This is a genomic window from Daejeonella sp. JGW-45, from assembly GCF_029360805.1.
Lineage (GTDB): Bacteria > Bacteroidota > Bacteroidia > Sphingobacteriales > Sphingobacteriaceae > Daejeonella.
The window spans coordinates 1-115343 of sequence record NZ_JARKNC010000008.1; the positions used below are offsets into that span (position 1 = coordinate 1).

Consider the following 115343-nt stretch of genomic DNA (forward strand, 5'->3'; position numbering starts at 1 on the left):
AGCGATCTGGGTTTCTGTGAATTGCTGCTTTTTCATTTTATGACATTTGAAATTAAACTTTTTGTCTAATTACTTCATGTCTTAATTTCAGGGAAGCTTACAATCCCAACTGGGTCAAACTGGTTTCACCGGGGGAGATGGCACCGCCCAGGGATTCCTGGCCACCGGCTGAATTCCGTAACCTTTCCGGTCGGTATAAAGAGTTCAGGAAGCCCTTTGAGCCCCGCGAAGCCGAGAGGCTCGCACTGCCAAAGCTTACCTTCCACCCGAAGGTTACTCCACAAGCTAATGAAGCTGTAGTTGCAACCGGTGAGGAATTGCATCGCTATTGCAAGCAGAAGGGCATATTATTCCTTCTGTATGCAGGCTTTAACACGAATGCCTGTATTATAAGCCGGGATTATGGGGCTACGCAGATGAGCAACCGCGGCTATGCGGTTACCTTGCTGCGTGATTGTACTACCGGAATGGAGAGCAAAGACACGCAGGCGGGCTTAATGCAGACTAACGGAGCAATCTTATTACTGGAAATGTTCGGACAATATTCAATAACGTCGGACCAGGTTTTGAACGGTTTTTCTGTTTAAGACGATACTACCAGTCTTTGGGCAGTTTCAGCGACCATACATCGTTGGTCAGCGGAGGCGTCATACCGCCTGCCACCCAAATTTTATCTTTAAAGACAAAGGCCGAAGGTTCATGGCGTTCCTTCCATGAAATGTCTGACTGAAGCTGTTCCCAGGTTTTACCGTCCTTCGTGCTCCATACGTCCTGATAATTTTTATATGGGTTGTTGGACCACCCTCCTATAACCCAGATCCTGTTGCGATATACAACTGATGAGAACCACAATCTTGCATGCCAGGGAGCGCTTTCTGAAACGCGAACCCAGTTAATTCCATCCTCTGAACTCCATACATCATTGAACGCGCTATATTGGGGAACATAATTCCCTCCGCCAAATACGTAGATCTTTCCGTTAAGCACCGCCGCCTGGTGATAAGCCCTTGGCGACCAGCCTGCATTAGCGGTTGCCAGCGACCAGTCTTTACCATTTGCGGAATACCATACGTCATTTTTAAGGCTCTTATCCGTGCCAAAGTAATAATCTTCTATCCCACCCATTAACCATAACCGGCCCTTGAACTCGACTATTGCCGACGCGATCCTCGGCGTCCATGCTGCATTATCAGTGGCAAGATGCCACTGTCTCCCGTTTTTAGACGACCAGACCTTATTGCTGGCCGAATGTCCGGGTAGGCGTCCGTTGTACCATCCCCCCATCATCCACATCCGGTTTTTAAAAACTATAGACATTGGAAGATCGCTATGTATCCATGGAGCTTCGCTGTTTACAAGATCCCATGATCTACCGTTGCGGGAACTCCAGACATCGCGGGGCGGCGCTTCTTTAGAATTAAACCAACCACCGAAGATCCAGAGTTTATTCCGGTAAACTAATTCTCCCTGGGAGTCCCGCGCCTGCCATGCAGCATTTGGTGTTTCCAATTTCCAGTCAACAGACGCAGGCTGTGCAGACAATAATTTGCTTATAGCCAATACAAACGCGGCGATTAGTACGATCCTTTTTATCCTGCGCCTGATCATTATATTCCGAGCATCTTTTTTGCGTTTCCTGATCTCAGCATTTCCTTTACATTTTCGTCTGCTTCGGATGGATATAGTGATTCTATCCTTAACTGCCCGCTCAGGTAATCGAGGATTGGTGAGTGGGTTCCAAAGGCAAACTTATCTGTGCCGTATAGTTTCAGGAAGTCTGACATGTTGGTAATTGTCCGGCCGGAAGTATCAAACAGCAGGTTAGCATTCTTGACCAAAGCCATTTCTTCCGCGGTCAGCGCCGACGCATTGGCGTAATTTAATATCATATATTTTGCATCCGGCACAGCTTTTACAATGGGCAGGATATCCTTCAGGGTCCATTCCCTCTTGGGAGTACCCACAACGTAGTCGATATCCATCCAGGAACGTTGCCTGCTGTCTACCATACGGTATTCAAAAGCAACCGGCAGGCCATGATCGCGAACACGCTTTACAAGCTCAATGCAGGCGGGATCGATAATTCCATAATCATGATATTTAGGATAGACCCTTACTCCCTTCATCCCAAAATGTTTTACAGAGGTTTCGAGGTCATCCCTCCAGCCGGCATAAATTGGGTTTATCACTGCAAATGGGATGAAACGGTCGCTGAATTTCCGCGCAGAGCGGAGCTCCTTGTATAGCTCTTCGTTAGCGGACTGGGTGTTCTTATAGAATATACCGTTCAGGTTGCTGATAACTGATATCTCTACCCCGAATTTATTCATCCGATCCAGCAGCGCTTCGCAGGTGTTGTACTGTAACTGCTGGAACGGCCAGTTACCTACGTATGCGTTGATATCAATTAACATTTCTTCCTCCTTTTCTTAATGCATTATTAAAATTCTCAAAAAATATCTTCCTCTTCTGTGCTTCGGTCAGGTTGGATGCAAGGATCTTGCCCACCGCCTGGTAATAACAGTTATCAGAACCGAAAAACACGCGGTCTTCACCCAGGTGCTGTACCGCAAAATCAATCATATGCTCTTCATTGTTACTTCCCGATGTATCCACATATACATTAGGGCTATTTCTCAATGTTTTACACATATACTCCCAGTCGCCTCCCCCGCCGATGTGTGCATATTGAAAGGTTGCTTCAGGATACCTCCTGGCTATATCTACAAAATCGTCTGGCAGGGAAACATTCTTCGGCTTGTTGCCATTATATTTCATCCGGTAACCACCCACACCAAGCTGAGCCTCGGCATGGCTGTGGATGATCATCTTAAGGTCTATCATCTTTTCAACTATGGGATAATAAGACGGGTCGTTGATCTTGGTCTGGTAATAGATCTTTACGTTCGTCATTCCCAGGTCTACGCAGCGTTTTATTTCATCCATCGATTCTTTGGCATGAACGGGATTGAATGTAAAGCTTCCCAAAAACACATCCGGATGCTGCTTCATTACTCCCAACACGATATTGTTGTTTCTTATGAATGCTTCAGGGCTTCCATCCGGAACACCGTTAATAAGCCGTGTCACGGGGTTGGAAAGAACGAGCTTTTCAACTTTCATGCGTTGTGCATAATCGATCAGAGTACCGGCATATTTCTTTTGCACTTCGATATCGGTGCTCCCAAGATTGACATGAATATGCGAATCGATTTTCCGGTATTTCATCACGTCCTGCATGAGGTCGTATTTTGCCATGGGTTCTATTGCATGCATGCCTTCCGGCATGTCGGCGGCGCTGCTGGCTGCGAGGCCGCCGGATACTGCGAGACCCGTGGCCGATAAGGCTGCACCAGCGATAAATTTTCTTCGTGATATTCCTGACATATAATTAGATCTGGTTAAAGGGCTGTCAAACAATGCTATTACCCGATTTGCTTAAAATATTATTATAGTTCTCAAAAAAGACCTTCTTTTTCTGATTTTCGGTAAGAGCAGACGACAATACTTTGCCCACGCCCTGAAAAAATGAACCGTCGCAGCCAAAGAACACCCGGTCCTCCCCAAGCTTTGCGACGGCAAAATCTACCATATATTCCTCATTATTACTACCTCCGGTGTCGACGTATATATTGGGATAGTTTACGAAGGACTTACATGCATACTCCCAGTCGCTCCCGCCCCCGATGTGCGCATATTGAAACATTACTTCGGGATATCTTTGTGCGATTGCAATAAAGTCCCCGGGTACAGAGATACCCGGGTTGTTCTTAACATCGTATTTCATCCTGTAGCCTCCTACCCCCAACTGACTTTCACCATGAACATGGACGATCATCTTATGGCCGGCGAATTTTTCGATAACAGGATAAACTGAGGGGTGATTGATTTTCACATGGTTAAACAGCTTCATACCTACCATTCCCAGATCAAGACAGCGCTTAATTTCCTCTTCGGCGGTTTTCAAGTCAAGCGGATTAACCGTGAACTGGCCTAAAGCTCTGCCGGGAAAGGTCCTGATCGCTCGCGCTACAGTATCGTTATACGCACGGATCTGTTCGCGGCTGCCGCCCATGGTGGTCGCGACCGGCACGGCAAGGACAAGCTTTTCGATATGCAGGCGGTCTGCATAGCGCATTTGTGTTTCGGACTGGGTCGGATTTTGGGCAGCGTTTGCGTAAGCATCAATTTTGCGGTACTTCCTAACCTCGTCCATCAGGTTATACACCGGCGGATGTTCTGCAATGGACGTGCCCCCGCTTTGCGGAGCATTTACGGCGCCTTTCAACTTTGAGCATGCTAAAACACCGCCTGCCGCCAGGGCAGAACGTAAAGCAAATTCTCTTCTGCTGATAAAATTAGCCATATCCCGGATTAGGGTAAGAGGTTATTTAAGGTATAGCAGATCAGCCTATTGTCGAGCGCCTGGCCTTTAGCAGTTGTAATATCTCCCAGCTTCAGCTCATACACATAACCTGCTTTCAGGTCGTTTAATTCCAGGGATACCTTCAGGCCGTCGGCCGATACCCTGACACTTTTAATCGGTACCTGCTGCACGTCCTGCTGGTCGGTTTTATCCGCGCCGGCATTCTTAGCTTTTCGCTGGTATTTATAATAGTAATGCCTGAAATTATAGTTAGCGGCATTAAGCGCCTGCGTCCTGTTTACAGGCTGGGTAAAAGTCAGGTCAAAGCCCTTTTTGGTCAGGTTCATCATTTGCACATCGGCCGGCTTATTACCGTTAAAGACAATCCGTTGTACACCCTGGTCGCCCGCCCATCCAAAAGCGATCTGCCCTACCCACAAGCTGCCATCGGGAGCAAATGCGAGACGGTTATTGCCTTTTCGCAATCCCCGGCCGTCAATGAACGGAATACAGGCACCCTGAAGTTCTCCGGCGACTGTCTCGAGCATCACCCTGACTATGCGGTCGCGGTTCATCTCACCAACGAACAACTGTCCTGCAAAAGGGCCGAACTTACCTTCTGTTATATCGCACAGAGGCTGGGCCGGTGAGTTAGCCATTACCCCCTGCGGGAACAGGACAGCGGCTTTTGTGCGTATCTTGTCGAGTTCAGGAACCGGACTGATGAAGGGGTTCTTCCCCTCCCACTCCTTTGTCCACACCAGGCTTGCCGGGTGGCCATAAAACTTGCCTTCCTTCACATGGTACAGGGTGCTCGTCTCCACCCAATCGCTTTGATTATCAGTGACAAACAGGTTACCCTTTAAGTCAAAGCCGATCCCGTTAGGCGATCTCATCCCCGAAGCATAAGGCTGAAGCTTATTACTTCCCGCCGGAAGTTTCATAATCCAGCCGCGATAAGGCACCACGGAATACATCTCATACACGCCTTGCTGGGTCATGTCCCTTCCGGACGGCCTCAGTTCACCGCGAACCTCAGGCCGTACACTACCACCCTGTGAGGCTGTGTTCAATGCGATATAAAGGTTGCCCTCTGCATCCTGTGCAGGGCCGTAATTAAACTCATGGTAATTCCCTGAGATACCAAAATCATCAGTCAGGGTTTCGTAAACATCGGCCAGGCCATCTCCATCGGTATCTCTTATGCGGGTCAGCTCGGGCCTTTGCATCACAATAAATTCAGATTTATTTACCACATGGATGCCAAGCGGTTCGTGCAAGCCGGTTGCAAATACTTTCCATTCCTTTTTTTCGGGGGTATAAAGCATCACCTCACCGCGGATGAAACATGCCGCAAGGCGGCCATCGGGTAAAAACGCCAGGCCGCCGGTCTCGCTCATCAGGCCGGGAGGCATATCAATACTTTGAACCGTATATGCGGATCCCGTTGAAACAACCTGGGCATTTGTAGTCGTTCCGTATATCAGCAGGAGTGAAATAAGACAATATTGCAAAATGGTCTTCATTACTATTTCTTTCTTCGTGTGTTAAAAACAAGGGAATAATTAGTCATCGTTACGCTAAACTCGCGTGCCTGAGCGGGTGTGAGCTTTAACTTCCCATCAATCCATTCGCCTGCAGACGATTCGTAAGTAGCAGTACCGTTCACCGCGGCAGAGATGAACCAAACAGTACCTTTCGCATCCGGCACCCTGAATTTTCTTACCAGCCCGTTGCCATCTTCTTTAGGAAGGATCAGCTCGTATACGTGTTGACCATTAATTATATAATGAAATTCCGGGAACCTGTTTATTAGTTTGTATCCCTTAAATTCGGGAACGGGGGGCGTGTCGGGGCTGCCAATAGCAAGCGAATGCGCTGCGTTTTCTCTAAAAAACACAGGCCCGAGGATTTTGGCATTTGCATCTATGTGCCCTTTCCAGATGGCAGTATTATCCAGAAACCCGCCGCTCCAGGCGTAGCGTAACTGGCATGAACCTGCATCCCAGCAGTAGGACAGATTTTTTGGAAGATTGACAGCGATAGAGGCCGGACCGGAATCATCCATAAAGATCCGGTACATATATGGCGCAACATTTTCGTACGGATGGATAGCATTATGGCCTTTTGTATGATCTGTGGCTGGATTCGCGGCAGCGGACTTCTCCTCCCTTCGCGATGGCGGCAAGTTCTGGTCCGTTTTCTGATCGGGCATACTACTGTTAGCCGAAACATACATTACCCCGTACATGATAAAGCCGTGGCCGGGAAACGTGCACACGTAAGGATACGCACCGGGTTCAGTTGGCGAAGTAAACTCCAAAGTTGCAGACTGGTTCGTAGAAACAACAGGTATAGACCATAGCACCTTGGATGATTTAGGGACATAGTTCATCGCGGGTCCCTTTTCCTCCAGGGCAAGAGCTTCGTTGACCACATCCAGGCGCGCTCCCGGCTTCGTAATAAGAAAATTGTGACTCATATCGTCCGCATTGTTAAAGACGAGCTTCACTTTTGTTGCGGGTTTAACACTGAATCGAACCAGGTCAAACTGCATTCCCGCGATGGCGCTGATGGTTATATTTACAGGTACAGTGCTTGCTCCCTGCGCATAAGCCCCCTTGGTAAAGAGGCCTGTTATTAGTAATAAAACCGTTAAAATAAGTTTCTGCATTGACAATTATAGATTACTGTTAAGTTTGCTCATCCAAGTTAATAATAAAATACGTTTACGTACACGTAAAAATGTCATTATATTTATTCCAGATTGCAACCTTCAAATTTTAAATTAAGATATGACAAAAATTACTGAGCAAGCATCTAATTACAGGCATCTGGAGAATATGACTGTAAAAGAGCTCACTGAGAACATCAATAAAGAAGACAAGCTTGTTGCATTGGCGATCGAAAAAGCCTTGCCCCGGCTGAATACGCTGATTGAGACCATTATCGCGAAAATAGAAACGGGCGGAAGGCTCTTTTATGTTGGCGCGGGTAGTGGCGGACGGCTGTCGGTGCTGGATAGCATTGAACTGCCAACCACGTTTGGTATTCCTCGCGGACAATTTAACGTGGTATTAGCCGGAGGCCTGGAACACCTGATTGAGGCTCCTGAGGAAAAGGAAGATGATATTGACGCGGCCTGGAACGAACTTCAGGATCACAGCGTCTCAACTGCGGATATTGTAGTGGGTATTTCGGCAAGCGGTACAACTCCTTTCGTTCTTTCTGCCTTAAAGGAATGCAGGAAAGCCGGTATCACCACCGGTTGCATAGTTAGTAATCCCGATTCTCCCATCGCCGGGCAGGCTGATATTCCCGTAGAGGTTATCACAGGACCTGAATTTATTTCAGGCAGCACGAGAATGAAATGCGGCTCTGCCCAGAAAATGATATTTGATATGATCAGCACGACCTGCATGGTTCGCCTAGGACATGTCTACGATAACCAAATGGTTAACGTAAAGCTCATCAATGATAAGATCACAGACCGCGCTGTAAAGATGCTGATGAACAATTCAGGTATTAAAGATTACGATGTAGCTAAAGAACTTCTTCTTGAGTCTGGCAGTGTAAAAAAGGCTTTGGATAAATATCCGCATCGTAATACACTTTAAGGCAAACGCTTAACATTCGGGAAGACTTATCGGAACATGAACCGCCAAGCCTCCATCGGAAGTTTCCTTATACTTCGAATTCATATCCAGGGCAGTTGTCCACATGGTCTGGATCACTTCGTCAAGGCTTACTTTTGCATTATCCGGATTAGCTTGCAGGGCTAGTTGAGATGCTGTGATAGCCTTTATAGCGCCCATGGTATTTCTTTCTATGCAGGGGATCTGTACGAGTCCGCCTACCGGGTCGCAGGTTAGCCCAAGATGATGTTCCATAGCGATCTCTGCGGCCATCAAGGCTTGCTGCTGGGTACCGCCCAGACATTCTGTAAGCGCTGCAGCAGCCATTGCCGAGGATACACCTATCTCTGCCTGGCAGCCTCCCATAGCTGCAGAAATGGTAGAACCCTTTTTGAAAATTGCCCCGATCTCTCCGGCATTCAGTAAGAAAGTAATAATTTTATCGTGATTATATCCATCGCAAAATATGATATAGTAAAGCAGTACGGCTGGAACGACACCTGCGGCACCGTTTGTTGGCGCCGTAACCACTCTCGCAAAGGCGGCATTTTCTTCGTTAATTGCTAAAGCGAAGCAGCTTACCCAGTCCAATGTATACTGAAAGCCGCTGCCTTGTTTCCTGATCTGCTCAACCCACTGGTCGAAATCAGAATACTCTGCCCCGGCCAATAGTTTCTCAGAGAGGGCTGCCGCACGCCTGGTAACTTTCAGTCCCCCGGGCAGTACTCCCGAAGCATGGCATCCGCGATAAGCGCATTCGCACATAACCCGGAAAATGTTTAATAGCCCTGATCTTACTTCCTCCCGCGAGCGCCATACTAATTCATTTTGATGGACAAGCTCTGAAATTTTCAAGCCAGTCTCGGCAACCCATTTAAGCAGATCGGCTGCATTCTGACCAGGATAAGGCAGGTTTTTCCGCTGTTGTTCAAGGCTGCTTTCATCCGCTGTAACAACAAACCCTCCGCCGATGGAATAAAACGTCTGGCTGATAGCCTCCCCGTTATCCATAAAGGCCTGGAAGGTTAAGGCGTTAGGATGAAAGGGCAAGGATTCCTGGAAAAGGAAATGGATATCTTCCTGCGGGTTGAACCTGATCGCAAAGGAATTTCCCAAATCCAGCGTTTCAGCAGTATGGATATCCTGAATGATCGAATCGATGAGGCTTGTGTCCATACTTACAGGATCATATCCCGCGAGGCCCAGCATGACAGCGATATCGGTTCCGTGGCCTCTGCCGGTCTTCGCAAGCGACCCGTATAGAAGAACCTTGATCCGAACCACCTGGCTGAGAAGGTTCTCTGATCTTAAAAATTGCACGAAACGTTCGGCTGCCCTCCATGGCCCGAGGGTGTGCGAACTTGAAGGCCCTACACCAATCTTAAAAATATCGAATACTGAGATCTGTTCCTCCATTATCTTGTACGTATTTGACAAAGCTTATATTCGATCAAAATTATTCTATTTCGTATAGATCGCCGCTTGTCAAAATAATAAGGGCCTGTGCTACTCCCCGCGGAGAAAGAATATTCGATATTTCAGAATCAAACCGGATGGTGCTTAAAATATCTCCCGAGGGGGACAAAGCGGTTAGCTGTCCGCCAGCGGTTGCGGCTAAATAGTGAGGTGTTGAAGATTTAGCAACGCCGGCAACTTTCAGAACCCTGTCGTTCAGGGTTTTTCGAAAGACCGGATTTCCCTTTTGATCCAATACGTAAAACTGAAAACCTTCTGTACCGACGAGTATTTCATTATTTCCGTCATTATCATAATCGCCATGCCGTATATCATTCACCTCCCCGCCTACGTTTTTGACCCATAATTCATGGATCTTATCCTTAAAGCGAATATGTCGTACCTCGCTTTGCTTTGATCCCAAAAGAAACGAAGGCAAATCATTCATCCCTTTTGCTGCGATAACATCTACAATTTTAAAACCTGGCCCTCCTGTCTTTCCGGCAATTTCGTTCTTTCCCTTTCTTAAAGCATAGTAATAGTACTCAAGGCCGAATATCCCTTCGTCTTTACCATCGCCATCGAGATCTGCATATTCCATGTCTTCGATTCCGTAGAAATAGAGAAGCGTATCTGACATCAATTTGCCCCGCATATCAAGCTCGTAGATGTATCGGAATTGTGTTCCCACTATCACAACAGGCTCCTTCTCTTTCCCGTTAACATGGGCAAGGCGGATATTTGTTATCCCAAGTAAGTTGCCTTTGTATTCCCTGTGGGTTTGGTCGTCATTAAATTTATAATTCCACAGTTCCTTACCCCGCGCATCAAGCACGTGCATATACCAGTTTTCTGTAGCTATGAATACAAGCGGCTGGTTCCCGGAGTTCTGAATCGAGACTTCATTTACGCGGCCCTTTGCATTAAACGTCCACAATAACCCTCCGCCAGCACTTATGGCCTGGACTTTACCAGTAAAGCCGCCTAACAAGATCTCATCTGCCTTGTCGCCGTTCAGGTCGCCTTTAGCAGAACTGCTTACATTTTCGTTGAATGAATAAAGTGGTTTTCCGGCGTAAGGCAACCCTTTATTTTGACGATTAACCGCCGGAACAAACTGCTTCGAGTTCCTGAGAAATACATCTACAAACTTTACTATGCTCAGGGCTCCCATATATACCTTGCCAGAGTCGAGCGCTGCTTCTGAAACGGGTTGGCCGGCATCGTCATACCTGAGCATATCTTTTTTCAGGCTATAGGTCTTCCATTTCCCCTGATTGATATCTATCCTGAAGAATACCGGTGCAGGGAAATGTAAAGCGGTTGATCCGAATCTTATATCTGTAACGCCAGCTGAGATCAATTCGCCTTTACCTATCAGGTGGACGCTTCCGTTGCTCTGGAATGCCTCGTGATCTATTACTCCTTTGGTTGCCAGCCATTTCCCGGCGCCGCCTGATATCTCAATAGTACCCTGACTTAATCTTCTGGATCGCAGGGCTGCAGTTTCGCTGGTATGGCTGGACAGAACGTTGATGAAAGAAGCATTTTCGCCTGCAAGATATTTCTTCTCACCGATCAGCTCGCTTAAAACGGTTTCATTATCTGCGTAAGGATATGGATATACAGTTTTCCAGTATTTTATGAAATGACCGTAAATATCTTTTGAGTGCAGGGAGGCATCCGTCAGGCTCTCAATCTTCATCACAGCACCTTTTTGGTCAACCTCAAAGGTATTCTGTTCTATCTTTACACTACCCATCGATTGCCATAGGTTCCTGAGAAGATACTGGCCCGGCTCATTAATTCTGACGTCATCGTAAACGATAAAAAATTTACCATCCGGACTGATTATAGTCCTGTCCCAGTCCGTACCATTATAGGAAGGAACCGTACTGCGACTGAAGCTTGTTCCGTTAACATCCCCCACCCAGTCTAATTTCACCAAAGAAGGTTTCTTCTTTTGCGTTCCATCTTTTACAATAACAAGCCCGGAGTGATGTTCGGGTGTGTTCTGAATATAATCTCTGTCATTAAGGAACAGGCGCCCATTGGCGCTATAATTCAATATGGCATTTCCGTCCTGGTGTCCATGTTTCCCGGCAGAAAAGCCGTCAAGGATAAGATATGAATCGGAAATGTCATAGCCGGAGCGGAATGTAAGTTTATGAAAGCTATCCTTTTGATCGACGTTCATAACGGGTTGCTTTTCAAGGATCTGCAGCTCCTCATAAACACCCGGCTCCACCTCTTGTGCCTGAACACGGGAACGAGCGCTGCCCAGGGTTGTTGTCGTGTTTAAATCGACTATATACCTATGGACAGGATAATTGAGATCTGGCATTTTCTGACCAGGAAAAGGACCATTTCGGGTGCGTTGCAACAGAAAGTTGTAAACCGGATCGCCGTAATACCACGAGGCGGCATTTAACACCTGGGAATGACCCCATGAATAAGCGCTGCTCATACCGAACGGGTAAATATCTCCGCCGCCGGAAAGAGTACCCAGGTTGTCAATCATCATAGAATGCAGGTCGGCACTTGGGCGAAGTCTTTTCTCGATATACTGAAGGTCGCCGGTTGCCATGGCATAATCAATGTTAACCATTGGAAGATGAGAAAGATAATCGGAACCTTCATCCATGCTGATATAGGAGGTATTGCCTTTAAATATCCTCTCGCCGGCATTCCTCCAGGCGGCTATTTCAGGTATTTTATAATATTTTTCGAAGTAATAGACCGATCCTACAACTGACATTCCCGGAAATATCTCATGATTCCACCTGGGCGCTTTATCCCTGGCAATCACCAGGTATTTGTCCTTCGCATTCGCTTCGCACGTCAGGTACATCGCTGAAATTATTTCCCTTCGCTCGGATAAGGAAAATATGGGCGAGGCTTCGAGAACGGTCCAATTCTGAAGGAGCTTTTCACCCTGTATCCACATATTTCTTCTCGCATTCAGCTGTGAATGAGCAGCCGCCGGATAGGCATTAACAAAACGTGCATATCCCAGTAGCAGATCCTTATACATTTTACCGTAAGCCGGATTCCCTGTCAACAAATAATATTCACCGTATCTTTTTAATTCGGAGATAAGTGCAAGCAATTCATCAGCAATCACCTCGCTGTCCTTCACAGGCTTTAAAGCCCTTAACAACATGCCGGCTCGTGCGCTTAACCTTGCTTCCTCCTGTGCCGGCTGCTTATTGACCGCACCAAAATACATAGCGGCAGCTTCCGGAAGCTGCGCTTCGAATTGCCATGGAATAGACGCATCCTCTTGATCTCTAAGAACTGCGGATAAGCGGTCCACCCCGGCACGGGCTCCTTCAAGATCTGAAACTGAAATTATTATGGTATTCCCCCCTTTACCGAAAGGGTCGATGACTGTGAGAAGCTGGTATCCGTTCTTACCCGGGTACACGGCGTCTGCATAGGAGAAGCGCAAACCATAAAGCCGGGCCATTTGCTTGTTATTCCCGAGATTGCCTAACAATATCGTATTTCCAGACCAGCCCTGAGAAAATTTATCCGGATCAGCGGTATGAAGGAGTGCCTTATCTTCAGTTTTAGCGTCAATAGCTTTCTTTAACCGGGCTCCAAGATCTTTCCACTGCTGATCGCCGGGCACAACAATATTTATTTTCCGGACATCAGTGGATCTTTGCAGCGGCCGGGGCTGGAGGTCTTTATATAATGTGTAACCGGCCGGTTTGTTTTGATCGTATTCCGCCCTGGCATTGTTAAGACTGCCATAGAGGAACAAAATTGCAACGATTAAGAGCAGGCGAAATCTCATAAGCGTTTTCATGCGACTCAATCAATCTTAAAAAGATTCTGATAATGTGGCAAGGGTTCGAATATTCCCCCGCTCCTATCGTAGAAATCCTTATCCAGGGTAAAAACACCGTCTTTCCGTTTAAACCATGATGCACCGGAACCGGGGTGATACTTAACCATTTCATCCCAGTTTGTATAATTCATATCGCCATTGGTTTCCATGAGCCCCATATTAATTACGGGGAAGGGAGCCAAGTGCGCCGCCAGGTTCTTATGCCAGTCGACCAGTATAGGATTTACTGTAAGGTCGGCGCACATACAGGGCACGTTTCTTTCCGAGGCGAGCTTTGCCAGCTTGACCGACATGCTTAAGGTCTTTGCTATTCCTTTAAGTACGAGCACGCTGTAACCAAGCTCAAACCTCTTCAGGGTTGAGGCTTCATCATGTGCGCTTTCATCCGCGCCTATCCTGATCCCGAGGTCGGCAACGTTTTCCTCGTTCGTCTCACTTAGTGGCTCTTCGTATAAGAGAATACGGTCAAATGCGCCAATGTTCTTCGCATGGTCGAGATACCGTTGTAAGGTTTCCTTCTTCTCGTAACGGGCATTGGCATCCATCGTATAGATGAGCCTGCCATCTGCTGTATGATCTGTCCTGAGATCCTTCAGGGTGTTGTGGATCAAGGTCAAGCGCTCCATGTCGCCCTTTAACATCTCTTCCTGTGAACCTGGATACCCTGTCTTTATCTTGAACACGAAGTATCCCTGCTGCGCAGCGTCTTTCAAGTCCTGCATAGGCATCCCATAAGGGATCTGATACATGATCGCTATTTTTTCATTGCGATGAGACAACGCCTTTTTATATGGGCCGGGAATCATCTCATCGAAGGTATTGTATCCGTTTTCGGCTGCGTAGATCAGCCATGCAGCATTATCTACACTCACCAGGGCGTTGTATACAAAATTGATATTGAGGTCGGCTTTACCGGTAACTTTCTTTCCTTCAGCAAGTACCAATGGCAGTATTTTGTCGAACAGCTCGACCGGTGTTGTAAAGGGGTTAGCTCTGACTATATCAAGCGCCCTGTTAACCAGTACGTACATCATCGCATTACCATTGGCCTCGGAATGGAGCGGGAACAGTTCCGCATCGCCGTAAAGAACGCTCTGGGTAGCAAGTCCGATTTTCTTATTCCCGGATGCTGACTCCATTTGAGATACTGCCTGCCATAACTCGGTAAGATATCCGCCTTTAAAACCAAATGGTCTTAAAAGTTTTTCGCGTTCAAAGTTGGATTGCGTTTTTACAACCGCAATCATTTTAGAACTATGCTGCGAAGCGTTTGCCATATCGGTCAGGTCTATTGAACTAATTGCTGCCATGATTCCCGCGCTTTTAACAAATTCTCTTCTGTCCATGGTGATGGGCTTTGGGTTATGGGCTTGGGGCTTAGGGCTACGTTATTGCTTGGTATTAATTAATTACTTCCTTTTTTTATTCAAATGGGTGGAAGCCCATCACTCATAGCTCCCAGCTCAAGCAAGCAAACTCTTTACAAACTCATCATCAATAAGTTCGGGATAAGCGTTACAAACCCTGTCGATCTCCTCCATTTGTCCGGGAGATAACTCCTCTTTAGGATTCAGGCACCAGCGGCCCTCTAGCAATCCCTGGCGGCGTAAGACTTCGTGAATACCGGGTATACATCCATGGAAGCTATGTGCCGGATCGAAAATCGCAGCATTCATATCTGTTACAGCAATGCCTTTTGTCAGTAAGGCGCTTGCCCCTTCATATCTGTTGGCTTTGCATTGTTTTATTTCTTCAAGAAGTGCGACCGCTTTGTGTGTCCACACTGCCCAATGTCCAAGCAAGCCCCCCACAAACTCCTTTTCGACAACTTTTCCTTCGACCGTAAAGCTGTATTTTGTTAACAGATCGGCAACAATATTGTCGTCGTTACCGGTATAAAGATCAATTTCTGCAGCCCGGCTTGACGCACACACTGCTCTTACTACATCAAGCGTTTGATAACGATTAAAAGCAGCTACTTTAATTGCTTCTATGTTTTTAATTTCAGCAAATTCCCGCCAGAACTCATAAGTAAATATCCGGCCTCCAACTGAGGGCTGCAAGTAGAACCCGACCACCGGAATGATGGCAGCAACATCGCGTACTCTTTGGAGTATTTCCTTCTCTGACCAGCCTTGCAGGCCACCCATACTCAGGAGGCCCATATCATATCCATGCTTCACAGACAATTCAGCTTCAGCGATAGCCTGGGCTGTAGGACCGCAGATGCCGGCAACTTTAATAAAAGGCCGGTCGAGCTTTGCAGCATCGATCTCTTCTGAAGCTACTCTTAAAACAGTGTCATACAGGTTGATGGCAGGGTCTCTGATCTCAAACTGAGTCGAATGTACGCCTACGGCAATACCTCCCGCTCCTGATGCCATATAATAGCGTGCTAAACCTCTCTGACGTTGTTCGTCAAACTCGCGTGATTCATTTAATGCCAGGGGATGTGCGGGTATAACGGTGCCACTTGTTAACAATGACTTAAGTTCAGGATTTAATGTTTTTGACATAATTAGGGTATTGTATTTAAAAAGTTAGAACTGACCTTTTCTCTCCTGGAAATGAGTCGGTTTGTTAATCGTTTTGCCGCCTGCCTCCAGCCATGCTACAGTCATCTCGATCATCTGACGAACAGTGACTCTTGGGTAACCAAATAATTTATGCGATTTTGAAGCATTGTTCAAGAGTGCCATGGGCTGGATTTCATTTACAAATTGAGGCTGCTTGCCCATTAACAAACCGAATTGCTCTGCCAGCCATTTTACTGAAAGTGTTTCCGGGCCTGTAACATTCAAAATATTCGCCGGCGTCTCGCAGTGCAATAATGACCTGATAGCAATTTCATTTGCGTCGCCCTGCCAGATCACATTGACATTGCCCGTGGTAAGATCAATAGGCTTATCTTCCATGACAGACTTTGCAATTTCAAGCATTACCCCATAACGAAGATCAATAGCATAGTTGAGCCTGTAAATAAGTGTGGGTATATTATATCTCTCAGAGAAATACTGAAATACACGTTCGCGGCCTAAACAGGATTGGCCGTATTCGCCAACCGGGGCCGGGGTAGTTTCTTCAGAAAGCCCCCCTGAATTAATAGGCACAAATGGATAAACATTACCGGTAGAAAAGGCAACGATGCGTGAATTCTTATATCGCTCGGCAACCCTGCCCGGCAGGTAGGCGTTCATGGCCCAGGTAAAAGGTTCTTTTCCTGTTGTGCCAAATTTGGTTCCGGCAAGATAGAGGATATTCGGGGCGTCTGGCAAAGATGCCAGGTCATCCTCATTAAGAAGATCTGCTGAAATGGTTTCTATTCCCTCTGCCTCCAATTCCTCACGGGTGCCGGCCTCTGAAAAGCGTGAAATTCCTATTATGCGTTTATTTATACCAGCTTTTATGATCGCCTTTCGGGCCAATTTGGCCATGCTAGGTCCCATTTTGCCGCCAACTCCCAGTATGATGATATCACCTTCAATTTTAGCTATATCTGCAACTAAAGCATCTGATGGTTTAAGTAATTCCTGTTCTAAAGCTTCTAACTCGGTCATTTAAATATATTCTAATAAAACATTGATAACAATTAATTCCCGGTGCCATTCCAGCACCAGGCTTTCCATTACTTATTAGCTTTAGCCATTTCTAAAGCCTGGGTAGTGGTGTAGTATTTTGATAACATGTTCGGCACTTCCCATGAAGGAAGCTCGCCAGCCTTCAAATATTGTAAATACTTTTTAACAACTTCTGCGAAGTGATCTTCATGACCGACTTTCAGGTTTTCAGGGATCACTATTTCCCATAGATCGCCGGTTTTTTTAACCGATACACCTGAGAACTTCTTCTGAAGCCGGTCTATCGCCGCCTGTACGGACTGCTCTGTATTATTCATCGGGTCGATATACACGACAGGTTTAAATTGCTGTTCTTTTCCCTGCTTTATTACCAGGTTTGCTTTGGTTCCCCGCATTTGCGAAAAATGAGTATCCCCTGTTCCATCCGGGGCTTCAAAGTTCCATTTTATGGAAACTCTTGCATGAACATCCTTTATCGTATAATTCATTTCCCCGTTTGACATTACTTCCAGAGTGTTATTTTTAACATATTTGGAAAGATAGTCAGGGAACTGGTCCTTCTTAGTGGATTTCCTGAACTGCTCTGGACTTATAAGGGTAGGCCACTGCTTCGCGGACAGCATTTTAATATCCTTTGTATAATCGAGAGCAACCTCAGGGAAACATTCCCATTGGATAAGATCTACCATGTGGGTAGTTATATCAACAAGACCATGACCTTCCTGCTCAACATCAAAGAACCATGCGGGTCTGACAAGAGGCTTTCCGGAAACATTTTTGTAAAAATGATGGACACTTTCCTGCATTACTGCAGGGTTATCATGCGAACCCTTTTCCAACGTGCCAAACAACTCAGCATCCTGGCTCAGCTCCCGCTGGAGCATATAATAAATATTATAACGCTCGGTCATTATATCGTACAGCAGTACATTTTTGTCCTTCGCCGTTTTAAACGCGGCCTCCAGCGATTTAAAGCCTGTGTTATCGATAGCAAGCGGCTTGTCGGCGAGGACGTTCATGCCTGAATCAATGGCCATGGTGATATATTTCGTCTTGCTTTTGTTGTTACCCGAAATGATCACGACGTTGCCGGCATCCTCACTGAACATTTTCTCCAGATAGTCATCGCCACGGTATACCTGAGATTTCCATGAGGTCGGGTTATCCGGTCTGGAATTATAGCTCTCCACAAGCTTCATATGATTCTCCAGCTCTGATCCGTCCGGGGCATAAATATGTACAACAGAGTCGATTTCATCGTACATGGATTTTTGCAATAGCGCAGCATGAAAATGTCCCGGATCAAGGGTAATGATGCGTATTTTTTCCTGGGTTTTAGCTTCAGGCTTGGTGTTACAACTGCTGTTTGCAAATAGCAGCAGTGCTCCGCAGCTAAACGTTAACATTGAGGCTCTGGGGATAGAAAATATTTTTCTCATATACATTTGAGTTTTCGGTTTCGTAATACTATAGCTCACGTATTTCTATATTTTTAAAATAGGCTTTATTTCCATGGTCTTGCAGACCGATGCTTCCTTCACCTGAGGTTCCATAATCAGGAGCATCTTTCCATTTACTCGCAGCTTTGCGCTTCTTCCAATCTTCGCTCAATACTTTGAATTTCACGATCCTTTTCCCGTTTAACCAATGTTCGACCGCGCCATTCTTATATATGATTTTACTGTTATTCCATTCACCTACAGGCATCAGGACTTTATTACCTTCTGCGACATGCATATCATAATTAGCGCCGGTGAGCTGCGAAGGTGCGAGTTTAGCAGGATAGGTTATATCGTCAATGATCTGGTATTCGGGGGCAGTTTCAATAGCACGCTTATATTTTGGGGCTTCAACAATGTGGTAGAATACACCGCTGTTACTTCCCTTATCGACTTTCCAGTCCCATTTTAATTCAAAGTTCTTAAACTTCTGATCTGTTATTATGTCTCCGGATCCGCTGGGTCCCTTGGCACCGAGGCACACCAGAGCACCATCTATTATCGTCCAGTTTTTGATCGCGGCTTTATTATTAAAATGATGCCAGCCATCGAGGCTTTTCCCGTCAAAGAGCGTTATCCATTGCCCTTTCGGTTTGCCGGGCAATTCGCTGTCTGAACGTAAAGAATTTGCTGTGACATATTTCATGGAACTGGCTGAAACGCCCACGATCACGAAGAAGGAAAAAATGCTTTTAAACATAAAAAAAATGAATTGTTTACGCACACGTAAATATATATAATTAAACCAGAACTTCTAAACCGACTTACAATAGGCTGGTGCAGGAATGTCTACTTATCCTTGAGCAGGCCTGCCTGACCGGCCAAACGGTAAACTTCACTTAAAATGTTGGACTCAACGCCAACCTGCCATTTCGCCGGCAAACCATACACTGAATGTGCCAGTTCGCCTTCGTAACCACCCTCTTTGAGGATAGTAGACGAAGGGATATAAGTCATTACATCGTTTGAATACCCAAAGACAAGGGCTTCGGCACCGAGCATTTGCTTTATTTTAATACCATACTCAACTACCAGCTCACCGCCCAGACTAACCAGAGGCAGCCCTCCTATAGACCATGCCTGCAAAGGATAAGGATAAGAGGTCCGTAAAGACTTCCCGGATCTGACATCGGCAAGGAGGCGTTCTGCCCACTTCTTTTGATAGGAAACAGTAGACGTTTTTATAATATTTTGCAGACTAGCCTCAGTTGGGGCAGCAGCGAGCGCCAGGTCCAATTCAGAGTAAGTTGTCGTGAGAGAGGCCGGAAGCTTCTTCATATCTTCCTCCAGTACACGCTCTACAGCAGCGGTAAGCTCTTTTCCATACTGACGGGCAAGAGGAACCGTATTTCTTGGCAGGGGGTTCTGATCAGCACCAGCACCCTGAAAAAAAAGGGCGGTGGTTCCCGGGTATGCTTTTTCTAATTCTATCTGCGCGAAACCCGGATAATCTCCCGACCATTGGTAACCATTTAACACCGTAGGATGGCATGAATAACCAAAGGCTACAGCCTTAATATCACCCTTTGGCGTAACCACCTTAATAACCGGAACCGCGAAATCGTTAGGGCCTTGCAGTTCTGACAGCTGGGTGAGCAGTGCCGCACTATTATTGCGTCGGTTTACCTGGAAGCGCGTTACCCCATTCTGATGATATAACTCTGCTGCTTCCATATCCTTTATCCCATTGCCAACAAGCTCAACGATCTTGTTCTCAAGGGACACGGAATATTGTCTAATGTCCTCAACCTGTTGCTCAGTCAGGTTATAAATATCAGACAAGGCCCCCTCAAGTACTGGTGCCGAATGGGTGTGGGAACTGTTAAGCAGTACCTGATCTTTGTTCAGACCGAACTTTGTTTTCAGCTTAGTCCTGATATTATCGGAAACCGATTTCGGAAAGCCTAGGAGATCACTGCTAACCATCACGGCCCGTTTGCCCGCCGCATCCTCGATAACCAGTGCCTTTGCCCATAGATCATGCAATATGCCCTCAGAAGGGTGGGTTCTTGATGCGAAACCAGCCATCGGCATGGGCTTTTGAGGGGTAATGATAACCCGGGAGACCCCGGCTTTCCAGGCATAGGAAGAACTTGAATTGTTTTGCGCCTGTACAGGGATCGCAAATAAAATAAGGGCCAGGATAAAGAGGCCGGTTTGAAATCTCATAATCTTTATTATTTATTTGACGGAACGGTGGTGTAATATACTTACTTAATTTCTGCGATCCGTGGCTGATGCATTAAGATCCTGTCGATGAATGCATACGCTTCCTTACGGTTCTCCACCGGGAAGTCGTGCCCGGCATCCGGATATCTTACCTGCAGCATGTCACCTGCCTTATATTTCGCATAAGCTGGTTGCGCAAGTTGCATACCTTCTCTTACTCCCCTTACATCAAAATTGGCATCATTTAGCGGTGACACGGAGAAAAAAGCTCTCGGTGCTATCGCAGAAATAACCTGGTGGAAATTAAAAGGGAGGATCTTACCTTCCAAGCCAAATCTCTCTCGCCATAAGGGCATGTATCTGGTCTGAGCCCAGGGTCCCAGACGGCCTCCATATCGTTTACTGGCTTCTTCGCCGATGTTGTAATACTCAAACTGAGTCCAGCCGCTGGAAGAAACGGCAACTTTTATCCGTTCGTCAAATGCAGCAACAAACATGGAATTATGTCCGCCGAGAGAATGTCCTAGTACTCCGATCTTTCCGGGATCAACATCCTTTCTGCTTTGCAAAAGATCAACGCAACGCATGTGATTAAAGATACCCTGCATGGTAGCCGATTCGTAGCGGTCGGTTTCAAAGTTATGATCCTTCAAATCGCCGAAGCTGGGATAATCAGGCGCTACTACCACATACCCTCTTTCAGCCAATTCCTTTGCGTGAGCACGATTGGGTTTGTTTCCCTGTCCGTCGACGACGCCTTTTCCCAGCGGATCCGTACCATGAAGAACCACCATTGCTGCCAGTTTACGAGCCGGGCCGGCTTGTTTGGGTACGTACAGGTAAACCGGCAATCGTTCGTCTTTGGTCACCGCTAATGTGAGTGTATAACGGGTATAGCTATTTTGCACCAGGCTATCGGTGATGACAATATCAAGAGGAGGGAGATTCGAACGTGAAGGCAGTTTGCCCATCACCTTTTCCATATTCCTGAGCGCCTCGCTTCGGCTTATTTGCCTGGCAACCGGCCGTTCATCCCTAGCTGCATAAGTTGCTGTGGACGAAAAGTTCTTGTCGTGAGCACCATGCCGAAGGGGAAAGACAAATAGCATCGTCAGCCCGGAAAAGATCAGCAGGGTGTAATTATAGATTTGCAGCATCCTCGTGAAATTAAATGATCTTATTTAATTAAATCAGTGACAATAAACCCGGGAATTCGAACCGGTACGTTCAAAAATAAAAGGATTAATCATTCTGACGATTAATCCTTTTACGAGAAAAGATCAAATTACCCTTATGGGGTAATAGTTAATGATATCTCTTTAATTATTTTCTTTTCCCCATCTATAGAATTATTGGAAGCGATAAATACTGCTTTATATGTTCCCGCTTTGGTATAAGTATGCTTATAAACTGTGATCGGGGGATTTGACATTCCTTTTACAGAGGTAGACAGATCGGGGCCCAGATCAACTTTATCAATTGTGATCCCCTTGCTTATTGCCCAATGCTCACTCGCAGGATCATTAAATGCACTGTTCGGATCGAAGGGTACAAAAGGAACAAATTTAGCAGTGGCCACGAAAAGAGGTGAATCGGGATCGTAAATGGGATTCTTTGGATCAAAAATAGGATTGTCAGGATTGAATTGCGGCAATCCAGAATGGAGGTAAGTGTTGCCTTGCATGGTTACCCTGGTGGAGGTTACAGTCGACAGCGCCTTAGCTACATTTGCCGCGTTATCATCTATTATCCTGAAACCGGCGTTCGCCTGATCGGCAATTGTCAGTCCGAACGTGTTATCTAGCTTTAAAGTGCTGTTTATTGCAAAACTTTGAATAAACCACTGACGTGCCACACCGTTCGCAGCCTGCGGCTTGGTGATATATTTAAAACCTATATACAATGGTTTGCCTGCAACTACCAAATCTGAAAGGTCCTTTGTACCCGATGCCAGTAAGGTAGTAGATGTGCCCAACGCAAAGCGGTTGGTAATATCTATCCACGTTGCTGCCTTTACTTTGGCGACACTGCTGTAATCTCCATTAAAGTTATTAGAGGCCCATACGGAAAGTTGATTAGCTTGGGTACCTAGTTGCACGCTGCTTGTGAACTGCATGGTGATGGCGGCTTTAGACACATCTATTACCCTGCCTTCCCTGGCTTCATAATCTTTCAACGTCTCTCCCGAATAAAATGAGATCATGTGCACATTACCACCCTTAATATCAAATTCCACGGGCTGACCTGCCTTATATGTGGTCGACGCCGTGCTTACATCAAAGTCAGCGCCCTCTACTTCGATTTTATCGTTACAGGCTGCCACTAAAAGCACTCCCAGTAACACTGCATAATATTTGAACTTCATATTCTGTCTTCTAAGTCTTATAAATTATTACCAGCCTGGATTTTGAACCATCTTTTGGTTCGCAGTGATCTCATTATTTGGTATAGGCATGAGCAAGTCCCTTGAAGTTGCATTTTTATACCAACTTACATAGAACTGGCCCGGTCCGTCGGTCTGCATACGGTCTCCCATATCCTGATAAACATCCAGAAATATTCCCCATCTGAGCAAGTCGCCTTTTCTCAAACCCTCGTAATTTAATTCCCTCATACGTTCATCTTGTATCGCATTCAGGAATGCGGCTTTATTGGCTGTTTTCACAGCACTCAGGTCAGCATCAGTCTGAGCATAAATCGTAGCGGTCGCCGTTGCACCGCTGCCACCTCCACCACTGATTGTAATTATTGGCGCTGCATTGTAGTTACCCTCCTGGCTGAACTTGATGCCGGCAGCATCCCGGTCAAGAGTTATCGCTGTTACCTGACCACCGGAAATTGTTGCCTTACCGGTTGCCGTATTGCCGCCTATTCCTGCAGAGAAAGTTACGGTTGGTGCTGTGGTATACCCCGATCCGCCGTTAGTTACAGTAATAGATTTCACACCGGTCGACCAGCCTCTTCTTCTCACCCGATTCACAGCATTAATTGCCGCCGCGGTGGGTCCATTAATCTCATTTTCAGCTTCAGCATACATTAGAAGAATATCACTAAATCGTAACAACGGAACATTCTGAGGTGTTGTATTTGAGTGGCGCGGTTCAAGGGTTTCAAACTCTCTTCTGAATTTCCCCGGCCTCATAAGATTTTTTGCTGCACCCGTTGCAGGTATGGCAACCATATTTTTTGTACCATGAGGCACGGGAGCTGCAACCGTTCCCGGATAGGATATGTGAGCAATATTCCACCATTTTCTATTATCTCCATTTTCAAATACATCATAGAATTTAGAAGTGATACTCATATAGGAATCTGCTCTCATGGTTGGATTAGCTGATGCAGGACCGTTTATCCATCCATTATTGCTAGTTTCCACAAACTGATCTGTACGATTTCCCCAAAATTCAACTTCCCATATACTTTCCTTGATATCATATTTATCCTGAGCAATATTGATAAATATCTGAGGATAATTGGGATTAAGAGCATGCCCCGCTCCGGTATCATCCATTACTGCTTTTGCCCATTTACTGGCTTCGGCATAACGTGTTTTATCTTTAAGGGGTTCACCAGCCATGTGTAAATTAACACGTGCAAGCAGTCCGCGTACCGCTGACTTACTTATCGCACCTGAAAAACCGAGTGTAGTTATTGACGGAACCAGTGGCTCTGCCGCAGTCATATCTTTCAGTATCTGGTCATAAACCTCTTTAACTGTATTGCGTGCGATATCCACGTCAACAACTGAATTCGTCGGAGTTGTCTTAATAGGCACACCACCAAAATACTGAACGAGCATAAAATAGTAATATCCTCTCAAGAACATCATTTCCCCCCGGATCACATCTCTTTTAGCCTTTGAAATTTCCGGGTTTTTATCGAGGTTTTCGAGCACGACATTTGTCCGATTTATTCCATCGAAAAGATTAAGCCACATACCGGTAACATATTGATCAGCCGTGCTGTAAAAATAGTTCCATGGCCCGGAAGTCAGGGTAGCCCGGTTCATGTAGCCTTCATCAGCTGAAAAATTCAGGAGATAGTTGGCGGTTGTACCCCATAAATTCCCTGCACCAAGGTTGTGATATGCGCTTGCTCTAGCGTACTCCAGTTGAGCATCGGTTTCATAGTAATTGGTTGGATTAAGAAAATCAGTAGGTTCTGTTTCAAGGAACTTTTTACAGGAGCCCAGACTAAGTAACAGTACCAGGCTGAATATATAGCGTTTTGTTTTCATGTCTTTCTATTTAATACTTCTAGAATGATGCTTTTATACCAAATGCAACTGTAGGCGATTTTGGATACGACGAATAATCATATCCGGGAGTAAGAACATTATTGCGAGTCGATACTTCCGGATCCATCCCTGAATAGTCTGTAAGGGTCCACAGATTTTGAGCCGCAACATTTATACTCAATCCGCTTAGATAAGCCTTTTTAATCAAACGTGAAGGGACGTTATAATTCAGAGCAACAGTTTTCAAACGCAGGTAAGAACCATCTTCCACTACTCTCGAAGAGAAAAATCCTATCGGCCCCTGTCCCCGTGTACGATAATTTTCATTGGTCTGATTATCTGGTGTCCACCGATTGACGTAAGACGCAAATTGATTGATATTAGCATAACCATTACTATTACCCTCAAGCAGTAAACGGTTTGCATTATATATGTCATTCCCGTATGACCATTGAAGGAATACATTTAAGCTGAACGCCTTATAATTGAAATTATTAGAGAATCCTCCAGTGTGTATTGGCTGTCCTCTTCCAATGATTGCAAAATCTGCTTCGCTCATCGTACCGTCACCATTCAAGTCTTTATATTTAATATCGCCAGGAAAAACTGCATTCCTTGCATTTCCATTTGCGGGCACACCAGGCTTCAACACATATATACCGGGCGAAGTTTCGTCAAAATCTGAATATTGATAATTGCCTTCCCAGATATACCCGATCATCAGCCCTGCAGGTTTTCCAATTTCGGCCATATACAACGGCCTATTAAATTGCGACACATAAGCTACGTTCGACGTTAAAGCTTGTTGGCCCCTTGTAAGCTGCATTACTTTATTCTTGTTAAAACTGATGTTGAAGTTACTTTCCCAACTAAAATCCCTGTTGGTTATGTTCACCGTATTAAGTGTAAACTCAAGCCCGTCATTCCTCAGTCGCCCAATATTTTTGATAGCCGAAGAGTATCCTGTTGTAGGCGGTAGAGTTGCGTTCAAAAGCAGGTTTTCCGTTGTTTTCCTGTAAAGATCAACCTCCAGGTTCAAACGGCCTTTGAACAAACCGAGTTCATAGCCGAGATCAAGCAGGTTCACCTTCTCCCACTCCAGGTCGGGATTTCCAACCGCGGAAACATAAACAGATCCGGTAGGCGAACCGTTATTAAAAGAGTATCCGTCAAGCGATTGATTGAGCCGTCTGTACGTGTCAAAATCACCCACACGGTTATTTCCGTTACTTCCGTAGCTAACCCTAAGTTTCGATGCCGTTACACCCGGGAAAGCTTTAGCAAAGAATCCTTCCTTTTGCATATTCCAGGCAATTGCCCCTCCTGGAAAATAGCCCCAATGATTTACAAATTTCGATGATCCATCGGCTCTAAAAAGTGCAGTTAACAAATATTTTGATTTGTAACTGTAGTCCCAACGGGTTGCATAAGATGCTAAGCGATTACGGCTTGAATTAGAAACCGGGTTAAAAGCAATCCCTTCGTCCAATCCGTCGATACCCAGATTTTCATTCGGAAGAAGTCTGCCGCTATAACCCTCGTTAGATGTGTTGACAGAGTTAATAGAGAATAGACCGAAACCTGTTACCGTATGATCAGTATTAAAGGTTTTCTTATAGTTCAGGGTATTTTCATTTGTGAAGCTATTTGACAAAATGGTACGTGTATATCCATTCACACCGTTCACGTTACTGGGACTTGCACCACCTTGGGAAGTTTTTGAATTGAAAAACCCTTCTCGGTAATCTCTATCGAGCCTGACAATAGCTGTTGACTTAAAATGAAGATCTTTTGTTATATCATAGGTAATAAATCCATTCCCATCTATTACGCTTTCCTTGATTATCTGATGCTGGTTCTCCAGGTCAATAAATGGATTCACCCGGAAGTCGGATGCATTTACCGCATCCGGGTCAATTTCTTCGGCGAGCAGATCAAGTCCAGACTTCGGCGATATCGGACGATACATCCATGTTCTGGCAAGAACATAAGCCGTAGGCGTACTTTGATTAGCCCCCTGATTTACAATCTGCCCCGATTGAGAGAAACCACTATAATTTCCACTCACTCCGGCTTTAATCTTATTGCTGATGTCCTGATCGATTGTCACCCTTCCCGAGTGACGGTTCGAATTGGTGTTTATGATAGTTCCTGAGACGTCGGTAAGCGATCCTGAAATTGAATATCTTGTCTGGTCAGTACCTCCCCGTAGCGAGATATTATTGATATTGATTCCGCCGGTCCTTAGAACATGGTCCTGGAAATTAATCCCTTTTTCATCCTTATAATCTTCAAGGGTCTTATTTCTTCCCAAGGTAGCATCGTATGCAAAATAGCCTGTGGTTGTAGCGATGTTTGGGTTAAGTTCCTGTTGATACTTAATGAATTCGTAAGGACTCATTAATTCCATTTGCTTAGGTGTAGCCTGAATCCCGTAAGATGTTGAAAAAGCAACTACCGGCTTCCCGGCTTTCCCTCTTTTCGTTTGAATAAGGATTACTCCATTACCAGCTCTCGAACCATAAATAGCTGTGGATGATGCATCTTTGAGAACGGTCATTGACTCGATCTCCTCCGGATTTATACTTTGAGGGTCCAGATCCTCGATGGGCATGCCGTCGACAACATACAAAGGAGAAGTACTTTGTGTTAGTGATCCTGCACCCCTTATGATAATATTAACGCCTCCCCCTGGCTGGCCATCAACCGAGCTGGCCTGAACGCCGGCGACCCGGCCACCTAATGCATCAGCAAATGAGCTAACCGGCGCTTTTGTCATCTCTCCTACCGGAACGACCCCGACTGAGCCTGTCAAGTCGGGTTTTCTAACCGTACCGTAACCGACGACAACGACCTCACTTAAAGAAGAGCTTTCTGCTTCGAGCGCTACATTAAGTGTAGTTCTGTTCCCTACAAGAAGCTCCTGGGGTTTCATTCCTAAAAAGGCTACTACAAGCGTCTCATTGCTTCGAGCCTGAATGGTAAATGTTCCGTTCTGGGCACTAGTTGTTCCACGGGTCGTCCCCTTAACCTTAATAGTTGCGCCCGGCAGGGGCTCACCCGCATCTGTCACCCGCCCGGTAATCGTTTTCAGTTCCTGAGAGATAGCCTGTCCTGGCAGACTAAATAGAAGAACAATGAGAATACCGATTCCTGCAAAAGAAGGAATCAGTCTCTGTTTTCTGAGAATCATCATGTAAATTTTTAGCATAGTTTATAAATTAATCCAGATTAAATGAAAACCGAAAATCACACGGGTACGTGCCCGAACATGAGAAATAAAAAAAGATAAGCCGCTATTTTTGTATAAAAGTATTAGTTATTGATTTGGTTAATTCAACTGACATTTACTCCCAATAAACCGTGTATAGCGTAATACTATCCCATCACTGGTCTTAAGAAGCACTGTCTTTCTTACAATTATTGGTCTTAAATAACAATGTTTACGTAACCGAATATAATAATAAAAAATAATTAATGAAAAAAAATAACATAAATCTATCAATTTTTACCCTGTCAGAACTTCACGATATCTATCATCAACTAAACGGATTTTCTATTTTGATAAGATCTGTTCTCGTATGTTCATTTTCTGTTATTCTCGCCAGCGAGTAGACAGCGCCATCGAGCCCTATAGCGATCGAATTCACATAGGTCGGCCGGTCGCCGTTTAAATAAAATATCGGCCCGTGGTCCTTATACTTTTTTTCAGGAATATTGTATGTTATAAGATGCAAGTTCTCCAGCCCCCGTGCAGCCCCTTTAGCAATAGACTCAACACCAGCGACGCGTTTCCCGTTGACATAGATCGGACCACCGGTAAGATAATATATTGTTTCATTGTCATGGCCTAGCTGGAAGCCGAGATAACCATAGCTAAACTGATCGAACAAACCACTTTTCATAGATAACTCGGAAGTGATCCGTCTAACTATCTCAAGGCTGGAACTACCTGGCTGGAACCGGAACAGGTACCCGGAATTTCCGTGCACACCGTAAGCTGCATTCTCAGGTTTGTACCAAAAGATCTTCCTCCAGTTGTATCCCATGCTTCCTGGCCGGGTTGGGTCGTACTTACCAAAGTAATCAAGCCGCAGATTAACATCTTCCAGCTTTACAATTTCCTGCTGGTTTGGATGATAGCTGAATATGTCACCTTCAGACGTAGAAAAGTATACAATGCCCGTGTTTGGATCGACCAGTAAGGAGCGGCAAAGCGATCTGAAGTCACTACCAGGAGTCCCCCCTTCTCCGTTCGCTGATATCTGTCCCATGTCATGAAGTGTGTTTTTATGCACATCATAATGTACAAAATTGCCCTTCGGCCAGGTAATGCCGTAGATATGGGCACGCTCGCAATCCATTGTCATGGAGACCATACCTTCGCCATGAGGCAATAATGCCAGATCTTCGAATTTTTTTGTTTTCAGATCGTATGACAGAATATGCCCGCCAGGGTATAGGCCGTAGCCTGCCGGCGGATTTACCGGAAGGCGGTCCATCCCATCGATCAGCTCATAAAAGCCAACATGGGTAGAAAAGTAAAGTTTTCCATTGCACTCGTAAAACCGTGTATGGCTTTTGCCCTGCGGAATACAGTTCAATTTCTCCTCGCCGCAAATTTCGGTTAGATCTGCGAGCAGTTCGGTAGTATCCGTAGCCGGATCATAAACATACATTTTACCACCAACCGCTATCTGGTCGGATGATAATACATAATAAATGCGCCCGTCACTGGCGGCAGACAAAGCATTATAAGTATCGTGTGCCTGTGGGAAACCAGAATTATACGTTTTTGCTTTTAAGTATCCCTGAAGTTCTGTAGAGGATGGCAAATCAATTATTTGCTCAGCTCCATCAATATTACTCATATATTATATTCGTTGAAATTATCACCAGGGTTACTTCCTCATTGAAGTTTTAATAGCACCGGCATTTTTGTTTATTTTTTCAATAGCGTAAACTATTGCATCCATGTCATCTTTACTTCCCAAAAGGAGGTTCTGTGTGAACCAAACGGCTTCAGAGCATAACTGATCATTTTTAGGGCACTGATTACGTTCCATGTATTTTGCGTAATCAAGCATTTCCTTCGGGTAGATTTTTTTAAAATTCTTGGATTCGAAAGCGCTTTTAAGAAACTCTTGTGTATTCAAAGGCGCATAGCCACTAGAGCAAGGAACACCCTCAGCACGCAATGCGGTTAGGAAGTCGGCCCTTGACAATCCCTGGAACCCCTCTGACTTGTACCTGAATGGGAAAAGGTGGAACGCCGCCCGGGTAACATTGTCATACAATCTATAAGGAATGATACCGGGAATCTTCTCGATTTTTGATTTCAGATATGCAGCATTTTCATTTCTCGTCACGGTTTGAGCTTCCAATCTCTTTAACTGCGCCAAACCGATAGCTGCCTGATATTCGGTAATACGGACTTTAGTACCGAGCCTGATACTTCCTGTAGCTATCGAGCCTACTGCACTTCCATACGGCAATCCTAAATTCTGGTAAGACACACAACGATCCATAAATACATCATCGTTACTAACAATTGCCCCGCCTTCTCCAATGGCGATATTTTTTGAGTTTTGGAAACTGAAGCAACCTGCGTGACCGATAGTACCTACCTGTTGCTTATTAATTTCTGCTAATGGCGCCTGGCAAGCATCCTCAACTACAACAAGGTTATGTTTTTTGGCAATAGCCATAATACTTACCATATCAGCTGGCAGTCCCAGGATGTGAACCGGCAGAATCGCCTTTGTGCGGGGCGTAATCTTGGCTTCAATTTTTGAAGGGTCAATCTGAAATGTTTCCGGATCTACGTCGACAAACACAGGCATGGCCCCATTTGCCAGAATAGCCTGAACTGTGGATATAAATGTATATGGTGGAACTAAAACCTCATCGCCTCCTTTGATATCAAACTGGTTAAGTGCCACTATCAGTGCATTAGTACCATTGGATACCAACAGGGAGCGCTTTACTCCGATTGTTTTCGACCATGCGGCCTCAAACTCGTCAGCAACCTTATTGCGTGACCAAATTCCGCTCCTTAACGTTTCCAACACGCGTGGTTCGTCTGTTTCGGGGATCCAAATTGGCCATTTTACCCATTTAACAGGATCCCATGCTGAATGACCACCTAGTATGGCTGGCATAGCGGCTTTATCAACCATGGCTCCAGCCAGTGAGGATGTTGCACCCACTCCTATAAGGGTTGCCATTCCTGCTATTGAACTTTGCTTAATAAACTTACGCCTTGACGCATCAGTCTTCCGATTTTTCATTTCAGTATAGTTAAAGGGTGCTTACAAACACTTTATTTATTTTTTCTATCAACTTAGCTTTATTGAACGTAACCAGACATCTTCCTCAGATATTTACGTTTACGTACCCGAAAATAACAATTTTTTTCTCTTAAACAATAAATCCACATAATAAAAGAGATAATAAATCGGCCGGCAGTCCGGGTTTCGCTTATATAGCTTATTCCCTGACGGTGGCGATCATATCTATCGAAACCCCGCTATCCTGAATCCCGACACCTTTTACCTTGGCTTTAGACGCTGCTGGCGGACGTTTAGGATCGTAATATCTTGGTCTCAAATCAGATAGACTTTTACTATATGGATCAGATCCAATATAATACGTAGCTTTTAACAAATTATTGAAATCAGATCCACTGGCCGTGAGCACATTATTTAATGAACTGAATACCTCTAAAAGTTCCGCATCCGTACTTTCAGATCTCTTTCCATGAATGCTCGATATATAGATCTTTTTGCCCTGATTCAACCGTGTTACCTTACTGTAAACAGGCGAGGCAGTCATTCCCGGAGGGGTGAGAAATTCAATCCTGTCTGTCGCGGCGTTCTGCGTTTTAGCAGGTGACGCAGCGATAAGCTCGATCTCTATCACGGGATCACTGCTGATCCAATCTACAAAAACAAGCGGCGGGACTTTTTCCGTCTTAAAGAAGTCAGAAAACTCTTTTTTAACCATGTCGATCGATGACATCGGACTTAGAAATGACTTTACCTGAACAACATCCTTTAGAGTGAGACCTAAGGAAATAAGTGTTTCTCTCAATTGTTCCAGAGTACCTTTTGTTGCCTCTGCCAGGTTACCCTTGGCCGCCTGGCCTGACACGTAAACAACAGGTCCTTTAGGTAAAATAGCTACATCCGCAAAGCCTTTATTCTTTTCCACGAAACTGACTTTTTCTGAATTCCGTTCTGACACTGCCACGGCATCAATGGAAAGCAGAGCATCCGGGTGACTTAAATCTCCGGCCACGTAAGTGACTGATGGCTTCATACCCTTTGCAAATCTGCCATTTATCAAACTCCCAACCTCATTCATCATTCCCGGATCCTTAAGAAAGACATTTAACTTTATGATCTTTTCAGTGCCGGAACCAGCTGCCTTCAAACTCTGGGCTAAAGCTGCGAATATTTGCTTAAACTGGGTATTCAAGTTATCCTTGCCTATTATATTCCCTTTCTCATCTGTCGATAAAAATAGTCTGGTGTGAGCCAGCGGAACCTCGTCAACGATTACCGCATCAGAACTACCTGCAAGGTCATCCGGCCCGATATACCTGATCTCCGTTTTTCCAGCCTGCTGGCGGATTTGTGCAAAGCCACAATCGGCACATAGCAAGAAACATATTATGACTGTCAGGAATCTCATTTAAGGTAAATTTTAATTTGTGATAGGAGCCCAATATGCGCAGTAACCCTCTTTCCGAACAGGACCTTTAAATAGCATACATCCGCCGCATGGCTTATCTTTAGCTGGCGGTATATAGAGTGTGCAATTACTGCAGTGACTATCCGGGATCGGCGTTTTATTAACGTAAGCAAGCTTCTTACGTTTCTCGAGTTCTTCAGCGCTGACGCCGGTCATATCATCGCAGGGATTTTTTTCCTGAACAGCCTGACCCTTCGGATCCGTATCAGATTCCTTTTTGATGGAATCCTGACGAACCTGGTTGTTTTCTCCAGAACCGGGCTGAGGAGTGCCTGCTGCAACGGATTTTACTGATGTACAACTCAATAAGATCCCGCCACCTAATAGCAATGACCCTGTGTAAAAATATTTTCCGATGAACTCACGTCTGGAATACTGCTTCTTCTCTTTCATTGCTTTGCTTTCTTAGTATATACTTTTCAATACCACAATTCCGGCTTTTGCTTCTTGTTCTGTATCTGCGTTTACTTTACCTAAAGCCTCTTTCAGTTTCGAATCAGATGCTTCATTCTTACTCAAACCCATCTTTAAACCCTTAACAAGAACAGTTTGTGATTTAGCCAAAGCCGGCTGGGAAATTATATCTAAATACGCATTCACTTGCTCTTTATTGTTCCTCGCGCCGACAATTGCCGACAGGTCTTGAAGAAACAGGTTTTTCCATGCTCCCTCCTTTTGCGTAAACGAGCTGCGCTGGCCCAATACCTTTAACAATTCGGCAGATGAACCAGCATTCGAGCTTAGAACAGCATTTCTGAACCATACATCTTCACCATATTTTTCAATGACATTTGCCAGCGCTGTAATAACTTCCTTGTTGTTGAAGTTTCCGACACTAAGGGTTGCCTGCAGTGCAACTCTCTTATCGGCATCATTGGTTTTCTGAATGATCAAAGGCTGGGTCTCAGAAAAGCTTTCCGCAAGCATCAAAGCATTTTCCCTCACCCCCGGAGCGCTATCAACCAAGCCTTTTTTAACTACATCAACGCTCAGGGCATTCAGTCCTTCCAGAACATACAATGCATGAAGCCGCGCCCGCGCGTCTTTGCTGGTATTGAAAAAAGCTTTTACCACCGGCACCACAGACTTATCCTGACGCTCCAGCAGCAGGCGTTGCGCCTGTGAACGCCACCAGCCGTTATTTCTTCCCAGGACTTCGACCAGTTTCGCACTCGGCATATCTTTCAGATTTACCGCCGTATTCTTGTAGGCGGCGCCCTGAGGAATGATCCTGTAGATCCTTCCCTTATCGCTACCCGCCATAAAATCCATATCAGCTTTAAGGTCATCAGGAATAGACACAGGTGTTTCTATGTGCTGCCTGTAATAGTCAAGAACATACAGGTAACCGTCCGGCCCTACCGATGATATTACCGGGCGGAACCATGGATCTGTTGAATAGATAAACTCTCTGTTTTTTTCTTTATCCGCCCTCTTTGCAATGTAAACCGGGCTTTTAGGATCAGGAGCTATTATATCGCGATGAACGAGGTTACCCGAAACGTCGGTAGTAAAAATATTGCCGTAAAATTCTTTTGGTAAAGCATCCCCGTTATAGAGCGTACCTCCTGAAGCCCCCGTAAACCGGTCTTCCGCATACTCTATGCGGTTCATATTGTTTTCCTTGTACATCTTATTACGCTGAGCGCTGCGCTCTGCCCTCCAGTAAGGAGGCGCTGTTTCCTGGAACATTATTTCCTCATGATCGGTAACGGTCACATTGAATTTAGACGTCGGCAGGAACGGATGCCTGTGCGTATACCTCCAGGGAATAACGGCCTGCTGCAAATGAATTGAGTTTTCAGTAAAGAAGCGATGGCCCCAATCATTTATTGTCTGCCCAAACTGACCAGGCCCTGTTTCCAGCTCAAATACGTTCCGGTCAAGCCGGAAGCGAAAGTCAGCACCACGCACTTCAACGGGAGGATCATTCGGAGTCTTGCTGAACGTTACCTTCCCTGCCTGCCCACGATTATTAGCATAGATCCAATTATCAATACCAAACCTCAGGCTTGTAACCTGTGCTTCAGAGTTGTTCTGAAAGAAGCCTGAAAATAATATCTCCGATGTATCGGACTTTCCGTCGCCGTTCGTGTCTTTCAGGTATAAAATATTAGGAGCTGCTGTAACAATCAATCCGCCCTTCCATGGTAGAATACTGGTTGCTTCTGTGACATTCTCAGCAAATATCGATGCTTTATCAATGCGGCCGTCACCGTTTGTATCTGATAACATTTTAATGCGACCATGTCCCTTGCCCGGCTCCACTTCATAAGGATAATCAGGCATTTCCACTACATACACATTCCCTTGTTCGTCGAATTCAAGTGCAACGGGATCCATTACAAATGGTTCCGCAGCATAAATCTGAGCCGAAAAGCCGGGAGCCACGTTCAGCTTTTTCAACGACTCCTCAGGGCTCAACGGCCCGGGATAACGCTGAGCAACCCCATCTGCTGCCATGAGGGCCAGGGGTAATAGGAAAAGGGTAAACTTAATCTTTGAATTGGTCTTCATTCCTGTTATTTATGATTTTTATTCTTGTTTATATCTCTATAGCCTTATCTGAGATGATTATGCGGTAACGTACCCGAAAGTAGTTAGTATATTTTGAAATTTCAAATCTATTTTATCCTCAAGATAAAAAACATTAATAGAGCCGCTGTACTTAATTCATAATAATATTGTGACCTAAAAATCCGTTGTCATTTACCCGGCTCAAATACGGTATACCTGACTGGACCCCGAAACTCCGTATGAGGGAAAGTAAGCAATTTGAGCGCTCCCGTACCATCCAGGGTAAAGCCCGGATCCTCATCCAGTTCCAGCAACTTGCCGGAAACATTCTTTACCTGGTACACCATAGTTCTGCCGCCGGAAATATCAATCCGCACAAACTTTACCGGTTTTACCTCCCGGTCTATCTGCAGCTTCGGTGCACCCGTATTGCTAAAAGAAAGTACATCTCCTGATACCTGGCTTCCCGAATTATAGTTCCATCCGGCACCAGAAGTGACAGTTATCCCCTTCTCGTTGATACTGATCCGGTCTTCCACCTGTTTCCCGTTCAGCTCATACTTGACTATATACCAGTTACCGTCCTGTTCGGCAGATTTAATCCATGGTTCTTGCTGAAACGGCTCATGAATAGCAATAAAGGATGAGGTACCACCGGTATGGCGTTGCATTAGTCCATTACTCATAAAACTATTCAGTTTATTGTCATTTTCCTGCGCACGTCTTACGGAAGGAGACTTAAAAGTAAATAACTGCGCCCCCGGTTGAGCCATACTGTGCGTACGGACTCCCGAATTTTCATATCTCCAGGTGGCTGTCCAGTTATCTGTTACCGGTGCGGACCTAATATTCCTCAGATAAGAATAAGCATGGATCTTCTTTCCCTCCAGATCACTTTCATATTGATTTCGCGGCTTATCATTTCCTCCCCATTCAGGAACGATGCTTGGAACTTCGGTTTTAAGAGGGATACTCACCGATAGCTTTCCTTCTTCCTCAGCCATCCCGTGAAGGAACCAGTCATGGGTTTCTCCGCCCTTAACATCAAAACGATCAACTATATAATCACGGCCCGGTGCGGCATGTACCAGAACAAGCCTGCGCCTGTATTGTTCAGCTTTGGAATATGCGGGCGATGCGTCGACATCGATTGCCTTAACATGGGGATGTGAATCGTCATAGAATTTTAAATTGCCGGTAACGGGCTTTTCAGAATTGCCAGCATCTTGTGCTTTCTGATCGATCACAACCGTATTATGGGAAGCTGTATGGATCGTCCAGCCGCGGTACTTGCTGTGGGTGTAACCAATATCAGAAAACAACTCGGCTCCTTTTGCGTAGAGAATAATAGATCCGTTATCATAATGGGAATGCCCATAGTTTCCGCTCCAGTTCACATTTAACATCGTCTGGTTGCTGCCTTCACCCACTCCCAGGGCGGCATTACCCAGGGCGCCCCATAAACGCGAAACAGTCTTTTCAGTAGGCCGGGGTGTCCCATTCCGGTAAGCCCAGGTGTCGTTTATGGGTATCTTCCTGCCATCAGGAAGAATAGCTTCTTCACTTACTCTCAAGGCCATTTTAAAGAATGGCATGTTCGAAACAAGATCTAAATTTTCAAGCCGCTCTCCGGTCCAGTTCCCGGGGTCAGTATAATTTTGAGCAGCCAGCGCGACAGCCCGGAGCGAACCGATGGTCTGATCATGATAAGAACCTGTGCCCTCCTTCCACCAGCCATCCGCAAAGAACCCTAGCTTCAGGAACTCCCTGAAACGTTTTACGCCATCATGCACTATTTCCGGCTTTTTTAGGATCCGGCCTACTGTTACCATATCCCGGTACATACCTGGCGACATATTCGTATAGATCTCCGGGTTTGCCGACGTAAATTCGTAGCCTTTTAAAAGGAGATCAGTTTCTATCCTCCGGTCTGTTTGCACTCCTGTTAACTTATCCATGCGCTCCCACTGGTAACCATCTCGCAGGTTAGCATAAACTTTTGCCATTTCCGCCGGGATGTCGCCATACCCCCACCAGTTCCATTTAGCACCCCTGTACGCAGGCAGACCTTCATATGGCCATTTCTGATCTGCCGGAAAGAACCTGACCGGCGCGCTTGGATAGTCATATCGCACAGCATAGTCAGGAAAGACCTGTGCAAAACGACCTATTATCACCGCAGCCCTGTCGCCGTATTCCGTGTTTTTTGTTAATTCCCACAGTTGCGACAGCTTCGAAGCCATACCCTGGATCCATTTCCATTGCTCAAACCAGACGTGAGCTTCGAAATAATATTTAACTCCTTCCTTGTTCTCGTAATAACGGTAAACCTGCTTCGCACCGCTTGGCGCTATTATCACCTGTTCTCCGGTATAAGGAAACTTCTCGTTCGGAAAAAGCATGCTGCAATATTTACACTTCAGATCCGAACCGAGCGCAGGTTCCCAGTTAAGCACCCCCATATCCTGAGCTCCTCCCCGGCAATTTGGACAACCAATAAAGTTGAGTCCCGAGGCTGCAGGCACAAGTTCTTTTATTTGCTCCAAGCTCATCCCGAGTAAGGCCGCCACTGATGATCTTAGTTCGGTAACTTTTTTATTATCTCCTTTATCAGCCATTGACACCTGGCCAAACGCACCGGCAACAGAAGTCAGCGTGACAAAAATAAAACCAGCTATTTTACTTATCATATTATCAAGTATTTACAAACGAAAACATAAAAGGAATACTATACAAGCAAACACCCTTCAGCCCTCCGTACTAGCCATTTGATCGCTTTCATTTTACCCCGAAATAAAATATAAAGACATATATACTTAAAATATTTTATATTTATGGGTACGTACCCATAAGCTTATGAAATTAAAATTAAATCTGTTATTCGTTCTGAACGTCCTGTTAATCTCGACGTCGATCGCACAAAAACCTGTGCAGGTTACACCTCTTCCCGACAACACAGGCTTTACCGTCGAGACTTCCACTAAAGATCTCGGAAACGGCTTTTATGATCACGGGGTTGCTTCTCCGATCAGTAACCACCGCGGGGTGGTCTCAACCGTTGATGGAAATGGAAGGAATGTGGTATTGGTATGGCTTTTTGACCATCGTGGTGGTTATGCCTTATTGATGATAGACGCGCTTACGGGCAAGAGCGAGGAATTCCCGATCCAGTTTGATCCAAAACAGGATACCCCGTACTCATCGATCTTATCCAGTGACAATAAGTTTTACACGCTTTTCCGCGATCACTTTACCGAATTTGATCCGGTGAAGAGGGCATTTACCTTTACTAAGGGTACGATGCCTCAAATGGCTATGGCCATGACAGAAGATGATAAGGGAAAGATATGGGCGGTAACTTATCCAAACAGCGGCATCGTGTCGTTTGACCCTAAATCGCGGGAATTAAAAGATTATGGTTATGTAAATAAAGAAAACTGGCGCCAGTATCAACGCGCAATTGCGGCTGATGATTCAGGATGGATATATTTTGGCCTCGGTAATGCGAAAAGCCAGATCTTTGCTTTTGATCCTAATACCGGGATCGCCAAGCCGGTTTTACCCGAGAATGAACGGATGCTCGGCCAGGCTATGGTATACCGCGATGTAAACGGAAAGGTTTACGGACAGACAAAGGGTGATATAGACGACCAGTGGTATGAACTTTATAAAGGTAGCGGAACCAAGATAGGAAAGTATACTAATCGCCAGCCAAAGAAGATCATTACAGGATCACAGGCACTTTTCGAAAGCAGGTTCCCCGACGGTACCGTAGTAAAGGTGCTCGACCTGGTAAACCGTGCCCTTGTTACGGAAGACCCAAAAACCAAAATCAGCCGAAAGGTAAGTTTCGACTATACCAGCGACGGGGCAATTGTTATGGGTGTGGGCACAGCGCCGGATGGGACAATTGTTGGCGGAACTGCTTTCCCTATGCGCTTCTTTAACTACGACCTCAAGAAAGACCAGTGGGTTAACCGTGCGGCATTAGGCCAGTTCAATGCCTTTATAAATCAAAATAATAAGGTTTATTTCGGAGTGTATGCGGGCGGCCATCTCATCGAATGGGATCCGTACAAACCATGGTTAGCAACCCAGTTAAATAATAAGGCATCAAACCCTCTTTTCCTGACTACGGTATCTCCACAAATTATAAGGCCCTACCGCATCATCGCACATCCTGATGGTAAAACCGTAATTATGGGGGGCACACCTCAATACGGGGCAACCGGAGGAGGTCTTCTTATGTGGGATAACAGCTCCCGGAGAGCCACTCTTTTAAAGGATAGCGTTGTTGTTCCGGACCAGTCGAGTATGAGCCTCGTTCCGCTGCCGAACGGAAAACTTCTCGGAGGTACCACTACTTCGCCGGGCACGGGAGGAGAGAAAAAAGCAAAAGAAGCTGAACTCTACATCCTGGACATGAAGACCAAGAAAGTGGAATGGCGGCAAGCTACCTTCCCCGGGGTCCAGGAGTATAGCGAAATGCGTTTAATGCCTGGCGGAAAGGTCTACGGTATCACAGACAAGAAGACTTTTTTCGTATTTGACCCTGCCCGCAAGAGCATAACTTATAAATATGATCTAACTGATAAGTTCGGACCTACAACCGCTGAGCAAAGCCCGAGGATATTCGTTGATGGCCCGAACGGCGAGCTCTATATCCTATTTGCAAAAGGGGCAATCGTACAGGTCATGCCAGAAAGCTATGAAATGAAATTGATTGCCACCTCGCCGGGGCCTATTAAGGCAGGGGGTGATTACTCCCAGGGGCGGATATTCTTTGTAAGCGGCTCGCACTTGTATAGCTATGTTTTGAAGTAGATGGTGAGCAGTAAACGGTAATTAAGCACTATATCAATCTAAAATTATGAGTTTTAAGCATTACAGTAAATTATTAATAATCTTCCTCGCAATCCTGGGCAGGCCCGCATTCGCACAACGTACCCACGGCGGATTCTACACTCAGGAGAAGTTGAGCAACCTTCAGAATAACTGCAATAAATATGATTGGGGGAAAACATTAAAGAGCAGTGCGATAAGCAAGGCTGCCTTTTGGATCTCCAAAAGTGACCAAGAACTCTGGACCATGGTACAGGGCCAGAATTTACCCCGCACCATTGATGTAACCTTTGATCGCGTTACCAAGGGCTCCAAGATCCTTGGATGCCTGAAATGCGGACTTGATCTGCTTAAATATGGCAATTACCCATATGAACCAGAGTTTGAGAAAAAGCCCTGGAAACTCACCTGCCCTTCTTGTAAGAGCGTGTTCCCCACAAACGACTTCGGCAAGTTCTTTAAAAGCGCTATTGATGAAACCGGTCAGTTTGATGCTTCAAAAGGCGACAAAAGCCTCCTCTTCAATACAGATCATCCGGACCCGAAAGATCCGCTTCATAAATTTGGTGTTGATGATGGCTTCGGGTATATCGACCAAAACGGGAGATCGCACAAGTTTATCGCTTATTACAACTGGAAACACTGGGACTATATCAACAAAGCTCTTACAGAGCTAGGCGATGCTTATATCTACACCGGCGATAAGCTATACGCACGTAAGGCTGCGATCATACTTGACCGCCTTGCTGATGTATACCCGGCTATGGACTGGAACCCATATGCGGTGAGGGGCTGGTACGGTTCAGACGGCGGGATGCTTATAGGCAAGATCGGCGGCAATATCTGGGAAACTCAACTGGTAAGGGTGTTTGCTGATAATTACGATAAAATACTCAGTGGAACGGTTGATAACCCCGAGCTCTACTCCTTTCTGAGAAAACAATCCCAGAAATACAAGCTGCCTTCTGCCAAGGGTACCCGGCAGCTTTTTGTTCAGAATGTAGATAACGGCGTATTGAGGGAGATCTATAAAGGAGCCCTATCTAAAAAAGTCAGAGGTAACCAGGGAATGCACCAGCTGGCACTTACTATGGCCGCACAGGCATTAGACACTCAGCCGGAAACGACCACCTGGATCGACTGGGTATTCTCGCCGGACGGCGGGAATATCTCCGGCCAGATGATCAACAATCTGGATCACGATGGTACCACAGAGGAAGGCGCACCCGGATATACATTTATGTGGGGGCGACTGATCACCGATCTGGCAGACCGGCTGGAAGGATATAAAGGATATACCAAGCACAATATCATGCAGGAGTTTCCGCAATTCGGAACCACTTTCATTGCCGCTTACAGGATGTCGGCTCTTGGCAAAGCCCTGCCCAACATCGGCGACGCCGGATCTACCGGCTATGTGGGTAACTCTATCGATCCAAAGTTTATTGCCAAAGGTTACGGGTATACCGGCAACCCGGAATACGCAAAAGCTGCTTACCGCGGTAACAGGAACTCGGCAGAAGGACTTGGCAGGGACATCTTTGCCGCCGATCCCGACCGCTTAGCAAAGGAAATAAAAAAAATAGCTGAACACGCCGGACCACGGCCGGAAGGCGGTTACCTGATGAGCGGCTTCGGACTTGCTATTCTCGAAAACGGGAAAGGTACTTCGGGAATAGCCCTGACGAACAACTACGGTCGCACGATGAAGCATGCCCACCCGGACATGCTTAACTTTGATCTCTTTGCCTTCGGCAACTGGCTTGCGCCTGATCATGGCTACCCGGAATTTGCTACAGCTATGCCTAGTAATAACGACTGGACAGGCAGCACCATATCCCATAACACTGTCTTTGTCGATGAGAAACCACAAAAGGAGATCTGGAGCGGGTACTCAAGAGTGTTTAAGCAGCTTAAGGGGTTTGGCGTATTTGAGCTTGACGGGGAAAAAGCCTACCCCGGCCTCGATACTTATAGGCGCACCATGTTCCTTATCGATGCCGGCGCAGATAGCAATGCTTACGTAATTGATCTTTTCCAGGTTAAAGGTGGGAAAGACCATGTTTATAGCTTTCACGGCCCGCCCGGAGAGATCAGCACCACGGGGCTGTCACTGATTGCCCAGAAGGAAGGCACCTATGCCGGTGAGCATATCAGCAAAGGAACAGGAGTTAATGGCTTTCCCCGCGGCTATTCTTTCCTTTATAATGTGAGGAAAGATTTAAGCCCCCCGGGACAATTTATGATCGACTGGAAGGCTGAGGCCGGGTATCGTACTCTAAAAGCAGAAGATAACGTGCACCTGCGGATGTACTCGCTTACCCAATCAGATGATATTGCCCTGGCAGACGGAGACCCTCCTCAGAATAAACCCGGGAATCCTAAAAAACTGGGCTATGTGCTGATGCATAAAAAGGGAAGCGACCTAAGCAGCAATTTTGTGTCGGTGATCGAACCCTACAAACATAAACCCTTCATCAGATCAGTGAAGCGCCTTGAAACCGGGAACGACAAACAGATAGCCCTGGAGGTTGAGCATACCAACGGCAGCACCGACTATATTCTTTACAATGCGGGATCGTCCGGCATGAAGCTTATAAACGGCATAAGCATGGAGGGAGCTATAGGTTACATCAGGACCAGCGCCGGTAAACCAGCCAAAGCGATACTGGTGAATGGCACATCACTAAGTGGTCAGGGGCTGAATGTTAAGTCGCCCGGACAAATAAGCGGCAAGGTAGTCGACATGAATAAAGAAACATCCGGCGGCGGATGGATAGTAGTAGATCAAAAGCTGCCGGAGGGCGAAGCGCTGAAAGGAGAACAGATCTTTGTATCAACAAATGGAGACCGTGATGCAAGTTATACGATAGTCGATGTTAAACGCGAGGGCGAATTCAGCAGGATAAATTGCGGACCGATCTCATTCGTAAGTGGAATGAAGCCTGCTACCGGCGAATCCGCAGGCGAAACTAATAACTACCTCTATGACTTTGAGCAGGGCGCGGCCTTTAATCTTAGCTCGCACTACGAATGGACACTCATCAAATAAGAACACAGTATATGGAAAAGAACTTCAGCAGACGACAATTCGTTAGGGCAGCAGCAGCTGCAGGCTCACTGGCAGCAATCGGAACAATCAGCCCCACCTTTGCGAACCCAACAGCAGGTGGATTGTCTGACTTCCCTGCAGGAAAGCAAACCTGGAAGAAAATAAACAATACTGTTTATGGCGCTAAAGCTGACGAAAGCGGCCCAATCGGCGGAGGTACGGGTTATAAAAACATCCTCACCAAGGGTGATTTTGTTGCTGAGGATCTTGAAACACTTATTGATGTACTGGGAAAAGCTAAATCAGGCCAGGTGGTGTTCATCCCTGGCAAAGCTATTATTGACATGACCACCTTCATCTATATAGATAAGCTCACCCTGAAGATCCCTGAGGGTGTTACTCTGGCCAGCGACAGGGGACACAATGGCTCTCTGGGCGCGCAGATAACCAGTGATGCCCTGGATACTCCACTGATGATACAAATTACGGGGCCAGATGTCAGGATTACTGGTATCCGCTTGCAGGGACCAAACCCAAAACGTTACCTTGATCACCATAAACGTGCCTTTGGAAAAGGCGGTCCGGGCCATACCTACTATTATAAATTCCCAACCTCCAACGGGATCAATGTCAAATTCCCGAAGGTGGAAATAGATAACTGCGAGATATCTGGATTTGCGCACGCAGGTGTGAACCTGCCGGGAGGTAACGACCATCACATTCATCATAACCATATCCACAAATGCCAGTACAATGGTTTGGGTTACGGTGTCGCCCTGGATAACTCCAATGCGCTTATCGAGTACAATCTTTTCAATGAAAACCGTCACTCGATTGCCGGAACCGGCCGAATCGGCTGCAGTTATACCGCACGTCACAACGTTCATGAGGATATCTCTTTAAGCCATTGTTTTGATATGCATGGCGGCCGGGACCGTAAAGATAATACGACCATTGCCGGCACGCTGATCGAGATCTATAACAATACTTTCTATGCCCCGCAGACCGCTGTTGTGATACGCGGTGTGCCGCAGGAAAAGTGTGACGTGCGCCAGAACTGGCTGATCACCCATAAAGATGCCAGGGCAGCCGTCAGGGCTGAGGAAAAGACCTTTGTGACCGACAATTTGTATGGTGATAAGCCTGCGAAACCTGCATGACCCTGATTGTTGAGCTGCGGTTAATGGTTGCTGGGATGTAGCTTGCCCCGTGCTAAGGAATCACTAAGCTGGCTTCATCCTACGTTCATCCTACGTTTATCTTACGTTTGGGGAATGCTAATGTAATGCCTGTAAATGAGCTGCGATTAGAGCGGAAAATGGGCTTGAAGTATGTGTCTCAATATAACGGATTTAACGGAGAATTTCAAAATATTTTGAATCTGAGATCGGAAGTCGGAGGCCGGAGCCACCTAATACCTGATACCTAATACCTAATACCTGATACCTCATACCTCAGGATCACCGGCCTCTCTTAATAATCTTAACAATCGCATCTGCGACAAGTTTATGCCCTTCATCATTGGGATGCGTACCATCGGGCAAAAGCGAATCAATACTCTTAGGATCTTTACGGGTATGCCTGTAAAATAATTTCCAGGAATCTATAAAATAAACCTTATTGGCTTTTGCTACGTTCTTTGTAGCCTTTTTGTACTGCATAAGGCGCTCATACCTGAACTTTTCGAGCTTGGAACCAATCGGATTGGGTGTTAATACGATCACCTTTCCATTCGCCTCTTTTATCTGGCTGATGAAGTAGTTAAGATTTTCAATGTATTTCTCCAGCGGTATTCGCGAAGCAGTTCCTATCCCCTTATCCTGGTAGGCATCGTTCAGACCAAAATTCAAGGTCACCCAGTCAGGGTGGTGATCCAGAACAGCCTTTTGAAAACGATCCCTACCGTGCTCGATCTTGGCAAACGTACTGTTGTCCTTTACCGAACCGGTATGGCTTCCGCCGATGCCGGAATTGACCACCCTGTTCTTGATCCCGGCTTCGCTTAATAATTTATGAACACGGGCAGCATAAACGGTATCTACACCTTTACGCGGTGCGGTGGTAGAATTACCGAAAGTTACGATCAAGATCTCCTTATCTGTCTGAGCAAAAACCGCTGTAGCGTTAAGCAGGAAGTGCCCCAGAAATAAGAAGGTGAAAAAATATTTAACAAGTGACATATTTTTGATGTTTAAGGTTAATTCCCCTGCGCCACCGCATAAACATTTATCTTATCCAGGCTCAGGCTGATCTGTGTATTACCGTTCTTGAGTTTCTCAACTCGTATCTCTCTTTTCTGATCGCCGATCTCCGGGCTAAGCAGCTTTAATCCGGACAGGTCGAGGCCACCTTTAGCGACCTCGTATCTGAGTTCATTGTCTTTGATCTTAGAATTTATACCTGCAAGTATAGGATTTCCGGGAACATCTTTAAGGCTGGCATGCGGAATTCCTTCCATTGCAGTGTTCATAAAATGAATAACCGGCTTCCCTTTGTGCAACCTGATGCGTGCTGCCCAGCCGTTTCCGCCTGCTGTCTGGCGGATCAGCGGACTGAACTTACCTGTCCTGATGAGTTCGGCAAGGGGGCTTCCCTTGATCGCCGAAGTGTTTATAATTGTCAGGTTCCTATATTTTGACTTAAGCAGTTTGCCGGAAAGCGGCGTGGCTCTTTTGAAGCCTTTTTCATCATGCGTCCCAAATGGCAGAGCGACCCATGCAGTGCCTCCCCTGGCCAGGTAAGAGCTGATAGCGTCAAACTGCTGGTCAGATATACAGCCCGATCCATCAATAACCAGCGGCGTCTTCTCCCGGTTCAGGGCTTCGGCATCAGCCAGCTCCTCATAGCGAAGAAAGCGATAGCCTATATTTGAATGAACGAAATGACCTGACCATGCACGGGCTTTTGTCCAGTGTTCAATCCCATTCTCGTCCTTAAACCCGTTGTCCTTGCAGAGCTTATTATTGACCAGCCTTATTTCTACTATATCCTCACCGTCGCGGATATCAAGATCACTGTGCCGCACTTCCCACTTATTTGCAGGGCTGATCACATCCTCCTGTTCCATTGCATCATCCGGATCTTTTTCCAGCCTTTTGGTCAGCGTGCTGCTCCAGTTGGCAACACCCCAATAGCGGCTTAATGTCCAGCCGAAATACCCGCCTATCTCATAAATAGTATAACTCAGTGCCATGGCAACCGCATCACCGCGCCATTTGGCAATATCTTTCTGGTTCATGGCTTCGGCATCCATATGCACCCAATCGACACCCTTGGTATTAGTTCCCACATTTTCAAGCATGAAGAAATCCAGGTGCGGTGCCATCTTTTCCAGATCCAGGGATATGGCATTGAGTGTTACCGGGCCAGTACTTGAACAGCATGACATCAGGGGCTTGTCGCCAAGAATGCTCTTGACCATCTTCACATGGTCTACAATACCGTCGGTTTTCATCCTGATCCAGTCGCGGAAGACCGGGTTCTGGTAATTGCCCCATTGCAGCATCGGCTTGCTCGTATCACCGAAGAAATTCTTATCTGTAAAGGAAGGTATTTCATGGCCATAATCTCTCTTAAACCGCGTCCGGCAATGTTGACAGCCGCATGTGGTGAGCCCCGCATAATCGCACATATCATCTACCTGCATGCCATCCAGCGGCACCTCCCGAAGCAGGCGCTGAAGATACTTGGCATGCATATCAAGGAAATCAGGATTGTTGTGACAAAAGGCTTCCATCTGATATTGGCGCGCATATCCGCGGCTGCCATCCCTGAGATCCACCTCGCATATATCATTAAAGAAATGTCCCTCGTATTGCGCGTGATCTCTGGCTACCTCATCATGAAACAATAATACATGATGTCTTTGCCCTCTGTGAAGTTTTGCAAATTCCGCTTTATCCCTGGGCCGTTCTGTATGATTGCAGGAATAATGATCCATAAGTTTGATATCATACTTATGGAGTTCATCAGCTACCTCAGCCATATATCCATGCAGATGCCCGAAGTAATTTGCAAAATCAAAGCGAATATGCCAGCCGAAGATAATAGCGGTGTCGATCTTTGCTTCGGCGAAAGCCGCTGCCCGGCGCTTTATCTCATCGGTAATAGCCTTTTGCGACCATTGAAGTTCATTGATCGTTACCCACCAGCTTGCCGTGCGGCGCGGTATGAAAGGTAAAGAGGGGCCAGACTGCCTGTAAACGGGTATCACCGCGGGTGTTATCGCATTCCGGGCAGGCTTAGCTTCTGCACCGGGAAATGTATTTGCCAATCCGAGGCCCAGCCCTGTTAATGAAACTTTCTTTATAAAATCCCGGCGGTCATTACTTTCTTTCATGTGTGTGTTCTTAAATAAATCACTTTGTTTGTATAAATGGCGGGTGATTAATGCTTACCATTGACGTTTGAGGCTACCCCCAAATTGCCCCTCTTCTTAAAATATACTCGTGCTCCCGCAATTTCCTATCAATGACCCGGAACGGGTCAAATATTTATAGACATTATTTGTAGAACGCAATCCCGACCCCCAAGGGGGTCGAATATGGTCCTTTGTTATATGCGACCACCTTCGGGGTCGGCAAATTCATCATTAATACTTTGCTATAAACATACGACCACCTTCGGGGTCGGTTGACACCCGATTATGAAATTAAACTATATACGTGCACGATAATGTGTCATTGTATTGATTTTATTCATAACCATCCTCCTACAAACGGAATAGTTGTTTGGCATTACCATACAGCAACTTCCTTTCAATTTCCTTAGTCGCCGAAAGCTTTCTTATAGCTGCGATTGTTCCGGCGCCCTGACAAGGTGCACCTACTCCCACTTTATCATCACAATCACTGCCATATAACAACTTGTCCTGGTGGCGTTTTAAAAATTCACGCGCGTGGTCCTCATCCCTGGTCATGGAGTTAAGGCCGGAGCCTCCCGACATATCTCCCCACATATTCGGATAATCACTAAGCAGCCGGTCGGTCCAGCCACCTGCAGTTACTTTCCCTTTCGGGTATAAAACATTCTGGTCGGAATGGTTCTTATCAATATTGGCCCAGAATGTTTGTGAGTGACCGATGAAATTTACTCTCGGATATTTCTTCAGCATTTTATGAAAACGGTCATATCCCCGGTTGTACATATTGTACTGCCAGTGCATCAGTACGGGAACGTCGTAAGCCTGGGCGAGCTCGTATATCTTCCGCATTTCCGGCGAATCGCATTCCACATTAAACTTCAGTTCACCGATCACCCTTGCTCCAAGCTTCAGGTATTTCTCCAATTCAGGAATGGCACCCGGAAAGTCCGGCACCTCGCATGCCCCGAAGGTAAATTCGTCTTTATGCTGGAGGGCATAGTTATAACAGATCTCATTCCCCCCTGCCTTTACCTGCAGGCCATTACTGACACCATAATGCGTCGATCCATAGTTCAATGATCGTCCCGCAGGCAGAAGAATAGTCGTCGTGATGCCCATCGCACGCTGGTGGGCGTGCATCTGCTCCTGGGTTCTTCCCGCATAATCAGTATGCTGATGAATGTCGATAATAGGCTCAGATGCTAAAAGATCTGAGCCATCGACCTTAAAGGCAAAGCCGGCGACCAGAGCTCCGGTGCCCGCAATAAAATATCTTCTTGAGATTGGTTTAGTTATAGACATATATATTCCCGTTAACGTACCCGAATATAGCGATTAGAATGGATGCATCAAATTGCAACGAAACTTCATTCGAATAAATCTACCTGTCTAACATGTTCCTGAATGCGCCATATTTATCTTTTACTTTTGAGTCCATCGACAAATCCCATACCGAGGAATCCATCTCTCTTAGTGAAAGAATTGAAAGTATCCAGCTTTGTGACCAGCCCGTTTCTATGCACCATGCTCCCCAGCCCGTGTCAGCATTGGATCCCCAATGTTCATATCTTTCAAAGTCAAAAGATCTCATCCATCCGCCATGAAGCGCAGGAGAGCCGGACCTGACTTGTATCCTGAGCAGAAAATCGGCCAGTCTATCTTCGACACCCTTTATCAATGGATCATTTGTTGCGTAACTAGCCTCGTGTAAGCCTAATAGTACGTAATTTGCTGTATAAATAAGGTCGGTCACCGGGTCTCCGTTTTGGGCAATCAGAGAGGCTTCGTTTGTTCCGTATGCCTCATTCGTTCGTGGAGGTGGGTATCTCCCTTTTCTCAGGTCTCCTAACTCTTCTCTTATTGCTCCGCTTGCATCCTGTAACTTAATCATATCCTGAACTACAGTATTCAAATATACTCTGTTCTGAGGAGAATTGTTAATTCTTACTAACCAGGCCAGGGGTAAAATCATCCTTGCTTTTTCCTGAGCCAGACCATTTGTCCAAGTGAAATTATCCGGATAGTTTTTCATCATTATATCCAGCCCTTTTTGTGCTGTCTCCAGAAATAACTTATCGCCGGTTTTATCGTAGGCCCATAAGAAGCAGGCCCATAGATAAGATTCAAAATGCGGTCTTAAATTAATGAGATCCCTGTCAGAATAAAATCTCCAATCGTCATTCTTTTCAAACTGCTTTAAAACAAGCTGAGTACCCCTGAATCCGTTCTTTCCTGTTGTTCTAAGCAAGCCCATCAATGATTTCATGATCGTTTCATCCCACTTATCTGTCTTTAATATGGAAGCGGTTGTAATAGCGGCTAATAAAAACCGGGCATTGTCATCTCCATAATTCAAACCCCGCCAGTATTCATTCGATATTCCCCAGGGAATCAGTCCATAGGCTGCGCTTTTAGGATCGCTGTATTTGCCGTCTAATGCATTCGAATTAAAAAGATAATAATCGATTAAGTTCTCGGCTATTTTAAGATATCTCTTATTATCCAATAATTTACCAGCTAAAGCGAAGGCCATTGCGGTTTCGCTATTACAATCTCCCCTTTCAAAAATACCGATTGGCTGCTGACCGTCGTGTCCGATTTCAGAGAATATACATTCAAAGACCCCCAGGGTTCCGTCTCCTAAAAGCATATTGGGATTCCACTTAATTTGTTTAATGTCTGCTTTTCTCAGAACTTTCAATGAGTCTAAGAATGTGGGATGAATCAGCATCTTAGCATTCTCAAACCACTCTATTCCCGATCTGATACCTTTTTGCTGGGCATCGGCAGGTAATGGCTGGTTTCTTGTATAGACCGTTTGGACTTTTGGCTCGAATTTCAATAGAGGAATATTCGTCCCGGGCAGCAGGAATTGTAAAATTTCTTTCCAAAGGATTCCCCATTCCCTGTTTGGCGAATATCTGCCCGAAACAAAATTGCTGAGGTTGGTAAGAGAAATCAGAACTGAATGATCTGGCAGTTCAAATAAGAGCGGTGAGGTTTGTTTTGGCAAACCGTAAATAGCAGAGTCAAATCCTGCTACCCTTGCAGCAACTAAGTGTGCTTTGCCAATCTGCCCCTCCCTGACATCGAGATAAGACAAACCATTGACCTGTAAAACAGACAAGCTATCCAGTCCGCTAAAAAAACCTGAATTTACCACAACACGTTTGAATTCAGAATCTCTACGAACGACTGTTTGAATATTGGGTATATAAGAGGGGTATTCGATAAATACCCTCAGATTCTTTGCTTTAACTATTCTGTAAAAGTCTTCATTTAATAAAACTTCGGCATCAGGATACGTATCTGACAGGATAAGCACAGACCGGTTCTTAGGTACCTTCGAAATTTCAGCAATGTTAAGCAGGCGGACTACCTTAATTGATTTGCTTTGCTGTAAACTTAAAAACAGATCATTCGTCTTTAAACTATACACATAAAGTTCAGGTTTACTAAAAGCCTTAACAGTTAATAGAAAAAGAGAAAAAAAAGTTATAAGCCAAATACGTTTTGTCATTTTAAAGGTCTAAAAGCGAACTATCGCTAAAACTATTACCACGGAATATTGGTAAAATCCATAATCTGGAACTGGAATCTGCCATCATACGATGCTTCCGGTGGATTCTGCGCTTCTATACCTATATAACCGACCAGTTCATGACTATCATTGATGATCTGCATAAAGGCGCTTGGATGGAGATTTCTCGGGTAACATGGATACTCAGAATCAGCCGGCAGACATGCACAGAAGTTTGAGTATGCTACCTGTCGGGTTGTATTCTGGCTTGCGAGGTGATAAATAATACCTGTTCGGCTGGTGGTACATCCGTTTACGCAGGAAGTCGTCGACTTTTTATGATGCAGTGCCACGCTACCTGTTGAAGGAGTGGTAAAGCCCGCCAGGCCCATCCCGGCTTTTTTCCATCCGGAAGTTGGATTGATAACATTCGGTTGGCCGTTAGCTCCCGAGGCCACAACATGTTTACCATGAGTATCCGGATAATCAATTCTTGGAGTATTTGCTATTGTTTTAAAATTGCTCCAGCCAGAAGTACTTCCGTAACCATGCCCGTGAGTCAGGGTATAATTAGATGAGACCAAATTAGCACGTGCTACACCGTAGGAAGGGTAATCGGTTATCGTCCAGCTATCAGTAGCGGTGGTGGGGTTACCCCCGATGGTTGACCAGGTAATGGTTAAGGTATTCCCGACGTAGGTGTATGTTCCGCTCCAGGAAACATATTGTCCGGATGGATAAACCCAACCATAAGGTGTATATACATCGCAGGCGCGGCTTATCCCATCAAAGGTACACTGGTGTGCTGAGGCTGTAAATATTGATTTCCCTTTTTTATTTGTACTTTCCCAGGTATAGGCAGATCCATTTACTGTACCATTTGACGCATTAAACGTCCAGGTAATGATACGATTCCATACCGAACCTACATTATCAAAATTCCCGAGTGCAACAGACCAGTAGGCCCTTCCAGCGGGCAGGGGCTGTGCAGCTAAAACCTGTGCCATACCCTTTTTTGATGGCGATATCGAAGGTTCGATGGTTGCGTCACCACTTTGTTTACAGGCCGAAAAGCAAATAATGCAGGCCAATATTAATACCTTGACCGGCTTTGAGGAATAAAAGCTCCTGGCAGAGGGCTTCACAGCATGGGTAAATTGTTTCATATTAATTTAGTTTATAGTGACGCCCTTATTTTGGGTAGTGGCTTCCCCTTAGCTATTTCATACTTAAATTCTAATCTACTACGGCTATTAGTCCCCTTCCTTTATTCTGTAAGCATTAATTTAATCGCCTTCTGTGCCTCGCCGTTTATCTTCGATCGCTTTGAGAGATCCCAAAGGTTTTGGTTTTCCTGCTGAAGAGCCAGTGTGGTTACGATCCAGCTTTGTGTCCATCCGGTAAGCGTACCCCAAGCACCCCAGCCCTGATCAGCGTTAGATGCCCAGTAATCCCATCGCTTGTAATCAAATGCCCGGAACCATGCACCATCCAAAGCCGGGTCGCCCGTGCTCTTCACCTGTATTTTTACCAGAAAGTCTGCGATCTTCCTGACTGCATTTTTATACTTCGCATCCCCAGTAACTGCCGCAGCTTCATTCAGGGCAAAGAATCCAAAATTAGTCGTGTATAACATATCCCCAACCGGGTCACCGTTCGAGGCGATCAAAGGTGCCTCGTGTTTGCCATAGTCGGCATTCGTCTTTGTTGCACCATAACTTCCCGTTTCGGATGCTCCAAGCTCTTCGCGGATGGCGCCGCTTTCATCGAGGTTTTCCAGTAACTTACCTGCAATCAGATCCAACCACTGCCGGTGCCGGGGGGTATCTTCGACACGTATCAGCCAGGCCAGTGGTAAAATCATCCTGGCCCTTTCCTGCTGGATACCATTGGTCCATTTCCAATTCGGGTAGGCCTCCATAGTCATTGTTATAGCCTTCTTTGCTTTATCCAGCAGCGGCTTATACCCGGTTTTATCATACAGCCATAAATACGTTGCCCATATCCATGATTCATAATGAGGGTGAGGGTTGATCAGCGGATTCTCCTGAATAGCCGGCAAACCAGACTTGATAATGCCGGCATCAAACAATTTCGATGAGCGGAATCCGTTCTTACCGGTAGTCCGGAAATTGGCGAGAATACACTCGGCAATATAGCGGTCCCAGTCTCCTTTATCCATCCGTGCCGAAGCGCCCAGTGCGCCAAGGATAACACGTGCATTATCATCGCCATAGTACACATCGGGATAGGTAAGGTTTGTACTCCATCCCACTAAGCCATAAGAAGGCGATTTCGGATCGTTCTTATTTCCGCTCCGCATATTGGAGGTTTTAAACAAATAGTCGAGCAGGTTTGACGCTATTTGCCTCTGCCCGGCTGAGGTATCCCTGGAGGCGCTTAAGGCATAAGCCACCTCTGCATTACAGTCTGCACGGATCCAGTATCTGTACGTCTGCGATCCATCCATTTGTATGCGTGAAAGATGCCCTTCAAGCACACCCAACGATCCATCCCCTGAGGGTAGCTTCTGATCTACAGGAGGGCTTTCCTTTCCAATATATTTGAGATATTGGTTTTCCCAGGATGGATGAATAAAAAAACGTCCCTTATAAAACCAGTCGACACCTTTATTTATCGCTGTCTGGTAATCTTCACTGGAAATGTTATCCGATTTTGAATGCATGGGCTTAACCTCCAGGGGCCACTTATCGAACTTCCAGTTTATCGAAGGATTCAAATAATTGAAAATATACTCCCAAACGGGCTGTATATGATCCCTCGGACCAAAGCGTGAGGTCAGGGGATTGCTGAGGCGGGTTGTAGCTACAAGCGTGTTGCCCTGGTGAAAAAGAATAGGGTCTGGCCTCACATCACTTATTCCGTACTGAGCCCTATCAAATCCGGCAACTTTAGCTACTATGATCAGCGGGTTTTTAGCCGTGGAGCGGATAACTGATACGTTATGGATACCAATAAGATCCAGCGAATCAACGTTTCTGAATTTACTGGTATTGATCACGGCTCTTTCCAACTGCGTTTGTATCGTATCCTTACCCACGGCAAGATTAGTCGAAACTGCCGGGTATTCGATAAAGACCTTTAGTTTCTTTGCTTTGATCAGCTCTCCTACGCCCTTGTTAAACGCAAGACGCGTATGCGGATAACCATTTGCAATAAACAATATTCCGGCTCCCTGCTTCGCGGCCTTAACGGCCTGAAGCTGATCTGACACATTGCGGAAGCCGTAATTATTAGCCTTTAAAATATCCGAAACATTGTTGTCTCCCGTTGAACAGATTATAATATTAGTGCTTTTCATCTGCGCCGAAAGACCCTTTGGTGAGGAACATAAAATTAACAGCAGATATAAAATGGTAACTATTCTCATGCTTAATGAACGTGTATAGATTGGTTATTTATTTATCTTATACTGCCACAGATCTTTACCGCGGCTAAAATAGAAAGTGCCATTTTTTTCCATGGTTAGTTTAGACGCGGGACTAAGTATCGTGGTAACCGATTTGGTGTTTGGGTTTATCTTAAAAAACTTTCCCCCTCCTGTTCCATAGATATCCCCGGATGGATGAATGACCATCGAGACATCATGCCAGATATTTCTCTTCTTACGTTCCTCGCTTACCTCGTAAACCAGGTGCCTTGAAAGAACTTGCTGAGTAGCCGGATTAAAAATGAACAGTATTCCGTCTGCTACTCCCCATATATTGCCGTCAGGGCCGTTCATCAGAAAAGTTATTGCTTTCGCATTTTCTACGGGTATAATTTCAAAAGTCTTTTTCTTCTGCACCGGATCCCATACAAAAAGAGATGCCTCATTTTTATCGGGCTGAACACCGAGGCCTCCCCACACGGAGGTGCCTCCAAACACGTACCCTCCTGAATTTACAAGGCTTACAATCGAGAGCTTTGGCACAACATCATTAAATGTCTCAATTTTTTCAGTAAGGACATTATACTCTACTAATGATCCTCCGAGAAGCCCATATTCAGGTACTGATCCAAAGAATACCTTGTTTTGCTCCGGCAAGGCCGTGCCGGCAAAAAACCTGCTTTGCTCAGGGATCTTCGCTATCATTTTGGGATTATTATTCTCCGTACTCCATGGTTTGGCCGTATCATATCGGTATAGACGTCCATGCGGATAGATCCCAAAATACATTACCGGACCGTGAAGAGTGACACCTTCGGTCTGCGAAATGCCCCTGTATTCAACTGTCTTACCTGTAGCCGGGTCATATGCCGCGTTGCTGCCGCTAAGATAGCCTCCGGTCCAGACCCTTCCGTCAGGGCCCATGCTAACGGCGTTAATACTGATCGGCTGAGGCGGGATTTTCAGGAATACTGAAGAGGATATGTTGCGGGCGCTGTCATATTTGATCAGCTGGCCTCTCCGGTTAAAGAGATACAGTACGTCAGGCGAGATCCAATGCGATGCAAGAATACCTGCAGACCGGCCTAACATCTGAGGTGATTCGCCGGGAGCCGCAAGGTCTGCTGAGAAATAACTGACGTCGTCACCGTAAAAAAGCTTGTTGCCTGATGGCGATTTAATAGCACTTCGCACCCCAATCTTATCCTGTTCCTTCTCAATAACCCCGGTTGTCAGATTATAGGTCAGCGTTTTACCGATGTCGGTAACGGTAGCAAGCAGGCGGTCGCCGCCAGCCACATCTTTAACCAGTTTGAGATCATAAACAAATGCCTGGTTGTGGTACTTCTCCGGAAGCATTTCTCTTTTTTTGCCGCTTGCGATATCAAGTTCTACCAGCCGTGCATGAGAACCTATACCCGCATATATTTTACCGGTCGTCTGATTAAGGGCGATGCTGCGCACATAATTTTCACCGGGCACGATAGGACCTTTACCCACATCCGTAAATCCCTCTTTCGGGTGGTAGCGGAAAACCCGGCAGCCCGGATAACTTGCCCCAAAGATCTCCCCGTCCGCACCCGGGAGCAAATCCCATATATAAGTTTCAGTACCTAATGGCAATCCAAGGTCCTGGGCCGAAGAGGCACCCGGAGTATAACTGTACAGGTGCCCTCCTCCTCCGCCTGCATAAAATGTACCGTCGGTAGATACCGTGGCCCCCCAGGCGCCGTCCATATTATCAAGAGGGATATCCGCTACCAGGTTATTGCTCTTCAGGTCGTATCCCGCCAGATGTGCCGGAAGGCCTCTGACAACGGTATATAGCAAGTCGTTCCCGTTTTGATCTTTTAGAAAAACACCGGATTGAACGGTGGTCATGGTTATCTGCGGCCCCAGATTCACAAGTGTCCCGGAATTTACCTGTAATGTATCTTTTGCAACATCCGGAAATAATGCTGTCTTAGAATTAAGATCCGGGTGAGCGGCGATACAGATGCCGCCGAGATCAGAAAGTAATATCAGAAGCAGCATTGTCGCACGAAGCAAATTAACCTTCATGATGAAATAGTATTTTATGGAATGTATTCGATTTATATATTATCACTAGTTTACTGTTAAAAGTATTGGATATTTCCTTTCAAGGAGATGTTTGAGATTCATTTTTAATGATTTGTATTTGAGGTTCCAGCTTTCGCTGGAATGACATGCATTTTTTAGTATTGAGGAGATCCTGACCTTTTCGTCAGGATCGAAGTGCTTACCACTCAGATTCCGGCCTTCGCCGGAATCTCCCTATTATACCCCTGACGCATTGTCATTCCAGCGAAAGCTGGAACCTCCTACACCTCAGCAGAAGCTGTATTCTAAACTTTCAGCGAAAAGAAACCTCCTAACTCTTCATTAAATTCCATTTTAAACTTTCCCCGCACACTAATGATTTACTATAAGTAAACTATGAACTAAACAAATAAGTTAAATCGTCTGGGGGGAGCGCCCGAAACGGAAAGCGACTCCCCTTCAACGACACTATGCTAATCATAAATTCGTTTTTAATCTGGCTTAAATTGAAGCATAGAAGCAATTTCTACCATGTAAAGATTGGATAGCTTCCAATGCGCACTATTCGTTGTCGCGGGAGCCCTTATAAAAGAGCCCCCTTGAACAACAACTAACACAAAAAACAATTACCATCCAGGGTTCTGTACGAGCAAAGGATTGGCGAGTACCTCTGATTGAGGTATTGGCATACGGTACATTTTCGTATCGAAAAATCTGGTGTCTATGGTTTTTATCTGATATTCCATCGTACCGTTTTTCTTATAGACCGGGATCTGTGCCTTGATATCCTTCATGGTGGCCGGATCTACTTTCCAGCGACGGACATCCCAGAAACGGTGCTCCTCGTATGCTAATTCAACACGGCGCTCATGGTGGATCTTTGCACGTACCTGATCCTTGGTACCCGAAGAAAGAGCTGGCATACCACCTGTTAAGCCTAAATATTCAGACTTTCCTGCTGGATATTTCGCACGCATCCTCACTTCATTCACTGCCTGTAAAGCTGTTTTACCGATTCCCAATGCATCAACATCGGGACCAAAAGCTTCATTCATCGCTTCAGCGTAGTTCAGTAAAACTTCAGCATATCTCAGGTAGGCATAGTTCTGATGAACCCGTGTACCGGCGCCGGCCGACCTGGCATCCCAGGTAACATTCAGAGCCTGGTCAGCGAACTTAACACTGAATACAAACGTATTGTAACCCTGGGAAGAAAGCAGATATCCCATATTGTGGGCGCCTGACTTATTATGTCCGGGTTCAGGATTGCCGAATTCAGCAGTCTTGCCCAGAACTTTTGATCCATTAAATATGCAATCGCGGTAAAAACGCGGGTCACGGTTCTTGAACGGATCCTGGAAGTCATGCCCCGATGCCGGATCGTCAACTGAATAAGCCACTCCATTCCTGAGTACCTCGTATTCTTTAACCATATTATAGGTAACCTGGTTAACCCCTCCAATACCATAAGCTCCCGATCCGTTATAGAGTGTATAAGGAACATGAGTTGCGCTATGATAGCTCATTGGCTCCTGCATACGGGCGAAAATGATCTCTGAGTTTGTTCTCGTAAGGAAAAGTGTAGAGATATCCGGGTGTAACTGGTACGTATTCAGTGCGATCACATCCTTGGCAGCCCTGGCAGCTGTTTCCCATTTCTTCAAATCATATTTACCGCTATAGGCTGTACTTGCCGCACTGCTTGGATCATTCCACAGCGGACTAGCCGCATACAGAAGCATCCTTGCCTTAAGGGCAAGTGCAGCCCCTTTAGTTGCCCTACCGAGGTGAGCATCTGGCTGAACCAGGGGAAGATCAGTGGCTGCTTCATCGCACAGTGTGGTGATGTAATCAATAGTTTCATCAAAAGTACTTCGTGGCACCATTATGTCATCGTCAGTCGGCGACACTACCTTTTTAACAATCGGTAATCCTCCAAACTGTTTAGCCAGCTCCGCCAGGTTGAACGCTAACAAAAATTTTGCTTCTGCTTTCCTGGTTTTGCGGGTATTGTCATCAAAACTGTACTGGGCATCGGATGGTACATTATCTATGTGTGACAGGAAAAGATTACACGCACGTATCGCGGCATAACCATCTCTCCAGTCCTGGTACCAGAACATCCCCGTAGAATTAGGTGTCCATGAACCTGCATTAAAATCCCGGACATTGGCATTGCCGGCCAGGATCGTTGATCCGTTATCAGTAGCAGTTTCCAGGTGAGCCAGATTTCTCCAGCGTGGACCAGCATTATCTGTATGTGCTAGTACCGGACGAATCCGGCGGTATATATCCAGTAAAAACCGCTCGCTGTATTGGGGGCTCGCAAATACGTCAGACTCTGTCAGCCCTGTAGTAGCAGGATCCAAAAGGTCGGCTCCTTCCTTGCTGCAGGAAACTGCAAGGGTCGAAACGAATGCCATTATTATAAAAATCTTCTTCATATTCTGTGATATTAAACTGATCTAGAAAGTAACATTAAGCCCTAAAGCGTAAAACTTATTTTGCGGAGAGTATGCACCCGTTCCGGTTCCATTCGCTGATCCTAGGGTACTAAAATACTCAGGATCGATATTATATTTACCCAGATGATCAAAAGTCAGGAGATTCGATCCGTTCATAAATATTCTCAGGTTCGCAACCCGCAGTTTCTTATTAATAGATTCTGGGAAGTTGTATCCGATCTCAGCAGTTTTTAAACGCAAATACTCTGCATTCAATAAATTAAATGTTGATGGCAGCCTTGTTTGCGGTGATCCGCCGAGTTGCAGCGATGGATAAGTTGCCGTAGCACGGGTATCCAGGCCGCGTGACGGATCGTACACCCAGCGTCCCTCCTTATGAAACGGCTGAACATTCGGACCAAACTCGTTACTTATCGGACCTGAAGGCCGTATACTTACATTCGAAGCACCCTGCCAGAAAGTAGAAATATCAAAGCCTTTAAAATCCAGGCTCAGATTGAACCCAAACATCTTCTCTGGAAGATCAGAATAACCGGTGTACATTCTGTCATCCGAGTCTATAATCCCGTCACCGTTCAGATCCTTGAACATCAGATCGCCCGGTATCAAAGCACCTACAGGTTTCGGAACAGCCGGATTAGTAAGATCCGGAGTATCATAGAATTTACCCGTCCAGATATAAACAAACGGCGTGTTGATAGGATTTCCCGCCTCTTTCTGATACGGATATCTCTGCGGTACTTCTGCCTTATAATCAATCGTGTTTCTCACAAAAGTATAATTCCCTCCTACACTAAAGCCAAGCTGACCCACTCTATCCCTGTAGCTAAGCTCCATCTCATAACCTTTATTGGTAACCTTTCCGATATTGAGGGCGGGCAAATTGGTGCTAAGCAGGCCTGTATATACCGGAATATCGCTTCTTCTGGCCAGGATATTACTTCTCTTCTCCTGGAACAGGTCTCCTGTAAAGCTTAAACGGCTTTTAAACAAACGGATATCGATACCCACGTTTGCTTTTCTTGCGATCTCCCAGGACACTTTATCATTCCCAAGGGTTCCTTCAATAAGACCGATCTGGCCAACAGGGGAGACACCAAGATTATAGTAGCTCGGATTGGTGTTCGAAGTACCAGGAGCCGGCGGGTTTATAAACTCATAACGATACAAATAATTAAATCCGGCGATCTGATCATTCCCGATCTCTCCATAAGAGCCTCTCACCTTTAAAAAGTCGAGCCACTTTACATTATTCTTTACAAAACTTTCTTCAGAAATCACCCAGCCCAAAGCTCCGGCAGGGAAAAGTGCATAACGGTTACCTTTGCTGAACTGGTCTGAACCATTGTAACCTACGTTCCCTTCAACCAGGTACTTATCTTTAAAAGCATAGGTAAGACGTCCGGCAACACCGCGAAAGGAGCTGGGAAGGTTGATCTGGATCTCATCGGTTGTTTGAGTGTAAACGGCCATACCAGTTACTTTATGATTCGCTCCAAACGTTCTATCATAGTTTACAGACGCTTCCGTATATTGCGTACGTGAGTAGTCCTGGAAGTTGTTATTAATAGAATAAAGAGGAATGGTAGCTGGCCTGACAAGGGTATAGGCCTGAGTAGCGGCGTTATATGACCATATTGAGGGCTGCTCATAGTTATATTTTGTAGAACCTGAGCCAAATGACATCGCATATTTACCACGGACATAAAGTCCTTTGGTGATGAAATCAAGTTTCTGGGTCAGTGCAAAGTTGGATTCCAGAGTGTTACTTAACCTTCTGTAAAAGCCGCTTTCGTACAGATCCGACAATGAGTTCCATCCCAATACGCCGTCACCGACAGCATACGTACCATTGGGGTTATACAAAGGGCTAGTGTTAGGAAGACGGTTCACGATATCGCCCCAGGCCGTAGCATTAACGCGCTGTCCGCTGCTCTCACCCTTGGCTCCAAAGTTAAGGTCGTTTAAACGTCCATTTATCTTGATGTCAAATTGGGTGGTTGGAGTAACAGTGAAATCAAGATTACTGCGAAGATTAAATCTTCTGTAGTCATATTTCGTTTTTTCGCTGCTCACAAACAAGCCGCCCGCCTGGTTATATTCACCGGATACATAGTATCTCACCTTATCGGTTCCTCCTGATACGTTAGCGATGTGCTGCTGCTCTGTAGAATAATCCTTTGTCAGGATATCTCTCCAGTTCACATCCGGATGGGTAAAAGGCTGTTCGCCGGTCTGGTAATATTGCAGATCCTGTGCAGTATATCGTTCGGCCTGGCCAACGTTTCTCTGTGCTTCATTGTACAGGCTTGCATAATCATACGAGCCAAGGAATTTAGGAAAAGCCAGCGGCTGAAGCATCCGGAACTGCGTGGTTACATTGATCTTAGGAGTACCCACAGCTCCTCTGCGCGTAGTGATCAGGATCACACCATTAGCACCACGAACTCCGTATACTGCTGTTGCTGAGGCATCTTTCAAGATACTGAACTGTTCAATATCTTCCGGGTTTATCCTGGAAAATGACCCCTCCACACCGTCAACCAACACCAGCGGCTGCTGACCGTTGGTAGTTGCTTTACCCCGGATAAAGAACTGTGCATCGTCCTGGTTACCATTCGAATACCTGTTTTGAGTACCGCCAACAGCACCGTCCATGGTACGGGTGATAAGACCGGGAATACGTCCGCCGATCGCATTGGTTAAATTCGAAGGAGCGGCTCGTTTAAGCTCCTTGGTTTCGATATTACCGATCGATCCGACAAGACTTTCCTTTTTCTGAGTACCGAAACCAACTACCACAACCTCATTCAGCGATCTGGCGTCCTCTTCCATCGAAATATTAATTGTTCTGCGCCCGTTTACCTTTACTGTTTGAGGCAAGAAACCTAAATAAGAGAAAACAAGAGACACATTCGGATTAGACACATTGATCGTGTACTGTCCGTTTGAATTGGAGACGGTTCCGTTTTTGGTACCCTCAACAAGAACGCTGACACCAGGAAGTGTTACTCCATTTTTGTCGGTCACTACACCCTTTAGCTGCACGTTCTGTGCAAATGAATCCTGAAGGACTAAGCTAAAGAGTATGAATATTAAAAATTTCTTCATGATTTAAAGTTTAAATAAGTTTACCAGCCTGTATTTTGAACTAAACTTGAATTTCTTCCAATCTCTGACAGAGGAAAAGGATAGAGGTACATTTTAGCCTGGAACACGCGCGGTTCTACAACTTCAGGTGTATAGGTAAAAGTCCCATTGGCATTTTTCACTATTTTCAAACCTGATACAGGTTGATTCAACACCTGCTCAGCGGTTTTCCATCTTCTCAGATCCAGGTGACGATGCTCTTCAAATGCCAGTTCAATTCTTCTTTCGTTACGGATGGCGATACGCATTTTTGCCTGATCATTTGCCAGCGGGACCGACTGATTACCTGTTAGTCCGGCTCTTGTACGAACCATAGTTAATGCCTGTCGGGCAGTCATTCCGAATGTACCTGCATTATCAGGCCCGAAAGCTTCATTCATCGCTTCAGCATAGTTGAGCAATACTTCCCCATATCTGAACAATGGGAAAGAATGAAATCCGGTACCGGTTGGTGCTGTCCATCTGGCGCTCGCTACTAAGAATTTGCGCAGGTAGAAACCTGTTCTGGTAGCTTTTGCGCCCTGTTTATCTTTACCGCCGTCGAACGTTTCGATCGTAGTACCCATCCATGAAGCTCCATTAAACAGGATACTTTTAGCAAACCGGGGATCTCTGTTTGCGAAAGGATTCGCAGCGTGGGTCGGATTACTCCAGCTAAACGGTGTACCGTCAATCCGCTCATAAGCGTTCACGAGGTCAAGTGACGGATTAGTGCCGCCTTCCCCTCCGGCCAGACTTACCGGGCCATTCAGGCGCTCAAAGGTATTTGAAGCTGTTTGATGCTTTAGAAATATAATTTCATTGTTATTCACAATGGTATTAAAAAATGCATCATACCCGGTTCCGGCGGTGTAGAGACTATACAAATTCAATTTGATAACCGCATCTGAAGCTGCTGCGGCAGCCTGCCATTTGGCAACTGCACCCGAAGGATTATTTAACGGACTGGCGGCATACAAAAGCAATCTGGCTTTTAGAGCCATTGCAGCACCTCTGGTTGCGCGTCCAAAATCTGCAGTTGCATATGATGGCGGCAGAAGCGTTATAGCTTCATCACATAATGCAGTTATATACTGAACGCATTCGTCGTAAGAACTCTTGGCTATATTCAGGTTATCATCTGGCTTAAGAAGCGACTTCACAATAGGATAGCCTCCATAACGTTTTAGCAGCTCAAAATTGAGGAGCGCCCTGATAAAAAGTACTTGTCCGTATTGAATATCACGATTAGTCTTAGACATAACGGCATCGATAATTTTAGGATGGATCTCCTCGGAATAAACATAGGTTGCCCGGATACCCGCGTAAGAGTCCGAGAAACTGTCATCGCGCGGGGAGGAAGAAGCCCATAAGCCAGTTCCCCAGAATTCCGCTTCCGAGTTTCTTGGGCCGTGTACAGCCTCATCTGTTGCTGACGCCACCATCGAACTTCCCCCAAGCCTGTTATAGCCTGTCGGGACGTATGTATAAAGTCTGTTTACTGCCTGCGAAATATTGAGAGAGTTTCCATATATCAAATCTGATTGAACATATTGAACAGGTTCGCTATTGATGTCTTCTTTAGAACATGCTGCAAGAATGGCGATCATCGTCATACCTGCAAAAGCGTATATGATTTTTTTCATCTGTTTGTGTTGAGTTTAAAATTTCGCACTAAGACCAAGACTGATTGTGCGCTGAAGCGGATAACTTAGCCCATTATCCTGGATCTCAGGATCTTTCTGACTTACATCATCCCACACAAAAACATTGTTTCCATTCAGGAAGATCCGTGCACCTGTCATTTTTATCTTGCTGACAAGCTTAGCCGGGAGGGAATAACCCAACTCCAGGAACTTAAGTCTCACGAATGAGTTATCCTGCACCCAGTATGAGTTAGATACAAAGTTATTAGGATTGCTTAGTGTTAAACGCGGGTAGCCAGCAGACTGACCGGATCCCGGAACCCAGCGATCCAGATGGTGCTCTGAGGCATTACCTGTTCTGTTTGTAAACTCCCAGTAAGAAGATCCCGAGTTATAGGTGGTACTGTTTCGTGTTCCCTGGAACAGTGCATTCAGATCAAAACCTTTGAACGACACACCAAAATTAGCCCCAAAATGAACCTGCGGAAGCCTGGCATCACCGATGTCGGTCATGTCGTTCTCATCAATGATATTATCACCATTCAGATCTTTGTATTTCAAATCACCCGGCTTTTGTGTACCCAGCAAAGTTTGATTTGGGAGAGCTGAGATATTATCCTGCTCAGTAAAGAAGCGGTCAAACACATAGCCTCTCCGGGTACCGTAAGGATTACCGGTTGTGTACATCCATGGGTAAGGTCTTAATTGCTCGTTTGAATAAATAATTTCATTGTCGGCACGCGAGTAATTAAGATTGACAGAATAGCGGAAATCCTTTATCTGGTCAGTCCAGCCAGCCTGAAACTCAAATCCCTTGTTTTTAAGACGGCCGGCGGAACTATTGATGTCAGCTCCATACATGCCCGAGATAGCGTTTCGGATAAGAATATCCTTAGTGTCTTCATTAAAATAATCTGCCGAAGCGTGAAGTCTGTTCTTTAACAAAGCAATATCGATCCCAGCGTTTGCTTTGAGACTTTTTTCCCAGGTGATCGTATTGTTGGCTATCTTAAGCTCACCTATACCAATTGACGCGGCCGGTGTTGTACCAAATATACCTCCGGTACCATTTGCCTGAGAGTACGCGCCCAGATACTCAAAATACGTACCCGCAGGATTACCGGTTCTTCCGTATGAACCCCTCAGCTTCAGGAAATCAATGCCGCTGCCTTTTAAGAAGTCTTCTTCTGAAGCGATCCATCCTGCTGATACCGCAGGGAAGAATCCATAACGATCTCCTTTAGGATACTGCTCACTGCCTTCATAGGAAGCCGCGAGATCTAAAAGGTATTTATTATTAAAACGATATGACAAGCTAGCTTTAGGACCCTGGAAATTCTGCGTCAGGTTTAATGTCCGTACATTATCGATCTGATCACGGTCGTACATAACCATCGCGCTGATGTTATGCTTTCCTATTTCCCTATCATAATTCAGAGATAAGGAATGGTCAAAGATCCGGACCACCTGATCGTAACCACCGCTGGCAGCGATCGGGCTGTTCAACCCTATTTTTGTGTAGGTTGTACCATTCGGATTTAAGCTGTACACCTCAAAGTTCTTGGCGCGGCTTATCATAAACTGGGTATAGTTCGTGAATCCGAAATTTCCTTTAAGCTGGAGGCCTTTTACCAGACTTCCAAGATTGTATGTTAGCTCAGAAAAAGTAGACAGCGATGTAGTGATGTAATTCGAATATCCCCGGTAATTAAGCATCCCGTAAGGATTATTGGTATATTCATTTGTTCCGCCTAATGACCCGTCAGCATTCTTAATAGGATACGCATTTGCAGGTGTATTATATAATGGTGCAAATATTCCCTCATCATAACTCGCAGAATAAGCACCCGGAGCATTGCGCTTATCCCGTTTAGACCGCACATCTGTTAGAAGCTTGAGGTTTTTGGAAATATCGAGTTCGATATTAGCCCGCACATTGATCGCATCGATATTAGTGTTTGTGTTATACGTATTTACACTTTTATCGACATTAAATATTCCACCTTCACTCAGGTAGCTTCCCGAAAAGAAGTATTTTGCTGTTTTGCCTCCGCCGCTGATATTAAGGTTATTCCTGGTCTGCATGGAATAATCTTTCAGTAACTGGCCCGTCCAGTCAACGTTAGGGTATTTGAAAGGATCGCTGCCCGTTTGATAGGCTGAAAGAGCCGTCGCATCATATTTAACTCCCCCATTTGGGTTGTCATTCAGCATCGCCTCGTTGTAGAGCGTTGCGTAGTTGTACGAATCAAGGAATTTGGGAAGCCGGGTTGGCTGCTGGAACGAAGTCTGAGCATTGTAGTTTATCTTGATCTTTCCTTCCGTTCCCTTTTTTGTAGTGATCAGCACAATGCCATTTCTGGAATTCATGCCATACAGCACCGTTGAAGCTGCATCTTTTAGTATTGTAATGCTTTCGATATCATTAGGTTCAATCATGGCGACATCGTCCCTTCGTCCGTTTACCAGGATCAATGGACTATTAGAACCGCTGAATGAGTGATATCCCCGGATTGCAACTGTAGAACTTTCAAAGCCCGGTAAGCCATCAGTTTGGGATACAAAGAAGCCAGGCAAGCGTCCGGCAAGGGAATTAAGCCTGTTACTGCCGGGAACGGTACTCAATTGTCCGCCAAACACATGGGAAACAGCCCCTGTAACGTATCTGAACGGTCTTGAACCGTTTAACAATGGAATATCTACAGAATCACGCCGCACACTGGCAACGGAATCTCTAAACACATTTGATCTTTCCTGGGCACCGGCATCATACACCAGAACCGCGAGCAAAGAGCCCGGGATTAAGATTTTTCTGAAAAATTTAGTAAATTTTCTATTCATAGAATTTAGGTTAATAAATGAATTACTAAGCCCCCAACAGGGATATTATCTGCGACCATATTAATAAGACATCCTGGCAGGCCCCTGGTAGTAGAATTAATTACAAAAAAATAACAATGTGGTAAAGTACTACTAAAACAGAACCGCAATGAGGTTACTAAAAAGCTGAGGCGATAAGAAACACCACCATCCGGGTGAGAACGTCCAGTCGCAGTCTGATGATCTTTATTGCATAACCAATCTGCTTTTTCACCGTTTTATCGGAGATCTCAAGCTGGTTTGCTATTTCTTTATGACTAAGGTTTTGGTGGCGGCTTAACTCGAAGATATGGCGCATTTTCTGGGGCAGGTTCTGAATTTGCTTCTCCACAACCCTTAGCATTTCTTTTTCGGTGATCTGATCAAGGATAGTATTCCTGGTTTCTTCCGCGTATAATGCAAGAGAGCTCAGATAATCCTTTCGTACAGCTTTTTGATGAATAATATTGATGATCTTGTTCCTTACCGAAATATACAGGTAGCCGGAAAGGCTCGTACTTAACACAATATCTTTTCCTTTAACCCATAAATTAGCGAACAAGTCCTGAACGACATCTTTGGCATCGTCTTCCTCACCCAGCATTTTCAATGCATGCCTGTACATTACTTCCCAATACCGGTAATGGATCTCAGCAAATGCATGACGGTCATCCGACTTTAATAGGTCGAGAAGCTCGGAATCGGTATATAATTTATAGGGCCTCACTGTTAATAAGCTATTACGAATATAATAAGCTCAGATTAAAAAACAATGAAATAATTACCTTTTCAGGTATTCGGGTACGTAAACTACTTAAAAAGTCACATTCAGGCCCGCAGCGTAGAATTTATTTTGCGGCGAATATGCTCCGTTAGGTGTACCACTGTATTCAGGATCGATATGATACTTCCCTAAATGATCGAATGTAAGGAGATTGAAACCATTCAGAAACAATCTGACACTTGCCACTCTTAACTTATCTGTGACCACTTTCGGCAGTGTATAGCCTATCTCAGCGGTCTTTAAACGCAGATACTCCGCATTTAACAAATTGAATGTAGAGGCTTCCCTGGTATAAGCCGACCCTCCTATCTGCAGTGCGGGGTAGGTTGCTGTAGCCCTGGTATCCAGCCCGCGTGATGGGTCATATACCCAGCGTCCCTCCTTGTGGAAGGGCTGTACATTTGGGCCGAATTCATTGCTTATAGGCCCTGAAGGCCGGATACTCACATTTGATGCACCCTGCCAGAATGTGGAGATATCAAAGCCCTTAAAGTCCAGGCTTAAATGGAAGCCAAACATCTTCTCCGGGAGATCAGTATAGCCCGCAAAAGTCTTATCGTCCGAATTAATGATTCCATCGGCATTCAGATCCTTGAACATCAGGTCTCCCGGTATGACGAAGCCAACAGGTTTTGGAACAGCCGGGTTGCTCAGATCAGGAGTATCGTAGAACTTTCCTGTCCACACATAGCCGAACGGTGTCCCGATAGGATTGCCCTTCTGCATCTGATATTCATATTTCTGAGGAATCTCGGCAATATAGTCTACCGTATTGCGAACAAAAGTATAATTACCTCCTATACTAAAACCAAGCTGACCAAGCTTGTCACGGTAACTTAGCTCAATCTCATAACCCCGGTTGGTCACCTGGCCAATATTCAGCGCCGGAAGTTTGGAGCTAAGCAGACCAGTATAGGAAGGAATATCCATCCTGGCGGCCAGTATATTGCTCCGTTTCTCCTGAAACAGATCACCGGTAAAGCTTAAACGGCTTTTAAATAAGCGGATATCTATACCAATATTTGCCTTCCGGGCGATCTCCCACGATACCTTATCATTACCCAGGGTTCCTTCAATCAGTCCGACCTGGCCTACGGGTGAAATGCCCAGGCTGTAGTAGCTCGGATTGGTATTCGAAGTTAAAGGTGCCGGAGGGTTTGTAAATTCATATCGGTACAGATAATTATACCCTGTAATCTGATCGTTCCCGATCTCCCCATACGATCCTCTCATCTTGAGAAAGTTGAGCCATCTCACATTGTTCTTTACGAACTTCTCTTCGGAGATAACCCAGCCTAAAGCGCCCGCAGGGAACAACGCATAACGGTTTCCTTTACTGAACTGATCCGATCCATTATACCCCATGTTTCCTTCAACAAGGTATTTACCTTTGAAACCATAGGTTACACGACCTGAAACGCCCTGGAACGATCCGGGCAGCGCAATCTGGATTTCGTCTGTCGTACGTATAAAAACCACCATACCGGTGACCTGATGATTCGTTCCAAAAGTCCTGTCGTAGTTCACTGATGCTTCCATATACTGCGTTCGGCTATAATCCTGGAAAGCATTATTGATAGAATAAAGGGGGATGGTGGCGGGTCTTACCAGGGTATAAGCCTGGGTATTGGGATTATAAGACCAGATAGATGGCTGCTCATAGTTATATTTGGTAGAACCTGAACCGAATGACATCGCGTATTTACCCCGAATATAGAGACCTTTGGTGAGGAAATCCAGTTTCTGGGTTAAGGTGAAGTTCGATTCCAGGGTATTCTGCAAGCGCCTGTAAAACCCGCCTTCATACAGGTCTGAAAGTGAGTTCCAGCCCAGAACACCGTCGCCAACAGCATACGTACCGTTTGGGTTATATAGCGGACTCGTATTGGGAAGGCGGTTTACAATATCGCTCCATGCGGTAGCATTTACACGCTGGCCACTATTCTCGCCCTTGGCACCGAAGTTCAGGTCGTTTAAGCGTCCATTTATCTTGATGTCAAACTGGGTGGATGGGCTGACCGCAAAGTCAAGGTTTGACCGCAGGTTGAACCGCCGGTAATTATATCTGGTTTGCTCTGTACTCACAAACAAACCGCCGGCCTGGTTAAACTCCCCGGAAATATAATACACCACCTTGTCTGTCCCCCCGGAAACGTTAGCCACATGCTGCTGCTCTATAGAATAGTCTTTTGTAAGGACTTCACGCCAGTTTACATCCGGGTGAGTAAACGGTTGTTCGCCGGTACGGTAATACTTCAGATCCTGCGCAGTATATCGTTCCGGCTGACCAATATTTCTCTGCGCTTCATTGTACAGGCTTGCATAATCAAACGATCCCAGGAACCTGGGAAAGGCAAGTGGCTGAAGCATCCTGACCTGGCTGGTGGCTTTGATCTTCGGTGCACCGACAGTTCCCCGCCGGGTAGTGATCAGTACCACTCCATTGGCTCCCCGAACACCGTACACTGCTGTCGCCGACGCATCCTTTAACACGCTGAATTGCTCAATATCCTCCGGATTGATCCTGGAAAAGGAACCCTCCACCCCATCCACCAGCACCAAAGGCTGCTGCCCGTTGGTAGTAGCTTTACCACGGATAAAAAACTGTGCATCATCTAAGGTTCCGTTTGAAAACCGGTTCTGGGTACCGCCAATCGCACCATCCATATTCCGGGTAATCAGGCCGGGAATACGCCCGCCGATCGCGTTAGTCAAATTTGAAGGAGCAGCTTGTCTTAGCTTCTCCATATCAAAATTTGAAACCGATCCGACGAGACTTTCTCTCCGCTGGGTACCATAACCAACCATTATGACTATTTCCCCTAAAGACTCCGGATGTTCTGAAAGTGTTACCGCGAGCTCTGAATCTCCGTTCACCTTAACCTGCTCATTTTTATATCCCACAAAGGAAACTGTAAGCATCGATCCATCTCCCGGCACCGTTATTCTAAACCGGCCGTCCGCATCTGAAATAACTCCCGAATTCGTCCCCTCAACACGGATTGTAGATCCCTGCAAGGGTATTCCCTGCTGATCGGTAATCCTTCCCTGAACAATTAATAACGAATCAGCGTTATCCTTAGAACCGGCAATATCTTCCCTTCGAAGGAGAATGTTGTTTTCAACGATCTTATAACTGTAGGGAAGGTTTTTTAAACACTCGTTTAATATTCTCTCGATGGGGGCGTTTCTCAAATTAACGCTTACCCGGCTGCCGGCGAGATCCTTATCGGTGTATAGAAATACATAGCCGGTTTGTTTTTCAATAAGCTGCAAAACATCCCCCAGAGCAGCATTTTTCCGATTGAGCGTAATCTGACCAAATGCTTGCACCGTAATTACCAGAAAAGCTATAAGTATCAAAAGCCTTTTTAGTTTCATGATCAAAATAAATTTTGATAACCCGGATATAAGACACGTACAGAACGAAACTGACCTACTTCTATTCCTCAGTGAAATATCTTTATTCAAAAATGCACCAGTTTTGCGACTGTGATACAAACTTAATTATATCCGCGAAAAACACCGACGAAATAAAATAGGGAATAAGATACCTGCCGAACTAAAGTACGATAATTTTTATCCTTTCTGAAGAGGATGATGGTTCTTCCAGACGGAAGTTCACCTTAAAATAGCTAAGGATATCAAGCAATTTAGATGCATTTACATTTCTGTACATTTTACCAGAGAAAACAGTTTCAGGTGTGTCGCCCGCATATTCGACTTCGACATCATACCACCTCGACAACTGCCGCATAACAGATTTAATATCCGTATTTCTAAAATAAAAATATCCGTTCTTCCAGGCAACGGCTTGCTCGACATCCGTCTGATTAACAGAAATATTTTTAGCATGCATTTCGGCCTGTTCTCCGGGTTTAACCAAAGCTGAAGATCTTCCTGAAGATACCCGAATGCTACCCTCGAGCAAGGTAGCTTTTACCGATGCTTCGTCATCATATGCCATCAGGTTAAAGTGAGTACCGAGTACACTCACCTCCATGCCATTGGCTGATACTTTGAAGGGCCGGCCAGGATTCTTAGCTACCTCAAAATAAGCTTCTCCAGTGAGTGTAACACTACGATGTTCGTCAGAAAATGTGGTCGGAAAATAGATGGAGGAGGCTGAATTGAGCCATACTTTGCTTCCATCAGGAAGAATCACCTGGTACTCGCCGCCACGGGGCGTCGAGATGGTATTGTAGCCCTGTTCTGGCGCGCTTTGCAAAGCCCCGGATGCATCGTAAATAATTTGCCCATCTGAAGACTTACTTATCGTAATGTTTCCCTGCACGGCCAGCCTTCCATTTGAAATATCATCCAGAATTATTCTTGATCCGTCTGAAAGCGTGAGTACGGCCTTTTTACCGCCGGGAAGAAGGTCTGATACTCTGTCAACCTTTTGAACTACAGATTCTTCCGGCAGTCTTAAAAAATATGCGCCAAACCCGATAAATAATAAAACTGCGGCTGCCGAAGCAAGTTTTACATACAATCGAAACTTACTTCTCTCTGGGGGCAGTCCTGCTTTTTTAAGAGTGCCTAACCAGATTTCATCCTCGTACCGGCTTAAGTCATCGTCCGCTCTATCTGAATCCGGTTCATCAGACTCTTTGAGGTACCATCTTTCAACAAGTATCCTTTCTTCCGGTGTACATTGATTATTAGCATAACGCTTCAGCAAGTCTTGCGCTTCGTCTTTATTCATTTATTCTTCCGTACATGGATACTCTCTAATAACAGTTGAAATCTTCACCGGTAGTAGATTATGTTTAATTTATTTCGAAGTTTATTTGTCTCCTGATTTTTTTAATATGCTGAAATCTGCCATCACAAACTGCCCTACAGTATTTAAAACTGCGACAAAAATAGAAAAAAAGACTTAATTAGCAGGTATACTGTTCATCGAATACCATGCCTCGGTACTCCACAAGCTACGGTCCGTTGTACTTTTAATCGTCTTATAGTTTAGCCGAACATAAACTACATGTTTCGCTTTCATTTCATTCAGTTCCAGGAATACCTTCTTCCTGTCGGGTGAAAGCTTAACCTCTTGTATGGAAAGATTCTCCTCGTCCATTTTAGGGCCGCCGTATTCTGCTGTAGGCTTAAACCACCATTGCCTGATCCTGTAATCTGAAGCCTGAGTGCCAACCCCCTCTTTTAATGGTTCCGTAAACTCTATTTCGATTCCATTAGGGCGTGCTTTTACGGATAACATTTCGAAAGCCGGCTTATCATTATAGGTGAGCTTTTGCAGGCCGTACGTAAGCTTTCCATACTGCAACCAGCTTCCTCTCATACCGACTCCTCCGGCATAGAGCGCACCATCAGGGCCCCAGACCAGTCTGTTTATCCCAGCTTCAAGACCCTGGGTAAACCTGAATGAAGCACCCTGATATTCGCCGTTAACTTTCTCAACAAACATGCGCTTTATACCGCCGTGCGTAATATCGCCATGCAGCATCTGATTTTTATAGGGTCCTTTGTCAAGCCTCACTGGCTGGCTTGGCGACCGCCCGATCTCATCCTGAGTTAAGTACACAACCGGAAGAGCCTCCTTCGCATTCTCAGTCCCCTTATAATCTACCGAGCGCGACCCGTACCAGGATCCCTGTTTCAAATGCACGATTTTGTTGGCCGGCAACCAATCCCCCTGATTGTCCGCGATGAACATTTCATCGTCTGTACCAATACCGATACCGTTGGGCGTTCTTAGTCCGCTTGCCACAAAACTATAAGAGCCATCGGCCTTAGAAATCTTAATAACCTTTCCGCGATCTGGGAGCTGAGGCTGTGAGCTGGCACCACCGGGATCTATAGCCGTTGCCAGCGTCCCATAGAAGTAGCCATCCCGGTACAGCAATCCAAAAGCGAATTCATGGAAGTTTGAAGACACCTTCCAGCCATTAGACACGGTTCGGTATTCGTCAATAATGTCGTCCTTATTCACGTCAACAAGTTTGGTTAGCTCCTGTTTCTGCATAACGTATATCTCGTTGTCCACAACTTTTAGCCCTAATGGTTCTGCCAGTCCGAAAGCGATCCGCTTAACCCTGATCGCTTCAGGATCATTACCCTGAACGCCATACAATATATAAACAGCACCAACGGAGTCCCATGTACTTACCACCAGGCGGCCATCAGGCAAGAAATCCATTCCCCCTACCCGAGGCTGAAAGCCAGATGGCCGGGCCTGCGACAGGATGAAGGAAGGATGAACTGATTCGAGCGGAAACGTATCTCCCGGAATAACCAAGCTTTCCAAAGGGATGATCTTGTTCTGAGTCCTCCTGATATCATTGTCGGTAAATGTAAATAGTTCAGGCGGCACCACTTCAAATTCCTTCTTTCCATAAGGTATCCACTGAAGGGACACCGCTTTATTATAGGTACCATGGAAATATTCAATCCTGAACGGATGTTTCCCCTCATTGAGCACGGTCTCACTTTCCATCCCGCGAAGATTGTGAGGACCGTCATTATTGATAAGCAGTTTATCATCAATAAATATTCTGGAACCTCCATCGCTTACAAGCCGGAAAACCGCTTTAGTCATTTTGGGAATGTTGATAGTTCCGCTGGCCTGGATGAGGAAATTGTTAGTAACAGGTCCGAAATCCTTTGGGCCGAGATGGAGCGCGTTGATGCTGCCCGACAAATAAGGCAACATGTCTTTGCTAATGTCGGGCATACTGAGAACCCGGCCGTTAAACTGATAAACATTAAGCGCCATACCGGGCTGCTCCGCCTTGACAGCAGTTTGAGATGCAGGGCTTAACTTCAGATCGATCTTGTAGGACGGAACAGGCATCAACTGTCCGGTTACACGCGTTCCCTCTTCTTTTACGTCCAGGCTCATGATGTATGACACGATAGACACCACATCTTCCCGCGGAAGATTCTGATGGGGTGTCATAGGTATCGTACCCCAGTTACCGCTGCCGCCTTTTATCACCTTATCAAATAGCATTTCCCTGTTCTCGGGAGTATTAGGATACTGTTCTGCGATGGCCATATACGACGGCCCTACCGACTTAGAATCCTTATTATGACAGGTTGCACAGTCGGTTTTATCAACCAATGCAAGTATCTGCTCTTCTTTGCTGAGAAATGGCTTTTCAGCGACCACCGCTTTAGGCTTTGGAGAAAACCGGGAATAAAACGCTGTTGGCTTGTTGCTGTTTAATAACAATGTTCCTTTGAGCGACAGATACTCCTTTTCCTCAATCTGCTCTGCAGATCTCTTTTCTAAAACAAACTGTCCATCTGTAACAAGATCCTTGTCGGATATCAGTGATGACACCTGAGCTTTCAATGCAATCTGCATACCCGTCGGAACATTAACGGTTTTAAATCGTCTTTCAAACCCTACCTTATCGCTGCCTCCCTGAACAAACTCGGGGTGCTCTTCGACAATCATTGTCCTCCCATTGTAGGCAAGCTCATATTTGAGAGATATTTGGTTGTTAACGATGGTATGCCCCTTATAAGAAACTTCTGGTACGATCTCCTTCCTATTAACGATCAGCCTCCATGGATTGTCTTCAGGTTCTGCCATATAGGTTATACCCCGGCTTGTTGGCAATACGGTGTGAGTTGCCGTATACACCGAACCCTCGAAGTTAATCCCGCCAGCCCAGGCTTTATACAATGACCCCGTTTTTGTGCTGTAGGCTACCCAGAGATCCTGATGAAGTGCAATACTTAACATCCGGGGCTTCATATCAAGAACAGAGCGTGCAGCCCATACGTCTACTGGGCGGGAGACGGTAGATCCGGCAGCAGCAGTGCTTTTATTCTGAGAAAATACGGTAACGGAAAGGGCAAATAATATTCCTGTGAAAAGGAAATTTGAAAATCTAAAACTCATATAAATAACATGACATTCGGTACAATAGTTTAAATCTCTGACGAGATACTTATTAGATGACAGCCGATACAGGCGCTGGTAGTAGTATGCCGCTGTTTTTTCTTTATAATTCTTTATAATGTTTCCTTATGATCATAATTATCCAGATCAGTTCCTCTGCCTTAGTGTGCATTTTAATACTTGTATATCCCGAATGCTATCCTTTACTTTGCATTTCAAAGTTCTTTAAACATACGTCACTGAACGGTGGATAATTAAACTGTCTCTCCGGCTGCTGGTGATTGAGATATTTACATCTATTCAAATGAACTATTTTGTTAAACCCGGCTCTGTGGTAAGGCAGATCTGGGGAAACCCCGACACCATACTTTTCATCTTTGCCGGTGCTTCGGCGGAGTTTGCCCTTAATAAAGCCGTTGACTGGTTATATTTCACCGGTAAGCTTCCTGCCGACCCTATAGGCAGGCTGTTTTCAACTGTAGAATATGCCCGAAAAATAGTCTTTTCGGAGCAACAGAACGCATTAAACGCCGTTGACCAGATAACGGCTATACATAAAAAGGTAGAAGCAAATCGCGGCATGTCCATCCCGGAGTGGGCTTACCGCGATGTGCTATACATGCTGATTGATTATTCGATGCGGTCGTTCGAGCTCTTAGAAAGAAAGCTGACAGCAGACGAAAGGGAAGAACTTTTCATGGTTTTCAATGCTGTGGGATTACGGATGGGTATTACCGGCCTGCCCGGTAATTATGAAGAATGGCAAGGAAGCAGAACATATCATCTGACCAGGGATCTTGCATGCACTGAATTTACTCAAGACTTGTACAAACAATACCGCAAACATCTTGGCGCGGTGCGTTACGCACTATTAAAGCAAGTCCAGATCCTCCTGGTGCCGCAAGAGGTCGCTAAGCTGCTTCCTTTTAATAGCTTACGCATTTTGGATCCGCTGATTGGAGCTTACAAAATATTCCGGTTCCTTAGTCTGGATGATATAATGAAGAAGATCATCCTACCTGAAAAGTATAAAGATCAGATCCTGGCCTTGAAGGCCAATTGATGCACCTGCATTTACAGCTGAACCCCCCGGAGACCGTCTTACTTTCTACCGGAACCAGCGGCAGTCATATTCTGCTCCGGTTGCATCCTGCTATAGACAGGTTTATTCCATTCGAAATTAATCCATTTCTTATCCTTCGAATCAAAGCTTGGCTGGACAACTTCAAAGTGAAGATGAGCGCCGGTACTATAACCGGTATTACCGGACAACGCTATGAGCTGACCGGTTTTTACTGTGTCACCCTCCCTTACCAGCGAACCGTTCTTGCTTAGATGTACATAGTTGGCAATAGTGCCATCTGAATGGAGGATAGATATTACATTTGCCTTATTTACTAACTCCGGCCGGGCGCCACCGGCATCAAATTCTGTGTCAACGAAAGCTACTACCCCATCACGTGCGGCAGTTACCGGGCTTCCCACTGGCATCGCAAAGTCGTAAGCGACGCTGTTCTGGTGACTAAATTGACCGCCAGGGCCTTGAGAAAGTGGATAAGAACTTTGGTCTTTAAAGGGATAAGCATATAGAAAATGCTTGTCAGGCGTTTTTGTTACGTCGCCGAGGACAATTTTCCAACGATAGTCGCACCGATACTCTTCGTCAGGGTCAACTTTTTTAAACCGGGCAACGATCTGGCCCGTTATCCGTGGTTGCAAAACCTCGGATAATTCTGAAATCGCCAGGCCTTGCAAGTTCGATAAGTCGAGAAACAGGTTGAGGCTTAAAGGAATAGCGAAGTGGTTATCAGCTTTTAACAGCAGGGAATCACCCGAAATTTCTTCCGTGTAAAGCCTGGTACGCTCATTAATACGATAATTTTGGCTATATCCGCTGGTTACGGACAGAAGGATGAGCACATAAATATACAGCGCTCTCCGGCAAATAAGTATTCTAAACAATTTATATTCCCCTGAAAACAGTTTTATTCCTCAGTTAACAATACCTATACGTGAAAATATAAAAGATATTTCACATCAGAAACTTTGTTACATTTTTTTGATAATTCGGAAGCCGGGTAACTTCTAACCACCGAGGGCGCAAAGTTTTACGCAGAGGGTGCAGGGGGCTCTTCCCCGATTTAGTCGGGGACCTCCCGTAGACGCGGTGAAACCCGCGTCCTCTGCACATTTGTAAGTAGCAGAAAGCATCCACCACAGCTGTAATTTCGCTGGGTGGGTCATTGCAAGCATTATTTCAGAGTCGGCACCGGCGGCTGGGGGCCGCGTGCCATAAACGAGATCCCCGACCCAGTCGGGGAAGAGCCCGTCAACTTCCCCCACATTCTTATTAACCTCGCCATAGCCCAACTTTTCTAAAAAAATGAAAACTCATCCTGATAACTATTGTTTTTTCAATAAACGTCTTCAGTGTAAACTAATTTAAAAGACTATGAAAAAGTTAATAATTCTATTAGCCATGTGTACAGGAGGTTACACAATGGCGCAGGACATCATTACAACTTCCACTGTGGTGGAAAATGATGACGTTCGTTTCATCAAAAAAGCTGCAATGACCAACATGAAGGAAATTAACGCCGGGAAAATGGCCCGGGAAAAAGCGGTCGACCCACGAGTAAGGTCCTTTGGAGAAATGATGGTAACAACCCACACCAATTCTTCTGCAGAATTAAAAACCATCGCAGATAAAAAAAATATTATACTGCCTATGAGTAATGCAGGAGCCTCATCGACAGTCTATATGGGTACGACAGGGCGAAATACGTATCAGGGAACCATTTCTGCCAGAAGTTTAAGAGGCACCGCTCATATGAAACTATCGAAGGCACAAACTACACCTTCGAGAAAATACTATAACGGTACCCCGACCTACTGGACCGACAAGGATGTTAACGTCGCTGTCGGCACCAGTACAACAACGCAGGACATGGACACCGGCACATCTTATGACGCGACCCTGATCGACCTGGAAAATGAAAACAATGATAAACTAAACAGGCTGAGCCAGAAAAGCGGTGCTGAATTCGATCATGAATATATGGATATGATGGAAGATGATCATGAAAAAACTGTTGATCTTTATGAAGATGCAGCAGGAAGCAGCGACGTTGATATAAGCTCCTTTGCCACTAAAATGCTGCCTACATTGAGACAACATCGTGAGGAGGCTAAAAATATAAAGAGGGCCATAGACCCAGGAATTTTATAGTTAGTTTTAGCATAAAAAAAAAGATCCCGGGTCGTTTTCATGATCCGGGATCTTTTTTTGCCCTTCGCAGCCTCCCCTCCCTTGGATCAGAATCCGATATTCAGAAATCGATAATGGCATAGCCATAGATCAGAAAGGGTTTTCATCTGGAGCCAGAATGGCGGATTTATTTCACAGGAAATGATTCTGTTGTTGATGACAGGGAACAACTTCCACTTGGTATCCCTTGAGTTAATCATAGCTCAGCAAAAGAAACTGAAACGAGTAAAAACCATGATAACCAAACTGAAAATTTCAACGATCCGCATCCAGCCTTAGTGTATTAAACCGTTTATAAGACACTAAATTTACAGCAATTATATTACAGGAATTCTCGGGCTATAATGCCCGGATATCATAGTTTGCTGAACGAAAAATAAGGAAAACCGTGAATTCAAAAAATTTACACTGACAGCGTTTTTATACTAAAAAAGAAAATAGTCTAAAAAAGGCCTTTTGTTTAGGTCTTCTTTGTATCTTCTTTAGGTAAAAGTGCATTTTTGGCTACTTCAGCCAAACAATACCTAAACAAGACCACTACCAGAACACTAGAAGGCCCTTTGGAAGTGTTTTAAAACAAAAATTTCTTCCAATTTGATGAAAGCCCGCAAGGACACGGCCAGTGAATTATGGCTACGAAGCAAAACAAGCCTCTCTAAGAGATTTAATACTGTTCCATGGAGAAAGGAAAGGCTCAGGACATAAACGGCCCTCAAAACAGATTATTTGAATACGGCTACCGGACCGGATGCCGATTTTCGCATTTTTTGAATTTGGTGCGGTAACACGGACGTGTATTTTAGCCCAAACAATGTTAATATCAACCATTTAGATGGCTTTGACTTAGTGTATTTTAGCCGAAATCGTATCCCGTAATGTACAGCCTTTCTGGCCGTTGAACATTACAGACAACTACTTTGTATTAAGCTACCATCCGGTAACATTAGTCTGCCAATCTAAAATGTTATAGTCACTTCTTTTGTGTTTAAAAATAAACCCTCATATTTAACCGTCCTGAATACAATAATTTTTATGAAAAGAAGAGATGTTATCAAAGGCCTTGCTATACTTCCTGTTTCCGGAGCTGTAGCCGGCACACTAGATTCAAATACACTTTCACCCACGCAGAAGGTAAAGTTAAAAAGCGTATATGAGCCCATTGGAGTCAGGCCGCTGATAAATGCACGCGGCACTGTTACTGTTATAGGTGCGAGTAAAGTATTACCGGAAGTACGCGATGCGATGGACGCCGCAATTGATGAATATGTACAGATTGACGAGCTAATGGACGGTGTGGGAAAAAGACTGGGCGAATTAATGGGTACCGAATCGGGCTGCGTTACTGCGGGCGCTTCTGCAGCTATAACGGCGGGAACAGCGGGTTGCGTTACAGGTGGTGATCCGGATAAGATATGGATGATCCCTAATATCGCCGGCATGAAAGATGAAGTGGTGGTTCCCTCATATTCGCGCTCAGCATATGACGCTGCATGTAAAGCTGTGGGAGTCCGCATGGTGCAGGTTGCCAACCTGGAGGAACTGAAAGCAGCACTGGGGCCACGTACTGCCATGGTTTATCTGCTGGCAGGCGGGGGGTCAGAAAGAGGCCCCCTATCACTAAAAGTTATTTCGGAGCATACTAAGCCGCTTGGCATTCCTATTTTAATTGATGCTGCCGCAGAGGGACCGGAAAACCCTAACCCACATATTCAGCAAGGTGCCGACCTCGTTGCCTACAGCGGAGGTAAATATCTTAACGGACCCCAGTGTGCTGGTTTGCTCGTAGGCCGTAAGGATCTTGTTATGGCGTCCAGAATGAATACAGGACCTCATCACGGTTTTGGCCGGGGTTTCAAGGTAGGCCGTGAAGAAATCATCGGTATGCTTACAGCCGTCGAAATGTGGTTTAAACGTGATCATGTGGCTGAACGCAAGAAATGGACTGCCCGCCTGGAAAGTATATCTGCCCGGTTAAAGTCAATTGAGGGCGTTACAACAAACATCAGGCAGCCTGCGGGCCGGTCGAATCCTAGCCCGGCCTTGTCGGTTTCCTGGGACCAGGCGAAGATCCCTTACATCGGCCAGGAAGTTGAAGACCTTCTCTGGAATGGCACACCCCGCATCTCGGTAGGTGCAGCGGGAAGTTACTTTCAGCCCAATCAGAGGCCTGGCATCTCGGTAAACTCCTCGCAGCTCAGCGACGGCGAAGAAAAGATAGTGGCAGACCGGATTTTCGAGATACTTTCAAAGCCTGCCAACCTATCCAGACCAAACGGGGCACCCGCGGCAAACCTAAGCGGACAGTGGGATGTCGAAACGAAATATTACGCGGCTACTGTTAGCCAGACGTTCATGATCGAGCAAAAAGGCAATGATCTGAAAGGAACATACATAGGCCATATAGGCCCCCGCGACCTTACAGGAACCATTCATGGTAACGATATTTATATCAGAAGCACCTATGGTGTTGATGGCGCACGTGTACATTCTTTCTTTACAGGAAAGCTTTCAGGCGACACTATGGAAGGGCATTTAAGTGTGGGAGAATATGGAGAGGGTACGTGGAAGGCTAAGAGGCATGTGTTTAAGATGTCATAATGAAACTGAAAGCTGAAAGCTGAAATTGTTGAGACATACCCGGTTTCAGTTTTCAGTTTTCAGTTTTCAGCTTTCAACTTTCAACTCCCTAATAAAGTTCCACAATCATCTCGATCTCAACTGCAATATTTCCAGGCAACGCGTTAGTACCAATAGCAGAGCGTGCGTGCCTGCCTTTCTCTCCGAAAATCTGAACGATCATATCAGAGAATGCATTCATTACCTGTGGTTGTTGCGAAAACTCTGGTGTACAGTTTACAAGTCCTAAAACTTTAACGACACGTTTAATTTTGCTGAGGTCACCTATCTCCGCTTTTAAGCTGGAAAGCAATGCAATTCCAGTTAATCTGGCAGCTTCCTGACCTTGGGCGATTGTAAGGTCTCCCCCTACTTTCCCCACGATCTGCCCTCCACCTGGTTTATCAGGACCGTGACCTGACGTGAAGACTATCTTTTTCCCCAGCCTCACAGTTTTGATTATGCTTGCTGTGGAAGGTGCTACTGGCGACAAAGTAATATTCAACTCTTTCAGCTTAGCATCAACACTGCCAGCTTTAGGTTTTTGAGCTTGTGCTGAAGTTACTGATGCACAAACGATTACAAACAAAGGAATTAATAAGGATAAAATGTATTTTTTCATAATTTTCAATTTATTTATGTCCTCTAAAGTTAATTTTTTTCGTTCGGAATACAAGTAAAAAGACGGTGACCGTTAGCGCATCAAGCTCTGATCAAAATGAATTTTCATTTCATTACAGACTTATCAAATGCTTTTATCAATTTTATAAAGATTTACATTTCCAGAGCATATGTCTTACACCAGAAAAGAATTCCTTCAAAACTCTGCTATTTTAGCAGCGGCAGCAATGGTAAGTTCCTCATTCATTATACTAAAGGAAAAACCCCGCCTTTCGTTCTCAACTATCGCATGTCCGGATTGGACACTCAGGCAGGCAATCGATGCAGCTGTACTGCACGGTTATACCGGCCTGGAGATACGTGGAATAAATCGCGAGATGGATCTGACTAAAGCACCAGAATTCGTTACACCAGAAAGCCGGAAAGCTACCCTTGCCTTAATGAAAGAAAAGGGATTGAAGTTTATTAATCTTGGCGCTTCGACTGCTTTACACATGCCTGAGGGCCCGGTGAGAGAAAAGCACATGAAAGAGGCGAAATCTTTTATTGACCTGGCACAACAGATAAATTGCCCCTATGTAAGGGTATTTCCTAATGATTTTCCTAAAAATCAAGATAGGAATAAGACGATAGAATATGTATCCAGCGGTTTACTGGAGCTGGGCCAATACGCCAAAGACAGGAAGGTTACTGTGCTGCTGGAAACGCATGGCGCATTCTCACATTCGGATGATATTTTAAAAACTATGACGGCAGCAGAGCATCCAAATATTGGGCTGATCTGGGATATTTCAAACATGTGGACTAAAACCAAGGAATCTCCGTCAGTGGTTTACCAGACTCTTAAGAAGTATATCCGTCATACCCATATTAAAGACGCTAAGCTGCTTCCTGGCGATAAGTTACAGTACGTATTTATTGGGAAAGGTGATGTCCCTATTTTCGAAGCGATAGACATCCTGGCAAAGGATGGCTACAAAGGCTATTATAGCTTTGAATGGGAGAAACTATGGCATCCTGAGATCGCAGAGCCTGAGTTAGCCTTAGCGGATTACACCAAAGCGATGAAGGAACATTTTAAAATCTAGTAATAAAACATAATCATCTCACTGCTTAAGCTTTTATCTTATTTTTTAACGGGCAGGACCCTTACAATCAGCCCTGTATCTTCGGTTAATGCATATAAAAACCCGTCGGGTGCTACCTTAACATCCCGAACGCGGCCGATATTCTCCAGGAGCGTCTCATCGTGGCTAAAGATATCGTCTTTAAATACAGCGCGGTGCAGCAGCTTCACCGCAAGGCCTGCAGTAAATATATTACCTTTCCATTCGGGATAACGGTCACTATACAGGATCTCCAGATCACCAGGAGCCACGGCATAGTGGTGCAGCGGTGCTTGTATCCCCTCTTTGAAGGGACTTTCTGAAATGATTGCGCCGGTGTATTCCAGGCTGAATGAGACTATAGGCCAGCCATAATTAGTGCCCGGCTTAATCTCATTGATCTCATCACCCCCCAGTTCGCCGAATTCGGTAGAAAAGATACGGCCTGTTTTAGCGTCGTTTACTAAACCCTCGTGTACCCGGTGCCCATAGCTGAATATTTCCGGAAGAGCATTCGCCCGACCTACAAAAGGATTGTCGGGTGGAATAGTTCCATCATCTTTAAATCGCATTGTTTTCCCATCCTGTTTTGTCAGATCCTGTGCATTTTTTCGATCACTCTTAATTGGAACTGTAAAATACATGTATCCTTTTTTGTCAAAGAGGATCTTGTTCCCGTACCATTCACCGTCGCCCCGGAAGGGTCCGGCACGATATAATGTCGCTGTATCGGTCAGTTTGTTGCCATCGAGCCGGCCGCGCACGAGGAGCGCGTACCCCGATCCGCCTCTTGCAAGCGGATCAATATAATAAGACAAATAGACCTGTTTGTTCTTTGCGAAGTCGGGATGCAACTTAATATCCCGCAGGCCGCCTTCGGGCATATTTTCAATTGTGCCGGCAGGCTTGCCACCCTCTATCTTTACAAGCTTTCCATCACGCTGGGCGACCAATACACGGCCATCGGGAAGAAACGCCATACTCCATGGACGCGTTAAGCCAGCTACCACCGTATCTGCCATATAATGCAGTGCTTCCGAACGGAACACATTACTCACCTTCTTCGGCAGTGGAAAATAATTCCCCCCGTTCATTGCGTTAAGCCTGTAACCTGCGATATTTTGGACCAGGTTGGGATTCTCGCCCGAGCCCTTTTTAACGAACTGTCTCACATAGGCTATTAATTGCCAGCGTTGCAGGTCGGAAAAAACCGCCTTATACGAAGGCATAGACTTCCCCCGGCCATTAGTCAATTTCCAGAATAAGGCGCCATCCGTTTGATCGACAACCCGCTTGCTGTGGAAGTTTGCAGGCGGCGGAGTAAACTTACCCGGCGAACCGTCCCCCAAGCCGCTTTTACCGTGACAGGATATGCAATAAACATTAAACAACTTTTCGCCTTCACGAATGTTCTGGGGACTAAAGGAAATCGGGCTTTTAATGGTATCAGCCTCTGCCGGTGCTTTCCAGGCATCCTGGATGCTTGTTGTGGTTCTGAACGACAGGAAAGCTACAGCACCTAAACCGAATGCAACAAAAACGAGTATTTTCTTATTCATATTAAATTCCATACCAAATGGCGAAGATATACCGCTTCGCCGCGATAATTTAGTTGCGGCTAAATCTTCACCTGGGTAGTTCCTCCTTTTTTCAGATCAATGTCGACCGGAGCATTGGATCTCCATGCGCCAGCTGTAAAATCGGGGACGTCAATAGAATTAGAGCGATTATTTACGGACCACTCGCTCAAAGGAAAAACAACACTCCATGTCGCCGCATCATATACATCCTGGTCCAGTGGTAAACCATTACGCAGGCAATCTATTATACGCCAGTCCATCAGGAAATCCATTCCGCCATGCCCGCCAACCTTTTTTGCAAGTTCACCAACTTTGTTAACTATTGGCGGAGAGTACTTCTCTTCCAATTGTTTAAATTCAGCAGCAGAAAGCCATCCTGCGTGGCTGTTCGAAATACGGCCAGGCTCAGGGTATTTTTGCGCTGTACCGGCCGTGCCACTTATCAGATGAAGACGGGAATAAGGACGTGGAGAGGTCACATCGTGCTGTATCATGATAGTACGGCCCCTGTTAGTACGGATCGTCGTGGTATTCATATTACCATTGAAGGTATCTTTAGCAAATTGCTTGTAAAAATCATCCGTAGATGCCAGTTTTTTGGCATGCTCAGCCATCTGAAAATCGTTGCTTTGCATAGACACCAGGTAATCAAGTTTATCACCGCGGTTGATACCCATCACCTGGCATACAGGCCCCAGGCCGTGGGTCGGATAAAGACTGCCTCGCCTGGTAATATTTTCCTTTAGCCGCCACATACCCTGATAACCTGTTTTGCTGAAATTAAGGTCAAGCAGATTATGAATGTAAGCTCCTTCCGCGTGGACAAGCTCGCCAAAATATCCCTGACGTGCCATGTTCAACGTTAGCAGCTCGAAAAAGTCATAACAAGTATTTTCAAGCATCATACAATGCTTTTTTGTCCGCTCAGAGGTTTCAACCATCTGCCAGCACTCTTCAACAGTGACTGCTGCGGGCACTTCTATGAATACATGCTTTCCCATTTCCATAGCGTACAAAGCCATCGGGACGTGCAAGTGCCAGGGTGTGGCGATGTATATAATATCCACATCTTTCCGGTCGCATAGTCTTTTCCATTCATCGGGGCCGCCTGAATAAAGTGTTGGCTTATGACCAAGGCTTTCAACTTTCTTCTGGACTTTAACAACATTTTCTGCTATTAAATCCGACAATCCGACTATCTGAACCCCCTCACACTTCGTCAGGTTCATGACATGACCAGGACCCCTCGAACCAAGACCGATAAATCCGGCTCTTATTGTTTCGAGCTTCGGAGCTCCATATCCGCTCATGTTAAATTGTTGAATATGTGGCCGGCCTGCATAAGGTTTGGTAAACAAGTCGTTTCCCCTTTCACCTGCGAATCCATTCAGAATCCCGCCACCGGCTATACCGAGCCCTGCTAAGCTGCTTGCTTTCAGAAAATCCCTGCGATTATTTTTCATGTTATAATAAGTTTTCGGTTGATTTAAGTTTTTTCAGATACCTGGGAACCATTTCCTGGCGTTGGTACGATATATTTTATCTATCACTTCCTTAGGCAATTTAAGTCCATTGAACGACTCGTCGAAATATGAACCGCTCATTTTTTCGTTTGTAACAAAAAATTTCCAGTCGCTAACCCTCGTTCTATGAAAATCTTCATTTGCTTCTGCAAAATTTGATTTCTTATTAACTCCATTATCCGTGGAGTAAATTAACCGGTCCTGATACTTAATAAAGAAATCGTGTACTTTTTGCCAGTCTTTCACCGCCTGATATTGTAAATGGCAGATCCTTTCGGCCATATCCATGGCAATGTTTGGATATTTATCAAGTCGTTTCGCAATTTCATCGACATTCCATTCCAGGCTACCCAGGTGTGCAGCTACGAATCGCAGCTTCGGATGCTTACCAAGCATCCTGTCCCTTGCAGCGATCTGCTCGTCATATGAAGGATATTCGGGATGCAGATACATATGATACTGAGGGTGTTCAGCAAAATAATTCCTATCGCTATTTACTGTCATTTGGTCCAGCGGCAGCCAGGCATTACGCGGCTCACCTAAGTGTCCGAGCAGGGTTTTGTCGCTTCTTTCTATAAAGTCAATGATCGGGTCAATGCGCGGATCATCAACCATCACAAACTTTCCATCCCTGTCTCTCAGCTCCATCCCGACATTCTTCCATATCTTAACACCTATGGCGCCTTTTTCAAAAGAGTCCTTTAAGTATGCAAGGGTCTTCGCCTGCCAGCCGGGCTCATCCCATCCTTCCAAACTGAAAGCAGTAAGGTAGGCTAAACGATCGGGATATTTCTCGATTAGCCTCAACGCGATTTCTTGCTTCTCTTCAATATTTGAAGACGGCCCTGAGTAAACATTCACTGTTAAAAGGCGGAGATTATCTTTTTCAGCCTGTTTAATGAAAGTAGTATCATATACTCCGATATGACTGTGTGTGTCATATTTTTCCACGCGGCTAAAGTCTTCAAGCGTGTAAAAGTTTTCGTCAGCCTTAACCTTCCCGGCTCCTGCTTTATTCTGTGTGCAGCCTGACACAAGCGCATAAAGAAAAATAAGGCTAAACCACGTAATTTTTTTCATATAAACCTGCAGCTAGATTTTAATAAATATTTTTTTCTTATACATCCAGTATAGAATAAGCCACTCTACCAGCAACACGAGTCCACCGCTAATCAGGGTCGCGTAAGCTGCTCCGAAGATCTGGTCGAATCCTTGTCCCAGATGAATGAATAGCGATTTATGGATCACATCTTTGATCCCCCCGTCGGCTATACAGTAGGCGGCAATAGAGTTCATGCCGATTACCATCAGGAAGAACGACCATTTTTTCTTGCCAGTGATATCGATCACACCAAAGAAAAATGCCAGGAACAGAAAACAGACACCTCCGCTGAAAATAGTCCACGCCGGTGTCCAGATACGTTTTACTACAGGATTTATTCCGGCGAAATGCAACAGCATACCGAATACTATAAGCACCAGGCCCGTTATAATGAAAATCCTTAGTTTCCTTATTTGTGCTATCGAAGAATTCAGAACATTACCAGCGAGTAAGCCCAAAATCATTGTGCCGAGGGTTGGAATAAAGCTTAACGTGGAATAACCGCCCCCGTTGAACATAAATTCCTTCTCTCTCGGAAAAAGATTCAGAAACCAGTTATCAAATGCCCAGGCAAGGTTCGTATTTTTATTCCAGTGAGCTGCAAAGCCATTGAAGTTATGTTCCCAATTCTCCTTAACACCAGCCAATGCGTAATTAAAATCAGGACCCGGTAGCGGATACAGGGCGAAAGCAGCAAAATATCCGATAAGAACAACTGCTAATCCCATCAGCTGAACCCGCTGGGAGTAAAGAGCCAGCAAAACAAGAAAGGTATATCCCAGGCCTATTTGAGTCAGCGTATCCTCGAAGGTAAAATTAGTCTGGTCAGAATGCATGGAACGAAGGAATATCCCAAGGCAAATAAGGATTAACGAACGCTTCGCCGTGTGCAGCAGTAAACTGCCAACGCTTGCCCCTTTATTCCTGCGGCTGGCAATTGAGTAGGGCAGCACCACCCCCACCAAAAACGTAAACGAAGGTTGAATCATATCATGCAGGCTGAGCCAGCTCCACGCTACGTGGCTTTGCTGAAACGCCAGGAATTCCCAAAACGCACTCCCCGGTTCGGCGTCTGAAACTTTCGAAAGGGCCAGAACTTCAGCCATCATGAGAAACATAACCAAACCACGGTATACGTCTACGGATGCTATTCGCTGCACCGGCATAGCCGGGTTAATGACTGCCCCTGAAACAGGACTATCTTGGCTGGGAGTTGCTTGTCCGGGCACTTTTTACAGCTATGTTGTTCTTACTTTGTATCCGTACACAGCGAAATACAATATGTACAGGTAGCATGGTACCATTATCCAATAAGCCGACTGAGTACTGGTCATATCAGCCAGGTATCCATATAACAGGGGAAGTATCGCACCACCCGCGATCCCCATGATGAGGATTGACGAACCTATTTTAGTAAATCGTCCTAAACCAGCAAGACCAAGCGGCCAGAGAGCTGGCCATACAAGTGAATTTGCCAATCCGAGAAGGGCGATAAATGCTACGGAAACGAATCCGCTGGTGAATATCGCTGCGAGCGACAAAATAATCCCCAAAATAGCAGAGAATTTAAGCGCAGTTTGCTGACTCAGATACCGCGGTATACAGATCACGCCGATAAAATACCCGACAATCATGCTTATTAACGTTGCCGTAGTAAAGTATTTGGCTGTTGACAGTGAAATCCCCCAGGATGCACCGTAACTGATGATAGTATCGCCGGCAATTACCTCTACACCGACATACAGGAAAAGGGCCAATGCGCATAACAAGAGATGCGGAAATTGCAGAATACTTGTCTTATTAGTGTTCGCTTTTGCTGAAACTTCATCTTCCTGGTCTGCGTCAACTTCGGGAAGTGATGAGCGGTTGAGCACTACCGCGAGTATAACCAACACAAGGATAATGATAATATATGGCACGATAACCCGCGAAGCCAGTTCATCGAGTTCTGCTGCTTTACTCGCCAGATCCATGCTGTTCAGTCGCTGCAAAAGAGAATCTGTGTCTTTAAGTACCACTGCGCCCAATGCAATCGGTGCGATGGCTCCCGCCAGCTTATTACAGATCCCCATTATACTTATCCTTTTTGCTGCACTTTCAGGCGGACCAAGAATGGTTATATATGGGTTTGAGGCTGTTTGTAAAAGAGCCAGACCAGTTCCCTGTACAAATAAACCCAACAAAAACAAGACGTAGGTTCTGGACATCGCCGCCGGTATAAATATCAACGCGCCAAGGGCCATAACGGCCAGGCCCAAAGCCATACCTTTTTTAAATCCGGTCTTCTTCAGTACCATCCCTGAGGGAATAGCCATAACAAGATAAGAAATATAAAAGGCGAATGCGACCAGGTAGGATTCGAAATTATTTAGTTCGCAAGCGATCTTTAAATAAGGAATCAATACGGCATTAAGCCATGTTACGAAGCCAAAAACAAAAAATAATGCACCAATGATAAATATTGGGTTCAGTGCAGTTTTAGCAGACTTCGCATCAGCAATTTGATTGGTCATTAGAGTACTTTGTTTAAAGGGTTAATAATGTACGTGGTTACAAAAAAAGGTCTGTTGTGATAAAAAAGGTAGAAGGCCAGGAAATATTGCTTCAATATTAGATCTAACATTAGTCTAATATAAAGTGTTAACACACACAAAACAAATTAAAACCCAGGAATCGCGTAAGCAAACAAAAAACGCCATCCTGCAGGACGGCGTTTTTTGAATAAAGAAGAAAGATACGATTAACGCCCTGCAGCAGCAGCAGCAGGCGTCGGACCTACAGGTTGTCCGATTCCATCGAGATCGTATACAATGTTTCCAGCCCGGATGGTCATTTCTGTTTGAAGTCTTTGCTTTCCGGCAATCTTACCACCTCTCACAGGCCAGCCGTAATTTCCTTCGTTAACTTTGAAGATGGCTATATCAGCTACTGACCCGACTGACAAGTTTCCAAGCTCTTCGCGTTTTATAGCTTTTGCAGGATTCCAGGTACTGGCAGTAATGACATCCTTAAGCGGCATACCGGTAGCCATAAATAATCCCATGATATTTTCCATGCTCTTCATTGGCCCGTTCATACTACCGGTGTGCAGATCTGTACTAATAGTGGTTGGATAAAAACCTTGCTTTATTGCGGGAACACCCTGGTTGTACAGGTAACTGGCGCCGCCGAAACCGATATCAAAAACAATTCCCCTGTCCCGTGCTTTATAAACATACGGTTTAACCTTGCCGTTCATGTCTACAATAGACTCTCTTCCATCCGGACTGTCGGTACCATTTCCGCCAAAAGCATGAGTATAGATATCGCCGGGGCGGAATTTCACGTTAAACAATGAATCGAGCGGCAAATACGGATCTGCAGAACCGAAATCCACCATGATCGGAATATTGGCAAGTCTGCCTGCTTCCAGTGCGCGGTCAGTAGGTACCCAGGTACGACCCGAGAAGTGAGCGAGCTTCACACCAACTATATCTTTCGGATACTTCTTTGCCATCTCAGCCGTCTTTACCGGGTCCATCTCATCAATATTATTTTCACCACGCCCATCCATACCTGTACCAACTATGTTTAGCATAGTTAATACGCGGGTTTGAGAAGCATCAATAGTCCGCTTTTTATAAAGCTCAAAATCCCTCCATCCTGTACATCCCGCATCGACAACTGTTGTAACGCCTGTGCGGAAAGTAAATCCGTCGGCAGGCAGAGCTGTTGCCGCATCCTTCAAATAACTTCCATCATGTCCCCAGAAAAAATGCACGTGGAGGTCAATCAGACCCGGAGTTACATATAAGCCTTTGGCATCGATTATTCTATCTGCCTGATCTGCACTGATGTTTTTTGCAACCAGGGCAACTTTTCCCTCCACAGCTGGCACTGCTTCACGCGCTGGAAGTGCCGGACGTGCAGGCCTGTTGCCCTCTGCAGGGCGGGCAGGAATTGCCGGGCGGGCGGGCATTCCCCTTGTTCCGGCAGTGATTGCAACATCCATTACCTCGTTAATGTTATTTTTCGGGTCGATCACATGGCCCCCTTTAATAATATAAGCATAGGGTTTACCGGATGGCCGTTGTTGTGGCTGTGCTGATGCGCCAAGTCCCAGCATCAGAAGCACAGATAATAAAAGTATCTTTTGTTTCATTTTGAGTTTTAGTTTATTGAAATGAAATATAGAAATAAACTAAAGCTCCAACAAGTGCGGCCTCGGGGCAGACGAAATTTACCGGGAAAATAAACTTATATTTATAAGTAGATCAATGGAATACCCTAATAATAGCCCAAGTGTAACAATACCATTGTGAGTTAAGAAGGCCTGGTCAATTCAGGGTACGAGCAGCAATCACACGGCCTAGCTGGCCAGCTTCTGCCGCTGTTCTGTATCGCCTCCAATAGAAATTAAATCGGTAGAATAGTCCTGCATAAACTTCCCTGCCTGGATTACCATATTGGCCGAGCCAATGAAGAAGCCCGACTGCTGCTGAAGATCTTCCACGGGCAATTCTAAGATACTATCTCTGCCGTTCGTAGCTTTTCCTCCTGCTTGTTCAATTATAAATGCTAAAGGATTGCATTCAAAAATTAAGCTGTGTGCTTTCCGCTGAGAGGCAGCCGGACAGATGAAAATCCCTCCCTTGATAAAATTCCTATGCACATCGGCAATCAGGGAGCCGATATACCTGGCAGTATAGGGCCGTGCTGTGGCTGGGTCGTTTGCCTGACAATAGGCGATATATTTCTTAAGACCCTCCGGAAACGTGGAGTACGACCCCTGACTAACCGAGTAAATTTTTCCCTCGACCGGTATCCGCATACCGGGATGTGAAAGACAAAACTCTCCGATCGACGGATCTAGTGTAAAGCCATTTACGCCGTGACCAGTGGTGTAAATCAACATGGTCGATGAGCCGTATATGATATAGCCTGCCACCACCTGCTCAGCGCCTTTTTGCAATATGTCTTTCAGGCTTGCTTTACCGTCAGCGGGTTTTCGCCTGTAAATGGAGAACACGCTTCCCACAGCTGTATTAACATCGACATCTGCAGCTCCATCCAAAGGACTGAGTGCAACAAGGTACTTCGCGCTCTTAGCTGTCCGGGATTCAAGATGAATAGCATCACTGCTGGCTGAAGAAACGATGAGGCAACATTCGCCTCCGCTTTGGAGTGCAGAAATAAACTGCTCGTTTGCATAGCGTTCCAGGTGCTTTCTATCCAGCAGACCAGCCCTGCGGATCTCCCGGTTGATAATCTTAGAGGCTATGCCAATATCTCGCAATAAGCGGGAAAGCTCTCCCTTGGCATACGGAAAATCGGTTTGCTTCTCTATTATAAATTGTCCGAGTGTCTTAAATCCCATTTATCGTAAATAATGTGCCCTGCAGGAGGGCCGCAAAAAGCTCATGTAATAATAACTCAGCTACTTCGTCAGGCAGAAAGCTGTCTTTCGATTGCGCCAGATATTAATCCCTCACCCTTCTCGACCGCATGAATTGCGTTTACGGTTTTAAAGAATGAGTCAGGCGTTACAGAGATGGAATCGATACCTTCCTTAACCAGGAATTGTGCAAAATCCGGATAGTCGGAAGGACCCTGACCGCAGATACCGACTTTAATTCCGGCGTTTTTTGCTGCAGTAATCACCGTGGTGATCATACTTTTCACTGCATTATTCCGCTCGTCGTACACATGGGCTACAAGTGTTGAATCGCGGTCGATCCCTAATACCAGCTGAGTAAGGTCATTCGATCCGATCGAAAACCCATCGATATGTCTGGCGAATTCGTTTGCGAGGATAATGTTTGATGGAAGCTCGGCCATCAGATATACTTCCAGGTCTTCGATACCACGTTTCAGGCCAAACTCATCCATTACTTTGTAAACTTTCAGCAGTTCATCGACGGTGCGGCAAAAAGGAATCATAACCACCACATTTTTAAGGCCCATTTCCTCCCGGACCTTTTTTATGGCTTTAACTTCCAGAGCAAACGCTTCCTTAAATTCCGGCGAATAGTACCTGGAAGCACCGCGCCAACCTATCATTGGATTTTCCTCTTTCGGTTCAAAATAACTCCCTCCCAAAAGATTGAAATATTCATTACTTTTAAAATCAGAAAAACGGACGATTACCTTATAGGGATTAAATGCCGCTGCGATCTTAGCGATACCATACGCCAGTTTATTGATAAAGAAATCTTCGCCATCCTTAAAGCCCCTCGTCAGCTCGTTAATTTGCGCTGTTAATGCCGGATCATTTAGCTCCTCATGTTTTATCAGAGCCATGGGATGCGCTTTTATGTAGTTATTGATAATAAATTCCTCTCGTGCTAATCCCACACCTTTACATGGCAATTTTGCGTAATAGAGGGCATTATCCGGGGATGCGACATTCAACATGATCGGCATTTTTACTGGAGGCAATGATGAAATAGCTATCTCTGTTCTATCGTAACTGATCGTCCCTGAATAGATCAGACCAACATCTCCTTCAGCACATGATACTGTAACTAACTCACCGTCCTCTAAAACTTCAGTGGCAATTTTGCAACCCAATATCGCCGGAACACCCATTTCTCGTGCTACAATGGCCGCGTGGCAGGTCCGGCCACCCTTATTTGTAATAATGGCCGATGCTTTTTTCATGATTGGTTCCCAGTCAGGGTCAGTCATTTCCGTCACAAGGATATCTCCCTCGTTAAAATCGTGATGATCAGAGTCGAGAGATGTCAGGATCTTAACCTTTCCACTGGCTATTTTATCGCCTACAGCTATACCTTTCAGCTTCACTTTCTCCGACCTTAGACTATCGTTTATGGTATATTCAGTTATACAATCCTGGTCTTTACGGGAATGAATTGTCTCAGGACGGGCCTGGACGATAAATAGTTCCTGGCTTATTCCATCAACAGCCCATTCGACATCCATCGGGCACCAATGTCCCTTTAATTCTGAGTAGTAATCTTCAATTCCACGCACCCATATAGAGAGCTGTAAAACCGCATCTTCAGAAATACAGAATTTATTATTCTCCTCAACCGTAGTGTTAACTATCTTTACACGTTCCCCTGGGGCGCTGCTATAGATCATTTTCCGGTCCTTCACCCCAAGTTTTTTCTCGATAATAGCAGCAAAACCCTGCTTCAATGCAGGCTTATAAACCAGGAATTCATCAGGAGAAACTGCCCCCTGAACAACCATCTCACCTAGGCCATAAGAGCCGTTGATAACCACTACATCTTTAAAGCCGCTTTCGGTATCAATTGAAAAAGCCACTCCTGAAGCTGCAAGATCTGATCGCACCATTTTTTGCACACATACAGATAACGATATCTGGAAATGATCGTATCCGAAACTCTGCCTGTAACTGATCGCCCGGTCTGTGAATAATGAAGCAAAGCAATTACGTACGGCGTCCAGGAGGGCTTCTGTACCGCATACATTTAAATAGGTATCCTGCTGCCCTGCAAAAGACGCATCAGGTAAATCTTCTGCTGTGGCTGACGAACGCACCGCAACATCAACATTGAACTGCTTGTATCTTTCTGAAAGGTCTTTATAGGCGTCTGTAATTTCCTGACTTACTGTTTCCGGAAATTGTCCTTTAATTACAAGATTTCTTACGCTCAGACCGCAAGACCTGAGTTGATCCAGATCATTGATATCTGTGGAATTAACCAGCTTCTCGATCTTCTGCTCTAACTTATTAAAGCGCAAAAATTCACGATAGGATTCGACGGTGATCACGAAACCATCCGGCACTTTTACCCCGATATGGCTCAGATTTTGAATCATTTCACCCAGCGATGCATTTTTTCCTCCGGCGATATCAATGTCATTGATCCCGACATTTTTAAGTTCGATTACTAATTGCGCTTTACTTTCCATGAGCCTCGTATTGTTTTTTTGTAAAATTATCGGCTTTTAGATTAGCATTGTAAATGAAAATTATCTAGTTTTGATACTATCTTAACCTATTTATTAAAAAAAAGGTCATATATTAGTTATCTTAATACTATTTATAAGAAGGGTCATGAATCCGCATTTGCAATCCATACCGTTAAACAGCGATCAATCTTTCAGTGTAGAGTTGATAATGGGCCTGGATCTGTATAAGCAATGGCACTATCACAGGGAGATAGAGCTTATCTATTTTATCAGGGGATCCGGGAAGCGATGTATTGGCGACAACGTGAAAAACTTCCAGGAAGATGAAATGATCCTTATCGGTTCCAATGTTCCACATATGATGCGGCCTGATAAAGCATACGATTCTTATAACCCGGATGAAGTAATAGTGATCCATTTCCTGCCTGAGATTCTTAAAAGCTTTTTAGTTCTGCCGGAAAACAAAGCCATCAGCGACTTATTGCAAAAAGCGTCGTATGGAATTGGAATCCATGGCGAAACTTTACTCGCGGCGAAAAGATTGGTATATTCAATCAGATCTGCCAGAAACACGGAGCGCTTTATTATATTACTGCAACTACTGAACCTGATCGCACACTCGGGCAACAACACACTCGTGTCTCATACGGCATTTGGAGCTGCATTTCATAAATCAGATGACAACAGGCTGAACCGGATATATCACTATACCCTCAATAATTTTTCGCGGGAAATAACATTAAAAGAAATTGCCGCTCTTGTGCACCTGACGCCTCACTCCTTTTGCAGGTACTTTCGTTCCAGGACGCGCAAGAGGTTTTCCTTGTTTCTTTTGGAGGTGAGGGTAAGCCATGCATGCAAATTACTTTCCGACACGGATCTGAGCGTCGGTGTGGTGTCCTACGAAAGCGGATTCATGAACTTGTCGAATTTTAACCGGCATTTTAAATTAGTGACCGACAAAACTCCCCTGGAATACCGGAAGCAGTTCCACAATTTAAAACAAGCAAATACAGTTCTGGTTTAAAAAGATCAGAGAGCTTTGGGCATACAGAAACAGTAATTATCTTAACGAGATTTACATTTTATCCCAAAAATCTATTCAAGCACACTCAGCCGACGGCCTGTTTGTAACTACCAGCCATCGCCCGGTACCTCCTACTACCTGAGGGACATTAACATTCGATGTTTTACGGTATTCACTTGGCGTCATATTCTTGATCTTTCTAAACTGCCTGTTGAAGTTAGCAAGATTATTAAACCCGCATTTATAAGCGATCTCTACAACATTTTCTTCCAATTCGCCCAGCAACTTGCACGCATGTCCTACCCTGACCTTATTCAAATACTCTACAAAGGTTACCCGGTAGTGTTCTTTGAAATAGTTACAGAAAGTACTTACTGCCATATTAGCTACAGATGCCACTTCGTTAAGAGTTATATCGTGATCAAAATTTCTAAGGATATAGGCATTGACCTTGCTGAACCTATCTGAACAATCTAATAAACCATGCTTTAAATATCCAGGGCTCGCCAGCAGTTCATACTCATTTGTAGCACACAAAATATCGAAAATTGTAAGCAGTGAGGCGAGCCGTCTTATACCGCTCATGGTCTGCATATCTTCCATTAAAGCCGCAATCTTATCACGTGCATTCCCTTTAATTAACATCCCGTGTTTAGATAGCTTTAACAGGTTATTAATAGGCTCTACTTCGGGTAAGTGAAAAAAATCGGTTCCCAGGAAATTTTCAACAAAATGAATAACGATCGCCTCTGCAGTTAAATTAGCTTTCCCTTTGAAATATTGCGGATCGTTGGTCCATAAATGAGGGAGAGATGGTCCCATTAATACAAGGTCGCCTTCTTTAAAATATCCGATATGATCACCCACCTGTCTTACGCCGGTACTTTTATTTACCAATACCAATTCAAACTCAGAGTGATAATGCCAGGGACAGGGAAAGAACGGACCTTCTTCCTTAAATATGATAAACGATTTATCTAACTCTAGCGGGATGTGATACTGTAAAGCTTTCATGATAAAATCTTGTTAATTGCTTAAACTAAATTTAAACTATAAAATCAACACAAATTCAATTTATAGAAAATAGTACCATAATTGTAAAGAAAAGTAGCATAAAAATGAATACAGGTGCGATAGTTTTGATAAACGGTCTGGCGGATAATACTTTATTACTGAGAATTCATATTATAGAAAGGGCTGTTTTTCAATTTATTACTAATTTGTAGCTTGACTTCCAATCATTGCCGGCAAGATAATTTTAACTGTTACAGTAATACTCACCTTAAGTTAAATCATAAATCTTATTTTAGGTAGATGAATAAATAGATTCTTTCTGAGGAAAACCATAAACTTAATATTAACCTATATCACTAAACTCTAAACTCGTATGCAAGCACAACTCAAAATCAAATTAGCATTCTTTATGTTTCTCCAATATTTCATCTGGGGCTCCTGGTATGTCAGTATGGGAACATACTTAAGTAAAACTCTTCAATTTGATGGCGGACAGATCGGGCTTGCTTATGGTGCTTTTGCAATTGGGGCAATGATTGCACCATTCCTGGTTGGCTTGCTCGCTGACCGGTATTTTGCTTCGGAGAGACTTCTGGCTTTTTTGGGAATTATAGGGGGGCTGATGTTGTTTGTATTACCGATGATCACCACCTTCAGTTCGTTCTATCTCATGCTGATTTTATATTGCTGTACATTCGTACCTACCCTGGCTCTGGGGAATTCTCTTTCTCTACGCCATCTGGAGAACCAGAAGCGTGATTTCCCTCTGGTGAAAACGCTTTCTTCAATAGGCTGGATCGTCGCGGGCATAACACTTAGTACTGTTTTTAAGGGGGAGCAATCGGCTGTACAATTTTATGTGGCAGGATCGGCATCAATTCTTTTTGGCTTGTTTTCATTAACCTTACCCCACACTCCTCCAATGAAGACTGGAAAAGACGTGAGTATGGGTGAAATTCTCGGACTGGATGCATTGGCTCTATTGAAGAAACCATCTTTCGCCATTTTCATTCTATGCATGTTCCTGATCTGTATCCCTCTTTATTTCTATTTCGTGAATATGAACCTATACGTCACTGAGTTGGGTTGGGAGTTTACAGCAGCTAAAATGTCCTTAGCACAGGTGTCAGACGTGATCTTTCTTATACTTCTTCCGATAATGCTTAGTCGCCTTGGTTATAAAAAGACAATCTTTATCGGAATTTTAGCATGGGCAGCACGTTACTTTTTACTTGCAGGAAGTGTTGATTCTGTTTCGATGCAAACTATCATGGTATTTAGCGCAATTTTACTTCATGGTGTATGTTATGATTTCCTGTTCATTGCCGGCCAGCTTTATGTTGATGATGAAGCTAATGAAAGGATGCGCGGTGCAGCGCAGGGATTGATCGCATTTATACTTTGGGGAGTAGGCGCATTTGTAGGAACCACGCTTGCAGGGAATTCTCAGGCTGCCAATACCCTCACCGAACCAGTCGGCAGCATTGCCCACAACTGGCATAATATCTGGATCTATCCTGCGTGGGGCTCTGTAGCTGTCCTGGTTGTGTTCATCATTTTCTTCCGTGAGCCTAAAAAAGGTCCGAAGGTCGAAACCATTACGAAATAAAAGTTCTCCTGACTTAATGTCCGGAGAGTTGATCTTTCTTTTCAACTCTCCGGCGTCAGGCATCCGGTACATAGCTATCCAAAAGCAATTATCATGAATAAAATCCGCTGGGGTATTCTTAGCACGGCAAAAATCGGTGTAGAAAAGGTTATCCCTGCTATGAAGCTCGGGAAATACAGCACAGTTGCGGCGATCGCATCAAGAGACCCAGATCAGGCGAGTAAAGCAGCGTCGTCCCTTCAAATACCAAAATCATACGGTTCATACCAGGATCTTCTGGACGACAGCGATGTCGATGCGGTGTACATCCCCCTGCCCAATCACCTTCATGTGGAATGGGCAATAAAAGCATTAAACGCCGGCAAACATGTCTTGCTGGAAAAACCCGTTGGCCTTTCAAGTACTGAAGCAAAGAAGCTCTTAGTGGCCGCAAAAGAAAAGCCAGGACTAAAAGTAATGGAAGCCTTTATGTATCGGCACCATCCGCAATGGCAAAAAGCTAAAATGCTGGTAGAAAATGGAGATATCGGAAAACTCAGATCTATCCAAACCTTCTTTTCCTATTACAACACTGATCCGGAAAATATTCGCCACAACCCACAGTTCGGAGGCGGGGGATTGATGGATATCGGGTGCTATTGTATTTCCTTATCGCGTTATATTTTTGGCCAGGAACCCTCCCGGGTTAGCGGCTTGGTTGAGTTTGATCCCTTGTTCAAAACAGACCGGATGGCTTCTGCCATACTCGATTTTTCGGAGGGAACCTCTGCATTTACATGCTCAACACAGATAATGCCATTCCAGCGTGTTAACATTTTCGGGGATACCGGCGGTATAGAAATAGAGATACCGTTTAATGCCCCGCCTGACAGGCCTACAAGATTATGGCTTCATACCATGGAGAGAACGCAGGAGATCGTATTTGATATTTGCGACCAGTATACTATTCAGGGCGACCTCTTTTCAAAGGCGATCCTTACCAATTCAGAAGTTCCCACTCCGCTTGAAGACGCCCTTAACAATATGCTTGCAATCGAGGCCGTCTTCAAGAGTTCTGAGACCGGGGAATGGGTTAACTTATAAGGTTTTATTATGTCATTAATCTTTAACCAGAGATCTTATATCAAATCCCACTTTTTTCGGGGCTCTTTAGATAATAGGTTGTTTGCTTCCCTATCACCTATAAATTTCTCCCTTTTATCATTCCAGTACAGTTTTCTTCCTAATTGATAAGAAATCAACCCCAGGTGCATCGGTAAAGTCAGTTCCCGCGCATATTCAAGATTAGATTCCGGCTGCGTACGGGATTTAACCGCATTTACAAAATTTTGCTGATGCCCGGGTGATCTTTCCAAAGAAACCGGAACCTTCGTCAGATCAGGAACAAGCTCACCGCCTATTCTAACCTCGTGGGTATTGTAATCGCAGATTAAAGTGCCATTCTCCCCCTCAAAATAAGCCCCGATACCGCGTGCAGCAGCTCCGGGAACATTTGGCGGCTCACTTGTCCAGAATATGTTCAAGTCTTCATACTCATAGTCAACATCCATCCATTTCGCGACATCGGTAATACCTTCGGCCTTTTCGCCTCTGGCACTTATACTTTTTAGTCCTTTAGGCTGAATCGACCAGTAAACAACATCAGCGATATGCGACCAGAAGTCGCCAAAAACCCCACCGCCATAATCCGAAAAATAGCGCCAGTTAAAGTGGCATTTTTGCGGGGCATAATCTGACAAAGGAGCGGGCCCTAGCCACATATCCCAATCTAAATTTGGAGGAGCCTGCTGATAAGCGGCCAATCCGAGGTCAGGAGGAAAACCTGTTTTCCATATCCGAACTGTATTGATCTTTCCAAGGATTCCTGAACGCACAAGTTCTACAACACGGTGATAGTTATCCCCTGCGTGGATCTGGGTACCGAGTTGGAAGACGCGATCGTAGCGATTAAGGTTCTTGAGCATCTCTTGTCCACCTCTTACATCATGAGATAAGGGCTTTTCACCATATACGTCCTTGCCGGCTTTGAAGGCGAGAGTTGCGATCTGGCTATGCCAGTGGTCGGGGGTGGCGCAGGTTATCGCATCAATATCCTTGCGATCTAATATATGCCTGAAATCTTTGTAAGCCTGTGCCTTGTTTCCAGGGCGAAGCGTTTCCAGAGTTTTCATTGTGCTATCTAAATGCACCTGATCCACATCGCACAATGCTACAATATCAACTTCAGGAATAGCTGCAAACCACCTCATATGAGCATTCCCCATTCCCCCCAAGCCTATGTGCGCAACACGTAAGCGATCGCTGGCTGCTACTTTGCGCACCAGTCCAGGCAACATAAACACGCCCATTCCGGCGATACTCGTTTTCCTGATAAATTCTCTCCGGCTTGAATTTAATTCCATAACCTAAATATTATATCCTATGATAATTATAATCGTAAATGATCATCATTTTTGCTATCAGCTATCAGCTGTGAGCTATCAGCTATCGAACTGGACAATACTCACCCCCCACTGCTCACTGCTCATTGCCATCCCTATTTCCCACTTAAATCCCTGATCCTGATATTTCTGAAAGCCAAAGGAGATCCGTGCCCAAGAAAGCCGATATGACCGCTGTCGCGTAATAAGCCCGGATGCTTCAACCCGTCGGCAGCACCGTTCTTCCTGGCATCAGTAATGTCTGCATCAAGTATCACAGTACCGTTTAAAATCACTTTGATCTTAGGGCCCTGTACTACCACTTCCTGATAATTCCACTGTCCTGTAGGTTTCAGAAAGCCTCTTTTGGCAGGCAATGTTCCATAAATCGACCCGTGGTACTGGTAGACCTTAAGGTCTTTGTAAACAGGAGCTTCATTATCCAGGATTTGCAATTCCATTCCTTCATAAGCTGCATCGCCGGTTATAGGAGACCTAATTCCCAAACCGTTGTTAGCACCCGGAGTCAGTTGAAATTCAAAACGCAGTACAAAATCACTGAATTCCTCTTTAGAAAATAAATTATTACCAAGGGAGCTTTTACCAGGTTTCGGGCGGACAACCATATTACCATTTTCTGTGATGTAATCCCTGGTATTACCTCTCCAGCTATGCATATTGGTTCCGTCAAACAATACCTTATAACCCTCCTTCTTCTCCTGCGCACTTAACCGAAATGGCTTTACACGGGGTAATTCCTTGATATAAATATTGCGGTAAGAAATGGGCGAACCATGTGCCTGAAGTTCTATTTGCTCTTCAGAAAAAATAGGCAAAGCTCTATCCCAGTAATTTTCAAGTATAACATTGTCCGTTACCAGCTCCCCGTTCAGATAAACTGTGACCCGGTCCGCCTTCATGATGATACGAAATGTATTCCACTCCCCTAACTTTTTATCAGCTACCTTGAGTGGTTTGCTTTCGTTTTCTTTATTATTATATAAACCTCCTGACCCGACCTGGGCCCCAACCTTTACACGGGCATTATCCCAGATCTGGACTTGCGGTGTACCCCGTAGATAAATACCTGCATCACCTTCCTGTTTGCCGTCGTCAATAATCTTCCAGTCAACCAGCATCTCAAAATCTCCATATTTTTTTACCGTAGCAATATTGTTCCCATGTCCGACAAACTGTAGCTCACCATTTGCCACTTTCCAGCCGTCTCTCATTTCTGCATCAGCTTTCTTTTGGGCTTCAGCCAAAGTTTTAGCATCCATCTTCGACCTTTTAATAGGATCCGCTACCAGGCCTTTCCATCCTTTCAGATCTTTCCCATTAAACAGAGCGACAAAACCCTCTTTCTGGAGCATTGCTGCATCTTTATCTGTTGGCTTGGGATCTTCTTTAAATGAAATAACTACAGGAATTATCAATATCGCCAGAAGGCAGTACTTAAGTTTATTAAGATTCATATTTGAAATGTTTTTATTTGCAGCATTTAAATTAGGAATTATATCCATCAATTTGTCTGACGAGATTAAATTAATCTATTTCGATGCCAAAGGAACTAGTTCCACTTTCCTGACAAACATCTCTGCGCCCTCAGACTGGATCTGGATTTTTCCCCTGGTTGGCTTTACGCGATAGGCCTGGTTAACAAGAACGCCGTTCAGATAGACATCGATTTTGTCGCCATCTGCTATGCATTCAATTCTATTCCATTTTCCTACTTCTTTTTCGACGTCTTTCTCACCCCTGAAACCAAGAACATCTTTCCAGTTCGGATCACGTGCGAACCAATCGATCCTGCCTTTGTTAATAGTCAATGGCTGCCCTCCTGGCATGTAAACATTTCCGCCTCCTGGTTTTTTAGGTGCTACATTACTTGTAAGTGAAAACTTGTCTGAGCCATCTCCTACTACGAGAAAGTCGCCAGTACCCCCTTCAATAATCTGGCACTCTATTGAATACATCCATGTACCTGAATAGCCACCATCGGCGCCGGTTGAATGCAGAAGTATACCATTATCTCTTGCTCTATCTACTCTGGGAGCGAAGGTTCTTGATCCCCATTTAAAGTCAACGGTCAGTTTGTAATCGCTGTATTCCTCATTAGTGGTAATACATCCATACTCTTCACCAGAGATCTTAATCAATCCGTCATCCACTGTAAACACCTTTTTAGGATCAATACCTGTTCCACGGCCTTTAACAAAGGTATACCAGCCGCTAAGATCTTTGCCATTAAATAAGCTGATAGCTTTGGACTGGTCGACTTTGACCTGACCTGGATTTGTTTTTGCCGTACCGCAGCCCTCAATTATTATCAGGGAAGAAATCAGCGCAATAGAAACTAAAAGTGTTCTTTTCATTTTAATATATGTTTAGTCGATTATTTAATTCTTTTTTCTGATCGTGCCCAGTCCGTCGGGAAGTGAGTTAAGATAAGCCATTAAATCTGATAATTCTTCATTGGACAATTGCTTATCGAGTCCCGGCGGCATCATCGATACCTCCACAGGCTCGATTCCGGTGATCTCCGAGCGTTGAACGCGGATAAGCACACCCGGCCCAACTTCTACTGTCAGCGCATCAGGGAATTGTTCTTTGATCACACCCACATGTGTGGTAGATTTAGTGATCACCTTACTGGTTTCATACTCCCTGGCGAAGCTTGCACCCGGATATAAAATGGCTTCCAGGATGTCGTGACCAGAGCGGATCTGTCCGATATTGGTCAGATCGGGCCCAAACTTGCCACCCTTGTTAGCCACTGCGTGGCATGAAAAACAGATCCCCTTGCCGAAGAATATCCTGGCACCCTGGGCCACGTCCCCCCGTGTCAGGCGAGCTTCTATGGCCTGCAATTCCGAAAGGCGGGCTGCATTTCGCTCGCGTAGCCTTGCAATCAAAGGATCTGCCGATGTTTTAATCGCCTGAGGGTATTTATCCAACAGGGACTGCAGGTCCTGCTCCGACAGGTTATCCAGGCGGTCGGCTGAAGCTCCAAGGGATTGAACAAAAGCCTTCCCCACTTCTGCATTACTGTTTGATCCAAAAGCACCTACCAGGCTTGGCAGCAGAAAAACATCTGTTTTAGCAACCTGTTCATTGGCCAGCTCGATCAGCTGGCTATCGTTCAGCTTCGCTTTTGAGAGTACACGGGCCGCCAGTTGTCTCACCGGGGATTCGTGCCTGGCCTCCAGATAACCCAGCACCATCCTGAATTCATCCTCTGAAACGGCTGGCTGCGAAAGAAGCCTGGAACTTAATGCATTCAGCCGGAAATCTGAAGACGTAGCCGGGTTCTGAACGATGCTGTTTAATTCATCATTCAAGGCTTTGATCCCCCGCGACTCAATGAGCCCCAATATCTGTGATTTGATCTCCGCACTTCCGCTTTGCAGCAGCCTGCCCATTTGATCAACCCAGATAGCCGGAAATTCCTTGACCGGGGAATGTGTGATCACATCGATCAATAAAGCCTGTCTTGCCACAGGAGTCGCCGTGTCGGCAAGCTGTTCAGCCAGAAATTGCTGTAAAGGCTTATTGGCACTAAAGGTAACCATCAGGTCACGAACAGCTGTAAGGTCAGTAGCTGAAAGTTCCGCACTACCCAGTCGTTCTTTCAGGAAGCTGATCACCACATCAGACCATTCCGGACGATGAGCAGCAACCCAGATACCAACTTTACGGGATTCCGCATCCTGGCTGTTCAGGAAAGGAACCAGGTGCTCTCTGCCCAACACCGATCCATCCATTTGGTCCAGGGCTATCAGAGCGGATCTCCTCACCGCAAGGGAAGAATTCTTCAAGGCGGCGATCAGCGGAGCGGTGCTTTTCAGGGTGATCAGCGAATAGATGATCGAATGATCCACAAAGCGGTCTTTATTCGTGGCGCTCGCATTCAACAAAGCCGGTACAGCACGCTTATCGCCGATCTGGCCCAGGGCTGTGGCCGCCTGACGGCGAACCGAAGGCTTGTCTTTTTGCACCTGCTCCATCAATTTGTCTACTGAGACCTTATCTTTGGCCAGGCCCATGACACGGGCTGCTGAAGTTCTGACAACCTCGCTGACATCATTCAGACCCAGGCGTGCTTCTTTTATCGCATTGGCTGTACCGATCCTGTAGAGGGCAAATATCCCTGCAGCACGGATCTCCGCATTTTCGGAACGAAGCAAGGTGTTTTTAATTGCACCAACAGCTGATTCCCCTTTTTCAACCAAACGCTCAATTACGTTGTCGCGAACTGCCAGGCGCGGATCTTTAATATGGGAGGCCAGGGTTTGAACCGGGAGTGATCCGAGGTTCAGTTTCTTCCCCCAGGGGTCGCTTACCCTTGGTGCACCATTCTTCCGGATCCGGTAGATTCCACCCTTGACATCCATCTTTGCTACTCTTGATAGCGGGCATCCGAGGATGAACCAGCCGCCGGTATTCAGCACCAGCATACTTCCATCGGCATCTTCCAACACATCCGTCAGGTGGATATCCTGGGTTGTGGAAGTTATAAACGGTTCATCAATGGTTTTATATGACGCCCCTTCAGCACTAACCTGATGGCGCATTATACGCCCCGTATTAAATTCGGCACTAAAGATATTGGTACTATACTCTTTCCCCAAGGCAGAACCCCGGTAACGCATCAGGCCAGATGGAGCCACCCGGGCCATTTTAGTCATCACCGGCATCAGGTCACCGGTCATCTTTAGTTTATCATTCCCGATCACAGGCCCTGATTTCGGAAACACCCCTCCTTCGACCCAGTGCATCAGGGCATCCCGCATCCCCCCTTCGGGGTTAACAAAATAGGTCATCGTACCAACCGTCTCTCCTGACGGCATAAATGCAATTTCAATAGAATTGTCGAAACCACCCCCCGACATTGATTCCAGTCCTGAGCCATCAGGCCTGCATCTCCAAATCCTGGCAGAACCCCCCTTAAGATTTTTTCCCTCTTTGGTTGTAATATCAAACCCGCGTCTGGCGTCAGTCAGGTACAACCATCCGTCGGGACCCATAAACGGACCGCCGAGCAAAGCGCCGTTAGCGTGCAGTACCCAGCCGGTAAGGACCACTTCACGCTTATCAGCTACACCATCACCATCGGTATCCGTAAGGCGTAACAGATCGGGAGACGAGCTCACATAAAGGCTGCCCCTATAAAAAACACCACCCTTAGGATATGTCAGCGAGTCGGCAAAGATCTTGCTCTTATCAAAGATGCCATCCCCGTCCGTATCTTCCAGGAGGCGGATGTGATAAGGTGGATTCTCTAACATGGCCTTATTGGATTCGGGCGAACTCCCGTCCGATTCAAAAACAAAAAGCCGGCCCTCGCCATCGAAAGAAGCAAACATTGGATAAGAAAGCATTGCAGGATCAACTGCACGCTCGATAGAAAAGCCCTCGGGGACCTTAAGTCCGTCTAAATCTGTTACAATGATCTCCTTTTCTTTGCTGCTAATAAAAAACAGAACAGCAAAACCTATTATAGTAAGGCCTATCACTTTTTTGTAGGTGCTTTGAAAGACCAGTAATAAATATCTCATGATAATAGTGTCAAAAATTAACAAATAATCTCAGGCATCGTTCCAACCAGAACTGTGCCTCTACTGGCATCGCGAAAAAGGCTAAATGCCGCAACGTTTTAAAAAATTGGCGGTAATCCTCTGCACGCGCTCGTCCTCGCCATGGGGACGGCCAAAATGCGAGTTCGGAGTTATCACTCCCGGCGGAACTGCAAGTCCGAATGACCAGTAGATGGTTGCAGCATTAAATACCCAATTGTTTTTGGGCCCGGGGTATACCGTTGCTGTATAATATGACTTCTGCTCTCCACTATTGGTTGTTGTACCCTCAGCAACGACTTCCAAACCTGGAATCTTTGCCGGATCACCATGATGTTCCCATCCAACAAGGCCCCGAATTCTATCTCCCTTCTTCATACCGGTACCCTCAAAAATCCAATGATCAGGCTTGCTCACAATCCAATCAGCCGAACCATTGAAGGGATACATTGTCCGGGCCCCGATCAGGGTATTTTCGTTCGGCCAGTCATCCCTTTCAAAAGGACCCATAATACCAAGTCCTTTTTCCGCTTCGCTAAAACCACCAAAGCGGCCTATGCGGTGTATGATCCGGTTCGGATCGGGTGAAGCATCCGGTTTTAATGGCAGGCGCTCGCCGCCAGACTTGCTTAACCCTGAGGGTACATCAAGAGCTGAGATGTCGACATTAACACTGCCCTGCATATCTATCACCCACATTAAAGAGTTTCCCGAGAGGAAAGCTGCATTTAAGCCCCTGGCAACAGCACTTTTAACATTCTCAAACATTTTCAGAGTCCAATACTCATCGTGACCTACAGAAAGGAAACATTTAACGCGATCAAGACCTGCCGGATCCGCATGGGTGTCTATATTCGAACAATATGTAACGTCATAGCCGTGTTTCTCAAGCCAATAGCACAACGAATATTCCCACAATAGAAATTCGCCGGAACCTTGGGACAAAGGCTGATCTACCACCTGAGGATATTTGCCGTACGGGCGATCAAAGCTGACCCACGTTCTGGCACTAAGCGGCTGTTGAGGCGGGTCGCTGTCATAAAGGGAATATGTGTCCGGCCATTTGTTGTAAGCCTGCCAGGTGGTATCACTCGTTTGAAACATGATATCTGCCTTCCGGTCGTCACGTACTATGAAGATAATATAACTCTCGTAGCGATGCGCAGAACAGGAAAGCTTTCCAAGATAAACACCGCTCAGCCACTCTTTTGGAATGGATAGAGACGTGGCGGTTTTCCAATCGCATTGGCGTAACCGGTTTTCAGCAATCGGTGGTACAGCCTGAGGACTAATAGAAAACGGCCCCAATCTTTTTACAAACCGCCCGCCTTTGCCACCGTAATAACCCATCCTGTAGATGTCGATCGCTATATCTGTCTGTGATGCAGCGTTTAAGAAAATGTCTAAGGTTTCTCCGGAACGTACGCTAGTTTTAGAACAATAGCCTTCGATAAGTTTAGATCGAAATTGTTCTGTTTTGATGAATGTGAGCTGCCAATCTGTTGTGCCTGGTTTCTCATTTTCGGTAGCGATCAGACTACCTTTTTTCTGGCTAATGTCAGCAAAACCTGACAGCGGCATAAGTGTCGCAGCCAGTCCTGCATGCGCAGCGTCTTTAATTAATTTACGCCGGGATATTTTCTTCTTCATGGTATTCTATACATGCAGCCGCCTGTTGAGGTAAAATACTATATTAAGGGATGGTATACCTACCATCAGCTATTGTGGTATTATATTACTGATCACCCTGAGTTATCTTTTATGCCCCTGCTTTCAGATACGCTATCAGTTTGGACATTTCATCTTTAGTGATAGCTTGCTCCAGCCCATCGGGCATGAGTGACAAACCTGAATTACTTAGAGAAGAAATATTTCTTCTAAGAATCGCTTCATCCGTTCCGAAGGTTGTGCGCAGAGTCAAACTATTTTCCGTTTCAGAAACCAACCACCCTGAAAACGAACGGCCGTCATTAGTTCGAACCGATATAGACTGGTAAGCCGGCAAAACCTCATAGTTTGGAACAAGTATATGCAGCAGCAGAGCATCAGCAGGCTGGTTCTTCACTCCAGTCAGATCCGGTCCGACTTTGCCCCCCTCATTTTTGTAAGTGTGGCATGCGGAACAAGCTTTCTGAAATACAGCTTTTCCCATTGGAGCATTGGCGGAAGTTGCGAGCGCATTTTTATATTCTTGATAAACCTTCATCCGGTCGCCACCCTCAAGTTCCTTAAACAGGATTTTTGCCCTTTCACCTATCTCCGGATTCTTGTCGGACATTAAACGTACACGATCTGCTGAGGACAGCTCGGCTCCGGTGATGGCTCCCTTCTCGATCACAGCAAAAAGCTCATTAATAAATGCCGGTTTTGAAACCACGGCGGCTACCACAGCCGATTTGACACGGGGCGTGTATGCTGACCAGGCTTCCTTATTAAGCAGTATGGCCGCGCCGCGCGGGTCATTTAAGCGTGAAAATGCTGTTATAGCTTCTAATAGCAAATCCGGCGGGGTATTCGGAACGATCATTTTCTGAAGTGCAGCATGGCTTCGTTCAAAACTGGTATAGCCCAGCAAGGCTGTTGCTGATGTCCTCAGCCTGGTTTTTTCCGTCTGATCTCCGGCAATAGCGAGAACGTTGCCCAGAAACTTGTCCAGAGCCGCAACATCAGATGCCGGCACCGTACTTCCCTGTATTGCATATAACAAGCCTTTTGGAGACGATCCGAATTCCTTCGACCTGCCACTAATTCCCTCCGCCAATCCAAGCATTGTAGCAATTCGCCACTCCGCTTCGCCGCTGGATGCTAATACTTCCTGTAAAAGTACACGGGCTTCCTCGGCTGAGCCACCGTTCCCAAACAAACGCCCGAGTTCTTTCATTACCGATGCGAACGCTACCGGCTCTGCATTTTGCTGTGCCCTGAAAGTAGTTAAGAACTCTGGCATGCGTTTGTCGATACCGCTTAAGATCGCAGCACGGAACCACTTGTCGGCTCCGTCTTTTGCCGCCAGTCTGGCAAGCGCCTGAACAGCCTGCGAGCCCTCCATAGAACCTAATACAAGCGCACTATTAAACCGAACGCGGATAGCCTCATCGCCCGAAGCGGCTATAACAGCTTGTGCAAGATTGGGATATTCCGGTAGTTTACTGCCGGCCAGTAATACTCCCTGCTCGCGCACACCAGATACCTTATCCGTCAAAACCTTTTTTAGAGTAACTTCATCCAAAGACCCTAAGGAATTAAGCAGCCAGACCGCCCGAGCCCGGCTCTCAGGAAAAGCTGATTCAACAGCAATCTTTCTTGTAAGCGGGACTGCAGCTTTATCATTGCGTTCTAACAATAACCTGTGCGCAGTACTTCGTTCCCATTCCTCCGCAGACGACAGGTATTTAACCAGATCTGCTGTTGATGAAGCCGAACTGAGTCCGGTGTTACGATCATATTTCTTTTGAACGAAATCTTTCCGGACGACGCGATAGATCCTTCCATCTGTCTTCCCGCTCTCCCAGTCCAGCCCACCCCTGGCTTCTTCAGGCACATAAGCCGGATGATCGATTACTTTGCGGTGCATATCGGCTATGTAAAGTCCTCCTTCGGGGCCGTGTTGAACAGACACCGGGCGGAACCATTCGTCCGTCGACGACAAGAACTCTCTACCTTCATAAGCCGTCTTTGAGCTGAACGAGACTCCCTGCGGCTGTACGATCTGACGTTGCACAAGATTTTGCGCTGATTCACAAATAAAAATATTACCCTGATGAGCAGGCGTAAGTCCGGTACCATTAAACACCATTAAACCACTAGCCGCAGTGAATGTCCCTGCATGTGAACGGCCAATCAACTTAGGGATAAAATCCGCGCTGGTAACCGATCTGCTCACTGGATAAACTACAGCCTCTGCTTCTACTTTGGAAACATTTTGTACAGTCTCATTAAAAAGAAGGTTGGCATTTCTGCGAAGATACCATGGCTCAATTACGGAATGCATAATCGGATGCCGGTTTGAGCAGCCAAAACGCCGTCCATAAGCGTCAAACGTCAAACCGAACTGGCTCTTTCCTCCTGTAACCTGAAACTCAAGGGTCTCCGGATTAAAACGTCCGTCTGTTTGTTTAAAAGCGACCGCAGGACGATCAGGATGCTCGGGGGAAGTTACATTTCCACCATTAAGTCCGGCAGTCACATAGATCCATCCATCCATACCCAATGTAGGATGACTCATCCTGATCTGTGCAGTTTGCGTCGCAAAGAAACCGGTGAGCACCACCTTCTTGATATCTGCTATCCCATCACCATCCGTATCCTTAAGGTAGTAAATATCCGGAGAGCACGTTACAAAAACCCCTCCTCTCCACGGCATTATTCCGTTAGGGTAAGTAAGACCTGTAGCGAAATCGCTTCGTTTGTCGTAAGTCCCGTCACCATTTGTATCCTTTAACAATGCGATGCGTCCAAGGGTCGTTGGTGACCCTCCCTCGGCAGGATCCGGATATCCCCGATCCTCAACGACATACATCTGACGGTCTTCATCAAATGCAATAGCAACTGGATCAATTACAAGGGGCTCCGCGGCAATAAGGTCAATTCGCATGCCCGGCTCCACCTGAAAACTGTCCAGTGCCTTCTTTAATCTGACAGTGCGCGGATCAGGTTGTAAAGCAGCTATTGTAATTGCAAACACTATTAATAACAGGCCGAAAAATCGATATCCTTTAAAGTTAAATCTATTCATAAAACTGTTGTATATTATTCTGAGATGCGAGATAAATTGCCCGTGAAACATCTTTGCTCTTTATTCTTTATTCTTTATTCTTTGTTCTTTATTCTTTGTTCTTTATTCTTTGTTCTTTGTTCTTTATTCTTTGCTCTTTAGCAGTTGGTTCCTTGGTCCATTATTTATTTTGTTCATTTTTAAGTTTATTCAGCAATTCAAAAAGCACACTGCTTACTTTGGTGGAAGCATCCACCTCCAGGTAACTGGAGCGTGCACGCCAGGTTTCGTAACCTCCGAGCTTATGGTGCTCGGGAGTAGGCAAATAGCCATTGTAACCATTGGCCAGTGAAGTGGTAAAAGTTGGCTTAAAAGGACTTTTGGCCTTTATGTCCAATCCGATTTCAACAAATATTTCGCAAGGCGCCGCCGTAACCGCCAGATCTCCTATACGAAAAGCCTGCAGGATCAACGGCACTTGTTTGGGAAAATCCTTCATCAGCATAGTTTCCCGGGCATAGATTTCCTCCGCCGTATTCATTACCGGGCCTTTTGCTTTGGCGATGATTCCTTTTGCCCTTTCGATCTCTTCCTTTTCAGGGTGGCGTACCCCTAAATTAATCTCTGTTTGTGCAGAACTTAAAGAAACCCAATCCTGGTACCGGATAGTTTGATAGGTTTTATAAGCTTCGGCAGCCACAACATTAGCAACCTGACGCATTTTCTCGTATGGTGGCAAAACAGGCGGAGCTTCATTTGCAAACCAATTGATGTTATTAATATTGCCACTTGTTCCATTAGACAGCATTGCCACAAATGGCGGAAAACTCGTATTATCCGACTCCAGCAATGCTTTCATACGTTCTGCAAACATTCCAAAATAATCGGCTGAGATTTCACCGGAGCCTGTTCCACCTACATAGTGTAAGGAGTAGTTTGCAAGCAGGGCGATCGGTCTGCCTTCGGGAGTTTGTACTGAAATAATAGGTAGTTCCGGATCTGTCGGACCGGATGGTTCCAGACGATCCGGATTACCGACGCCCGGATTCATCTTTACCTGATCTACCCCACCGAAAGGATTCATTAATGGCTTACCGGGTTTCATTTTCCAACGGCGGTTAAATACCTGACTGGGCTCTTTTCCAACGGCCCAGCCGATACGGGCTGGAACGAGATTATTATTTGCCCGTACAACCGCGTCGGCGATTCTCTCCCTGAGGAATTTCAGATATTCCGGATCCGGGTCACTTTGAAAGACCGAACAGGCAGTCCCGCCTGAATGCGTGTGAATCGCGGACATCATCATGTTTTCTACAGGAATACCGGTTAATTCATGTGCCCTGCTTTTAGCTGCATCCAGTTCTTCCCTGTAAATCATACAAAGGTCGACAGTGAGCATGGCCAGTTTAGTCTGACCATCATCCAATACGATACATCTCGCATGAGTTTCATCGTGAATCTGTCTTACAATACCGTCTTTCATGTTACCGTTGATCGACGTCCCTATTTTAGGTGTAATATTACTCGTCGCAGCACCGGCCTTGAAAACCTTAGCCGGCTGAGCAAATCCATTCCGGGCGTTAAAGAACAAGTAACTAAAAAGTAAAACAGGAATACAGAGCGACAAAAAACGGGACCTGGACATTGTGGCAAAAAAATGCGTTTGCACTCCCTCCCCCACAGGTATGTAACCATCAGACCCGCAAGATATTTTGAAAATATTCGTTCGGCTTTTAAAACCTCCTATTGTCTTTTTCATCAGTACATAATTTGTTTTTTAGCGGTGATGAAGCCCGCCCGGCTGAACACCGTTCGGACGGGCTATCCTGAGCATATACATTATAGTTTGTGAGAGGCATGCTCAGGATGGTTTCATTATAGATTAAGTTTCGTTTTACCGATAGTCAACACCTTAGTTTAAACTTGCGAAACCTTGTACTTTCACTCTTTTGTTAGCCGTAAGCTCATACAGGTTTCATTTCAATATTACTAAATTATTATAGAACGACCGGAACAGGGTTATCAACCTTTCCCGGTGGTCTTTGATTTGCCCCCGGACGATCAGTATCTCCTAAATCTTCACGCCCCTTTTCCGCCAAGTCCATTAACCGGATGACAATTTCCGGATACTTTTCAGCTAAATTATAAGCCGAAGAAATATCTTCTTCAACATTGAATAATAGCGGCTTTTCACCCTCTCCTTTTTTGAAATGCGGATGTTGAACAAAACTCTTTAGCGGCACAAATAGCTTCCACGGACCAGATTTTACTGCTTGTAACTGATCTGCATTGTAATAATAAAATACCTTGTATGGTGATTTCGCTCCTTTCTTGCCTACAATTACTGACCGGTTATTATAACCATCGATGATCCGGTCATTTGGGATTTTAGCACCAGAAAGCGCAGCAAGGGTTGGTAAAACATCCATAGTGGTCACAAACTCAGTACACACTGTTCCACCTGGTATAGTTCCCGGCCACCACATAATGGCAGGAACCCGGAAAGCACCCTCTGCTGTAGTGTACCCCCTGCCAAACAACGGCTTATTCGTTCCGATTTCAATACTTGAACTATCCTCTGTCATTGGAGCACCATTGTCGGATGTGAATATTAACAAGGTATTTCGGTCGATACCCAGCCGGACCAATTCTTTCATGATCTGCCCGATCGACCAATCCAACTCTTCAACACTGTCTCCCCATAATCCACCATTGCTTTTCCCCCGAAAGGCATCACTGGAAAAAGGGGTCTTTGTACTTCCCGGCATTGCCTGTGGAAGATAAAGAAAAAAGGGTGATTCTTTATTCTCATTAATAAATTCCAGTGCCTTTTCTGTATATCTTTTGGTGAGTAAATTCCTGTCAACTCCGGCTTCAATTACTTTATTATTGAGCATTAATGGCAATGCAGGCCAACGATAGCCATCATAGCGATCTCCCAATCGCTGACCGACATCCTGGGTCATATCATCGCTGTAAGGAATACCGAAAAAATAATCAAAGCCCTGTGCAGGAGGTAAAAAAGGGGTTTGATCCCCCAGATGCCACTTCCCTATCAGGCCGGTTTTATACCCCTTACCCTTTAACACTTCAGCGACAGTAATCTCATTGGGATTAAGTCCATATGGCGAAATCGGGCGAATGACATAACCATCACGAGGATTCAGGTGCATGCCAACTCTTTGAGAGTAGCATCCCGTCATAATTGAAGCGCGGGAAGGGGTACAAACTCCCGCTGTCACATAAAAACTTGTAAATTTTCTGCCCTCTTTGACCATCTGATTCAGATTGGGCGTTCTGTTCACTTTGGAGCCAAATGGCTCAATATCCCCGTATCCCAGATTATCACAAAAAAAGATGATTACATTGGGTTGCTTTGCTTTGGATAATTTTAGATAAGAAGAAGTACTCCTAAGCATTTTTACCGGCCGTGGAAAAACCTGAACGCCTGCCAGCAAGCACAAACATGCGGAAAGAATAAATAACCTCAATAATCTCATATTAAAACTTCAAATAAACAATAAGAAATTTGACAGATATCGAATTCACGGACATCATCAATTATCGGCTTACTTCAATTCAGGTGGCAAGTTGCCGTAAGCCCATGGCGCTTTGAAAGGAGGTGCGGGAGGAGGCAGGGGAACTTTACCGGGTGTCATTTGATTTGCCAGTTCTATGCCCGTATCAGCGAACTGCCTTCCGGCTGAAACTTCCAGGTTACTGTAAGAAGTCAGCCTTGTTTCATATCCTCCTCCATTAGGCCCCAATGCCTCTTCAGTTGGAACGTATCCGGTAATACCGTTAGCCAGTTCCACAACAAAGGTAAAGGGGAATTTACTGCCGGCCTTTATATCCAGACCATATTGAACAAAATACTCTGCGGGATTAGAAACAAATACGACGGGGCCTACCTGGATGGTCTGAACTTCGACCTCCACTAAAGGCCGTGCCTTGATGATCGCATCAAGCAACAACGTTTCCTTCGCAAAGGTCCATTCTGTGGTACCCGATTTTTCAGGTCCGGCTTTGACAAGTTCCAGCGCGTTTTTAACTTTTTCAGGCGTCGGTATACGGCGCTTAACGGTCCATACTTTTTGTCTGGAGTCTAATGGGATCTCGCTTCCGGCTCCGCGGCGAATTAAGAGAAGAGTTTTATAAGCCTCGGCCCCAACACGGCCTCCCACGATATCCCACCATTCTTCTGCGGCAGGATTTTGAAATTTCGTCAGGTTAT

The 115343-nt window shown here is 45.4% G+C and carries 71 protein-coding genes (1 of these 71 running past the window's edge); 12 read left to right on the forward strand and 59 right to left on the reverse strand.

Going from position 1 to position 115343, the window contains the following annotated elements; genetic code table 11:
- Nucleotides 1–137: 137 nt before the first annotated feature.
- A complete protein-coding gene (locus P2W76_RS09630) occupies nucleotides 138–587 on the forward strand; it encodes an isochorismatase family protein (RefSeq protein ID WP_276347599.1) in 450 nt (149 codons plus the stop codon).
- 7 nt (nucleotides 588–594) lie between these two features.
- Here the strand turns inward: P2W76_RS09630 and P2W76_RS09635 are convergent, their stop codons facing one another.
- Genes P2W76_RS09635 through P2W76_RS09660 form a run of 6 tightly spaced genes read right to left on the reverse strand, consistent with a single transcriptional unit; the run spans nucleotide 595 to nucleotide 7040 of the window.
- Entirely contained in the window at nucleotides 595–1608 is a 1014-nt protein-coding gene (locus P2W76_RS09635) for a hypothetical protein (RefSeq protein ID WP_276347600.1), read from the reverse strand.
- Nucleotides 1608–2414, reverse strand: coding sequence for an amidohydrolase family protein (locus tag P2W76_RS09640; RefSeq protein ID WP_276347601.1), 807 nt, complete (start codon nucleotides 2412–2414; stop codon nucleotides 1608–1610). Before P2W76_RS09640 ends, P2W76_RS09635 begins: the two co-directional genes overlap by 1 nt.
- On the reverse strand, nucleotides 2404–3387 hold the full coding sequence (locus P2W76_RS09645) for an amidohydrolase family protein (protein ID WP_276347602.1): 984 nt from the start codon (nucleotides 3385–3387) through the stop codon (nucleotides 2404–2406). The genes P2W76_RS09640 and P2W76_RS09645 overlap by 11 nt, the downstream gene beginning before the upstream one ends.
- A 25-nt stretch (nucleotides 3388–3412) precedes the next feature.
- Nucleotides 3413–4366, reverse strand: coding sequence for an amidohydrolase family protein (locus P2W76_RS09650; RefSeq protein ID WP_276347603.1), 954 nt, complete (start codon nucleotides 4364–4366; stop codon nucleotides 3413–3415).
- Between the two features lie 8 nt (nucleotides 4367–4374).
- Nucleotides 4375–5892 carry a hypothetical protein gene (locus P2W76_RS09655; protein ID WP_276347604.1) on the reverse strand — a complete coding sequence of 506 codons (1518 nt, stop codon included), beginning with the start codon at nucleotides 5890–5892 and terminating at the stop codon, nucleotides 4375–4377.
- Between the two features lie 2 nt (nucleotides 5893–5894).
- Nucleotides 5895–7040 (reverse strand): plastocyanin/azurin family copper-binding protein, encoded by a 1146-nt coding sequence (locus tag P2W76_RS09660; protein WP_276347605.1) that lies wholly within the window; start codon nucleotides 7038–7040, stop codon nucleotides 5895–5897.
- Nucleotides 7041–7161: 121 nt separating this feature from the next.
- On the opposite strand from P2W76_RS09660, the gene P2W76_RS09665 reads away from it, so the two are divergent.
- On the forward strand, nucleotides 7162–7983 hold the full coding sequence (locus tag P2W76_RS09665) for an N-acetylmuramic acid 6-phosphate etherase (RefSeq protein ID WP_276347606.1): 822 nt from the start codon (nucleotides 7162–7164) through the stop codon (nucleotides 7981–7983).
- 9 nt (nucleotides 7984–7992) lie between these two features.
- On the opposite strand, the gene P2W76_RS09670 is transcribed toward P2W76_RS09665, so the two are convergent.
- The 18 genes from P2W76_RS09670 to P2W76_RS09755 form a co-directional block, all read right to left on the reverse strand.
- Nucleotides 7993–9420, reverse strand: a complete 1428-nt coding sequence (locus tag P2W76_RS09670) for an L-serine ammonia-lyase (protein WP_276348369.1) — start codon at nucleotides 9418–9420, stop codon at nucleotides 7993–7995.
- 37 nt (nucleotides 9421–9457) lie between these two features.
- Nucleotides 9458–13258 carry a hypothetical protein gene (locus P2W76_RS09675; protein ID WP_276347607.1) on the reverse strand — a complete coding sequence of 1267 codons (3801 nt, stop codon included), beginning with the start codon at nucleotides 13256–13258 and terminating at the stop codon, nucleotides 9458–9460.
- 17 nt (nucleotides 13259–13275) lie between these two features.
- On the reverse strand, nucleotides 13276–14658 hold the full coding sequence (locus P2W76_RS09680) for an enolase C-terminal domain-like protein (protein ID WP_276347608.1): 1383 nt from the start codon (nucleotides 14656–14658) through the stop codon (nucleotides 13276–13278).
- 117 nt (nucleotides 14659–14775) lie between these two features.
- Entirely contained in the window at nucleotides 14776–15828 is a 1053-nt protein-coding gene (locus tag P2W76_RS09685) for a dihydrodipicolinate synthase family protein (RefSeq protein ID WP_276347609.1), read from the reverse strand.
- Nucleotides 15829–15852: 24 nt separating this feature from the next.
- On the reverse strand, nucleotides 15853–16869 hold the full coding sequence (locus P2W76_RS09690) for an NAD(P)-dependent oxidoreductase (protein ID WP_276347610.1): 1017 nt from the start codon (nucleotides 16867–16869) through the stop codon (nucleotides 15853–15855).
- A 68-nt stretch (nucleotides 16870–16937) separates the two neighbouring features.
- On the reverse strand, nucleotides 16938–18329 hold the full coding sequence (locus P2W76_RS09695; RefSeq protein WP_276347611.1) for a putative oxidoreductase C-terminal domain-containing protein: 1392 nt from the start codon (nucleotides 18327–18329) through the stop codon (nucleotides 16938–16940).
- Nucleotides 18330–18357: 28 nt separating this feature from the next.
- On the reverse strand, nucleotides 18358–19089 hold the full coding sequence (locus P2W76_RS09700) for a DUF1080 domain-containing protein (RefSeq protein ID WP_276347612.1): 732 nt from the start codon (nucleotides 19087–19089) through the stop codon (nucleotides 18358–18360).
- Nucleotides 19090–19178: 89 nt separating this feature from the next.
- Complete coding sequence (locus tag P2W76_RS09705) at nucleotides 19179–20558, reverse strand: neutral/alkaline non-lysosomal ceramidase N-terminal domain-containing protein (protein WP_276347613.1); 1380 nt, start codon at nucleotides 20556–20558, stop codon at nucleotides 19179–19181.
- 41 nt (nucleotides 20559–20599) lie between these two features.
- A complete protein-coding gene (locus tag P2W76_RS09710) occupies nucleotides 20600–21715 on the reverse strand; it encodes an alpha/beta fold hydrolase (RefSeq protein WP_276347614.1) in 1116 nt (371 codons plus the stop codon).
- 134 nt (nucleotides 21716–21849) lie between these two features.
- Complete coding sequence (locus P2W76_RS09715; RefSeq protein ID WP_276347615.1) at nucleotides 21850–22923, reverse strand: DUF5017 domain-containing protein; 1074 nt, start codon at nucleotides 22921–22923, stop codon at nucleotides 21850–21852.
- Nucleotides 22924–22950: 27 nt separating this feature from the next.
- Nucleotides 22951–24795 carry a RagB/SusD family nutrient uptake outer membrane protein gene (locus P2W76_RS09720; protein ID WP_276347616.1) on the reverse strand — a complete coding sequence of 615 codons (1845 nt, stop codon included), beginning with the start codon at nucleotides 24793–24795 and terminating at the stop codon, nucleotides 22951–22953.
- A gap of 19 nt (nucleotides 24796–24814) precedes the next feature.
- On the reverse strand, nucleotides 24815–27991 hold the full coding sequence (locus P2W76_RS09725; RefSeq protein WP_276347618.1) for a TonB-dependent receptor: 3177 nt from the start codon (nucleotides 27989–27991) through the stop codon (nucleotides 24815–24817).
- A 343-nt stretch (nucleotides 27992–28334) separates the two neighbouring features.
- A complete protein-coding gene (locus P2W76_RS09730) occupies nucleotides 28335–29666 on the reverse strand; it encodes a hypothetical protein (RefSeq protein WP_276347619.1) in 1332 nt (443 codons plus the stop codon).
- A gap of 30 nt (nucleotides 29667–29696) precedes the next feature.
- Complete coding sequence (locus tag P2W76_RS09735) at nucleotides 29697–31085, reverse strand: DegT/DnrJ/EryC1/StrS family aminotransferase (RefSeq protein ID WP_276347620.1); 1389 nt, start codon at nucleotides 31083–31085, stop codon at nucleotides 29697–29699.
- A gap of 199 nt (nucleotides 31086–31284) precedes the next feature.
- Complete coding sequence (locus P2W76_RS09740) at nucleotides 31285–32490, reverse strand: RidA family protein (protein WP_276347621.1); 1206 nt, start codon at nucleotides 32488–32490, stop codon at nucleotides 31285–31287.
- Between the two features lie 12 nt (nucleotides 32491–32502).
- Entirely contained in the window at nucleotides 32503–32943 is a 441-nt protein-coding gene (locus P2W76_RS09745) for a high-potential iron-sulfur protein (protein ID WP_276347622.1), read from the reverse strand.
- Nucleotides 32944–32955: 12 nt separating this feature from the next.
- Nucleotides 32956–35067, reverse strand: coding sequence for a PVC-type heme-binding CxxCH protein (locus tag P2W76_RS09750; protein ID WP_276347623.1), 2112 nt, complete (start codon nucleotides 35065–35067; stop codon nucleotides 32956–32958).
- 188 nt (nucleotides 35068–35255) lie between these two features.
- Nucleotides 35256–37757, reverse strand: coding sequence for a heparinase II/III family protein (locus P2W76_RS09755; RefSeq protein WP_276347624.1), 2502 nt, complete (start codon nucleotides 37755–37757; stop codon nucleotides 35256–35258).
- Between the two features lie 166 nt (nucleotides 37758–37923).
- Between P2W76_RS09755 and P2W76_RS09760 the strand changes: the two genes are divergently transcribed.
- The 3 genes from P2W76_RS09760 to P2W76_RS09770 are packed head-to-tail and all read left to right on the forward strand — an operon-like array spanning nucleotide 37924 to nucleotide 44121.
- Nucleotides 37924–39891 carry a hypothetical protein gene (locus P2W76_RS09760; RefSeq protein ID WP_276347625.1) on the forward strand — a complete coding sequence of 656 codons (1968 nt, stop codon included), beginning with the start codon at nucleotides 37924–37926 and terminating at the stop codon, nucleotides 39889–39891.
- 46 nt (nucleotides 39892–39937) lie between these two features.
- Nucleotides 39938–42961 (forward strand): heparinase II/III family protein, encoded by a 3024-nt coding sequence (locus P2W76_RS09765; protein ID WP_276347626.1) that lies wholly within the window; start codon nucleotides 39938–39940, stop codon nucleotides 42959–42961.
- Between the two features lie 11 nt (nucleotides 42962–42972).
- A complete protein-coding gene (locus P2W76_RS09770; protein ID WP_276347627.1) occupies nucleotides 42973–44121 on the forward strand; it encodes a right-handed parallel beta-helix repeat-containing protein in 1149 nt (382 codons plus the stop codon).
- A 300-nt stretch (nucleotides 44122–44421) separates the two neighbouring features.
- Here P2W76_RS09770 and P2W76_RS09775 read toward each other — a convergent pair whose 3' ends face one another.
- The 15 genes from P2W76_RS09775 to P2W76_RS09845 form a co-directional block, all read right to left on the reverse strand.
- Nucleotides 44422–45141: an SGNH/GDSL hydrolase family protein gene (locus P2W76_RS09775; RefSeq protein ID WP_276347628.1), complete on the reverse strand. Its 720-nt coding sequence runs from the start codon at nucleotides 45139–45141 to the stop codon at nucleotides 44422–44424.
- Between the two features lie 17 nt (nucleotides 45142–45158).
- Entirely contained in the window at nucleotides 45159–47300 is a 2142-nt protein-coding gene (locus tag P2W76_RS09780; protein WP_276347629.1) for a twin-arginine translocation signal domain-containing protein, read from the reverse strand.
- 372 nt (nucleotides 47301–47672) lie between these two features.
- Nucleotides 47673–48626 (reverse strand): amidohydrolase family protein, encoded by a 954-nt coding sequence (locus P2W76_RS09785; protein WP_276347630.1) that lies wholly within the window; start codon nucleotides 48624–48626, stop codon nucleotides 47673–47675.
- 79 nt (nucleotides 48627–48705) lie between these two features.
- Nucleotides 48706–50844, reverse strand: a complete 2139-nt coding sequence (locus tag P2W76_RS09790) for a hypothetical protein (protein ID WP_276347631.1) — start codon at nucleotides 50842–50844, stop codon at nucleotides 48706–48708.
- A 35-nt stretch (nucleotides 50845–50879) separates the two neighbouring features.
- Entirely contained in the window at nucleotides 50880–52010 is a 1131-nt protein-coding gene (locus P2W76_RS09795; RefSeq protein WP_276347632.1) for a hypothetical protein, read from the reverse strand.
- Nucleotides 52011–52111: 101 nt separating this feature from the next.
- The gene (locus tag P2W76_RS09800) at nucleotides 52112–54235 is read right to left on the reverse strand and encodes a hypothetical protein (RefSeq protein WP_276347633.1); all 2124 of its coding nucleotides are present in this window, start codon (nucleotides 54233–54235) and stop codon (nucleotides 52112–52114) included.
- Between the two features lie 24 nt (nucleotides 54236–54259).
- A complete protein-coding gene (locus P2W76_RS09805) occupies nucleotides 54260–56296 on the reverse strand; it encodes a hypothetical protein (protein ID WP_276347634.1) in 2037 nt (678 codons plus the stop codon).
- A gap of 626 nt (nucleotides 56297–56922) precedes the next feature.
- Nucleotides 56923–58740 carry a RagB/SusD family nutrient uptake outer membrane protein gene (locus P2W76_RS09810; protein WP_276347635.1) on the reverse strand — a complete coding sequence of 606 codons (1818 nt, stop codon included), beginning with the start codon at nucleotides 58738–58740 and terminating at the stop codon, nucleotides 56923–56925.
- A 21-nt stretch (nucleotides 58741–58761) separates the two neighbouring features.
- Nucleotides 58762–61872: a TonB-dependent receptor gene (locus tag P2W76_RS09815; RefSeq protein ID WP_276347636.1), complete on the reverse strand. Its 3111-nt coding sequence runs from the start codon at nucleotides 61870–61872 to the stop codon at nucleotides 58762–58764.
- A 20-nt stretch (nucleotides 61873–61892) separates the two neighbouring features.
- Nucleotides 61893–63536, reverse strand: coding sequence for a RagB/SusD family nutrient uptake outer membrane protein (locus P2W76_RS09820; RefSeq protein ID WP_276347637.1), 1644 nt, complete (start codon nucleotides 63534–63536; stop codon nucleotides 61893–61895).
- Nucleotides 63537–63551: 15 nt separating this feature from the next.
- Entirely contained in the window at nucleotides 63552–66377 is a 2826-nt protein-coding gene (locus P2W76_RS09825) for a TonB-dependent receptor (protein ID WP_276347638.1), read from the reverse strand.
- 157 nt (nucleotides 66378–66534) lie between these two features.
- A complete protein-coding gene (locus tag P2W76_RS09830; protein WP_276347639.1) occupies nucleotides 66535–67122 on the reverse strand; it encodes an RNA polymerase sigma-70 factor in 588 nt (195 codons plus the stop codon).
- Between the two features lie 87 nt (nucleotides 67123–67209).
- Nucleotides 67210–70560 (reverse strand): TonB-dependent receptor, encoded by a 3351-nt coding sequence (locus P2W76_RS09835; RefSeq protein ID WP_276347640.1) that lies wholly within the window; start codon nucleotides 70558–70560, stop codon nucleotides 67210–67212.
- 181 nt (nucleotides 70561–70741) lie between these two features.
- Entirely contained in the window at nucleotides 70742–71887 is a 1146-nt protein-coding gene (locus P2W76_RS09840) for a FecR family protein (protein WP_276347641.1), read from the reverse strand.
- Nucleotides 71888–72061: 174 nt separating this feature from the next.
- Nucleotides 72062–75052 (reverse strand): PA14 domain-containing protein, encoded by a 2991-nt coding sequence (locus P2W76_RS09845; RefSeq protein WP_276347642.1) that lies wholly within the window; start codon nucleotides 75050–75052, stop codon nucleotides 72062–72064.
- 304 nt (nucleotides 75053–75356) lie between these two features.
- Between P2W76_RS09845 and P2W76_RS09850 the strand changes: the two genes are divergently transcribed.
- Nucleotides 75357–76115, forward strand: coding sequence for an oxygenase MpaB family protein (locus P2W76_RS09850; protein ID WP_276347643.1), 759 nt, complete (start codon nucleotides 75357–75359; stop codon nucleotides 76113–76115).
- 38 nt (nucleotides 76116–76153) lie between these two features.
- Here P2W76_RS09850 and P2W76_RS09855 read toward each other — a convergent pair whose 3' ends face one another.
- A complete protein-coding gene (locus P2W76_RS09855) occupies nucleotides 76154–77014 on the reverse strand; it encodes a M23 family metallopeptidase (protein WP_276347644.1) in 861 nt (286 codons plus the stop codon).
- 490 nt (nucleotides 77015–77504) lie between these two features.
- Between P2W76_RS09855 and P2W76_RS09860 the strand changes: the two genes are divergently transcribed.
- Both P2W76_RS09860 and P2W76_RS09865 read left to right on the forward strand, forming a co-directional pair.
- A complete protein-coding gene (locus P2W76_RS09860; RefSeq protein ID WP_276347645.1) occupies nucleotides 77505–78281 on the forward strand; it encodes a DUF4142 domain-containing protein in 777 nt (258 codons plus the stop codon).
- A 1071-nt stretch (nucleotides 78282–79352) separates the two neighbouring features.
- Nucleotides 79353–80918, forward strand: coding sequence for an aminotransferase class V-fold PLP-dependent enzyme (locus tag P2W76_RS09865; RefSeq protein ID WP_276347646.1), 1566 nt, complete (start codon nucleotides 79353–79355; stop codon nucleotides 80916–80918).
- 88 nt (nucleotides 80919–81006) lie between these two features.
- On the opposite strand, the gene P2W76_RS09870 is transcribed toward P2W76_RS09865, so the two are convergent.
- Nucleotides 81007–81558, reverse strand: a complete 552-nt coding sequence (locus P2W76_RS09870) for a RidA family protein (RefSeq protein ID WP_276347647.1) — start codon at nucleotides 81556–81558, stop codon at nucleotides 81007–81009.
- 169 nt (nucleotides 81559–81727) lie between these two features.
- On the opposite strand from P2W76_RS09870, the gene P2W76_RS09875 reads away from it, so the two are divergent.
- Entirely contained in the window at nucleotides 81728–82645 is a 918-nt protein-coding gene (locus P2W76_RS09875) for a sugar phosphate isomerase/epimerase family protein (protein ID WP_276347648.1), read from the forward strand.
- A gap of 38 nt (nucleotides 82646–82683) precedes the next feature.
- Here P2W76_RS09875 and P2W76_RS09880 read toward each other — a convergent pair whose 3' ends face one another.
- From P2W76_RS09880 to ppsA, 8 genes are all read right to left on the reverse strand, one after another.
- Nucleotides 82684–84222 carry a PQQ-dependent sugar dehydrogenase gene (locus tag P2W76_RS09880; protein ID WP_276347649.1) on the reverse strand — a complete coding sequence of 513 codons (1539 nt, stop codon included), beginning with the start codon at nucleotides 84220–84222 and terminating at the stop codon, nucleotides 82684–82686.
- A 59-nt stretch (nucleotides 84223–84281) separates the two neighbouring features.
- A complete protein-coding gene (locus tag P2W76_RS09885) occupies nucleotides 84282–85706 on the reverse strand; it encodes a Gfo/Idh/MocA family oxidoreductase (RefSeq protein ID WP_276347650.1) in 1425 nt (474 codons plus the stop codon).
- Nucleotides 85707–85739: 33 nt separating this feature from the next.
- Nucleotides 85740–86846, reverse strand: a complete 1107-nt coding sequence (locus tag P2W76_RS09890) for an amidohydrolase family protein (protein ID WP_276347651.1) — start codon at nucleotides 86844–86846, stop codon at nucleotides 85740–85742.
- A gap of 12 nt (nucleotides 86847–86858) precedes the next feature.
- Entirely contained in the window at nucleotides 86859–88097 is a 1239-nt protein-coding gene (locus P2W76_RS09895; protein ID WP_276347652.1) for a hypothetical protein, read from the reverse strand.
- Between the two features lie 9 nt (nucleotides 88098–88106).
- The gene (locus tag P2W76_RS09900; protein ID WP_276347653.1) at nucleotides 88107–89381 is read right to left on the reverse strand and encodes a sugar MFS transporter; all 1275 of its coding nucleotides are present in this window, start codon (nucleotides 89379–89381) and stop codon (nucleotides 88107–88109) included.
- A 227-nt stretch (nucleotides 89382–89608) separates the two neighbouring features.
- Nucleotides 89609–91009, reverse strand: coding sequence for an amidohydrolase/deacetylase family metallohydrolase (locus P2W76_RS09905; RefSeq protein WP_276347654.1), 1401 nt, complete (start codon nucleotides 91007–91009; stop codon nucleotides 89609–89611).
- Nucleotides 91010–91216: 207 nt separating this feature from the next.
- Nucleotides 91217–92224: a class 1 fructose-bisphosphatase gene (fbp, locus tag P2W76_RS09910; RefSeq protein WP_276347655.1), complete on the reverse strand. Its 1008-nt coding sequence runs from the start codon at nucleotides 92222–92224 to the stop codon at nucleotides 91217–91219.
- Between the two features lie 68 nt (nucleotides 92225–92292).
- Nucleotides 92293–94749, reverse strand: coding sequence for a phosphoenolpyruvate synthase (gene ppsA / locus P2W76_RS09915; protein ID WP_276347656.1), 2457 nt, complete (start codon nucleotides 94747–94749; stop codon nucleotides 92293–92295).
- Between the two features lie 145 nt (nucleotides 94750–94894).
- Between ppsA and P2W76_RS09920 the strand changes: the two genes are divergently transcribed.
- On the forward strand, nucleotides 94895–95776 hold the full coding sequence (locus P2W76_RS09920; RefSeq protein WP_276347657.1) for an AraC family transcriptional regulator: 882 nt from the start codon (nucleotides 94895–94897) through the stop codon (nucleotides 95774–95776).
- 75 nt (nucleotides 95777–95851) lie between these two features.
- On the opposite strand, the gene P2W76_RS09925 is transcribed toward P2W76_RS09920, so the two are convergent.
- On the reverse strand, nucleotides 95852–96790 hold the full coding sequence (locus tag P2W76_RS09925) for an AraC family transcriptional regulator (protein ID WP_276347658.1): 939 nt from the start codon (nucleotides 96788–96790) through the stop codon (nucleotides 95852–95854).
- A gap of 373 nt (nucleotides 96791–97163) precedes the next feature.
- Here P2W76_RS09925 and P2W76_RS09930 point away from each other — a divergent pair, with 373 nt between their 5' ends.
- Entirely contained in the window at nucleotides 97164–98399 is a 1236-nt protein-coding gene (locus P2W76_RS09930) for an MFS transporter (protein WP_276347659.1), read from the forward strand.
- A gap of 93 nt (nucleotides 98400–98492) precedes the next feature.
- Complete coding sequence (locus tag P2W76_RS09935) at nucleotides 98493–99482, forward strand: Gfo/Idh/MocA family oxidoreductase (RefSeq protein WP_276347660.1); 990 nt, start codon at nucleotides 98493–98495, stop codon at nucleotides 99480–99482.
- A gap of 35 nt (nucleotides 99483–99517) precedes the next feature.
- Here P2W76_RS09935 and P2W76_RS09940 read toward each other — a convergent pair whose 3' ends face one another.
- From P2W76_RS09940 to P2W76_RS09980, 9 genes are all read right to left on the reverse strand, one after another.
- A complete protein-coding gene (locus P2W76_RS09940; protein ID WP_276347661.1) occupies nucleotides 99518–100801 on the reverse strand; it encodes a Gfo/Idh/MocA family oxidoreductase in 1284 nt (427 codons plus the stop codon).
- A gap of 134 nt (nucleotides 100802–100935) precedes the next feature.
- A complete protein-coding gene (locus tag P2W76_RS09945) occupies nucleotides 100936–102294 on the reverse strand; it encodes a DUF1080 domain-containing protein (RefSeq protein WP_276347662.1) in 1359 nt (452 codons plus the stop codon).
- 75 nt (nucleotides 102295–102369) lie between these two features.
- Nucleotides 102370–103194, reverse strand: coding sequence for a DUF1080 domain-containing protein (locus P2W76_RS09950; RefSeq protein WP_276347663.1), 825 nt, complete (start codon nucleotides 103192–103194; stop codon nucleotides 102370–102372).
- Nucleotides 103195–103218: 24 nt separating this feature from the next.
- Nucleotides 103219–106377 carry a PVC-type heme-binding CxxCH protein gene (locus P2W76_RS09955; protein WP_276347664.1) on the reverse strand — a complete coding sequence of 1053 codons (3159 nt, stop codon included), beginning with the start codon at nucleotides 106375–106377 and terminating at the stop codon, nucleotides 103219–103221.
- 81 nt (nucleotides 106378–106458) lie between these two features.
- Nucleotides 106459–108045, reverse strand: a complete 1587-nt coding sequence (locus tag P2W76_RS09960) for a N,N-dimethylformamidase beta subunit family domain-containing protein (RefSeq protein ID WP_276347665.1) — start codon at nucleotides 108043–108045, stop codon at nucleotides 106459–106461.
- Nucleotides 108046–108154: 109 nt separating this feature from the next.
- The gene (locus P2W76_RS09965; protein ID WP_276347666.1) at nucleotides 108155–111130 is read right to left on the reverse strand and encodes a PVC-type heme-binding CxxCH protein; all 2976 of its coding nucleotides are present in this window, start codon (nucleotides 111128–111130) and stop codon (nucleotides 108155–108157) included.
- A 160-nt stretch (nucleotides 111131–111290) separates the two neighbouring features.
- Nucleotides 111291–112868 (reverse strand): hypothetical protein, encoded by a 1578-nt coding sequence (locus tag P2W76_RS09970; RefSeq protein ID WP_276347667.1) that lies wholly within the window; start codon nucleotides 112866–112868, stop codon nucleotides 111291–111293.
- Between the two features lie 238 nt (nucleotides 112869–113106).
- A complete protein-coding gene (locus P2W76_RS09975) occupies nucleotides 113107–114609 on the reverse strand; it encodes a sulfatase (RefSeq protein ID WP_346429830.1) in 1503 nt (500 codons plus the stop codon).
- Nucleotides 114610–114678: 69 nt separating this feature from the next.
- Nucleotides 114679–115343 carry the end of a hypothetical protein gene (locus tag P2W76_RS09980; RefSeq protein ID WP_276347669.1) on the reverse strand. It continues 862 nt past the right edge of the window, so 665 of the gene's 1527 nt are visible here — the last part of the coding sequence; its start codon lies off the right edge, out of view; the stop codon is at nucleotides 114679–114681.

Bases quoted from the DNA above. Each gene is read 5' to 3' on its own strand.
- P2W76_RS09880 (WP_276347649.1), bottom strand. From the start codon at position 84,222: ATGAATAAGAAAATACTCGTTTTTGTTGCATTCGGTTTAGGTGCTGTA.
- P2W76_RS09810 (WP_276347635.1), bottom strand. From the start codon at position 58,740: ATGAAGAAGATTTTTATAATAATGGCATTCGTTTCGACCCTTGCAGTT.
- P2W76_RS09950 (WP_276347663.1), bottom strand. From the start codon at position 103,194: ATGAAAAGAACACTTTTAGTTTCTATTGCGCTGATTTCTTCCCTGATA.
- P2W76_RS09705 (WP_276347613.1), bottom strand. From the start codon at position 20,558: ATGAGATTTCAAACCGGCCTCTTTATCCTGGCCCTTATTTTATTTGCG.
- P2W76_RS09690 (WP_276347610.1), bottom strand. From the start codon at position 16,869: ATGACCGAGTTAGAAGCTTTAGAACAGGAATTACTTAAACCATCAGAT.
- P2W76_RS09750 (WP_276347623.1), bottom strand. From the start codon at position 35,067: ATGAAGACCAATTCAAAGATTAAGTTTACCCTTTTCCTATTACCCCTG.
- P2W76_RS09795 (WP_276347632.1), bottom strand. From the start codon at position 52,010: ATGAAACAATTTACCCATGCTGTGAAGCCCTCTGCCAGGAGCTTTTAT.
- P2W76_RS09755 (WP_276347624.1), bottom strand. From the start codon at position 37,757: ATGATAAGTAAAATAGCTGGTTTTATTTTTGTCACGCTGACTTCTGTT.
- P2W76_RS09660 (WP_276347605.1), bottom strand. From the start codon at position 7,040: ATGCAGAAACTTATTTTAACGGTTTTATTACTAATAACAGGCCTCTTT.
- P2W76_RS09845 (WP_276347642.1), bottom strand. From the start codon at position 75,052: ATGAGTTTTAGATTTTCAAATTTCCTTTTCACAGGAATATTATTTGCC.
- P2W76_RS09925 (WP_276347658.1), bottom strand. From the start codon at position 96,790: ATGAAAGCTTTACAGTATCACATCCCGCTAGAGTTAGATAAATCGTTT.
- P2W76_RS09640 (WP_276347601.1), bottom strand. From the start codon at position 2,414: ATGTTAATTGATATCAACGCATACGTAGGTAACTGGCCGTTCCAGCAG.
- P2W76_RS09785 (WP_276347630.1), bottom strand. From the start codon at position 48,626: ATGTCTATAACTAAACCAATCTCAAGAAGATATTTTATTGCGGGCACC.
- P2W76_RS09665 (WP_276347606.1), top strand. From the start codon at position 7,162: ATGACAAAAATTACTGAGCAAGCATCTAATTACAGGCATCTGGAGAAT.
- fbp (WP_276347655.1), bottom strand. From the start codon at position 92,224: ATGGGATTTAAGACACTCGGACAATTTATAATAGAGAAGCAAACCGAT.
- P2W76_RS09770 (WP_276347627.1), top strand. From the start codon at position 42,973: ATGGAAAAGAACTTCAGCAGACGACAATTCGTTAGGGCAGCAGCAGCT.
- P2W76_RS09955 (WP_276347664.1), bottom strand. From the start codon at position 106,377: ATGAGATATTTATTACTGGTCTTTCAAAGCACCTACAAAAAAGTGATA.
- P2W76_RS09840 (WP_276347641.1), bottom strand. From the start codon at position 71,887: ATGAATAAAGACGAAGCGCAAGACTTGCTGAAGCGTTATGCTAATAAT.
- P2W76_RS09865 (WP_276347646.1), top strand. From the start codon at position 79,353: ATGAAAAGAAGAGATGTTATCAAAGGCCTTGCTATACTTCCTGTTTCC.
- P2W76_RS09775 (WP_276347628.1), bottom strand. From the start codon at position 45,141: ATGTCACTTGTTAAATATTTTTTCACCTTCTTATTTCTGGGGCACTTC.
- P2W76_RS09645 (WP_276347602.1), bottom strand. From the start codon at position 3,387: ATGTCAGGAATATCACGAAGAAAATTTATCGCTGGTGCAGCCTTATCG.
- P2W76_RS09650 (WP_276347603.1), bottom strand. From the start codon at position 4,366: ATGGCTAATTTTATCAGCAGAAGAGAATTTGCTTTACGTTCTGCCCTG.
- P2W76_RS09850 (WP_276347643.1), top strand. From the start codon at position 75,357: ATGAACTATTTTGTTAAACCCGGCTCTGTGGTAAGGCAGATCTGGGGA.
- P2W76_RS09695 (WP_276347611.1), bottom strand. From the start codon at position 18,329: ATGAGAAAAATATTTTCTATCCCCAGAGCCTCAATGTTAACGTTTAGC.
- P2W76_RS09860 (WP_276347645.1), top strand. From the start codon at position 77,505: ATGAAAAAGTTAATAATTCTATTAGCCATGTGTACAGGAGGTTACACA.
- P2W76_RS09710 (WP_276347614.1), bottom strand. From the start codon at position 21,715: ATGCTGCAAATCTATAATTACACCCTGCTGATCTTTTCCGGGCTGACG.
- P2W76_RS09805 (WP_276347634.1), bottom strand. From the start codon at position 56,296: ATGAAGGTTAATTTGCTTCGTGCGACAATGCTGCTTCTGATATTACTT.
- P2W76_RS09745 (WP_276347622.1), bottom strand. From the start codon at position 32,943: ATGAAAGAGAAGAAGCAGTATTCCAGACGTGAGTTCATCGGAAAATAT.
- P2W76_RS09675 (WP_276347607.1), bottom strand. From the start codon at position 13,258: ATGAGATTTCGCCTGCTCTTAATCGTTGCAATTTTGTTCCTCTATGGC.
- P2W76_RS09935 (WP_276347660.1), top strand. From the start codon at position 98,493: ATGAATAAAATCCGCTGGGGTATTCTTAGCACGGCAAAAATCGGTGTA.
- P2W76_RS09655 (WP_276347604.1), bottom strand. From the start codon at position 5,892: ATGAAGACCATTTTGCAATATTGTCTTATTTCACTCCTGCTGATATAC.
- P2W76_RS09725 (WP_276347618.1), bottom strand. From the start codon at position 27,991: ATGATGATTCTCAGAAAACAGAGACTGATTCCTTCTTTTGCAGGAATC.
- P2W76_RS09885 (WP_276347650.1), bottom strand. From the start codon at position 85,706: ATGAAAAATAATCGCAGGGATTTTCTGAAAGCAAGCAGCTTAGCAGGG.
- P2W76_RS09715 (WP_276347615.1), bottom strand. From the start codon at position 22,923: ATGAAGTTCAAATATTATGCAGTGTTACTGGGAGTGCTTTTAGTGGCA.
- P2W76_RS09960 (WP_276347665.1), bottom strand. From the start codon at position 108,045: ATGAAGAAGAAAATATCCCGGCGTAAATTAATTAAAGACGCTGCGCAT.
- P2W76_RS09720 (WP_276347616.1), bottom strand. From the start codon at position 24,795: ATGAAAACAAAACGCTATATATTCAGCCTGGTACTGTTACTTAGTCTG.
- P2W76_RS09875 (WP_276347648.1), top strand. From the start codon at position 81,728: ATGTCTTACACCAGAAAAGAATTCCTTCAAAACTCTGCTATTTTAGCA.
- P2W76_RS09920 (WP_276347657.1), top strand. From the start codon at position 94,895: ATGAATCCGCATTTGCAATCCATACCGTTAAACAGCGATCAATCTTTC.
- P2W76_RS09730 (WP_276347619.1), bottom strand. From the start codon at position 29,666: ATGAGTAATATTGATGGAGCTGAGCAAATAATTGATTTGCCATCCTCT.
- P2W76_RS09975 (WP_346429830.1), bottom strand. From the start codon at position 114,609: ATGAGATTATTGAGGTTATTTATTCTTTCCGCATGTTTGTGCTTGCTG.
- P2W76_RS09700 (WP_276347612.1), bottom strand. From the start codon at position 19,089: ATGTTTAAAAGCATTTTTTCCTTCTTCGTGATCGTGGGCGTTTCAGCC.
- P2W76_RS09900 (WP_276347653.1), bottom strand. From the start codon at position 89,381: ATGACCAATCAAATTGCTGATGCGAAGTCTGCTAAAACTGCACTGAAC.
- P2W76_RS09630 (WP_276347599.1), top strand. From the start codon at position 138: ATGGCACCGCCCAGGGATTCCTGGCCACCGGCTGAATTCCGTAACCTT.
- P2W76_RS09965 (WP_276347666.1), bottom strand. From the start codon at position 111,130: ATGAATAGATTTAACTTTAAAGGATATCGATTTTTCGGCCTGTTATTA.
- P2W76_RS09940 (WP_276347661.1), bottom strand. From the start codon at position 100,801: ATGGAATTAAATTCAAGCCGGAGAGAATTTATCAGGAAAACGAGTATC.
- P2W76_RS09930 (WP_276347659.1), top strand. From the start codon at position 97,164: ATGCAAGCACAACTCAAAATCAAATTAGCATTCTTTATGTTTCTCCAA.
- ppsA (WP_276347656.1), bottom strand. From the start codon at position 94,749: ATGGAAAGTAAAGCGCAATTAGTAATCGAACTTAAAAATGTCGGGATC.
- P2W76_RS09680 (WP_276347608.1), bottom strand. From the start codon at position 14,658: ATGGACAGAAGAGAATTTGTTAAAAGCGCGGGAATCATGGCAGCAATT.
- P2W76_RS09800 (WP_276347633.1), bottom strand. From the start codon at position 54,235: ATGAGAATAGTTACCATTTTATATCTGCTGTTAATTTTATGTTCCTCA.
- P2W76_RS09815 (WP_276347636.1), bottom strand. From the start codon at position 61,872: ATGAAGAAATTTTTAATATTCATACTCTTTAGCTTAGTCCTTCAGGAT.
- P2W76_RS09635 (WP_276347600.1), bottom strand. From the start codon at position 1,608: ATGATCAGGCGCAGGATAAAAAGGATCGTACTAATCGCCGCGTTTGTA.
- P2W76_RS09760 (WP_276347625.1), top strand. From the start codon at position 37,924: ATGAAATTAAAATTAAATCTGTTATTCGTTCTGAACGTCCTGTTAATC.
- P2W76_RS09905 (WP_276347654.1), bottom strand. From the start codon at position 91,009: ATGAAACAAAAGATACTTTTATTATCTGTGCTTCTGATGCTGGGACTT.
- P2W76_RS09970 (WP_276347667.1), bottom strand. From the start codon at position 112,868: ATGAAAAAGACAATAGGAGGTTTTAAAAGCCGAACGAATATTTTCAAA.
- P2W76_RS09765 (WP_276347626.1), top strand. From the start codon at position 39,938: ATGAGTTTTAAGCATTACAGTAAATTATTAATAATCTTCCTCGCAATC.
- P2W76_RS09945 (WP_276347662.1), bottom strand. From the start codon at position 102,294: ATGAATCTTAATAAACTTAAGTACTGCCTTCTGGCGATATTGATAATT.
- P2W76_RS09825 (WP_276347638.1), bottom strand. From the start codon at position 66,377: ATGAATAGAAAATTTACTAAATTTTTCAGAAAAATCTTAATCCCGGGC.
- P2W76_RS09685 (WP_276347609.1), bottom strand. From the start codon at position 15,828: ATGTCAAAAACATTAAATCCTGAACTTAAGTCATTGTTAACAAGTGGC.
- P2W76_RS09735 (WP_276347620.1), bottom strand. From the start codon at position 31,085: ATGAAAAATCGGAAGACTGATGCGTCAAGGCGTAAGTTTATTAAGCAA.
- P2W76_RS09780 (WP_276347629.1), bottom strand. From the start codon at position 47,300: ATGAAAGAAAGTAATGACCGCCGGGATTTTATAAAGAAAGTTTCATTA.
- P2W76_RS09820 (WP_276347637.1), bottom strand. From the start codon at position 63,536: ATGAAAAAAATCATATACGCTTTTGCAGGTATGACGATGATCGCCATT.
- P2W76_RS09890 (WP_276347651.1), bottom strand. From the start codon at position 86,846: ATGAAAAAAATTACGTGGTTTAGCCTTATTTTTCTTTATGCGCTTGTG.
- P2W76_RS09790 (WP_276347631.1), bottom strand. From the start codon at position 50,844: ATGACAAAACGTATTTGGCTTATAACTTTTTTTTCTCTTTTTCTATTA.
- P2W76_RS09835 (WP_276347640.1), bottom strand. From the start codon at position 70,560: ATGAAACTAAAAAGGCTTTTGATACTTATAGCTTTTCTGGTAATTACG.
- P2W76_RS09870 (WP_276347647.1), bottom strand. From the start codon at position 81,558: ATGAAAAAATACATTTTATCCTTATTAATTCCTTTGTTTGTAATCGTT.
- P2W76_RS09740 (WP_276347621.1), bottom strand. From the start codon at position 32,490: ATGAGATTCCTGACAGTCATAATATGTTTCTTGCTATGTGCCGATTGT.